This is a genomic window from Methylobacterium sp. J-001, assembly GCF_022829565.1.
GTDB lineage: Bacteria > Pseudomonadota > Alphaproteobacteria > Rhizobiales > Beijerinckiaceae > Methylobacterium.
Genome location: NZ_JAKSYN010000218.1, coordinates 1 through 84222 on the forward strand (window position 1 = coordinate 1; position 84222 = coordinate 84222).

At 70.5% G+C, this 84222-nt stretch carries 63 protein-coding genes, 3 pseudogenes and 2 riboswitches; of the genes and pseudogenes, 29 read left to right on the forward strand and 37 right to left on the reverse strand.

Annotated elements, in window-relative coordinates:
• The first annotated feature begins 445 nt into the window (after window positions 1–445).
• The 3 genes from MKK65_RS28810 to glgB all read left to right on the forward strand — a co-directional run bounded on the left by MKK65_RS28810 (window position 446) and on the right by glgB (window position 9542).
• Window positions 446–3835 (forward strand): maltotransferase domain-containing protein, encoded by a 3390-nt coding sequence (locus MKK65_RS28810; protein WP_243961606.1) that lies wholly within the window; start codon window positions 446–448, stop codon window positions 3833–3835.
• Between the two features lie 146 nt (window positions 3836–3981).
• Window positions 3982–7260, forward strand: a complete 3279-nt coding sequence (gene treS, locus MKK65_RS28815) for a maltose alpha-D-glucosyltransferase (RefSeq protein ID WP_243961608.1) — start codon at window positions 3982–3984, stop codon at window positions 7258–7260.
• A complete protein-coding gene (glgB, locus tag MKK65_RS28820; protein WP_243961610.1) occupies window positions 7257–9542 on the forward strand; it encodes a 1,4-alpha-glucan branching protein GlgB in 2286 nt (761 codons plus the stop codon). Before treS ends, glgB begins: the two co-directional genes overlap by 4 nt.
• A gap of 152 nt (window positions 9543–9694) precedes the next feature.
• Here the strand turns inward: glgB and glgA are convergent, their stop codons facing one another.
• Together glgA and MKK65_RS28830 are read right to left on the reverse strand one after the other, a co-directional pair.
• On the reverse strand, window positions 9695–11236 hold the full coding sequence (glgA, locus tag MKK65_RS28825; RefSeq protein WP_409565513.1) for a glycogen synthase GlgA: 1542 nt from the start codon (window positions 11234–11236) through the stop codon (window positions 9695–9697).
• Window positions 11237–11448: 212 nt separating this feature from the next.
• Complete coding sequence (locus MKK65_RS28830; RefSeq protein WP_243961612.1) at window positions 11449–13032, reverse strand: alpha-amylase family glycosyl hydrolase; 1584 nt, start codon at window positions 13030–13032, stop codon at window positions 11449–11451.
• 322 nt (window positions 13033–13354) lie between these two features.
• Between MKK65_RS28830 and MKK65_RS28835 the strand changes: the two genes are divergently transcribed.
• On the forward strand, window positions 13355–15895 hold the full coding sequence (locus MKK65_RS28835) for a glycogen/starch/alpha-glucan phosphorylase (protein ID WP_409565514.1): 2541 nt from the start codon (window positions 13355–13357) through the stop codon (window positions 15893–15895).
• A 390-nt stretch (window positions 15896–16285) separates the two neighbouring features.
• Here MKK65_RS28835 and MKK65_RS28840 read toward each other — a convergent pair whose 3' ends face one another.
• From MKK65_RS28840 to thrC, 6 genes are all read right to left on the reverse strand, one after another.
• Window positions 16286–17329 carry an SGNH/GDSL hydrolase family protein gene (locus MKK65_RS28840; RefSeq protein WP_243961613.1) on the reverse strand — a complete coding sequence of 348 codons (1044 nt, stop codon included), beginning with the start codon at window positions 17327–17329 and terminating at the stop codon, window positions 16286–16288.
• 115 nt (window positions 17330–17444) lie between these two features.
• Window positions 17445–18368, reverse strand: a complete 924-nt coding sequence (locus MKK65_RS28845) for a ferredoxin--NAD(+) reductase (protein ID WP_243961674.1) — start codon at window positions 18366–18368, stop codon at window positions 17445–17447.
• Window positions 18369–18397: 29 nt separating this feature from the next.
• On the reverse strand, window positions 18398–18802 hold the full coding sequence (locus MKK65_RS28850; protein ID WP_243961614.1) for a hypothetical protein: 405 nt from the start codon (window positions 18800–18802) through the stop codon (window positions 18398–18400).
• 62 nt (window positions 18803–18864) lie between these two features.
• The gene (locus MKK65_RS28855; RefSeq protein ID WP_243961615.1) at window positions 18865–21783 is read right to left on the reverse strand and encodes a sensor domain-containing phosphodiesterase; all 2919 of its coding nucleotides are present in this window, start codon (window positions 21781–21783) and stop codon (window positions 18865–18867) included.
• A gap of 163 nt (window positions 21784–21946) precedes the next feature.
• Window positions 21947–23242 carry a M16 family metallopeptidase gene (locus tag MKK65_RS28860; RefSeq protein WP_243961616.1) on the reverse strand — a complete coding sequence of 432 codons (1296 nt, stop codon included), beginning with the start codon at window positions 23240–23242 and terminating at the stop codon, window positions 21947–21949.
• Window positions 23239–24663, reverse strand: a complete 1425-nt coding sequence (gene thrC / locus MKK65_RS28865; protein WP_243961618.1) for a threonine synthase — start codon at window positions 24661–24663, stop codon at window positions 23239–23241. The genes MKK65_RS28860 and thrC overlap by 4 nt, the downstream gene beginning before the upstream one ends.
• A 233-nt stretch (window positions 24664–24896) precedes the next feature.
• Between thrC and MKK65_RS28870 the strand changes: the two genes are divergently transcribed.
• Both MKK65_RS28870 and MKK65_RS28875 read left to right on the forward strand, forming a co-directional pair.
• Window positions 24897–25301: a hypothetical protein gene (locus MKK65_RS28870; RefSeq protein WP_243961620.1), complete on the forward strand. Its 405-nt coding sequence runs from the start codon at window positions 24897–24899 to the stop codon at window positions 25299–25301.
• A 76-nt stretch (window positions 25302–25377) separates the two neighbouring features.
• Window positions 25378–25839 carry a hypothetical protein gene (locus MKK65_RS28875; protein ID WP_243961622.1) on the forward strand — a complete coding sequence of 154 codons (462 nt, stop codon included), beginning with the start codon at window positions 25378–25380 and terminating at the stop codon, window positions 25837–25839.
• 24 nt (window positions 25840–25863) lie between these two features.
• Here the strand turns inward: MKK65_RS28875 and MKK65_RS28880 are convergent, their stop codons facing one another.
• On the reverse strand, window positions 25864–26277 hold the full coding sequence (locus MKK65_RS28880; protein ID WP_058194888.1) for a DUF4864 domain-containing protein: 414 nt from the start codon (window positions 26275–26277) through the stop codon (window positions 25864–25866).
• A 331-nt stretch (window positions 26278–26608) separates the two neighbouring features.
• Between MKK65_RS28880 and rutA the strand changes: the two genes are divergently transcribed.
• Genes rutA through rutC form a run of 3 tightly spaced genes read left to right on the forward strand, consistent with a single transcriptional unit; the run spans window position 26609 to window position 28888 of the window.
• The gene (gene rutA, locus MKK65_RS28885; RefSeq protein WP_243961676.1) at window positions 26609–27703 is read left to right on the forward strand and encodes a pyrimidine utilization protein A; all 1095 of its coding nucleotides are present in this window, start codon (window positions 26609–26611) and stop codon (window positions 27701–27703) included.
• Between the two features lie 16 nt (window positions 27704–27719).
• Window positions 27720–28457 (forward strand): pyrimidine utilization protein B, encoded by a 738-nt coding sequence (rutB, locus tag MKK65_RS28890; protein ID WP_243961677.1) that lies wholly within the window; start codon window positions 27720–27722, stop codon window positions 28455–28457.
• Between the two features lie 44 nt (window positions 28458–28501).
• Window positions 28502–28888 carry a pyrimidine utilization protein C gene (gene rutC / locus MKK65_RS28895; RefSeq protein WP_243961624.1) on the forward strand — a complete coding sequence of 129 codons (387 nt, stop codon included), beginning with the start codon at window positions 28502–28504 and terminating at the stop codon, window positions 28886–28888.
• On the opposite strand, the gene MKK65_RS28900 is transcribed toward rutC, so the two are convergent.
• Together MKK65_RS28900 and MKK65_RS28905 are read right to left on the reverse strand one after the other, a co-directional pair.
• Window positions 28889–29827 (reverse strand): glycosyltransferase family 2 protein, encoded by a 939-nt coding sequence (locus MKK65_RS28900; RefSeq protein ID WP_243961626.1) that lies wholly within the window; start codon window positions 29825–29827, stop codon window positions 28889–28891. It abuts the gene before it with no gap.
• On the reverse strand, window positions 29824–30738 hold the full coding sequence (locus tag MKK65_RS28905) for a glycosyltransferase family 2 protein (protein WP_243961627.1): 915 nt from the start codon (window positions 30736–30738) through the stop codon (window positions 29824–29826). The genes MKK65_RS28900 and MKK65_RS28905 overlap by 4 nt, the downstream gene beginning before the upstream one ends.
• 409 nt (window positions 30739–31147) lie before the next feature.
• Between MKK65_RS28905 and MKK65_RS28910 the strand changes: the two genes are divergently transcribed.
• The 4 genes and pseudogenes from MKK65_RS28910 (at window position 31148) to MKK65_RS28925 (ending at window position 37511) form a co-directional block, all read left to right on the forward strand.
• Entirely contained in the window at window positions 31148–35044 is a 3897-nt protein-coding gene (locus MKK65_RS28910; RefSeq protein WP_243961629.1) for a glycosyltransferase, read from the forward strand.
• Window positions 35041–35760, forward strand: coding sequence for a CatB-related O-acetyltransferase (locus MKK65_RS31325; protein WP_279597024.1), 720 nt, complete (start codon window positions 35041–35043; stop codon window positions 35758–35760). The genes MKK65_RS28910 and MKK65_RS31325 overlap by 4 nt, the downstream gene beginning before the upstream one ends.
• Before the next feature lie 122 nt (window positions 35761–35882).
• Window positions 35883–36214, forward strand: a pseudogene (locus MKK65_RS28920) (transposase); the annotation flags it as partial.
• A 96-nt stretch (window positions 36215–36310) separates the two neighbouring features.
• Window positions 36311–37511 (forward strand): annotated as a pseudogene (locus tag MKK65_RS28925) (IS256 family transposase).
• Between the two features lie 240 nt (window positions 37512–37751).
• Here the strand turns inward: MKK65_RS28925 and MKK65_RS28930 are convergent.
• The 6 genes and pseudogenes from MKK65_RS28930 to MKK65_RS28955 form a co-directional block, all read right to left on the reverse strand.
• A complete protein-coding gene (locus MKK65_RS28930; protein WP_243961631.1) occupies window positions 37752–38393 on the reverse strand; it encodes a glycosyltransferase family 2 protein in 642 nt (213 codons plus the stop codon).
• Between the two features lie 1608 nt (window positions 38394–40001).
• Window positions 40002–41201 (reverse strand): annotated as a pseudogene (locus tag MKK65_RS28935) (Zn-dependent hydrolase); the annotation flags it as partial.
• A gap of 168 nt (window positions 41202–41369) precedes the next feature.
• Window positions 41370–42797, reverse strand: a complete 1428-nt coding sequence (trmFO, locus tag MKK65_RS28940) for a methylenetetrahydrofolate--tRNA-(uracil(54)-C(5))-methyltransferase (FADH(2)-oxidizing) TrmFO (protein ID WP_243961633.1) — start codon at window positions 42795–42797, stop codon at window positions 41370–41372.
• Between the two features lie 78 nt (window positions 42798–42875).
• A complete protein-coding gene (locus MKK65_RS28945; RefSeq protein WP_007566967.1) occupies window positions 42876–43022 on the reverse strand; it encodes a DUF1127 domain-containing protein in 147 nt (48 codons plus the stop codon).
• 273 nt (window positions 43023–43295) lie between these two features.
• A complete protein-coding gene (locus MKK65_RS28950) occupies window positions 43296–43574 on the reverse strand; it encodes a GCG_CRPN prefix-to-repeats domain-containing protein (protein ID WP_243961634.1) in 279 nt (92 codons plus the stop codon).
• A 157-nt stretch (window positions 43575–43731) separates the two neighbouring features.
• Window positions 43732–44706 carry a S1C family serine protease gene (locus MKK65_RS28955; RefSeq protein ID WP_243961636.1) on the reverse strand — a complete coding sequence of 325 codons (975 nt, stop codon included), beginning with the start codon at window positions 44704–44706 and terminating at the stop codon, window positions 43732–43734.
• Window positions 44707–44961: 255 nt separating this feature from the next.
• Here MKK65_RS28955 and MKK65_RS28960 point away from each other — a divergent pair, with 255 nt between their 5' ends.
• Together MKK65_RS28960 and MKK65_RS28965 are read left to right on the forward strand one after the other, a co-directional pair.
• A complete protein-coding gene (locus tag MKK65_RS28960; protein ID WP_409565517.1) occupies window positions 44962–45567 on the forward strand; it encodes a sigma-70 family RNA polymerase sigma factor in 606 nt (201 codons plus the stop codon).
• Window positions 45564–46271 carry an anti-sigma factor domain-containing protein gene (locus MKK65_RS28965; RefSeq protein ID WP_243961637.1) on the forward strand — a complete coding sequence of 236 codons (708 nt, stop codon included), beginning with the start codon at window positions 45564–45566 and terminating at the stop codon, window positions 46269–46271. Before MKK65_RS28960 ends, MKK65_RS28965 begins: the two co-directional genes overlap by 4 nt.
• Before the next feature lie 61 nt (window positions 46272–46332).
• Here MKK65_RS28965 and MKK65_RS28970 read toward each other — a convergent pair whose 3' ends face one another.
• The 5 genes from MKK65_RS28970 to MKK65_RS28990 form a co-directional block, all read right to left on the reverse strand.
• A complete protein-coding gene (locus MKK65_RS28970) occupies window positions 46333–46902 on the reverse strand; it encodes a fasciclin domain-containing protein (RefSeq protein ID WP_058194917.1) in 570 nt (189 codons plus the stop codon).
• A 236-nt stretch (window positions 46903–47138) separates the two neighbouring features.
• Complete coding sequence (locus tag MKK65_RS28975; protein ID WP_058194916.1) at window positions 47139–48116, reverse strand: transporter; 978 nt, start codon at window positions 48114–48116, stop codon at window positions 47139–47141.
• A gap of 502 nt (window positions 48117–48618) precedes the next feature.
• Entirely contained in the window at window positions 48619–51753 is a 3135-nt protein-coding gene (uvrA, locus tag MKK65_RS28980) for an excinuclease ABC subunit UvrA (RefSeq protein ID WP_243961639.1), read from the reverse strand.
• 321 nt (window positions 51754–52074) lie between these two features.
• Window positions 52075–52497: a cupin domain-containing protein gene (locus MKK65_RS28985; protein ID WP_243961641.1), complete on the reverse strand. Its 423-nt coding sequence runs from the start codon at window positions 52495–52497 to the stop codon at window positions 52075–52077.
• Between the two features lie 7 nt (window positions 52498–52504).
• Window positions 52505–53524, reverse strand: coding sequence for a zinc-binding alcohol dehydrogenase family protein (locus MKK65_RS28990; protein WP_243961643.1), 1020 nt, complete (start codon window positions 53522–53524; stop codon window positions 52505–52507).
• Window positions 53525–53635: 111 nt separating this feature from the next.
• On the opposite strand from MKK65_RS28990, the gene MKK65_RS28995 reads away from it, so the two are divergent.
• Both MKK65_RS28995 and MKK65_RS29000 read left to right on the forward strand, forming a co-directional pair.
• Entirely contained in the window at window positions 53636–54007 is a 372-nt protein-coding gene (locus MKK65_RS28995; RefSeq protein WP_243961645.1) for a winged helix-turn-helix transcriptional regulator, read from the forward strand.
• A 97-nt stretch (window positions 54008–54104) separates the two neighbouring features.
• Entirely contained in the window at window positions 54105–56156 is a 2052-nt protein-coding gene (locus MKK65_RS29000; RefSeq protein ID WP_243961646.1) for a methyl-accepting chemotaxis protein, read from the forward strand.
• A gap of 119 nt (window positions 56157–56275) precedes the next feature.
• Here MKK65_RS29000 and MKK65_RS29005 read toward each other — a convergent pair whose 3' ends face one another.
• On the reverse strand, window positions 56276–57136 hold the full coding sequence (locus MKK65_RS29005) for an amidohydrolase family protein (RefSeq protein ID WP_243961648.1): 861 nt from the start codon (window positions 57134–57136) through the stop codon (window positions 56276–56278).
• 174 nt (window positions 57137–57310) lie between these two features.
• Window positions 57311–58747 (reverse strand): MFS transporter, encoded by a 1437-nt coding sequence (locus MKK65_RS29010; RefSeq protein WP_243961650.1) that lies wholly within the window; start codon window positions 58745–58747, stop codon window positions 57311–57313.
• Window positions 58748–58893: 146 nt separating this feature from the next.
• Here MKK65_RS29010 and MKK65_RS29015 point away from each other — a divergent pair, with 146 nt between their 5' ends.
• Entirely contained in the window at window positions 58894–59772 is an 879-nt protein-coding gene (locus tag MKK65_RS29015; protein WP_243961651.1) for a polysaccharide deacetylase family protein, read from the forward strand.
• A 128-nt stretch (window positions 59773–59900) separates the two neighbouring features.
• Here MKK65_RS29015 and MKK65_RS29020 read toward each other — a convergent pair whose 3' ends face one another.
• On the reverse strand, window positions 59901–60155 hold the full coding sequence (locus MKK65_RS29020) for a hypothetical protein (protein ID WP_058191789.1): 255 nt from the start codon (window positions 60153–60155) through the stop codon (window positions 59901–59903).
• A 127-nt stretch (window positions 60156–60282) separates the two neighbouring features.
• Complete coding sequence (locus MKK65_RS29025; RefSeq protein WP_243961652.1) at window positions 60283–61113, reverse strand: RNA methyltransferase; 831 nt, start codon at window positions 61111–61113, stop codon at window positions 60283–60285.
• A 731-nt stretch (window positions 61114–61844) separates the two neighbouring features.
• Here MKK65_RS29025 and MKK65_RS29030 point away from each other — a divergent pair.
• From MKK65_RS29030 to MKK65_RS29040, 3 genes are all read left to right on the forward strand, one after another.
• Window positions 61845–62945, forward strand: coding sequence for a replication protein RepA (locus MKK65_RS29030; protein ID WP_243961653.1), 1101 nt, complete (start codon window positions 61845–61847; stop codon window positions 62943–62945).
• A 136-nt stretch (window positions 62946–63081) separates the two neighbouring features.
• A complete protein-coding gene (locus MKK65_RS29035; RefSeq protein ID WP_243961654.1) occupies window positions 63082–63729 on the forward strand; it encodes a winged helix-turn-helix domain-containing protein in 648 nt (215 codons plus the stop codon).
• A 146-nt stretch (window positions 63730–63875) separates the two neighbouring features.
• Complete coding sequence (locus tag MKK65_RS29040; RefSeq protein ID WP_243961655.1) at window positions 63876–64148, forward strand: hypothetical protein; 273 nt, start codon at window positions 63876–63878, stop codon at window positions 64146–64148.
• Window positions 64149–64170: 22 nt separating this feature from the next.
• On the opposite strand, the gene MKK65_RS29045 is transcribed toward MKK65_RS29040, so the two are convergent.
• The 6 genes from MKK65_RS29045 to MKK65_RS29070 form a co-directional block, all read right to left on the reverse strand.
• On the reverse strand, window positions 64171–64467 hold the full coding sequence (locus MKK65_RS29045) for a hypothetical protein (RefSeq protein ID WP_058191793.1): 297 nt from the start codon (window positions 64465–64467) through the stop codon (window positions 64171–64173).
• Window positions 64468–64699: 232 nt separating this feature from the next.
• Window positions 64700–65377: a carbonic anhydrase gene (locus MKK65_RS29050; RefSeq protein ID WP_058191794.1), complete on the reverse strand. Its 678-nt coding sequence runs from the start codon at window positions 65375–65377 to the stop codon at window positions 64700–64702.
• Between the two features lie 261 nt (window positions 65378–65638).
• Window positions 65639–65947 (reverse strand): hypothetical protein, encoded by a 309-nt coding sequence (locus tag MKK65_RS29055; RefSeq protein ID WP_243961656.1) that lies wholly within the window; start codon window positions 65945–65947, stop codon window positions 65639–65641.
• Window positions 65948–66461: 514 nt separating this feature from the next.
• Window positions 66462–67328 (reverse strand): alpha/beta hydrolase, encoded by an 867-nt coding sequence (locus MKK65_RS29060; protein ID WP_243961657.1) that lies wholly within the window; start codon window positions 67326–67328, stop codon window positions 66462–66464.
• A 67-nt stretch (window positions 67329–67395) separates the two neighbouring features.
• Window positions 67396–67830, reverse strand: coding sequence for a GlcG/HbpS family heme-binding protein (locus MKK65_RS29065; protein WP_243961658.1), 435 nt, complete (start codon window positions 67828–67830; stop codon window positions 67396–67398).
• A 42-nt stretch (window positions 67831–67872) separates the two neighbouring features.
• A complete protein-coding gene (locus MKK65_RS29070; RefSeq protein ID WP_243961659.1) occupies window positions 67873–68163 on the reverse strand; it encodes a hypothetical protein in 291 nt (96 codons plus the stop codon).
• A 167-nt stretch (window positions 68164–68330) separates the two neighbouring features.
• Between MKK65_RS29070 and argE the strand changes: the two genes are divergently transcribed.
• Together argE and MKK65_RS29080 are read left to right on the forward strand one after the other, a co-directional pair.
• Window positions 68331–69515: an acetylornithine deacetylase gene (gene argE / locus MKK65_RS29075; RefSeq protein ID WP_243961660.1), complete on the forward strand. Its 1185-nt coding sequence runs from the start codon at window positions 68331–68333 to the stop codon at window positions 69513–69515.
• A gap of 159 nt (window positions 69516–69674) precedes the next feature.
• Window positions 69675–70142, forward strand: coding sequence for a DoxX family membrane protein (locus MKK65_RS29080; protein ID WP_243961661.1), 468 nt, complete (start codon window positions 69675–69677; stop codon window positions 70140–70142).
• A gap of 63 nt (window positions 70143–70205) precedes the next feature.
• Here MKK65_RS29080 and MKK65_RS29085 read toward each other — a convergent pair whose 3' ends face one another.
• From MKK65_RS29085 to MKK65_RS29100, 4 genes are all read right to left on the reverse strand, one after another.
• Window positions 70206–70811 (reverse strand): glutathione S-transferase, encoded by a 606-nt coding sequence (locus MKK65_RS29085; protein WP_243961662.1) that lies wholly within the window; start codon window positions 70809–70811, stop codon window positions 70206–70208.
• Window positions 70812–70951: 140 nt separating this feature from the next.
• Window positions 70952–71377 (reverse strand): GFA family protein, encoded by a 426-nt coding sequence (locus MKK65_RS29090; protein ID WP_058191802.1) that lies wholly within the window; start codon window positions 71375–71377, stop codon window positions 70952–70954.
• 112 nt (window positions 71378–71489) lie between these two features.
• On the reverse strand, window positions 71490–73277 hold the full coding sequence (locus MKK65_RS29095; RefSeq protein WP_243961663.1) for an ABC transporter ATP-binding protein: 1788 nt from the start codon (window positions 73275–73277) through the stop codon (window positions 71490–71492).
• Between the two features lie 297 nt (window positions 73278–73574).
• Window positions 73575–73910 (reverse strand): hypothetical protein, encoded by a 336-nt coding sequence (locus MKK65_RS29100; protein WP_243961664.1) that lies wholly within the window; start codon window positions 73908–73910, stop codon window positions 73575–73577.
• Window positions 73911–74056: 146 nt separating this feature from the next.
• Window positions 74057–74160: riboswitch (glycine riboswitch) on the forward strand.
• Between the two features lie 3 nt (window positions 74161–74163).
• A riboswitch (glycine riboswitch) is annotated at window positions 74164–74277 on the forward strand.
• 67 nt (window positions 74278–74344) lie between these two features.
• Here MKK65_RS29100 and MKK65_RS29105 point away from each other — a divergent pair.
• The 6 genes from MKK65_RS29105 (at window position 74345) to MKK65_RS29130 (ending at window position 82108) form a co-directional block, all read left to right on the forward strand.
• Window positions 74345–75607 (forward strand): D-amino acid dehydrogenase, encoded by a 1263-nt coding sequence (locus MKK65_RS29105; RefSeq protein WP_243961665.1) that lies wholly within the window; start codon window positions 74345–74347, stop codon window positions 75605–75607.
• Between the two features lie 200 nt (window positions 75608–75807).
• Entirely contained in the window at window positions 75808–76941 is a 1134-nt protein-coding gene (locus tag MKK65_RS29110; RefSeq protein ID WP_409565518.1) for a pyridoxal-phosphate dependent enzyme, read from the forward strand.
• A gap of 53 nt (window positions 76942–76994) precedes the next feature.
• Window positions 76995–78116, forward strand: a complete 1122-nt coding sequence (locus MKK65_RS29115; RefSeq protein ID WP_243961667.1) for a DSD1 family PLP-dependent enzyme — start codon at window positions 76995–76997, stop codon at window positions 78114–78116.
• A gap of 146 nt (window positions 78117–78262) precedes the next feature.
• Window positions 78263–79210, forward strand: a complete 948-nt coding sequence (locus MKK65_RS29120; RefSeq protein ID WP_243961668.1) for an ornithine cyclodeaminase family protein — start codon at window positions 78263–78265, stop codon at window positions 79208–79210.
• Window positions 79211–79294: 84 nt separating this feature from the next.
• On the forward strand, window positions 79295–80050 hold the full coding sequence (gene cobF, locus MKK65_RS29125; protein ID WP_243961669.1) for a precorrin-6A synthase (deacetylating): 756 nt from the start codon (window positions 79295–79297) through the stop codon (window positions 80048–80050).
• A 366-nt stretch (window positions 80051–80416) separates the two neighbouring features.
• Complete coding sequence (locus MKK65_RS29130) at window positions 80417–82108, forward strand: DEAD/DEAH box helicase (protein WP_243961670.1); 1692 nt, start codon at window positions 80417–80419, stop codon at window positions 82106–82108.
• 518 nt (window positions 82109–82626) lie between these two features.
• Here the strand turns inward: MKK65_RS29130 and MKK65_RS29135 are convergent.
• On the reverse strand, window positions 82627–83754 hold the full coding sequence (locus MKK65_RS29135) for a hypothetical protein (protein WP_243961671.1): 1128 nt from the start codon (window positions 83752–83754) through the stop codon (window positions 82627–82629).
• Window positions 83755–84222: the final 468 nt, after the last annotated feature.

An 84222-nucleotide genomic window follows, 5' to 3' on the forward strand; every position in this document is an offset into this window, starting at 1 on the left:
CCGGCTACGATGCTCACACCTTGGCGGGGGGAGGTGGGCCAGGCCGGCCCGAACGCGCGGCTCCCTCCCCCCTCGGCGGGGGAGGGCGGGCCGGCGGGCAGGCCGGGTCGGGCCGGGACGAGGCCCGGCAGGAGGGGCGCCCGGGTTCAGGACATGGCGCGACCGGCAGGCCGAGCAAAGCCTCATCCTGCGCCGTCGCTCCCCTCTTCCGGGACTTCGTGCCGGCCCGACTCCCTTCGGGGGCCACCCTCCCCCGCAAAGGGGGGAGGGAGAATGCACGGGTCCGCCGCTGCCACCAAGACACGATCGGCAGGCCCCTCTCGCGGACCTGTCGCGCGAATCCACTGAGAGGCGCGTAGCACAGACCTGAACATCCGCCCGCCTCGCAGAAGGCACGCCCGCGCGGTTCGGGCGTTACGACCATGGACAGGAGCCAGAGACCAGCATGAACGCACCGACCACCGCCGCCGCCACCGCCGCTGCGACGACCGGAGCCGTCCTGCCCGCATCCCTGGCGCCCCGCGCCGCGGGGCCGCGGATCTACAACCTGTTCCCGCTCCTGGTCGGGCGCGTCTCCGACTGGGCGGCCGAGCTGCCCCGGATCGCCAGCCTTGGCTTCGACTGGATCTACCTGAACCCGTTCCACCAGACCGGCGGCTCGAAGAGCCTCTACGCGGTGGCCGATCCCGAGCGGCTCGACGAGCGGTTCCGGGACCAGGACGGCACCCCGGACGACGAGCAGATCCGCCGCTTCTGCGCCGCCGCCGAGGCCGCCGGCCTGTCGGTGATGACCGACCTCGTGATCAACCACACCGCCGACAACGCCCGGCTGGTCGTGGAGCGGCCCGACCTGTTCATGAAGGAACCCGACGGCTCGATCATGCATCCGGGCGCGGTCGATCCGGACGATCCCTCGATCCGCACGGTCTGGGGCGATCTGGTCGAGCTCGACTATCACACGCCCGTCGCCCGGGACGAGCTGACCCGGATCTGGGGCGCCTACGTGGCCCGGCTCCAGGCGCTCGGCGTCGCGGGCTTCCGGTGCGATGCCGCCTACAAGGTCCCGCCCGAGACCTGGCGCGTCCTGATCGGGGAGGCCAAGGGCCGCGATTCCGCCTGCCTGTTCGCCGCCGAGACCCTCGGCTGCACCTTCGAGGAAGCGAAGGCCACGGCCGGCGCCGGCTTTGACTACCTGTTCAACTCCTTCGCCTGGTGGGACCTCAAGAAGCCCTGGGCGCTGGAGCAGTACGAGCGTCTGCGGGTGCTGGCGCCCTCGATCGCCTTCCCGGAAAACCACGACATGCAGCGCCTGGCCGCCGAGATCGGCGGCGGTCCCGAGGCGGTGGCGCGGCACCTGCGCACCCGCTACGCGCTCGCCGCCTTCTTCTCGGCCGGCGTGCTGATGCCGATCGGCTACGAATGGGGCTACCGCCGGGCGCTGCACGTGGTCGAGACCACCCCGCGCGACCGCGAGCATGACACCGGCATCGACATCTCCGCCTCGATCCGGGCGATCAACGCCCTGCGGGCCGAGCTGCCCGCGGCCAATGTCGAGGGCGCGCAGCTGCGCATCTCGGCCCCCGACAGCGACCTCGTGGCACTCGCCCGCTTCGACACCGGCCATCCGGCCTCGGCGAAGGCTGCCCTGATCGTGCTCTACAATCCCACGGACAAGCCGGTGCCGGTGGAGGCGGGCACGCTCATCGCCCGGACCGGCGGGATGCTCGGCGCCTTCGTCGACCGGACCCCCGAGGCCGAGCCGATCGCCTTCCATCCCGGCAGCGCCATCGACCTGCTGCCGGGCGAGCTGCGCATCCTGAGTGCCAGCGCCGCCCAAATCGCCCAGCTGCCCGAGCGCGGCACGCCGGACGGGGAGGGCCGTGTGGTGATCGAGGCCGTGAGCCCGGAGATCGACGGCGGCCGCTCGGCGGTGAAGCGCATCGTCGGCGAATCCCTGCGGGTCGAGGCCGACATCTTCTCCGACGGCCACGAGATCCTCGACGCCGCGATCCTGTCGCGGGTCGCCGGCACCGAGGCGTGGCGCGAGGACCCGATGGTCTTCGTCGACAACGACCGCTGGGCCGGGCAATTCCCCCTGGAGCGCAACGCCCGCTACGAATTCACCCTGATCGCCTGGCGCGACCCGTTCTCCTCCTGGGTGCGCGACACCCTGAAGAAGCGCGCCGCCGGCGTCGACATCCGGCTTGAGACGATCGAGGGCGTCACCCTGGTGGAGAGCGCCGCCTCGCTGGCCCGCGGCCGCGGTGCCGGGCGCAACGCGGAGCGTCTGGCCGCCCTGGTGGCGGCACTGGCCGCCGAGGAGACCGGTTCGGCCGCCCAGCTCGACCGGATCCTCCAGCCCGAGGCGGCGAGCCTCGTGCGCCGGAACGTCGAGCGGGTGAATCTGAGCCGTTATCCCGTGACCCTGCCGGTGATCGCCGACCGCCTCGCAGCCCGGTTCTCCGCCTGGTACGAGATCTTTCCACGCTCGCAATCGATGGATACCCATCGTCATGGTACCTTCGACGACGTGATCAAGCGGCTCCCGGAGATCCGCGAGCTCGGCTTCGACGTGCTCTACTTCACGCCGATCCACCCGGTGGGCCGGACCAACCGCAAGGGCAAGAACAACACCCTCAAGGCCCTGCCCGGGGATGTCGGCTCGGTCTACGCGGTCGGCGCTGAGGAGGGCGGTCACGAGGCCGTGCATCCCGACCTCGGGACGCTCGCGGATTTCGAGCGGCTGGTGGCGGAAAGCCACGCCTACGGCATGGAGATCGCCCTCGATTTCGCGATCCAGTGCTCGCCGGACCATCCCTGGATCAAGGACCATCCCGAATGGTTCGAATGGCGCCCCGACGGCACGCTGCGCTTCGCCGAGAATCCGCCCAAGAAGTACGAGGACATCTCGAACGTCCATTTCTACGGGGGCGCCCTGCCCTCGCTCTGGATCGAGCTGCGCGACATCCTGCTCGGCTGGTGCGCGCGCGGCGTGCGGATCTTCCGGGTCGACAACCCGCACACCAAGCCGATCCCGTTCTGGGAATGGGTGATCGCCGAGGTCAACGGCCGCTATCCCGACGCGCTGTTCCTGGCCGAGGCCTTCACCCGGCCGAAGATGATGAAGAAGCTCGCCAAGGCCGGCTACCAGCAGAGCTACACCTACTTCACCTGGCGCAACACCAAGCAGGAGCTGACCGAATACGCCCTGGAGCTCGCCGGCGAGATGGGCGAGTACTACCGCCCCAACTTCTTCGCCAACACGCCCGACATCAATCCCTACTTCCTCCAAACCAGCGGCCGGGCCGGCTTCGTGATCCGGGCGACGCTGGCCGCGACCCTGTCGTCGGTCTACGGCATCTACAACGGCTTCGAGCTGTGCGAGGCGGCGCCCTACCCGGGCAAGGAAGAGTATCTGAACTCCGAAAAATACGAGCTGAAGGCCTGGGACTACGACCGGCCCGGCAATATCCGCGAGCACATCGTCACGCTGAACAAGATCCGCCGCGAGAACCCCGCCCTCTGGGATTTCCGCAACGTGGCCTTCACCGGCGCCTCCAACGACCAGATCATCGCCTACGCCAAGGCGACGCCGGAGCGTGACAATTGCGTGTTCACCATGGTCAACCTCGATCCCAAGAATCGCCAGGAATGCACCTACGAGGTGCCGCTCTGGCTGTTCGGCCTGCCGGATGACGGCGCCGTGGAGGTTGAGGACCTGCTCCAGGGCTACACGTTCGAGCTGCGGGGCAAGACCCACCGGATCGCCCTCGATCCGGCCGAGCGATCCTGCATCATCTGGCGTCTTCGGGCGCCGCGGCGGGTTGCGGGCTGAGCCCGCCCATGGCACCTGACCATGACTCCTGATCCCGACGACGGGCCCGCCCGTCGCCGACACTTGCGCCGCGCGGCCGATCGCCCGCGCCCCGGCCGGTTCCCGCCGCCGGTCCCAGTCCCTTCGACCGACGAGGCAGCGACGCGATGATCGATCGCAGCGACCCGCAATGGTACCGTGACGCCATCATCTACCAGATCCACGTCAAGTCGTTCTTCGACTCGAACGACGACGGGATCGGCGATTTCGAGGGGCTGACCCGGCGGCTCGACTATGTCCGCGACCTCGGGGTCACGGCGATCTGGCTGATGCCGTTCTACCCCTCGCCGCTGCGCGACGACGGCTACGACATCGCCGATTACGAGGGCATCAACCCATCCTACGGGACCATGGAGGACTTCAGGGCCTTCGTGGCGGCGGCGCACGAGCGCGGCCTGCGGGTGATCACCGAGCTCGTGATCAACCACACCAGCGATCAGCATCCCTGGTTCCAGGCGGCCCGCGAGGCGCCCCCCGGCTCGCCCGAGCGCGACTTCTACGTCTGGTCGGACACCGACGAGCCGTACAAGGACACGCGGATCATCTTCCTCGACACCGAGGCCTCGAACTGGACCTGGGACCCGGTCGCCAAGCAGTATTTCTGGCACCGGTTCTACAGCCACCAGCCGGACCTGAACTTCGACAACCCGAAGGTGCTGGAAGCGGTCATCGCGACGATGCGCTACTGGCTCGACATGGGCGTCGACGGCCTGCGGCTCGACGCGATCCCCTACCTGATCGAGCGCGACGGCACGAACTGCGAGAACCTGTCCGAGACCCACGACGTCATCAAGGCGATCCGGGCGGCGCTGGATGCCAGCTATCCGGACCGGATGCTGCTGGCCGAGGCCAACCAGTGGCCCGAGGAGACCGCCCAGTATTTCGGCGACGGCGACGAATGCCACATGGCGTTCCACTTCCCGCTGATGCCGCGGATGTACATGGCGATCGCCCGGGAGGACCGGCACCCGATCACCGACATCATGCGCCAGACCCCGGAGATCCCGGAGGGCTGCCAATGGGCGATCTTCCTGCGCAACCACGACGAGCTGACCCTCGAGATGGTCACGGCGGAAGAGCGTGACTACCTCTGGTCGTTCTACGCCGCCGAGCGCCGCGCCCGGATCAATCTCGGCATCCGCCGCCGCCTCGCGCCGCTCTTGGAGAACGACCGGCGCAAGATCGAGCTGATGAAGTCCCTCGTCCTGTCGATGCCCGGCACGCCTGTGCTCTATTACGGCGACGAGATCGGCATGGGCGACAACATCTATCTCGGTGACCGCGACGGCGTGCGCACGCCGATGCAATGGACCCCGGACCGCAACGGCGGCTTCTCCCGGGCGAACCCGCAGCGGCTGTTCCTGCCGGCGATCCAGGACCCGATCTACGGCTTCGACGCGATCAACGTCGAGGCGCAGACCCAGTCGCAGACCAGCCTACTGAACTGGACCCGGCGGATGATCGCGATCCGCAACAACAGCGTCGCCTTGGGCCGCGGCACGATCCAGTTCCTGTATCCCTCGAACCGCAAGGTGCTGGCCTGGATCCGCGAGCACGAGGACGAGCGGGTCCTGTGCGTCGCCAACCTGTCGCGGGCGCCGCAAGCGGTGCAGCTCGACCTGTCGGAATTGCGCACTGCGGTGCCGATCGAGCTCACCGGCGGCACCGAGTTCCCGCCGATCGGCGACCTGCCCTACCTGCTGACCCTGCCGTCCTACGGCTTCTACTGGTTCTCGCTCAGCGCCGCCCGCTCGGGCGCGATCGGCCCGCAGCAGGAGCCCCCGGAGCTGTTCACCCTGGTGCTCACCGGCGGCATCGAGAGCCTGATGTCGGGCCGCGAGCGCGTCGCCTTCGAGCGCACCGTGGTGCCGCCGTTCCTGTCGAGCCGGCGCTGGTTCGGCGCCAAGGGCTCGCGGATCCGGGGCGTGAAGGTCGTCGATTTCGCCGCCCTGAAGGACGGGGACGGCAGCGCCCGCTTCCTGCTGCCGCGGCTGCAGGTGCAGCTCGCCAACGGCGAGAGCCACGAATACTTCATGCCCGTGGGGGTCGAGGAGGGCCGTGAGGACGAGACGCTGCTGCCCTTCGCGGTCGCCCGGGTCCGCCGCGGGCCGCGCACCGGCCTGCTCTACGGCGCGGCCGGCTCCAACGCCTTCGCCGCCTGCCTGATCGAGGACATGCGCCGGGGCACCGAGATCCCCACGGAGAGCGGGCGGCTGGTGTTTGCCACCACCTCGGCCTTCGATCCGGACGTCACGGTGGACGTGGCCGACATCCGCCGGCTCTCGGCGGAGCAGAGCAACACCTCGATCGCCATCGGCTCGAAGATGATGCTCAAGCTCCTGCGCCGCCTGCAGCCGGGGACGCATCCAGAGATCGAGGTCGGGCGCTTCCTCACCGAGCAGGCGGGTTTCTCCAACACGCCTGCGCTGCTCGGCACCCTCGAGCACGTCGCCGAGGATGGCACCCGGACGGCGCTGGCGGTCCTCCAGAAATTCGTCATGAACCAGGGCGACGCCTGGACGCTGATGCTGGAGGGCCTGCGCCGGGACTTCGAGACCGTGGTGCTCACCCCCGAGAGCGAGGCCGCCAGCCCCGAGGAGGCGTTCCAGGCCCACGGCCCCTGGGCGGACCTGCTCGGCCGGCGCACCGCCGAGATGCACGCCGCCTTCGCCATGGAGACGGACGACCCGGCCTTCGCGGCCGAGCCCTTCGCCGAGGACGACCTGGCGGTGCTCGCCCGGGATGCGCGCCACCAGGCCGAGCGGGCCTTCCGGGCGCTCAAGGGCCTCGTGGATCGCGGCCTCGATGCCGGCAAGCCCGCCTGTGCGGCGCTTATCCAGCGGCGGGCCGAGATCGAGGCGCTGATCGAAGAGCTCACCGCCGAGCCGGCGGTGGGCGCCCACAAGATCCGGATCCACGGCGACTATCACCTGGGTCAGGTGCTGGTCTCCGAGAGCGACCTGATCATCGTCGACTTCGAGGGCGAGCCCTCGCGCCCGGCCGACGAGCGGCGGGCGAAGTCGATGCCCTTGCGGGACGTCGCCGGCCTGATGCGCTCCTTCGCGTACGGGGCCGAGACCGTGATCCGCGAGATCACCGTCCGGTTCGGCGATTCCGAGGAGCGGGCGCGGGACGCCGCGAGCGCCTGGCGCGGCATGATCGAGGCGGCGTTCCTGGCCGGCTACGAGACGGCCGTGGCGGGGACGCGGGCGGCCGTGACCGACCCGGCCACCCGGGCGCGGCTGCTGCGCCTCTGCCTGCTGACCAAGGCGCTCTACGAAGTCGATTACGAGGCCAACAACCGGCCGGACTGGATCGAAATCCCCGCCCGGGGGGTTCTCACCATTCTGGACACGGACGGCCACGAGCCCGGAGAAACTGAATGACGGCGATCGACGAGACCTTCGCACCGCGGATCGACCCGGAAGCGGCGAGCGCGCGGAATGCGGATGTCCCGCATTCCGGGGCCGCCTCGGTGGCGCCGAGCGTCCATCCGGATGCGATCGCCGCGCTCATGTCCGCCAACCATGGCGACCCGTTCTCGGTGCTCGGCCCCCATCGGGTCGGCCCGGACCTCTGGGAGGTGCGCGCCGTGCTGCCCGAGGCGCGGGCCGCCGCCCTGGTGATGAGCGAGCGCACCGTGCCGTTCGAGAAGCGGCACCCGGAGGGCTTCTACGTCGCCCGGGTCGAGGGCGAGGGCCGGCCGCTCTACGAGATCGAGGTCGAGTTCTGGGACGGAACGAAGAAGCGGCGCTTCGATCCCTACGGCTTCGGCTCCTCGATCGAGCAATACGACGTCGCGACCCTACGCGAGGTCGGCACCAACCTGGTCTACCGGATGCTCGGTGCCCAGTCGGGCCAGCTCGACGGCATCGACGGCTTCCGCTTCGCCGTCTGGGCGCCCAATGCCCGCAAGGTCAGCGTCGTCGGCGATTTCAACGACTGGGACGGGCGGCGCCACCCGATGCGCCTGTGGCAGGATGGCGGGATCTGGGAATTGTTCGTGCCCGGCCTCAAGGCCGGCGCCTGCTACAAGTTCGAGATCCGCGGCCCCGACGGCGCCCTGATCCCGTTCAAGGCCGACCCGGTCGCCTTCGCGGCGCAGCACCCGCCGGAGACCGCCTCGATCACCCATGGGACCGGTGAGTTCGCCTGGCGCGATTCCGGCTGGATGAAGACCCGCGGCGCCAAGGACCCGCGCCACGCCGCGATCTCGATCTACGAGGTCCATCTCGGCTCCTGGGCGCGGGTGCCGGAGGAGGGCAACCGCTACCTCACCTACAAGGAGCTGGGCGAGCGGCTGATCCCCTACGTCAAGGATATGGGCTTCACCCATATCGAGATGCTACCGATCACCGAGTTCCCGTTCGACGGGTCCTGGGGCTACCAGCCGGTCTCGCTGTTCGCCCCGACCAGCCGCTTCGGCACGCCCGAGGATTTCGCCGCCTTCGTCGACACCGCCCACGAGGCCGGCATCGGCGTGATGCTCGACTGGGTGCCCGGCCATTTCCCGCTCGACGCACACGGGCTCGGCCTGTTCGACGGCACGCATCTCTACGAGCACGCCGACCCGCGCCAGGGCTTCCACCAGGATTGGGGCACCTACATCTACAATTTCGGCCGGACCGAGGTCGCGACCTTCCTAGCTGCCAATGCCCGGTTCTGGCTGGAGCATTACCACCTCGACGGCCTGCGCGTGGATGCCGTCGCGTCGATGCTCTACCTCGACTATTCGCGCCGGCAGGGCGAGTGGATCCCGAACCGCTACGGCGGCAACGAGAACCTCGACGCCATCGACTTCCTGCGCAAGACCAACGAGGCGACCTACAGCCACGCCCCGGGCACGATCACGGTGGCGGAGGAATCGACCTCCTGGCCGGGGGTCTCGCACCCGACCTACACGGGCGGCCTCGGCTTCGGCTTCAAGTGGAACATGGGCTGGATGCACGACACGCTGAAATACGTGTCGGAGGATCCGATCCATCGCCGCTACCACCACCACAACCTGACCTTCGGGCTGCTCTACGCGTTCTCGGAGAATTTCATCCTGCCGCTCTCCCACGACGAGGTCGTGCACGGGAAGGGCTCGCTGCTCGGCAAGATGCCGGGCGACCGCTGGCAGAAATTCGCGAACCTGCGGGCCTATTTCGGCTTCATGTGGGGGCATCCCGGCAAGAAGCTGCTGTTCATGGGCGGCGAGTTCGGCCAGGAGCGGGAGTGGAACCACGACAACAGCCTGGACTGGCACCTGCTCGACGACCCCCTGCACAAGGGCGTCAAGGACGTGGTCCGGGATCTCAACCGGCTCTACGTCTCGACGCCGGCCCTCCACGCCCGCGACGTCGAGCAGACCGGGTTCCAGTGGCTGGTGGCCGACGACCAGGACAACAGCGTCATCGCCTGGGCCCGCAAGGGCGCCAATCCCGGCGAGGTCGCGATCGTGGTGTCGAACTTCACCCCGCTTCCCCGGGAGGGCTACCGGGTCGGCGTGCCGGAGGCGGGCTTCTACCGCGAGGCGTTCAACTCGGACGCTTCCGTCTACGGCGGCTCGAACCTCGGCAACAACGGCGGCCGCCACACCGACGACGCGGCGGGCCACGGCCAGGCCCAGTCCCTGTCGCTGACCCTGCCGCCCTTGGCGACGATGATCTTCGTGCTGGAGCGCTGAGGGCTCTCGTCCCTGATGGTCACGGATCCGAAAGGTCCGTGACCTTTCGCGGGTCCAGGGTGGCGCCCTGGTGTCGGGCTTCGCCCGATCCGATCTTTCGGGGCTCCGCCCCGACCCCCTGCCAAAGGGCTGAGCCCTTTGGAAACCCGACGCTACGCGGCGCGCCAGCGCAGCGCCGGGCTGTTGCCCATGGCGCGGGCGTAGAGGCCGGCATAGCTGTCGGCGGCTTGGTCCCAGCCGAACCGGGCGGCCATGGCGCGGCGGCGCATGGCGTTGAGGCGCTTCTTCTGGCCGAACGCCTCGAAGGCCCGGCGGACCGCCGAGCCGAAGGCCGAGGCTGACGCCTCCGGGAAGGTGAAGCCCGTCACCCCGTCCTCGACCGTGTCGGCCAGGCCCCCGGTGCGGTGCACGATCGGCAGGGAGCCGAAGCGCTGGGCGTACATCTGGGCGAGCCCACAGGGCTCGAACCGCGAGGGCATCAGCAGGAAGTCGCTGCCGGCGAACATCCGCCTGGCCTGGGCCTCCTCGAAGCCGACATGGACGCCGACCGCGTCGGGATGGCGCTTGGACAGGCCGCGCAGGGCCTGCTCGAACCGGCCCTCGCCCTGGCCGATCACCACGAGCTGGCCGCCCTCGGCCACGATCGCCTCCGCCGCCTGCAGGCTCAGGTCGATGCCCTTCTGGTGCACCAGGCGCGAGACGATGGCGAAGAGCGGGCCGCGGGAGACGGCGAGCCCGAATTGCTGGCGCACCGCCTCGGCATTGGCGCGCTTGCCCTTCCAGTCGTCGACCTCGAACCGGGTGGCGAGATGCTGGTCGGTGCTCGGGTCCCAGCTCTCGTCGATGCCGTTGAGGATGCCGGCGAGCCGGCCCTGGCCGGCGCGGGTGCGCAGCAGCCCGTCGAGCCCGCAGCCCATCTCGGGGGTCTGGATCTCCCTTGCGTAGGTCTCGCTCACCGTGGTGACTTGCGAGGCGTAGAAGATGCCGGCCTTCAGGAACGAGAGCTGGCCGTAGAATTCCGCGCCGTCGACCTGGAAGGCCGCGTCCGGCACGCCGAGGCGGCCCAGGCTGTCGCGCGGGAACAGGCCCTGATAGGCGAGGTTGTGGATCGTCAGCACGCTCGGGATGCGCCGGCCGCGCCAGGCCAGGTAGGCCGGGGCCAGCGCCGCCTGCCAGTCGTTGAGATGCAGCAGGTCCGCCGCCCAATCGGAATCGGCGCCGGCGGCGATCTCCGCGGCGGCCAGGCTCAGCCGCGCGAAGCGCAGGTCGTTGTCACCGAAATCCCCGTGGGCGTCGCCGTAGGGCGTGCCGTCGCGCTCGTAGAGCTCGGGCGCCAGCAGGACGTAGATGCGCAGGCCGTCGGCGGCCTCGACCAGGCCGAGGTCGCAAGGCGGAACGCCCGCGAAGCCTTCGAGCCGGGCGACCACCGGGATCTCGGGGAACGCGGCGCGGACCTGCCGGTAGCCGGGGATCAGGACGCGGATATCGTAATGCGGAACCAGGGCCCGGGGCAGGGCAGCCGAGACCTCGCCGAGGCCGCCGGTCTTCACGAAGTCGGCCATCTCCGGGGTGGCGTAGAGGATGCGGCGGCGCAGCGAGGCCGGCCAGGCCGGATTCGTGGCTTGCGCTGCGGCACCGCCGCTCTCGCCGAAGGCATCATCGGCGAGGGGGCCACCGCGAAGCGCGTCCTGCATCGGCATCGATCCTGGCCGGGCGGGATGCCCCGGTCGGGCAGAGGATCGGGCAGACACGGCTGTCACGGCCTCAACCATGTCCAATGCTCCTCCGTCACGACGGTTCCGTTGCGACGCACAATTTAGGCCAGCGGCAGCCTTAAGCTTCGGTTACAGATTCGGCTACGGCCGAATAACTGCGCTGCACTGCGACAAGAGATGGCAGGCCGGGTTCAGGCGCGGCGGAGAATCACCCCCTCGTCGGGGCCGAGGGCGAGCGTCGTGCGGGCCTGCGCGCCCGCCCGCCCGGCCAGCGTCGAGAGCAGGATCGTCCAGTCGCCCTCGGGCAGCGGCAGGCTCTGCGGATCGCTGCCGAAGTTCAGGACCACCCGCAGGCTCTCCCCGTCGGCGAACCGCTCGTAGGCGAACACCTCTTCGGCCTCGACGGGCACCCCCCGGTAGCCGCCCGCGCAGAGCGCCGCGTGGTCGCGCCGCAGCGCCAGGAGCCGCCGGTGCAGGGTCAGCATCGAGGCGGGGTCCGAGCGCTGGCCCTCGACGTTGCGGACCGGCCAATCTTCCGACAGCGGCAGCCACGGCTCCGCGGTGGAAAAGCCGGCGTTCGGGGCCTCGTCCCACTGCATCGGCGTGCGCTCCGGGTCGCGGCCGTGCCCGGGCTCGTTGCGCTCCCAGGGGTCCTGGGCACGCTCTGGGAGGATCCGGATGGGACCGAGGCCGATCTCGTCGCCGTAATAGAGGGTCGGGGTGCCGCGTAAGGTGAGCAGCAGCATCGCGGCGATGCGCGCCTGCGCTTCGCCCACCCGGGCGGCGATCCGCGGCTGGTCGTGGTTGCCCAGCACCCAGTTCGGCCAGCCGCCCTCGGGCAAAGCCGCCTCGTAATTCGCCACCAGGTCGGCGACCGCGTCGGCCCGCCACGGGGTCTGGATCAGCTGGAAATTGAAGGGCAGGTCGGCGCCGGTGAGGTCGGGGCCGTAATAGGCCACCAGCCGCTCGATCGGCAGGTAGATCTCCCCGATCAGCACCCGCTCGCCGTATTGGCGCAGCACCGCCCGCATCCCGGCGATCACGTCGAACACCTCCGGGCGGTCGGCGGAATAGACCTGGGTGAAGCGGTTGATCTCCGGCGTGCCCGGCGCGTAGGCGGGATTGGCCGGGTTGTCGCGGAATCCCGCATCCTTCATCAGGTGCCAGATCACGTCGACCCGGAACCCGTCGACCCCGCGCTCCAGCCAGAAGCGCAGGGCGTCGTGCATGGCCTCCCGCACGGCGGGGTTGCGCCAGTTCAGGTCCGGCTGCGCGGCCAGGAAGGCGTGGTAGTAATATTGGCCGGTGGCCTCATCGAGGGTCCAGGCCGGGCCGCCGAAATTCGACACCCAGTTGTTCGGCGGACCGCCCCCCGGGGCCGGGTCGCGCCAGATGTACCAGTCCCGCTTCGGGCTCGACCGCGACGACCGGCTCTCCGCGAACCACGGATGCGCGATCGAGGAATGGTTGGGCACGAAGTCGAGGATCACCTTCAGCTTGCGCCGGTGCGCCTCCGCGACCAGCGCATCGAAATCGGCCAGCGTGCCGAACAGCGGATCGATGCCGCAATAATCGGCCACGTCGTAGCCGAAATCCGCCATGGGCGAGGGGTAGACCGGCGAGATCCACACGGCGTCGACCCCGAGCCAGGCGAGATAGTCCAGCCGTGCGGTGATACCCGGCAGGTCACCGACCCCGTCGCCGTTCGTATCCTGGAACGAGCGGGGATAGACCTGGTAGACGGTCCCGCGCTTCCACCAGACGGTCTCGGTCATGCTGCGCCTCGCGAATCCCCGACGCACGGTTAACCGCTGAGCCGCGCGCTGGCGACGGCTCAGATGCGCGCGTCGCGGGCTGGCGGCGCAGATCGTTGTGTCTAGAATGTCACGTAGTCGCGCCATATCTCTGGCCGCATCGTCGCACGCCCCGGTCGGGGCGGCGCTGCCACGACTTCGCCCGGAAGCCGGTCGCACACTCGCGGCTTCGGGGCACGGATCGTCCGGCCGTTCATTCGCTGGCAATCCGTCAAAAGAGATAATCCGCCCCCGATAGCCCTGGCGCTAGAATCCGGGGCGCCGACTTTTGGGGGACCCGCACGTGCTGAACGACGTTCTCACTCCGCCCGCCCAGCGGGACGCCTTGCGCGACGACAACGCGTCCGAGATCCCGGCGGCCGCCGCCTGGACCGCCCCGCTCCTGTCGCAGACCGGCGATGCCGTGGTCGACCTGCGGGAATCGATTCGCGCCAAGCTCACCTTCGCCCTCGGCCGGACCCCCGAGAACGCCCGCCCGCGCGACTGGTTCGCGGCGACCGCGATGGCCCTGCGCGAGCGGATCGTGGCGGCCTGCATGGCCTCCGAGCACGCCGTGCCGAACAAGCGGGTCTACTACCTCTCGCTCGAATTCCTCATCGGCCGGCTGATGTCGGATGCGATGAACAATCTCGGCCTCACCGAGACGACCCGGGCGGCGCTGCGCGAGCTTGGGGTCGATCTCGACGCCGTGCAGGATGCCGAGCCGGACGCGGCGCTCGGCAATGGCGGCCTCGGGCGGCTGGCCGCCTGCTTCATGGACAGCATGGCCAGCATCGGCATCCCGGCGGTCGGCTACGGCATCCGGTACGATCACGGCCTGTTCCGCCAATCCTTCGAGGATGGCTGGCAGCGCGAGGCGCCGGAGACCTGGCTGGCCGAGGGCAATCCCTGGGAGTTCGTCCGGCCCGACGCCGCCTACACGATCGGTTTCGGCGGCACCGTCACGCTGTCCTCGCCCAATGAGGGCGTGATCCGCCGCCACTGGCAGCCGGCCGAGACCGTGCGGGCGGTGGCCCACGACATCCCGGTGGTCGGCTGGCGCGGACGCCACGTCAACCGGTTGCGCCTGTGGAAGGCGGAAGCCGGCGAGCCCGTCGACCTCGCCCGCTTCAACGGCGGCGACCATGTCGGCGCGGTCGCGGCACGCATGCGCGCCGAGGCGATTTCCCGGGTGCTCTATCCGAGCGATTCGTCGGCCGACGGCCAGGAACTGCGCCTGCGCCAGGAATACTTCTTCACCTCGGCCTCGCTCCAGGACCTCATCGCCCGCCACGTCATGGAGCGCGGCGACGTGCGCTCCCTGCCGGACCACGCCGCGATCCAGCTCAACGACACCCACCCGGCCATCGCGGTGCCGGAGCTGATGCGCATCCTCATGGAGGACCACGACCTCTCCTGGGAGGATGCGTGGCACGTCACCACCAACACGCTGAACTACACCAACCACACCCTGCTGCCCGAGGCGCTGGAAACCTGGCCGGTGGAGCTGATGGAGCGGCTGTTGCCGCGCCACATGCAGATCATCTACCTGATCAACTGGATGCACTTGGAAGAGCAGGCCAAGCACGGCCGCCGGGACGCCGCCCACCAGGACGCCGCCTACCTGGCCTCGATCTCGCTGATCGACGAGGCCCATGGCCGCCGGGTGCGCATGGGCCACCTCGCCTTCCACGGCGCCCGCCGGGTCAACGGCGTCTCGGCGCTGCACACCGACCTGATGCGCTCCACGGTGTTCGCGCACCTGCACGCGCTCGATCCCGATAAGATCGTCAACAAGACCAACGGCATCACCTTCCGGCGCTGGCTCCACAACGCCAATCCGGGCCTCACCCGGCTCGCCGTGGAGACGGTGGGCGCGGGCGTGCTCGACGATCCCGCGCTGCTCCGGGGCCTGGAGGCCCATGCGGAGGATCCGGCCTTCGTGGCGCGCTACGCGTCCGTGCGCCGGCAGCGCAAGGAGGCGCTCGCCAAGGTCGTGGCCGAGCGCACCGGCATCGATATCGATCCGGACGCGCTGTTCGACGTCCAGGTCAAGCGCATCCACGAGTACAAGCGCCAGCTCCTCAACGTCGTCGAGACGGTGGCGCTCTACCAGGCCATCAAGGCCGAGCCGCACCGGGACTGGACGCCCCGGGTCAAGATCTTCGCCGGCAAGGCGGCGCCGAGCTACGTCCGGGCCAAGCTGATCATCAAGCTTGCCTGCGATGTGGCCAAGGCGGTGAACGACGATCCCGATGTCGCCGGCCGGCTGAAGGTGGTGTTCCTGCCGAACTACTCAGTGAGCCTCGCCGAGACGATCATCCCGGCTGCCGACCTGTCGGAGCAGATCTCCACCGCCGGCATGGAGGCCTCGGGCACCGGCAACATGAAGTTCGCCCTCAACGGCGCGCTCACGGTCGGCACGCTGGACGGCGCCAATATCGAGATCCGCGACCATGTCGGGGCGGACAACATCTTCATCTTCGGCCTCGACGCGGCCGGGGTGCAGGCCCGCGAGGCCGAGCCGGGCTACGCGGCGAAAGCCATCCAGGCCTCGCCGCGGCTGGCGGCGGCGCTGGACATGATCGCCTCCGGGCGGTTCTCGCCGGAGGAGCCGGGCCGGTTCCGTCCGCTCACCGACGACCTGCGCCAGCGCGACCAATACCTGCTCACCGCCGATTTCGACGATTACTGGCGAGTGCAGCGCGCCATCGACGCCGCCTGGCGCGACCCCCGCGGCTGGTGGGCCAAGGCGATCCGCAACACCGCCCGGATGGCGTGGTTCTCCTCCGACCGGTCGATGCGCGAATACGCGGACGAGATCTGGCGCGTCCGCCTGAGCTGAAGAAGTCCCAGTTTCGAAAGGTCCGAGACCTTTCGCGGGTCCAGGGCGGAGCCCTGGTGTCGGGCTCCGCCGGAAGGCGGGGCCAAGTCCTGGATGCTTTGCCCCGACACCCCGCCGAAGGGCCTCAGGCCCAGCCCTTTCAAGGTGTTTGGCACAGCGATTCAGTGGGACGCAACGCTCTCTCCTCCCCCTTGCGGGGAGGAGTTGGAGGTCGGGGTGGTGCAGAAGGCACCGTCACGCGCGATCCTGCACCACCCCTGGTCCCTCCCCGCAAGGGGGAGGGGAAAGCGCTCGTTTTTCAAAGCGTTGGCGTCTAACGGGGGCGTGTGATTCCGCTGGCTGACACGTCCCGATCGCGAGCCAATCCAAGCACCTCGAAACGGCTGGGCCTCAGGCTCTTCGGAACCCCCTGAGCCGGCGCCAGAGCCGGTGGCGGAGCAGGGCCGCGCGCTCGGCAAGGCCGAGCCTGCGCCGGAAGAAGATGTGCGAGACCCGCCCGAGCCGTGGCCCCCGGTCCGGCTCGCCCTTGCGCAGGGCGACGTCCGGCAGCGCCGCCGTTTGCGTGATCGTCAGGGACCGTGCGGCCGGGAACACGGCGCTGCGGTAGACCGAGCGCGTGTAGTACGAGAATGCGTCGAAGGCGGTGATCGCGCGGGCCCGCCCGGTGGCCGGATCCCGGATCGTCAGCGTGCCGGCCCGGGGGCCGTAGGTCACGAGCAGGCCGATCACGTGGCGCGGCCGCCCCAGCGGGATCTCGACGCTCGCGCCCTCGGGAATCTCCAGGAAGTGCAGCGGGAGGCCGTTGCGGTGTAGCGCGAACCCGCATTCCAGGCTGGGGAGGGTGCGCAGCGGCAGGATTTCGAACCGGACCGGCAACCCCCGGAACCGATCGATATAGGCGCGACCCGGGGGCGGCGCCCGCATCAGCGCGTAGACCAGGGTGCCGTAGAGCTCGGCCCCGGCCGGGGCGACATGGGTCCCGTCCTTCAGCAGGTAGGTGATATCGCCCGCCCCAGCGGCCGCCACCGGGGCGGCGAGGTCGAGATACGGGATGCCGTAGAGGGCGCGGTACTCGCCAAGCAGGCCGGCGACGGGCTCGGCCGCGTAATCGACCCCGCCCTGGTGGAGATTGAGGAAGGCCACCGGCAGGTTCCGGCGCGCGGTCGCCGCCAGGATGTCGTCCAGGTAGTCCCGCATCGTCGCGCCGTCGAAGTAGCGGACGTTGCCGGTGAACAGCTCCAGCAGGACGTGGTCGCAGGGACAAGCGTCGAGGATGGCGTCGATCAGGCCGGCGATCGAGGGCAGGGAGTGGCCGCCCCAGCCGCTGCGCAGGAAGGTGACCGGCCGCCCCTCGGCCGCGGCCAGGGCGTTGGCCCGCTCGACATAGCCCGGCAGCTCCGTGACGCTGTAGCCGAGGCAGAGCACGCGGAGCATGGACGCGGACGAACTCACGGGAAGACACGGGTTCCCAAAGGGCCCCCGGCCCTTTGGCGGGGTATCGGGGCGGAGCCCTGATTGATCGGGCGCGGTCCGCGGATGGCCGTCGTATTCAGTCGAGCATGATCGGGTAGCAGCGCGCGCCCACCGAGGCGGCGAGCACCTGCACGGCGCCGACGGTGGCGATGTCGCCGGCGACATGGACGACGTCGGTGGCGCGCAGGCTCGGCAGATGGGCGGTAAGCAGCCCGGAACGCACGTCCGGCGGGCGCTGGCGGCCTCGGTCGGCGCAGAGCACGATCCGGCCGACGCCGGTGCAGCGCAGCCAGTCGAGGCTCTCGCGCATGTAGAGGTCGAGGGCGTCGCGGGCGCCGACCGCGAGCGCCATCTCGCGGGCGGGCTCGATGTAGCGGGCCGCCCGGGCGATCGACCAGATCGGGCCGAAGCCGGCGCCGGCCGCCACCAGCACGAGGCGCCCGCCGCCGGGCCGGTACTGGCCGCGGCCGACGGGCCCCTTCAGGCGCACGGGCTGGTCGAGCCGGATCGCGTCGACCGGGTCGCCCTCGGGATCCCGGGGGATATGGAACACCGCCTCGTTGATCTCGGCCGAGCCGTCGACCCGCAGGGTCGGGGACAGGGTCAGGGCGGGCAGGCCCGCGAAGGTGACGAACGCCTGATGGCCGGGTTCGAGGTTCGGGCGCCGGGTCAGGGTCGCCACCACCTCGACGATACCGGGGCAGAGCCGGCGGATCTCCGAGACGGTGCCCTTGCGGATGGCGACGGCCGGGGGCGGAGCCTCCTCCTGGCCCTGGATCGGGGCGCCGGGCAGGCTCGGCCGAAGGGCCTCGGCCCGGGCCCGGCGGGCCGGGGGCCGGCGGCTGGAGGGCGCGGCGCTGCCCTGGCCGGCGAGCTGGTTGGCGAGCTGCGCCTGGACGGGCGCGATCATGCCTTCGGCGAGCGCCGCTTCGAGTGGCGTGTCGCCGGTCGAGACGCGCACCGACCGGCCGTTGACGACGAGCGAGCAGCGCGCGCCCATGGCCGTACCCCGCTTGGTCTGGAGAGGGATCACCGGGCGCGGATCAGGAGCGTGTCGACCAGGGACGCCCAGCGCTCGCGGGTCGCCCGGACGTCGTCGCTCGCCACGGACTCGGTCAGGAGCTGGCGCTGCGCCCGCAGGGCCTCGACCTCCTGCCGCTGGGCCCGGAGCACCGCCTTCATCACCTGCAGCTCGGTCTCGAGCCGGGCGATCTCGTCGGCCTCGTCCGAATCCTCGGATCGGTCGTCCTGGGGGGCGCCGGAGACGCGCGCCTCCTGGCCGGGCAGGGGCAGCCGGCTGCGGGCCTGCTGCTCCAGCCGGACCGGCCGGGCGATCAGGCGCCGCACGAGATCCGAGCTGCCCGCCTGCTGGTAACGCCTCGCCGCCTCGGCCATCCGCCCATCCCCATCCCGGGCGCCGGAGCGCCAATCCATCAACAGGAGCTTGCGCGGGCATGGTTAAGGGGGACTTAAACTGGTCGGACGACTTGTTGGCTCTAAGCGGCCTCCGGCGCCGCGCCGACGATCTGGCGGGCCTGGAGCATGGTCATCGGCTCGCCGAAGGCGGGGCCCAGCGCGTATTCGCAGCCGAGCCCGGCCAGCGCCTGGGCGTCGCCCTCCGATTCGCAGCCTTCCGCCACGATGGCGAGGTTCAATTCGCTCGCCATCCGGACGATGGAGCGCAGGATCGCGGTCTGGCCGGTGCCGATCTGGCGCACGAAGGTTGCGTCGACCTTGATCGTGTCGAACGGAAAGCGCTGGAGGTAGGACAGGGCCGAGTAGCCGGTGCCGAAATCCGACAGGCACAGGCCGGCCCCGAGGTCGTGGATCCGGGCCAGCATCTGAGCGGCGTATTCCGGGTTCTCCATCACCAGGCTCTCGCTGAATTCCAGCTTGAGCGAGCCGGGGAGCGCTCCGGAGCGGGCCAGCACGGTCTTCACGTCGTGCAGCAAGTCGTGGCGCAGGAGCTGGCGGGAGGACAGGTTGCAGGCCGCGAAGATCGGCGGCTCGACCTCCAGGGAGCGCTGCCAGGCGGCGAGCTCCAGGGCGGTGCGCTCCAGGGCGAAGATGCCGAGATTGACCACGAAGCCGCTCTCCTCGGCCAGCGGCATGAAGGTCGAGGCCGGGATGCGCCCGAGCTTCGGGTGGTCCCAGCGGAGCACGGTCTCGAACCCCGCCACGGTGCGGTCCTCGAGGCGGACCACCGGCAGGAACAGCACCTTCAGCTCGTTGCGCTCGATCGCCTTGCGCAGGTCGCTCTCCAGCATCAGCCGGTCGGAGCGGTCGGTGCGCATATGGGCGCGGAACACCTCGATGCGGTCGCCGCCGTTGCGCTTGGCCTGGATCATGGCGATCTCGGCGCTCTTGAACACCTCGTCGCGCTTGAGGTTGGCGCCCGCCTCGTAAAGGGCGAGGCCGATCGAGACGGTCAGAAAAATCTCCCGGTCGGCGTAGGTGATCGGCGTCGCGATCGCCCGGCGGATCATCTCGGCGAAGGCCAGGATCCGGTCGGGGTCGCGCTCGGACAGCAGGATCACGGCGAACTCGTCGCTTGAGATCCGGGCCAGGCTGTCCTGCGGCCGCAGCAGGCGGCCGAGCCGGCGGGACAGGGTCAGCAGGATCGAATCGCCCGCCGACAACCCGATGGCGTCGTTGATGCCCTTGAACCGGTCGACATCCAGCACGATCACGGTGGGCTTGAGCCGCTGGTCCTGGCCGGCGAAGGCGAGGGCCGCGTCGAGGCGGTCGCCGAACAGCTCGCGGTTGGGCAGGCCGGTCAGGCTGTCATGCACGGCGTCATGGAGCAGGCGCTCCTCGGCGGTCTTGATCTCGGTGACGTCCGCGATGGTGCCGACCACGCGGATCACCTCGCCGTCGGCGCCGATCACGGGGCGCGCCTTCAGCCGGTACCAGAAATAGGTGCCGGCGGCCGAGCGCAGGCGGAAATCGTGGACGATGCGCCCGCGCCGCTCCTCGATCACCGTGTCGAGGGCGGCCGAGTAGCGCTCCACGTCGAAAGGGTGGAGCGTGCCGAGCCAGTTCGTCGCCGGGCCCTCCAGGGTGCCGCGGGGGAGGCCGAGCTGCGCCTCGATCTCGGGGCCGGCAAAGACCCGGTCGGCGGGCACGTCCCAGTCGAACACCACGTCGCCGGCACCGGTGAGCGCCAGCGCCCGCCGCTCGGTGTCCGATACCAGGGCGTGGCTGAGGCCGCCCCCCGCGAAGGCGTGCTGGAGCACCGTGAAGCCGATCAGCATCACGATCAGCACGAGGCCGCCGATCAGCGCCGGCTGCACCAGGTCGCTGCCGATCTGGCCGGTGACCGCGAAGCCCGCAGCCGTCACCCAGACCACCAGCAGCAGCCAGGTCGGCACCAGCAGGATGGCGCGGTCGTAGCCGTTATGGGCGGCGAGGTAGACGATCAGCAGCAGGCCGATTCCCGCCACGGCGGCGATGGAGATGCGCGCCACCCCCGCTGCAACCGGCGGGTCGAACACCGCGAGCCCCACGAGGCCCGCCAGGAAGGCCAGCCAGAAGAACGCCACATGGCTGTAGCGCACGTGCCAGCGGGCGAGGTTCAGGTAGGCGAACAGGAAGACCAGCAGCGTCGCCCCGAGCACCGCCTCCGCGGAGGCCCGGTAGACCCGCTCGGCGAGCTCAGTGACGGGGAACACCCGCTGCAGGAAGCCGAAATCGATGCAGGCATAGGCCAGCACCGACCAGGCCAAAGCCGCGGCGGCCGGGAAGATGATCGCGCCCTTGACCACGAACACGATGGTCAGGAACAGCGCCAGCAAGCCGCTGATGCCGATGATGATGCCCTTGTACAGGGTCAGCCCGGCGGTCTTGCGGCGATAGGCGTCCTGATCCCACAGGTGCAGCTGCGGGACGTTGGGGCCGCGCAGCTCGGCGACGTAGGTGACGGTCGTGCCGGGATCCAACGTGATGGTGAACTGGTCGGCCTCCGGGTTCTCGTCGCGCTCCGGGCGGATGCCCTGGCTCGCCGTGATGGCGGCGATCCGCGAGCCGCCGAGATCGGGCCAGATCACCCCGGAATCCACCAGCCGGAAATGCGGCGCCACCAGGATGCGGTCGATCTGCTCGTCGGTGTCGTTGGTGAGCGCGAACACGATCCAGTCGGGCCGGGCGCCGGCATCGCGCGCCTTCACGACGATGCGGCGGACGATGCCGTCCTTGCCGGGCGCCGTGGAGATCTGGATCAGGTCGCCGTCCGAGCGGTAGCGCTCGATCGCGGTGGTCAGGTCGATCACCGGCGCGTCGAGGGTGACGCGCACCGCCTCGACGGCCAGGGCCGGGGCGCTCGCCGAGACGGCCAGCGACAGGGCACCGACCAGGGTCAGGAGGAGGGCGAGGATGCGCAAGGGTGTCTTGAGTTCCGGCCGTGCGAGCTTCGGCATCGGCCACCCGGGCGGCCGCGATCGATAGGAAGGTCCCGATCCCGGGGCAGCCGCCCCGGTCCGGATCCGGACTCCGCGGATCGCGCCCCTTTGCGGCCAAATCAAGTTGGGTGCGGCGGGGAGGGGCCCGGCCGGGGTCGCTTGTCCGCGGAGGCGGTGGATTTCAGGCCGTGCCGAGGGCGGCGGCGATCTTGTCGAGGGTGGGCAGCTTGCGGATCGGGCCGATCGCCGCGAGCGTCGGGGCGCCCTTCAGCATCGCGGCCGCGGCCTCCCGCACGTCCGCCACCGTGACGGCGTCGACCTTGTCGATCACCTCGCCGGCCGGGATCACCCGGCCCCAGGCCAGGATCTGGCGGGCGTTGCGCTCGATGCGCCCGCCCGGCGTCTCCAGGGCCGAGAGCAGGGACACCTTCAGCTGCGCCTTGGCCCGGGCGATCTCGGGCTCGGCGAGGTCCCGGGCGGCGCGGGCCGTGGCCGCGAGCGTGACGTCGACGAGCTCGGGCAGGTCCGCCCCCGCGGTCCCGGCGCCGATGCCGAACAGGCCGCAATCGGAGAAGGGCCAGTGGAAGGCCTGGATCTCGTAGGCGAGGCCGCGGGTCTCGCGCACCTCCTGCCAGAGCCGGGAGGTCAGGCCGCCGCCGAGCACCTGGGCGAACATGTGCAGCGCGTAGTAGCGATCGTCCCGGAACGACAGGCCGGGCAGGCCGATCACCACGTTGGCCTGTTCGAGCTTGCGCGGCATCCGCCGCTCGCCGCCGCCGTAGAGGCCCGGCACCGCGGCCGGCGCTACTGTCGCCGGCAGGGCGCCGAAATGGCGCTCGGCGGCTTCGACGATCGCCTCGTGGGTCACCGCGCCGGCCCCGGCCACGACGATGCGGTCGGGCGTGTATTCCCGGGCGAGATAGGTGCGGATCCCGGCCTCGTCGAAACTCCGGATCGTCTCGGGGCGGCCGAGGATCGGCCGGCCGACCGGCTGGTCCGGGAAGGCGGCCTCCGTGAAGGCGTCGTAGACCACATCGTCGGGGGTATCCTCGACGGCGGCGTATTCCTGCAGGATCACGCCCTTCTCCCGGGCGAGCTCGCTGGCATCGAACACCGAATCGGTAAGGATGTCGCCGATCACGTCGAGGGCGAGACCGGCATCCTCGCCGAGCACCCTGGCGGTGTAGCTCGTCCCCTCCGTGGAGGTGGCGGCGTTGATCTCGCCGCCGACATTCTCGATCTCCTCGGCGATTCTCTGGGCCGAGCGCGTGCGCGTGCCCTTGAACGCCATGTGCTCGATGAGGTGGGACAAACCGGCCTCGTCGGCGCGCTCGTTGCGCGAGCCGGCCCCGACCCAGACGCCGAGGCTGGCGGTCGCGACCCCGGGCATCGGCTCGGTCACCACCGTGACGCCGTTCGCAAGCCGCGTGGTGCGCAGGTCCGGGGAGGCGGCGTGCGTGGAGAAATGCTGGTTCATCGCGGGTTTGCCCCACCCCGGGTGATGCGGGCGCGCTCGCGGATCAGCCGCTCCACCGCGGCTTGGTCGTTGGCCACCGGGGTCATGCGCTCGGGCCGGTCCATGAGGTCGGCGAGGTGCGGCGGCAGGGGCGGGCGCAGGCCGCCGGTGGCCTTGGCGACCGCGTCCGGGAACTTTGCCGGGTGCGCCGTGGCCAGGGCGACGACGGGGGTTGCGGGATCCCGTTCCAGGAGCCGGCGACCGGCGCGCACCCCGATGGCGCTGTGGGGATCGAGCACGATCCCGGTGGCGGCCTGGATCAGGGCGATCTCTTCCATCACGTCGGGCTCCGGCACCGCGACGGCGTCGAACTCGGAGCGGACCGCGGCCAGGATCTCCGGGCTCAAGGAAAAGCCGCCGGACTGCTTCAGCCCGGCCATCAGCCGCGACAGGGCCGAGGCGTCGCGGCCGAGCGCCTCGAACAGCAGCCGCTCGAAATTCGAAGAAATCTGGATGTCCATGGAGGGCGAGGTCGTGGGCACGACGCCGCGCAGCGCGTAGGCGCCGTGCTCCAGGGTCCGCACCAGGATGTCGTTGGCGTTGGTGCCAATCATCAGCCGCTCGATCGGCAGCCCCATCCGCTTGGCGACCCAGCCGGCGAGCACGTCGCCGAAATTGCCGGTCGGCACCGCGAAGGAGACCGGCCGGTGGGGCGCGCCGAGCGCCACCGCGCTGGTGAAGTAGTAGACGGCCTGCGCCGCGACCCGGGCCCAGTTGATCGAGTTGACCCCGGACAGGCGCACGGAATCGGCGAAATCCGCGTGCTGGAACAGGGCTTTGACCAGGTTCTGGCAATCGTCGAAGGTGCCGTCCACGGCGAGCGCGTGGACGTTCTGGGCCGGCACCGAGGTCATCTGCCGCCGCTGGACCTCCGACACGCGCCCGTGCGGGTAGAGGATGAAGATGTCGACCCGGTCGAGGCCCCCGAACGCCTCGACGGCGGCCGAGCCGGTATCGCCCGAGGTCGCGCCCACGATGGTGGCGCGGGTGTCGCGCTTGGTGAGCACGTGGTCCATCAGCCGCCCGAGCAGCTGCATCGCCACGTCCTTGAAGGCCAGCGTCGGCCCGTGGAAGAGCTCCAGCAGGAACAGGTTGTCGTCGAGCTGGGTCAGCGGGCAGACCGCCGGGTGCCGGAAGGTGGCATAGGAGTCGTCGATCATCCGGTCGAGATCGGTGTCTTCGATCTCGCCATCGATCAGCGGGCGCAGCACGCGCTTGGCCACCTCCGCGTAGGGCTTGCCGGCGAAGCCGGCGATCTCCGTCCGGCCGATCTGCGGCCAGGTCTGCGGCACGTAGAGTCCGCCGTCGCGGGCGAGGCCTGCGAGGAGGGCATCCGAGAACGAGAGCGGCGCGGCCTCGCCGCGGGTCGAGACGTGGAGCACAGGGGCCTCCGGGAGGAAGGCGCCCCCTCTACACGATGCGGGCGGACCTGTCGAAAGTCCGGGCGGTCGCGGCGGGCCCACGCGGTTTAACCGGGCCTGAACGGGCCGGTTCAGGACCGGTTGCGCCGCCGCGCCTAGAACCGGATCACCCCCGCGGCACCCCGGTTCGACCGGCCGGCGCCGCCGGGGCGGCCCGACCCCGCCCGCGGGGTGCCTTCGGAGAAAGAGCCGCCATGATTCGAACCCGCGCCGTTCGCCCCCTCGCCATTCGACCCCTGGCCTTGGCCGGCGCCGCCGTGCTGCTGCTCGGCACCGCCGCCATCGCGCAGACCCCGCCCCCCGGCGGCCCGAGGCCGGGCCCGGAGGCCGGCGCCCCACCCCCGCCCCCGGGCGGTCCCCGGCGCGGTCCCGGCCCGGACGGAGCGCCCCCGCCCCCCCCCGGCGGTCCCCAGCGCGGCCCGGGCCCCGACGGCCCGCCGCCGCCGCCGCCGCCGAAGGGTGCGCATTTCCGGCTCGAGCGGGGCGACGCCCGGATCGACGTGAAATGCGCCGACGAGGATTCGATGAAGGCCTGCGCCGACATCACCCTGCAGCTCCTCGACAAGCTCGGGACGCTGCGGCCCGCCGACGCCCGATAGCGTCTCGCCACGACGGCGGGGCTCGGAAGCGACCCCGCCGCCCGCAAATGCCGGCCCCCACGACAGGATCAGCGACATGACCGACACGACAACCGATTTGCACGACGCCGCCGGCACCGTCTGGGCGGTGTTCGGGCACCGCTTCGCCCTCGACGGGGCCGGGGGGCGGATCCTGGCGGATCTCGGCCCGAAGGGAGCCGCCGGCATCACCCTGGCGGTTGGCGACCGGGTCTCGGTGCAGGGCACGCGGAAGCCCTCCGAGATCAAGGTCGCCCGCCTCACCCTGGCGGACGGCTCGACTCGCACGATCGACTGGCCGGAGAAGGACGGATCGAAGAAGGATGGCCCCGATCATCCGCCGGCCGATCCCGCCCTGGCGATCCGGGCCGCGGAAGCCGCGGGCTACACGGTCGCCGGCGTGCCCGCGCGCAAGCCCAAGCATTTCGAGCTGCGGGGGGCGAAGGACGACGCGGAGCACGAACTCCACATCGCGCTCGACGGCCAGATCCGGAAGACCAAGCGCCTCGCCGCCGCGTAGGGCGCGGCCGGACCGCGAGCGCCGTCAGGCGCTCGTGCCCGGTGCCTTGATCAGGCGGCAGCCGGTGATGCGCCAGGACCCGTCCGCGTCCCGGGCGAGGCTGTACTCGGCCGTCCAGTCGACGCCGTACTCGTCCTGGATCGCCACCGACTGCATCACGCCCGCCTCCCCGGTATCCCGGCCCTCGCCGAACACGAAGCTGCGGTGGCGGTAGACCGGGCGGTACTGGTTGCGGACCATGCCGATGAACAGGTCGGCGTTCGGGAACAGCTCCTGGATCGCCGGGGCGGCCTGGGCGTAGGCGGTCGACGCGTCGTCACGCCCGAGCGCCTCGACCTGCTTGGTGATTACCGCCCGGGCCGCCGCCCGGGCGCCGTCATCGGCCAGGGCCGGCCCCGCGAGGCCGAGGATCAGCAGGAGGGCGAGCCACACGCGCATCGACGGTCACTCCGATCGGGCGCCTCCCATGAGACACCTGAGCCGACTGATCATCTAGACGGATGACGGCGGTCGGCAAGCACTGCGCGCGCAGGATGTGCAGGCATCGCGCGCCGGTTGTGCAAGTCGCTGGAAAGAGAGGCATTTTCAGCCCCGAACAGGCGTGCGGGTTTGATTCTCCGCCCGGGTTTTGCGAGCGTCCGCAGACCGACTCACGCCCACACGGGGCGGTCGCGCGGAGCAGAGGGCCATGGTGCAGAACCAGCCGGACGCAGAAACCCCTCCCGAGACCGTCCCGGCCGAGGACGTCCCGGCCAAGGACATCCCAGCCATGAGCGTCGGTGTGTTCATCCCGATCGGCAACAACGGCTGGCTGCTGTCGGAGAACGCCCCGCAATACCGGCCGAGTTTCGAACTCAACAAGCAGATCACCCTGAAGGCGGAGGGTTACGGGCTCGATTTCGCCCTGTCGATGATCAAGCTGCGCGGCTTCGGCGGCAAGACCGAGTTCTGGGACCACAACCTCGAATCGTTCACCCTGATGGCCGGGCTGGCCGCGGTCACCACCCGGATCAAGCTGTTCGCCACCGCGGCGACCCTGTGCATGCCGCCCGCGATCGTCGCCCGCATGGCCGCGACCATCGATTCGATCTCGGACGGCCGCTTCGGCCTGAACCTCGTCACCGGCTGGCAGAAGCCGGAATACGACCAGATGGGCCTCTGGCCCGGCAAGGCGTATTTCTCCAAGCGGTACGATTATTTAGCGGAGTATGCTCAGATTCTGCGCGAGCTCTGGGAGACGGGTGCCAGCGACCTCAAGGGCACGTTCTTCCAGATGAACGACTGCCGCCTGAGCCCCCGGCCGCAGGCGGCGATGAAGATCATTTGCGCCGGGCAGAGCGGGGCCGGCCTGGATTTCACGGCCCGCTACGCCGACTACAATTTCTGCTTGGGGAAAGGCCTCAACACGCCGACCGCCTTCGCGCCCGTGGTGGAGCGGCTGGCCGAGGCCAGCGCCAAGACCGGGCGGCAGGTGACCGCCTACGCCCTGTTCATGATCATCGCCGACGAGACCGACGCCGCCGCGCTGGCGACCTGGGCGCATTACAAGGCCGGCGCCGATACCGAGGCGATCGCCTGGCTCGGGATCCAGGGCGCGGCCGACACCAAGTCCGGCAGCGACACCAATGTCCGCCAGCTCGCCGATCCGACCTCGGCGGTGAATCTCAACATGGGTACCCTGGTGGGCAGCTACGCCCAGGTGGCCGCGATGCTCGACGCGATCATGACGATCGACGGCGTCGAGGGCGTGCTGCTGGTGTTCGACGACTTCCTCAAGGGTCTCGACGCCTTCGGGACCCGGATCCAGCCGCTGATGCAATCCCGCCGGCACGTGGTGCCGGCGCCGCTCGCTGAGGTCGCGTGATGAGGGTGATGGCGTGATGGACAGGCAAGCCGGATTCCACGATCCCCATGGCCGCCACGGCGGCGTGATCCTGCCGGCCCGGCCCGAGCCGATCGCCTTCGACCCGGCCGCGACGGCGCTGATCGTCGTCGACATGCAGAACGCCTATGCCAGCCCCGGCGGCTATCTCGATCTGGCGGGCTTCGACGTCTCGGAAACCGGCCCGGTCATCGCCCGGATCATCAAGGCGGTGGCGGCGGCCCGGGCGGCGGGCATCCGGATCCTGTGGTTCCAGAACGGCTGGGACCCGGACTATGTCGAGGCCGGCGGCCCGGGCTCGCCGAACTGGCACAAATCCAACGCCCTCAAGACCATGCGGCGGCGGCCCGACATGAACGAGCGCCTGCTCGCCAAGGGCTCCTGGGACTACGCCCTGGTGGACGCCCTGAAGCCGGAGCCCGGGGACATCGTGCTGGGCAAGCCGCGCTACAGCGGCTTCTACAACACGCCGCTCGACAGCATGCTGCGGGCCCGGGGGGTGAACACGCTGGTCTTCACCGGCATCGCCACCAATGTCTGCGTCGAGTCGACCCTGCGGGACGGCTACCACCGGGAGTACTTTGGGATCGTCCTGGCCGACGCCACCCACCAGGCCGGGCCGCGGAGCCTGCACGAGGGGGCGCTCGCCAATATCGAGACCTTCTTCGGCTGGGTCTCGGACGTGGCTTCGTTCGAAGCGGCGCTGACCGCGCAGACCCGCGCCGCCGCCGAATAAACCACCCGCCGTCTCCGAACCCGCACCGCGAAAGTCCCAAAACAATGCCGAAGCAGGTCGTCATCCCGCCTGGGACCGGCAAGCCGCTCGCCCCCTACGTGCCCGGCACCCTGGCCGACGGGGTGCTGTACGTCTCGGGCACGCTGCCGCTCGATGGCGACGCGAACGTGGTCCATGTCGGCGACGCCGGAGCCCAGGCCCGGCACGTGCTGGAGACGATCAAGGGTGTGGTCGAGGCCGCGGGCGGCACGATGGACGACGTGACCTTCAACCACGTCTTCCTGAAGGACTGGGCCGATTACGCGGCGATCAACGCCGTCTACGCGTCCTACTTCCCGGGCGAGAAGCCGGCGCGCTACTGCATCCAGTGCGGCCTCGTGAAGCCCGAGGCTCTCGTGGAGATCGCCTCCGTGGCCCATATCGGCCGCTGATCAGCGCCCCCGCAACAGCTTCGGCGCGAGGCCGGGTAGGGCGGCGGCCAGGAGCCCGGCCGCGCGCAGCACCTCGGCGGCCTCGGCGGCCGAGCGGCGGGCGAGCGCCAGGGCGAGCCGCAGCGGCACCTGCGCGCAAAAGCTCGCCGCCGTGAGGGCGAGGGCGGCGGCCCGGCCGTGATGCTTGTGCGCATAGAGGATCTGGCTGCGCAGGAAATAGAACAGGCGCCGCGCCCGCACCTGCCGGGTCGTGCCCTGGCCGAGATGGTGGGCGACGGCCCCGGCCACGTGCCGCACCACGAAGCCGGCGGCCCGGGCGCGGGTGCAGAGGTCGGCATCCTCCCAGTAGACGAAGAAGCGCGGGTCGAAGCCGTCGAGCGCCGCGAACAGGTCCCGGCGGATCATCAGGAACGCGCCCATCACCTGGCCGACGGCCTGGTCGTCGGCGTGGTCCCACTCGACCAGAAAATGCGGCCGGACCAGGCCGAGCCGGTCCAGCGCAAGGGCACGGCCGAGCAGGCCGAGACCGGTGGGCGCCCGGGCGCAGGAGCGGGCGGTCCGGCCGTCCGGGTCGACCAGCCGGGCGCCGACGATCCCGGTGCGCGGATCGGCCGTCAGGGCGTCGAGGGCCGCCCGGAGGGCGTCCGGGGCGACCTGCGTGTCCGGGTTGAGGAACAGGATTGCCGGGGCGTCCCCGGCGGCCGCGCCCTGGTCGCAGGCCCGGCCGAAGCCGCGATTCTCGGCGTTGCGAATCAGCCGGAGCGGGCGGGGCAGGGCGGGCAGGCCGTTCGCCGAGCCGTCCTGCGAGGCGTTGTCGACCACAATGACCTGCACGGTGGCGGCCTCCTGCACCGAAGCGAGGCTTGCCAGGCAGGCCCGGAGCAGGGCGCCGCCGTTCCAGTTGACGATCACCACGTCGAGGACGGCACGGTCCGTCATGGGCGATCCCGGGGCGGGCCGAGGCGCCCGAGGGCACCGTCGCGGACGGCCGCGAGCAGCCGCAACAGCACGGCCGGCCGCCAGCCCGAATCCGCCCAGTACAGGCCGGCCTGGAGCGGCAGGTAGGCGGCCTGGGCGAGCTTCCAGCGCAGAGGCACGTGCGGCAGGCGCCAGGCATAGACGGCGTTGCGCAGGTAGGTCGCCATGCGGAACAGGGGCTGGCGCGGCATCGCGATCCCGAAGCCGCGGATCACCCCGCCCCCGACCCGGTGCGGGATCGCGACGTCCCGGGCGAGGTAGCAGCCCAAGCCCAGGCTCCAGGCGCGAAAGCACCATTCCAGTTCGACGCCGTCGATGAAGAAGTCGGCGCGGAACGGACCGATCCGGGCGAGGGCGTCGAGGTCGATCAGCGAGCCCGAGGTCGCCAGGAACTGCACCGGGGCGAGGGGGCTAGAGGCTGGGGGGAGGGCTCCGCAGGCCGGCGCGCCGGGGCGGGGCGGGTAGGACGGTGCCTTGTGGCCGGCGGCCGGGGCGGGGGCCGGCCCCACGACCGCCACCGGGATCGCGGCTGCCCGGAGCCGGGCGAGGGCGGCGTGCAGCGCCGCGGCGAGCCCCGCGGGCGGCTCGGCATCCTGGTCGAGCAGCAGCAGGGTGTCCGCGCCCGCCGCCCGGGCCGCCGCGGCGATCCGGTTGAGCGCCTCGGCGATGCCGACATTGCGCCCGGCCGACAGCAGGGTCACGCCGGCCCGGGCGATCCGCTCCGCCTCCCCGTCGGGCAGGCCGCCATCGTCGAAGGCGATCACCCCGGCGAATCCGGACGCGGCGTGCGCCAGCACCCGGTCCACTTGGTCCCGGCTTGGCCGGAACAGGGTGATGCCGAGCGCGAGGCGGCCCAGTCCGGGATTAGGCACGGGCCGGGCTCCGGCGGCTCACGCCCGCTCCACGCCGACGTTGTGGGTCGGCATCGGTCGAGCGGGGATGCCGGAAGGGAAAGCCGGCGAGGCGGCGCATGGCGTCGATCCGGTCCCGATGGGTTGGCGTTTCGATATCGCGAGGCCCGGTCCCCGACAAGCGGCCAGGCCGGGTCGCGCAGCCGCACGGGCCGAGGGCGGACCGGCCCATGGTTTACGGACTCGGCCGGTTCCGTTAGTTCGACGGGCGAAGAATGCGACGCCCGCCGCCGCGCCTCGCACGCCCCCGACGCTGCCGACCATGAGCCGATCCGAGACCAGCGCCTCGACCGCGTCGACCCCGAAGGCGGCCGACGGATGCCGCGCCTCGTGACGGCACGCGGCGCACGTTCCCCCGCAGAGCCCTGAGATGCGCCTCGGTTTGCCCCCGACAATCGGGCGGTTCAAGCGCCGCATCGGCCGGCCGGTCGCGCGCGGCGCCGTCGAGTCGGCGCGCGCGCTACGCCTCGGCTGGCGCCGGATCAGCGATCCGCTCGGCCGGCCCGCCGCCCTGCAGGCCCGCTGGGCCGGCGCAGGCGCCGGCGAGGATGTCGAGGCGCGCCTGATCGCGGCGCTGGAGCCGTATGTCGATACGGACTTCTACGCGAGCTGGTACGGCATCACGGTCGATCCGGTGCGCGACTACCTCACGGTCGGCTGGCGCGCGGGCCGGGATCCGCGACCGGACTTTTGTACCGCCGACTATCTCGCCGCGCGGCCCTATCTCGCCCGGGCCGGCATCAACCCGTTCCTGCACTGGGTGACGGCCCAGCGCACCCAGAGCGGCGCCCTGCCCCGGCCCGACACCCGCCAGGCCGAGCGCCTGGCCCGCCGCCTCGTGGATGGGGCGTTCTACCTCGCCCACAATCCCGACCTGCAGGCGGCCGGCGTCGACACGGTGGCCCACTACATGGCTTCCGGCTGGCGGGAGGGCCGCGAGCCGTCGCCGCATTTCGACACCCTGGCCTATTGCCTAACCCGGAACATCTCCTACGCTACCCAGAATCCGCTGGCGCACTACGTCCTGCACGGCGGCCCGGCTCGGCCCGAGCCGGAGGATTTTTTCGGACTTCAGGCCGAGACGCTCGCGCCCTATTTCGACGCCGCCTACTACCGGGACGGATTGGACGAGCGGGAAGCCCAGGAACTCGCCGAGGCCTCCGACACCGAATTGCTCCGCACTTATGTAGCCGGCGGCTGGCAGGCGATGCGCAGCCCGCGCCAGGATTTCGACCCGGCCGGCTACGTGCAGGCACGGGCCGGCAGCCGTGCGGTGATCGGCGACCCGTTCTTCCGGTACGTCGCCGAGACCCGGCTCTCCGGGAAAACGCCCTTTGCGGGCCCGGACAGGCTGAACGTCCCGGCGGTGGACGAGGCCTGGTACCGGGCAACCTACGCGGACGTCCAGGAGACCACACCCTACCTGCACTTCGCCACCAGCGGCTGGCGGGAGCTGCGCGATCCGGGCCCGGGTCGCTCGACGCTCGACGCGCTGCTGCGGGTCTGCGGCCTGCGCCCGGCGCATCCGCCCGTGGAGGACACGCTCTGGCTCGGCGCTATCGGCCGCCCGCCCCCGGATCGGATGGCGTCCCTGGACCTGCAGGCCGGGCTGGCGGCGCTGCATTTCGACCACGCCTTCTATCGCCAGCGCTACGGCCTGGCGGAGGATGTCGACGCCGTCCGCGACTATTGCGACGCCGGCTGGCGCCAGGGCCGCAACCCGCGCGCCGACTTCAACGGGCAGGCCTATGGCGACGCGCATCCCTGGGTGCGGGAGACCGGCATCGCGCCCCTGGTCCACCACCTCGCCACGGCGCTGCTGCACGGCACCGACATCGCGGACGGGCGGTTCGACCCGCGCTACGGCCCACCGCCCTCGGAGGCGGACGCCCTGGCGGAGCAGGTGCGGCTGTTCGAGCCGTATTTCGACGCGGCGTACTATGCGAAGCGCAATCCCGACGTCGCCGGCGCGGCAGGCGGCCCGCTCGGCCATTTCGTCGCCTACGGCCAGCACGAGGGCCGCGATCCCAGCAAGCGCTTCTCGATCGCGTTCTACGCGGAGACTTACGGCCATCTTCTTGCGCCGGGCGAGACGCCATTCCTGCATTACGTCCGCACCGGCCGGGCCGCCGGGCTGATGGGCTGTCCCGAGGATCTCGGCAGCTGGCCGGCCATGGAGGCCCCCGAACCGCAGGACTGGGACGGCCTGCCCCGCGCGCTCACCCTCGCCCAGGCCCGGGTCGTCGTGATCATGCCGGTCTACAAGGGCCGCGGCGAGACCCTGCGCGCCATCCACGCCTGCCTGTCCGCCCCGCAAAAGACCCCGTTCACCCTGCTCGCCGTCAACGACCGATCGCCCGACCCGCAGCTAACTGCGGAACTCGCCGAGCTGGCCGGCCGCGGCCTGTTCCACCTCGTCGAGAACCAGGAAAATCTCGGCTTCGTGCGCTCGGTCAATCGCGGCCTGTCCCTGCGCCAGGGCAAGGCCGTGGTCCTGCTCAACTCCGACGCCCAGGTGTTCGGCGACTGGCTCGACCGGCTCGTCGCCCATGCCGAGACGCGACCGCGGGTCGGAAGCATCACGCCGCTGTCCAGCAACGCCACGATCTGCAGCTACCCGAAGTTCAACGCCAACAACGCCATGGCGCTGGAGATCCCCCGGCCCGAACTCGACCAGGCCGCGGCCCGGATCAACCGCGGCCGAGCCGTGGAAGTCCCCACCGGGGTCGGCTTCTGCATGTACATGACCGCAGAGGCGCTCGACGCGGTCGGCACCCTCGACGACATTGCCTTCGGCAAGGGCTACGGCGAGGAGAACGACTGGTGCCTACGCGCCCGCAAGGCGGGGTTCTCCAACCTGCTGGCCGAGGACGTGTACGTCTACCATGCCGGGCAGATTTCGTTCGGGCTCGATCCAGGCGGCGAGTACGACCAGGGCCAGGCGGCGCTGCTGGCCAAGCACCCGGACTACCCGGCTTTGGTCGGCCAGTTCGTCCAGGCCGATCCCGGCCGGCGGGGGCGGGCGCGGCTCGACCTGTATCGGCTCGCCCGGCACTTCCGCGGCCGGGCTTTGCTGTTCGTGACTCATAGCTGGGGCGGGGGCATCCAGCGGCACATCGACGACATGATCGCCCGGCTGAAAGCCGAAGGCACCACCGTGGTGCTGCTCTCGGTCGACCGGGCGCGGAACATCCAGGTCAACGTCTCGTACCGCAGCCGCGAGTTCGTGTACCTGCCGAGCCTGGATAGCCTGTACCTGCCCCGCGATGCCGACGCGGTGGCCGCCTTCGTCGAGCAGTTGGCGCCGCTGCTGATCCACGTGCACTCGCTGGCGGGCCTGCGCTGGAACGCGGCCCGCGCCTTGATGGACCTGGTCGCCAGCTCCGGCCGACCCTATGCCTGGACGCTGCACGACTTCTCGCCGGTGTGCCACCGCAACCACCTGGTGATGCCGGACGGGCGCTATTGCAGGCTGGCGCCGGTGCCCGTGTGCCGGGACTGCCTGGCCGCGGACGCGGACGGCTACGAGGAGCCGGACCCGGGCGAGCGCCGGGCCGTGTTCGGGCGATTCCTGGCCGGGGCGGCGCGGGTGTTCGCGCCGTCCGCCGACACCGCGGGGCGGATCGGGGCGGTGTACCCGGACCTGGCGATCACGGTGCGGCCGCATGTCGAGCACCACCGGAGCGTGCGCTCCACCGCCCTGCGCAGGCCGGGCCGTGTGCGCCGGGTCGCCGTGCTCGGCGCGATCAGCGCGACCAAGGGCGGCCTGTTCCTCCAGGCGCTGGCGACCGACGCGCAGGACCGCAAGCTGCCGCTGCGCTTCGCGATCGTGGGCTACACCGATCCCGCGCTCACGGGCGGGCTGGAGCGGGCCGCGGTGACCCAGACCGGCCGCTATGCCGGCGACGCCGAGGCGCTGGATCTCGTCTGGCGGACCTCCGCCGACCTGATCCTGCTGCCGGCGATCTGGCCCGAGACCTACTCCTACGCCCTGACCCTGGCGCTGCGGACCGGCCTGCCGGTGACGGCCTTCGACCTCGGCGCCCAGGGCGACCGGCTGCGCGCCTACCCGAACGGCCATGTCCTGCCCTACGCCCTCGCCAACGACCCGGCCGCCTTCAACGACCGGCTGCTGGCGATCGACATCACGGCCGGCGGGGAACTCTCGGTGCCGATCCAGGCGGCCGCGTACGACGACCTGATGCGCGACTACTACGTTCTGGACCAATCCGGGGCGAAGAACCCACTCGACGAGGACGCCGCATGATCTCCGTCAACGAGGACATGAAGCAGGAGATGCTGCGGCGCGGCATCTCGGTGCTGCATCCGGCCCCGTTCGGCCTGCCGGAGGATTGCACCTTCGAGCCGCCCTGCAGCATCAAGTGGATGGGGATCGATTACTGCCTCACCATGGGGGCGTTCTCCTACGCGGTGAGCGGCTATTATTTCGGCGCCGACATCGCCCGCTACTGCTCGATCGGCGAGAGCGTGCAGGTCGGGCGCGGCAGCCACCCGGTCCATTGCGGCTCGACCTCGCCGCTGTTCTACACGCACCATTCCGCGGTGTTCGACCGGCTCGATCCGCGCGCCGAGGATTACGAGATCTGTGGCCCCTACCTGTGGCCCAAGCGCGTGCGCATCGGCAACGACGTCTATATCGGCCACGGCGCCTTCCTGATGCCCGACATCACCATCGGCGACGGGGCGATCATCGGCGCCATGGCGGTGGTGACCAAGGACGTGCCGCCCTACGCGATCGTCGCCGGCAGCCCGGCCCGGGTCGTGAAGATGCGCTTTCCCGACAAGCTGATCGAGCGCTACCTCGCGGTGCGCTGGTGGCGCTACGCCTTCTGGGACCTGCGCCAGTGCTCGATCACCGACCCGGAACAATTCCTCGACGCCGTCGAGGAGCGCATCGCCGGCGGGATGCAGGAATACCGCCCGGACCTGATCCCGATCCAGTCGCTGGTGCCGGGCGCCTGAGGCTCACGCGCCCGCCTCGGTAAACCGCGCGAACGCCGAAACCAGCGCGTCGGTCGTGACCTGACCGGCTGGCTTTGGACCGGGCTGATTGAGAGGATCAGCCAGGACCGGAGGAGTCGGACATGCGGCGAGGTCAGAAGACGAACGCGGAGCAGATCGTGCTCAAGCTGCGCCAGATCGAGGTGCAGGCAGCTCAGGGCAAGAGTTTTGCCCTTGCATGCAGGGAGTCGGAAATCTCTGAGCAGAGCTATTATTGCTGGCGCAAGGAATACGGCGGCCCGACGGTCGATCAGGCCTAGAAGATGAAGGATCTGGAGCGCAAAAACGCCTGGCTTCGTCGCCTGGTGGCCGATTTATCTTTGGAGAAGCAGGTACTGGCGGACATCGCCTCTGGAAACTTGTAGCCCCCGAGCGACGCCGACAGGCGGTGGACGGCATCCGGGGATCCGGGGGTCGTGCCCCAGGCGGTGGTGTAGCTGACGGGTGGTCATCGGCGGTTGCCGGGTAGGGTCGGGTTGCGAGCACCAACCCCAAACCCGAGAGACCCCCGATGACCGACGAGATGATGAGCCTTCGCGGCGTGATGGAGAAGAGCGCCGACGCCGATCTGCTGCGCGAGATGATCGGCTTTGCGGCCGAACGACTGATGGAGCTGGAAGTCGGTGGCCAGACTGGCGCGGCTCACGGCTGTAAGAGCGCCGAGCGGCTGGTCCAGCGCAACGGCTACCGTGATCGGGATTGGCAGAGGCGCGCCGGCACGGTGGAGTTACGCATCCCCAAGCTGCGCAAGGGCTCGTACTTCCCCGGCTTCTTGGAGCCGCGACGCTTGGCCGAGAAGGCGCTCACCGCCGTGATCCAGGAGGCCTACATCCAGGGTATCTCGACCCGCTCGGTCGATGATCTCGTCCAAGCCATGGGCGGCACGGGTGTGTCGAAGAGCCAGGTCAGCCGGCTCTGCCAGGAGATCGACGAGCGCGTGGGCGCGTTCCTCGACCGGCCGATCGAGGGTGAGTGGCCGTATCTCTGGATCGATGCGACTGACGTGAAGGTACGCCAGGACGGACGCATCGTCTCGATGGCGGTGATCGTGGCGGTGGGCGTCAACGGTGACGGCCGTCGTGAGGTGCTGGGCATGGACGTGGGCCCGTCCGAGGCCGAGACGTTCTGGACGGACTTCCTCCGCAAGCTCGCCCGCCGGGGGCTGCGCGGGGTCAAGCTGGTTATCTCGGACGCCCATGAGGGCATCAAGGCGTCGGTGGCCAAGGTCATGAACGCGACCTGGCAGCGCTGCCGCGTCCACTTCATGCGCAACCTCCTCGCCCATGCCGGGCGCAGCGGGCGGCGTGTCGTCTCCGCCTTCATCGCCACCGCGTTTGCCCAGGATGACGCCGAAACGGCCCGGCTCCAGTGGCGGCGGGTGGCCGACCAGCTCCGGGCCCAAGGTGCCTAAGCTCGCGACCCTGATGGACACGGCCGAGCCCGACGTGCTGGCCTACATGGGCTTCCCGGCCACCCACCGGGTCAAGCTCCACTCCACGAACCCGCTGGAGCGCCTGAACGGCGAGATCAAGCGCCGGACCGAGGTCGTCGGCATCTTCTCCGACGAGGCCGCCATCACCTGCCTCGTCGGTGCGATCCTGCTGGAGCAGAACGACGAGTGGGCCGTCCAGCGGTCCCGCTACATCACCCTGGACAGCATCGCCCCGACCGGCGATGATCCCCTCGTCAGCCTGCCCACCCTGGCAGCCTGATCGTCTCGGCCCAAGCCGGTGATCGTGGTGGCCCTCCGCGAGCTACACCACGCTCAGGGACACGATCTTGCTTCGTTCGTGCTAATCCCGTTCGACGAACGCGGATACTTGCTACCCTCAACCTCGAAGCGCAATCTCCAACGCGATTTATGGTGGGACTGTAAGCAATCTGCTCAATTCCGTATCGCTGATCTCAGGCAGCGTTCGCAGAAAAACGTGCGCATTATGCCTGGGGATGTCTCACCAGGGAATGCGGCCGTACCGCTCGATGAGTATCTTATACTCTGTCTGACTCTGTTTCTTAAGAACGGGATCGACTGCGATCTGGGCCGTGCCGGATCGGGAATGAACCAACCGCGTGACCAATGGGGTCAACACCGTGTGGCGCTGAACTTCCACGTTGTCTCCTCCCAAACGCACAACGTTGGCAAGCCAAGGGCGCACCTGTTCCGCCAGCGCGAGGCTGTTCGGCGCCATCGCGTCAACGAGATGGCAGCGTTTGATCCTGCTTTCGGCGAGACGGCCGAGCCATTCATTGTCGAGATGCCAGCGTAAGGCCGAGTCGAAGCGTCCCACCCGCCGGAGCGTCTCAAACGGCATTATCCAGCCTGATGGCGTCGGAAAATCGTTGATGCGGACAATTTGACCGTATTCGTCGACCTCAAGCTGCGTCGTTGAGACAAAGCCATAGCTATCCAGAGCGGCCAAGCTCAAAGCGAGGTATTGCGGATCCCAGCGATCATCATCCTCAAGAAGCGCGATGTACTCGAATCGATCTCCCGCAGCGTCGATCGCGGCGTTGAGAGCCCCCCTGCGAGGCGGCATTGCTGGAAGCCCAAACGATTTCACTCCGCTCAGCAAGACGTGGAGGGATGCTTGCACCAGCATCAATCCCGACGATAAAGCTGAGCGAGACTCGACCTTCCGCGACGATCTTCTGAGCCAGGGCGCTGGCAATGGCGCGCTCCAGCAAATAGGCATTGGGACCAATCTGCTGCAGACGAGACGGTATGATTACACCGATCGATCGCATTCTGGATGTCATCTGTGGTACAATCTCGAATCTACAGACCTTAACAGAAATTTAATCTTGCCGATCTACGTTAGTGTTCAAATAAATGACAGGTCCATACCTTCGCAAGATAGAGTCATAAAAACACGCGGAACATTCGCTGTCTTGACGTATAAAATTTCAGGTTGAAAGATTTTATCTGATATATTATCTCAAACTAAAAACAATTCATACCGCTGTCGGGACAGAAATGACTTTTTAGGTCGTTCGTCCCTGATCTTCACGGCTTATCATCTTGATCAGCAAGCGATGTCAACGAGCATCAGGTGCCCACAGTGAAGCGATAAATTGATTTTATTTATCTGAATTGTCTATACATAAATACTTTTGCCAATAGCATGCACTCACCTGATTCAATTTTTTGCTTCCGGAAAAATAATGTTTGATTGAATATGACCCCGTATTTCGGCAGATGAATGCGGCTTGTGGATAACCCAATCTAAATTTGGGCGGCCCGATTTGCACAATCCGATGTGTCGCAAATTTATTGCCTTATTATCCTATAAAATTTAACTACAATGATGTCTATTCAATCGTGCCGACTTGAAAAATATTTTTGTCGAATAAAAAATAATCTTTGTTCTGAAGATGCATATTCCGACTTGAAGCAAAACCACGGGCGCTGGAGCCTGCGGCATCTGAAAGTTGCTCTCGGCCGATCATATCGGTCGTGCCGGTGGAGCTGTCCCGCCTGAACCACGAACTGGTTCGGCGGAACTATGGTGAAACCCCATTCTCGTCGTAAATACGCAAGATGAGGAGCATCCCGCCCGCGGAGTCTGCGGCGCTCGTGAGCCACATGGAGGACGTGCTGGCTGTTCCAGGCCTGGCCTGCCGGCATACGCCGTCCGCTCGCGTGTCCCGATGACACCAGCCTGCGGTTGATCGGCAAGGTCTGCAAGCGCCGGTCCTCTGGCCAGGCTGCGAACGAGCTTCGCGAGGATGCTCCCGATCCTGAACCTAATCAGCCGTTTTTGTTGCACCGGAACCTATCATGTCACCCCCCCCCCCAAACCCCCCCCCCCCCCCCCCCTGTATGCGCGCCCCAACATGCAAACCGCACGTTACAGGCTCACCCCCGCAACCGGGTGGTGTTGCCGCCGGGCGGCGGGACCAAACGGCTCGGCGCGGGGGGGAGCCGGGGGGCGTGGTGGGGGGTGCGGCCGGCGGCCGGGGCCCTCCCCGCACCGAGGCTGCGGGCGCGCCGGGATGCACTGCAGGGCGGGCGTGACGTTCCAGGCCTGGCTCGCGCGCATACCCCGTCCCGTCGCGGGTCCCGAGTGACGCCGGCCGCGGTGAGCCGGCAAGGGCCGCAAGGTCCGGGCCCTCGGCAAGGGTGGCAACGGGTTTGCCGTGGGAGCTCCCGATCCGTAACCCCACTCGCCGCTTTGGTTGCACCGGAACCTATACCGTGCCCCACCCCCCAACACCTCCGCCGCCGCCGCGCCAAGCGCGCGCACCCCGAAGGCCAGGTCCACGTCGCTGGTATCCTCCGCCCAATGGTGGCTGATGCCGCCGATCGACGGGACGAACAGCATCGCGGCCGGGAGGATCCGGGCGATGTTCTGGGCGTCGTGGCCAGCGCCCGAGGGCATCACCTGCCAGCGACCGGGGCAGACCAACTCGGCGGCCTCCGAGAGAGAGCGCCTGAGGTCCGGGTCGCAGGGGGCGGGGATCGCTTTCGATAGAGCCGTGAGCGTGGCGGGGCAGCGCTCGCGCCGGTTCGATTCGCGCACCAGCGCCTCGAGGCACGCTTCCATCCGCTCCAGCACCGGGATCGACACGTCCCGGAACTGGAAGGCCACCTCGGCGCGGCCCGGGATGATGCTGTAGCCGCCGGGATCCAGGGTGATCCGCCCCGTGGTCCAAGTGCTGCGCGGGCCGCAGACCCTGGGAAATTCCCGGTCGATCGCCGCGAGCAGGCGCACCGCCGAGAGCCCCGCATCCCGACGTTCGGCCATGGTGGTGCCGCCGGCATGGTCCTGGTTGCCTGCGAACACGATCTGGAATTGCCAGATCGCCACGATGCCGCTGACCACGCCGAGATGCAGGCCAGCGGATTCGAGCTGCGTGCCCTGCTCGATATGCAGTTCCAGAAAGCCCCGATAGCGGGCCGGATCGAGCCGCATCCGCGGCAATCCAACGAGCCCGGCGGATTCGAGGGCCGCGCGCAGGGGCGTGCCGTCGGTGCGGTTGCGGGCGGCATCGATCTCGGCCTCGGTCAGGTCGCCGATCGCCGATCGGCTGCCCAGGAAGCCCCCGGAGAAGTGCCCTTCCTCGTCCGCGAAGGCGACGACGTCGACCGGCAGCCCGGCCCGGGCCAGAGCCAGCCCGGCGACCACTCCCAGCGCCCCGTCGAGCCAGCCGGCCTCGTTCTGGGTCTCGATGTGGCTGCCGACCAAGAGGTGGGGTCCGGGCTCGCAATGGCGCCCGAGTACGTTGCCGATCCCGTCGATCGACGCCTCAAGGCCGCAGGCCTCGATCTGGGCCATCAGCCAGCGGCGCGATTCCATGTCCTGGGGCGAGAAGGTCGGCCGATGGACGCCGGTGCGGAACCGGCCGATCTCGCGCAGGGCGTAGAGGTCGGCCAGGAAAGCTTCGGTGTCGATCTCGGTCATGCTTCGGGCCTGAATGCTGAAAGCCCGGACCGTGCAAGCGCCATGCGCGCCGACGGGGTTTCCAAAGGGTGAGCCCTTTGGCGGGGTGTCGGGGCGAAGCCCGACAGCAGGGCTTGAGCCCTGCACCCGCGAAAGGTCACGGACCTTTCGAAACCATGACCCGCCGCGCTACTCTGCCGCCGCGGGCCGCCAATCCACCGTGGGGGGGCCCGCCATCCAGGCCCCGAGGTCGGCCCGGGCGCGGTCGGTGAGCGCCCGCCGCTTCAGCACGGCCTTCTCAGGCCCGCGCAGGCGGCGGCCGGTCTCGTTGCGGGGGGCCTGGGCCAAGGGCGGGAACAGGCCGAAATTGACGTTCATCGGCTGGAACGAGCGCGGGGCGTTGGCCTCGCCGTCGGCCCCGACATGGCCGCCGGTGATATGGGCGATGAGGGCGCCGAGCGCCGTGGTCTGGGGCAGGGGGCTGAGCGGCCAGCCCGCCGCCTCGGCCACGGCGAAGCGTCCGGCCATCAGCCCGATTGCGGCACTCTCGACATAGCCCTCGCAGCCGGTGATCTGGCCGGCGAAGCGCAAGGTGGGCCGGGCCTTCAGCCGGAGGGTGGCGTCCAGCAGCCGCGGGCTGTCGAGATAGGTGTTGCGGTGCAGGCCGCCGAGCCGGGCGAACTCGGCCCGCTCCAGGCCGGGAATCGTGCGGAAGATCCGGACCTGCTCGGCATAGGTCAGCTTCGTCTGGAAGCCGACCATGTTGTAGAGGGTACCCAGCGCGTTGTCCTGCCGCAGCTGCACGATCGCGCAGGCCTTGACCTGGGGATCGCGCGGGTTGGTGAGCCCCACGGGCTTCATCGGGCCGTGCCGCAGGGTCTCGGGGCCGCGCTCGGCCATCACCTCGATCGGCAGGCAGCCGTCGAAATACGGCGTGCCCTCCCATTGCTTGAATCCGATTTTTTCCCCCGCCACGAGGGCGGCCACGAAGGCGTCGTACTGCGCCCGATCCATCGGGCAGTTCAGGTAATCGGCGCCCGTGCCGCCGGGGCCGGGCTTGTCGTAGCGGGACTGGAACCACGCCACGTCCATGTCGATCGAGTCGCGATGGACGATCGGCGCGATGGCGTCGAAAAAGGCGAGGGACTCGGCGCCGGTGAGCGCCCGGATGCCCTCGGCGAGCGCCGGGGCTGTCAGCGGGCCGGTGGCGACGATGCAGGGCCCCCAGTCTTCCGGGGGCAGGCCCTCGACCTCGCCGCGCACGAGCGTGACGTTGGGGTGCTGCTCCAGGGCCCGGGTCACCGTGGCGGAGAAGCCCTCGCGGTCGACCGCCAGCGCACCGCCCGCCGGCACCTGGTTGGCGTCGGCCGCCCGCATGATCAGCGAGCTCAAGGAGCGCATCTCCTGGTGCAGCAGGCCGACGGCGTTGCTCTCCGGATCGTCGGAGCGGAACGAGTTCGAGCAGACGAGCTCGGCCAGGCCGTCGGTCTGGTGGGCCTCGGTGCCGCGCACCGGGCGCATCTCGTGGATCACGGCGCGATGGCCGGCCTCGGCCACCTGCCAGGCCGCCTCGGATCCCGCGAGGCCGCCGCCGACGATGTGAAGGGTCTGTGTCATAACCCAGAATAGCGAAGGACCGTCGCCCGGATCAACGGGCGGCGGTCCTTTGGGTCGTATCGCGATGGGGCCGGGAGATCAGACGCGGGCGATGCCGTGAATCTCGCTGCGGTTGATGCCGAGATCGGCAAGATCGCGATCCGAAAGGCGGGAGAGCTGGGAAACGGTGTCGCGATACCGGAGATAGGCGCGGACGCGACTCAGGACGCTACGAGCGGCGGACATAGAATACATTGACCTCTGTTCAGGCAGCGGATGGCGCGCCGTTGCGCATCGCTGCCTCTTGTTGGTGCAACGCACATATAAACCTGCCGCGGCGCAGCAGGAGTCATAAGGTCAAGGATCTGGTCTGCACGGGCCGCATGGTCGGCTTAAGAAACCGGCAACCTTCCCGGCTGGTCATTCTTTGTGCGCATGCCGGGAGGCGGGTAAGAATGCGCGAAGGGCGTCCCGCCGGCCGGCGGGACGCCCTTCGCAGCGCGGACCGGGCCCGGTCGCTCAGTAGAACGGGCGCGGGCCGTAGAAGCCGTAGGGCCGGTCATAGGGTCGGTAGAACGGGCGCGGGCGGCCATAGCCATAGCCGCCGTCATAGACCGGCCGACGCCAGTGGGGGCGGGGCCCCCAGCCCCAGTTCGGGCGGCAGATGCCCCAGGGGTTCGGATGAAAGCCCGGGCCGCAGCCCCCCGCCGCCTGGGCGGGGCCCACGAGCCCGAGGCCGCCGGCGATCGCGGCGGCCATAACGAGTGCCTTCGCGCGCGGTGCGCTCAGAATCGCCATGACAGATCTCCTCGAAGCGTCCGGCGGATCGGTGCCGGTCGAGAGAGAGTCGGCCCCGTCGCCTGAACCGACGCTGAGCCTGTGGTTGTATCCCGTGCAGGCTCGCGTCGGCATCCGAGAAGCGCAGCCGCGGCGGCGACGGTTTCGCGGGCGGCTGTCAGTGCAGCGAGGGCGTGCGCAGGAACCGCTCCCGGTCCGCCGAGACCAGGGCGAGCTTCACGCCGCGGCCGTCGCGGCGCACGGTGAGCGGGACGCGCACACCCGCCTCGCCGAGCGCCCAGATGCTGCGGAACAGGGCGGCGAGGTCCGGGACCGGCTCGCCGGCCACCGCCTCGATCACGTCGCCGCTGCGCAGGCCGCCGGTCTCGGCCGGGCCGCCATCGGCGAGTCCCATCACCACGATGCCCTCCTCGCTCTCGGTGGCATAGAGGCCGAGCCAGGGCCGCGGCGGCCGGTTCGCGCGCCCGCGCGTGACCAGATCGTCGAGGATCGGCGGCAGGAGGTCGATCGGCACCACCATGTTGATCGGGCGCGCGCTGCTGCTGCCGCCCTGCTGCAATTGCAGCGAGCCGATGCCGAGCAGCTCGCCCTGCGCGCCGATCAACGCGGTGCCGCCCCAATGCGGATGCGCCGGAGCGGTGAACAGCGCCTCGTCGAGGACATACTCCCAGTACCCGGCGAATTCCTGCCGGGCGACGACCTCGACGGCGACGCAGCGCTGGCGTCCGCCCGCACCGGCCACCACCGCCCGGTCGCCCGTCTTCAGCTCGGCCGAGCGGCCGAGCGGCAGGGCCGGGACGCCGAGATCGCCCAGGGCCTGGACCATGCCGAAGCCGGTGGCGGCATCAAAGCCGAGCACGTGGCCCTGGACCGAGCGGCCCTCCCGGGTGGTCAGCCAGACGCTCTCGGCCTCCGTCACGAGGTAGCCGACGGTCAGCACCAGCCCGTCCTCCCGGATCACCACGCCGTTGCCGGCGCGCTCGGTCCCGAGAGTTTCGGCCGTGAAGGCGCTCTCCGGCACCCGCGCCGACAGGGCGAGCACCGACGAGAGCGCCCGATCGAGATCGTAGCCGTAATCCGCCGGCCTGGGCTGGGCCTGCGCGGGGATCTTCCACTCACCCTGCGTCGCCATGAGATTCCTTCGACTGTTCGCTCTGCTCCGGCGCCGCCGGACGCGCGAAATCGAACTTAGATAAGCTGTCCGCGCCGCCTGCGACACCCGTGGCGCCGCGCCGCGCGGCGATCGTTGAGCCGGCGCCCCATCGACGATCCTGTGCGGAGCCGGTGATGTGACAGGACGGGCGGGGCCCCTTAGATCTAGTCTTACGGAAGCGCGACCGGCAGGGGAACGGGCGTGCGGACACAGGAACGGATCTTGGCCGGACCGATTTTTGCCGCGGGGGGGACTCCGGACTGGGTGCAGCCAGGCCTTCCCGGCGCCGACGACGCCCGGCTGCGGCGGCTGCTGTTCGAGATCGGGCGCGGCGAGGCGGCGGCGCTGGCCGAACTCTACGATCTGACCAGCCCGAAACTCTTCGGCGTGATCCTGCGTATCCAGCGCGATCGATCCCTGGCCGAAGACATCCTTCAGGACGCGTATCTGCGGATCTGGCGGGCGGCCGGGAGCTACGACCCCGAGGCCGGACGCCCGCTCGCCTGGCTGTGCACGATCGCCCGTAATCGGGCGATCGACGGCCTGCGCCGGAAGGGGGCGGTGGAGGTTCAGGGACCGGTGCGGGACGACGGCGAGGATTGGGTGGCGCGGCTGATGGACCCGCATGACGACGCCGCGGCGTTCCTGGACCGGGACGCCCTCGCGGCCTGCCTGGGCCGGCTCGAGCCGGCGCATCGGGATTGCGTGGTGCTGGCCTATTGCGAAGGCCAATCCCGCGAGGAATTGGCCCAGCGCTACGCGAGGCCGGTCAACACGATCAAGACCTGGCTGCACCGGGCGCTCGCCTCCCTGAAGACCTGCCTGGAGGCGGTCTCGTGAGCGGCGGCCCCGGCGACCTCGCCGCGGATCCCGGTTCGGATCCCGACCTGCGCGCGGCCGAGTACGTGCTCGGCACCCTCGACCCGGGGGAGTGGGCCGCCATGGTTCACGCGCTCGCCACCGATGCGGATGCGGCGGGCCGGGTGCGGGCGTGGGAGCGGCGGTTGTCGCCGCTGCTGGCTGCGATCCCACCGGTGGTGCCGCCGTCGCGGGTGCGCGCAGCGCTGCTGCGGGCGGTGCCGGCCGGGTCCGGCGGGTCGCCCGACCCGCTCGCCCATCTGCGCCGGCAGGTCCGGCGCTGGCGGATCGCCACCGCGGGGGCCGGGCTGCTGGCGGCTGGCCTCGCGGTGTTCGTCGCATTCGGATTGCGGCCGGAGCCGGAGGGTGGCCGCTACCTCGCGGTGGTCCAGGGCGGCGGTGCGCTCCCGGCCCTGATCGTGCGCGTCAACACCCGCACCGGCACCGCCCAGGTCCGGCCGGTGGGAGCCGAGGCGCCCGCCGGCCGGAGCCTTGAGCTGTGGTATGTCGGCGCCGCGGGGCCGAAGCCGCTCGGCCTCGTCGGGGCCGGTGCGAGCCGGGTGAGCCTGCCACAGGACGCCACCCCGGACGGGGTGCTGGCGGTCTCCGTGGAGCCACCGGGCGGCTCGCCGAGCGGCCAGCCTACGGGACCGGTGGTCTATACCGGCAAGCTGATCGCGGAATAGGCGCCCCCGAAGAGCCCGCAGCGCCGGGTCGGCGCCGCGGGCGATCGGATCACCGGATCCGTCAGGGCATCAGCACGGCGTTGATGACGTGGATCACGCCGTTCGACTGCATCACGTTCGGGATCGTCACCGTGGCGGTGCCGCCCTTCACGTCGGTGATCAGGACCTTCTTGCCCTGCACCGCCACGGCGAGCGGCTCGCCCTCGACGGTGGTGAGCTGACCCTGGCCGCCGCCCTTCTTGACGAGCGCCATCAGGTCCTTGGCGGTGTAGACGCCCGGGACCACGTGGTAGGTCAGGATCTTGGTCAGCGTCGGCTTGTTCTGCGGCTGCACGAGGTTCTCGACGGTGCCGGGCGGCAGCTTGGCGAAGGCCGCGTTGGTCGGCGCGAACACCGTGAACGGGCCGGGTCCGCTCAGCGTGTCGACGAGGCCCGCAGCCTTCACGGCGGCGACCAGCGTGGTGTGGTCCTTGGAGTTGACCGCGTTCTCGACGATCGTCTTGTTGGCATACATCGGCGCGCCGCCGACCATCGGGTTCTTGGCCTGGGCCGCGCCGGTCACGCCGAGGCCGAGGGTCAGAGCGAGGGCGACCGTACGGGCCGCACGCCGGCCTCTGAAAGCGTTGAGCATCCTGGAGTTTCCTTCCGTCAGGCATCCCGGGATCGCATGAGCGCCGGGCTTGCATCGCCGCTTACGGGGTCTCGCGCGGAAAGGTTTCGCAGGATCTGAATATCGGCCCCGGTCCAGGCCGGACATGAAAAAACCGCCCGGGCGGAGGCCGGGCGGTTCGCCGTCCTGGCGGACGGTGTGGCGGGGATCCGGGGTCCCCCGCCACGTGCGCGGCGGGGGACCGGCATCTCGGTCGATCAGTACTTGCGGACCAGGGCGGCCGGGACCGGCGAGACGGGGGCCGGCGAGTACAGCGGCACGATCAGGCGGAGCCAGCCGTCTGTGGAGTAGTCGCTGCGGGTGCGGCCGAACGCATTGGTGAACTGCGCGCCGGTGACGACGTCGCGGGCCACGTAGGCCTGCACGGTGAAGACCTTGAAGTCGTAGCCGATCAGGCCGCCGACGGCGAACCGGCCGCGGTTGTTGGCGGCCGCGCTGAACTGGCCGATGTCGAAGTTGTAGGTGCCGTAGGCGACCGGACCGATCTCGAAGTTGCCGAACTTCTTCGTCGCGGTGATGTCGAAGTTCAGGGCGTTGGACAGGTAGAACGGGCCGAGGGCCGCGCCGACCGGACCACCGAAACGGCCGGGCGAGTCGTAGATGTTGGCGGTCAGGTTGCCGGTGATGTTCCAGCCGTCACCGGTGTAGCTGCCGGCCACGCCGAAGCGGTAGGTGTTCGAGGAGAGCTGCGGCAGCACCGGGGTCGCGGTCGTGCCGTTCGCGGTGATGATCGAGCCGCGGTCGCCGTTGAGGTCGTTCAGGTACACGCCGCCGAGCAAGCTGACGCCGAAGTTGCTGCCGAGGTCGAACGCCCAGATACCGCCGACGAAGGTGCCGACGTTGATCGAGATGTCCTTGTTGCGCACGCCGGCCGGGTTGCGGGTGAAGGCGAACACGGTCGGGGGGGCGACGAGCAGCTCGACGCGGCCGCCGAACGGCACGAACGGCGTCGACCAGACCAGGACCGGGACGTTGACGGCCGTATCGGGATCGTTCCGGCCATCGGTGCGGCGGAACGTGAAGGTGTTGATCGCGTAGATGCCCTCGGGCAGCGGCGCGCCGATGGCGAGGCCGACCTGCTCACCCGGAACCGTCGTGGTCTGCGCCTGCGCGATCGTCGACGTCATGCCGACCGTGAGCGCGACCGCGCCGGCCGCGAGCCAGTTCTTCATCATTGTTTCATTCCTTCCCAAGGTCTCAAGGCATCCGTCCCGCATTCGGCACTACCCTGCCGGTCTGCTCGCCAATGGCGGCTGCCGGCTTCCGGTCTGCCGAGCGCCCCCACGGTGCCCGCCCGTCTCAACGCTGCTGACTATTCTACAGAGACCTGCGGAAAGACAGTGGAATGCTGGTCGAAGCGGCAAAACCGGCCGAACCGTTGCGCAAAAGCCGCATTTTTGCGGCGACGCAACACAGTCCCCAGAATTGAATATCGCCCCCCGATCGGCAAAATATCGTTGAATGGTCAAGCTGTTGATCGCGGCATCCGCGGGAGAATCCGGCAAGCCCCGGCGGGCGGACGGGCAGAGGCCCGTCCGGCGCAGGCGGCCGGAAATCCCGGTTTCGGACGGCCCGAGACGGGTCCGAATGGGGGCCGGCGGCCCGAATCACCGATCGCCGCAAACGGTCCCAACCGAAATCCCGGTCGTTACCCGGCAGAATCTGCCGCCCCGGGGCCTATTCGGCGGCGGTGCGTCGGCCGGATTGCGGGGCCGGGCGACGGGCCAGCACCTCGCGCAGGAACCGGCCGGTATGGCTCGCCTTCGCGCGGGCGATCTCCTCCGGGGTGCCGAGCGCCACCACCCGGCCGCCGCCATCGCCCCCCTCGGGACCCATGTCGATCACCCAGTCGGCGGTCTTGATCACTTCGAGGTTGTGCTCGATCACCACCACGGTGTTGCCCTGGTCGACGAGCTCGTGGAGCACCTCCATGAGCTTGGCCACGTCGTGGAAATGCAGCCCGGTGGTCGGCTCGTCGAGGATGTAGAGGGTACGGCCCGTCGCGCGCTTCGACAGCTCCTTCGACAGCTTCACTCGCTGCGCCTCGCCCCCGGACAGGGTGGTGGCCTGCTGGCCGACATGGACGTAGTGCAGGCCAACGCGCTTGAGGGTCTCGAGCTTCTCGCGGATCGCCGGCACCGCCTTGAACAGCTCGGCCGCCTCCTCGACGGTGGAATCGAGCACGTCGGCGATGGACTTGCCGCGGTACTTCACCTCCAAGGTCTCGCGGTCGTAGCGCTTCCCCTTGCACACGTCGCAGGTGACGTAGACGTCCGGGAGGAAGTGCATCTCGATCTTGATGACGCCGTCGCCCGAGCAGGCCTCGCAGCGCCCGCCCTTCACGTTGAAGGAGAAGCGCCCCGGCTGGTAGCCCCGGGCCTTCGCCTCGGGGAGACCCGCGAACCAGTCGCGGATCGGCGTGAAGGCGCCGATATAGGTGGCCGGGTTCGAGCGCGGGGTGCGCCCGATCGGCGACTGGTCGATGTCGATGACCTTGTCGAGATGCTCCAGCCCTTCGAGGCGGTCGTACGGGGCCGGGTGCTCCAGCGCCCCGTTCAGTTTCTTCGCGACGGCCTTGTACAGGGTGTCGATCACCAGGGTGGATTTCCCGCCGCCCGAGACGCCGGTGATGCAGGTGAAGGTGCCGAGCGGCACCTCGATATCCACGTCCTTGAGATTGTTGCCGCGGGCGCCGAACACGCCGAGCTTGCCCTTGCGCCCCTTGCGCCGCGCAGCCGGGGTGCGCACCGACAGCGCGCCGGTGAGGTACTTGGCGGTGAGCGAGGCGGGGTTGGCCAGAACCTCGGCGGGGGTGCCCTGGGCGATGATCTCGCCGCCATGGATGCCCGCGCCCGGGCCGACATCCACCACGTAATCGGCCTGCAGGATCGCGTCCTCGTCGTGCTCTACCACGATCACCGAATTGCCGAGATCGCGCAGGCGCTTGAGGGTGCCGAGCAACCGCTCGTTGTCGCGCTGGTGCAGGCCGATCGAGGGCTCGTCCAGCACATAGAGCACGCCGGTCAGCCCGGAGCCGATCTGCGAGGCCAGCCGGATGCGCTGGCTCTCGCCCCCCGACAGGGAGCCGGAGCCGCGGGCCAGCGTCAGGTATTCGAGGCCGACATCCACCAGGAAGCTCAGCCGGTCGCGGATTTCCTTCAGAATTCTGACCGCGATCTCGTTTTGCTTGGCCGTCAGCTTCTCCGGCAATGCGGAGAACCAGCGATGGGCTTCCGAAACGGATAGAGCCGTCACGTCGCCAATATCGGCCATGGCGATCTTCACGGCCAAAGCCTCGGGCTTCAGCCGCTTGCCGCCGCAGGACGCGCAGGGCGTCTCGCTCATGAAGCGGCCGATTTCTTCCCGGACGGCGTCCGAGTCGCTTTCCTTGTAGCGGCGCTCCAGGTTCGGGATCACGCCCTCGAACGGCTTGTTGACCGCGTATTTGCGCAGGCCGTCGTCGTAAGCGAAGCGGATCGCCTGCTTGCCGGAGCCGTACAGGACCACGGCGCGGGCCGCCTCCGGCAGGCTCTGCCAGGGCACGCTGGTCTTGAAACCGTAATGCTCCGCCAGCGCGTCGAGCGTCTGGCCGTAATAGGGCGAGGTCGATTTCGCCCAGGGGCCGACCGCGCCGCGCTTCAGGCTGAGCGCGGGATCCGAAATCACCAGCTCGGGGTCGATCCGCATCTCGTGGCCGATGCCGCCGCAGGTCGGGCAGGCGCCGAACGGATTGTTGAACGAGAACAGCCGGGGCTCGATCTCCGCGATGGTGAAGCCCGAGACCGGGCAGGCGAAGCGGGACGAGAACGTGATCGTCCGGGGCTCCGCGCCCTCGGGGGCGTCCGCGAACACGATCTCGCTGATGCCGTCGGCCAGTTCCAGCGCGGTCTCGAAGGAATCGGCCAGCCGCGCGGCGATGTCGGCCCGCACCACGATCCGGTCGACCACCACATCGATGTCGTGCTTGAACTTCTTGTCGAGCTTGGGCGCGTCATCGATCGCGTAATACTCGCCGTCGATCCGCAGCCGCTGAAACCCTTTTTTTTGGTACTCCGCGATCTCTTTCCGGTATTCGCCTTTTCGCCCACGGACCACCGGGGCCAGCAGGTAGAGCCGGCTCTTCTCCGGCAGCTCCAGCACCCGGTCGACCATCTGCTGGACGGTCTGGCTCTCGATCGGCAGGCCGGTGGCCGGGGAGTACGGGATGCCGACCCGCGCCCAGAGCAGGCGCATGTAGTCGTAGATCTCGGTCACCGTCCCGACGGTGGAGCGGGGATTCTTAGAGGTGGTCTTCTGCTCGATGGAGATCGCCGGCGAGAGCCCGTCGATCTGATCGACATCGGGCTTGGACATCATCTCCAGGAACTGGCGGGCATAGGCCGAGAGCGATTCGACGTAGCGGCGCTGCCCCTCGGCGTAGATCGTATCGAAGGCGAGCGACGACTTGCCCGAGCCCGACAGCCCGGTGAAGACCACGAGCTTGTCCCGGGGGATCGTCAGGTCGACGTTCTTGAGATTGTGCTCCCGGGCGCCCCGGACGGTGATCACCCGCCGGTCGGCGGCGCTCGGCGGCGCGGCGTCGAACAGGGCCTCCAGCTTGGCGTCGGTGGCGGCCTCGTTCCGCATGTCGGTGCGGGGGGCGGCGGGCAACGCGGACTTTTTCAGACGCGCGGGTTTGGCCGGGGCCGATCCGGCCGGCGCCGCCTTGGTGGGCGCTTTGGGCGAAGACGCCTTCACGGGAGCCGGTTTGGGAGCAGCTTTGGTGGCGCCGATTTGGGGTCCCACTCGGGTTCCGGCTTGGGCTTTGGCCATGAGGGCGGCGGTCTTTCGAGGCGTCGACACGGTCGGGCTGGCTTGCGCACGGGTCAGCCGCCGCACCCGCTCATGTCGAGCCCGGAACGGCCGACGGCAAGGTGGGACCGGCGGGACGCAGGCCCGTCATGCGACGCCCTTGCTAGAACGAAACGCGTACGCCGGCAACCGCCGCTCGGAGACCTGTCGTTTCATGACCGGGAAGACCGGGTTTCCAAAGCGCCTGCGGCCCTTTGGCGGGGTTCAGGGGCGGAGCCCTTGAGACCTGCAGGGCGCTGCCCTGCAGCCACAAAAGGTCACGGACCTTTTGGATCCGGGACTTCACGCGTCGGCGTTGCGAGCCATGAAGGTGGCGGGGGTGCCGTCCTCGGGGTTCACGAAGATGATGTCGGTGGGCGCCCGCCGCGGGGTGTCGATCGACAGGAACGTCACCGGCTCGCCCGGGGCGATCTCCGGCATCGCGTGCACCGTGCCCTTCTCGAAGAACAACAGCTGGCCGGGGCCGAACGTCGTCAGGTTCGCGGGGTCGCCCAGCCAGACGGTGCCGCGTCCCGACAGGCAGTAGAGGTACTCGTCGCAGGTGGCGTGGTAGTGCGGCGGGGTCGGCCGGTAGACCCGGAACACCCGGGCGCTCGCGGCCGCCCGGTCGGTCAGGTAGGTGTCGACCAGGAGCGTCTGCGCGCTGTCGGGCAAGGCCGACGCGAGCGCCAATACGTCGAAGAGGCCGGTGCCGGTCTCGGTCATGGCGCCCTCACGACGAATAGCCTTCGAGTACGATCTTGCCCTTGGCGCGCCCGCTCTCGATCAGCGCGTGGGCCCGCCGAAGGTTCTGGGCGTCGATCCGCCCGTAATGCTCACCCAGGGTCGTGCGCAGGCGCCCCGCATCCACCAGCCGGGCGACCTCGTCGAGGAGCGCGCCCTGGGCGCCGATGTCGGACGTGCCGAACATCGAGCGGGTGAACATGAACTCCCAATGCAGCGACAGGCTCTTGCGCTTGAGCAGGGCCACGTCGAGCTGCGCGGGGTCGTCGATCAGGGCGAACCGGCCCTGCGGGGCGATCAGCGCGGCGATCTCGGCGAGATGCGCGTCGGTGTTGGTGGTCGAGAACACGAGGCCCGGCGCGCCCAGGCCCAGGGAAGCCACCTCGGCGGAGAGCGGCTTGGCATGGTCGACCACGTGGTGGGCGCCGAGGTCCCGGCACCAGGCCGCCGTCTCGGGCCGGGACGCGGTGGCGATCACGGTCAGGTCCGTGAGCGCCCGGGCGAGCTGGATCGCCACCGAGCCGACGCCGCCCGCGCCGCCGACGATCAGGATCGCCGGGGCGGCGCCCGGCACCGGCTTGCCGGTGTCGAGCCGGTCGAACAGGGTCTCCCAGGCGGTGATCGCCGTGAGCGGCAGGGCAGCGGCCTGCGCCCAGTCGAGGCTGGCGGGCTTGTGCCCGACGATGCGGGCGTCGACGCAATGGTATTCGGCGTTGGTTCCCGGCCGGGTGAGGTCGCCCGCATAGAACACCGCGTCGCCGACGGAAAACCCCTCGGCTTCCGCACCCTTGGCGACCACGGTGCCGGCGGCGTCCCAGCCCAGCACCTTGACCCCGCCGGCCTCGGGCTCGGCCCGCAGGCGGACCTTGGTGTCGACCGGGTTCACCGAGACCGCCTCGACCTTCACCAGCAGGTCCCGGGGTCCGGGTTCGGGCCGGGGCAGGTCGTGATCGACCAGGGCCTCCGCCTCGGTGATCGGCAGGGACTTTTTGTACCCGACGGCGCGCATCGCAATCTCCTCCGGCTTCACGTGTCAGGAGATGCCGTCCGCCTTCCCGGGGCGCAAGTACGCACATAAAACGCCGCTAGTGCCAGACATGATACCGTCGAGGATCCCGCCATGCCCCGCATCCGGCACCATCGCGGCGCCTGCAGCCCCGGCTGCGCCGTCGAGGCGACCCTCCGGCTCATCGACGGCAAGTGGAAGGGTGTGATCCTCTACCACCTGCTGGAGGGGACCCTGCGCTTCAACGAAATCCGCCGGCGGCTGGCGAGCGTGACGCAGCGCATGCTCACGAACCAGCTGCGCGAGATGGAGGCGGACGGCCTGATCGCGCGAAAGGTCTACGCCGAGGTGCCCCCGAAGGTGGAGTACAGCCTGACCGCGCGCGGGCGCTCCCTGGAGCCGATCATCCAGGCCCTGAAAGTCTGGGGCGATCGACACATCGAACTGCCTATTGATGCGGCGGATCCCGTCGAGACGGCCGCCTGATTGTGCATGGCTCGCGGCGTCAAACCCCTCCACCGTAACGGTGTTTTCATATCCGCACCGGATGGTTCTGGTTAACCCTGAACCCTTCGGGAATCCGATGGCCGTCTTCTCATCGCTTCGCGCCCGCATCCTCGCGGTGGCGCTCGCGCCCTGCCTCGCCTTCGCGGGGGCGGCCGGATGGGCGGTCTCCGACCAATGGGCGCGGCGCGCCGAGATGAACCGGGTCGAGAGCCTCGTCGGCCTCGCCTCACGGGTCAGCGCCTTCGTCCACGAGGGCCAGCGCGAGCGCGGCGCCTCCAGCCTGTTCCTGGGCGCCAAGGGCGCGCAGTTCGGGCCGGAACTCGCGGCGCAGCGCAGCCGCACCGACGCGGCGCTCGCCGGGCTTCCCGACGCAATGGCAGCCGCGGCCGGCTTCGGCCCCGCCTTCGCGGCGCGGGCGGACGCCTTTGCCAAGGCGCTCGCCGGGCTTGCGGCCCAGCGCCGGGCGGTCGACGCCCTCGACGTGAGCGCGCCGCAGGCGGTGGCGTTCTACACCGGCCTGATCGGTGAGGGGCTGGGCGTGGTCCGGGCGATGGGCGGGGTGATCGGCGAGGCCGGCATCGCGGCCCGGGCGAACGCCTACGCGGCGTTCCTGGCGCTGAAGGAGGCTGCCGGCCAGGAGCGGGCCGCCGCCTCGGCGGTGTTCGCCTCCGGCACCCTGGATCTTCCCGCCGCGCGCCGGCTCACCACCCTTTCGGCCGATCAGGCGACCTACGGCGCCACGTTCCGGGCCGGGGCCTCGGACGGGCAAGCCGCGCTCTTGGACGCCGCGGAGGCGACCGAGCCGGCCCGGGCGGTGGCGCGCCTGCGCACGGCCACGCAGGAGACGATGCCAGGCACGCCCCTCGCCTTCCGCGACGCGCCGGCCTGGTTCCGGCTCGCCACCCAGCGCATCGACGCCCTGAAGGGTGTCGAGGACCGGCTGACCGCCGACCTCGTAGCCGCCGCCGACGCGGTGCGGGCCCAGGCCGACCGGATGCTCACCGTCTGGATCGCGGGCGGCCTCGCCCTGTTCGCGCTCTCGGTCGGCTTCGCCTTCTGGCTGGGCACGGCCATCGCCCGCCCCCTGGTCCGGATGGCCGGGGTGCTGACGGCGATCGGCCGGGACGAGCCGGGCGCCGCCGAGTTGACGATTCCCGCGGGGGGCCCGCGCGAGGTGCAGGCGATCGCCGCCGCCGCGGTCACGTTCCGCGACAGCGTCGCCGAGCGCCGGCTCGCCCGGGCCGCGCAGCAGCGGCGCGCCGCGGAGACCGCTGCCGCGCAGCGTACCGCCGCCCTGGGCCTGGCCCACCGCTTCGAGCGGCAGATCGGCGGCATCGTCGAGGCGGTCTCGGCCGCCGCCGAGCAGCTGGAGGCCTCCGCCCACGGCATGGCCCGGGCCGCGCAGGACACCACCGACCTCAGCCGGGCGGTGGCCGGGGCCGCGGATTCGGCCGCCCGCTCGGCCGATACGGTGGCGGCGGCGACCGAAGAACTCACCGCCTCGGTCCGGGAGATCGGCGTGCAGGTCGGGGCCTCGGCCGACCTCGCGGCGTCTGCCACCCGGGATGCGGACGGCATGGCCGGGGAGGTCCGCCGCCTCGCCCAGGCCGCCGGCAGCATCGGGGAGATCGTCGCGATGATCTCGGACATCGCCGGCCAGACCAACCTGCTGGCGCTCAACGCCACGATCGAGGCGGCCCGGGCCGGGGAGGCGGGCCGCGGCTTCGCCGTTGTGGCCGCCGAGGTCAAGAATCTCGCCGGCCAGACCGCGAACGCCACCGAAGAGATCGCCGCCAAGGTCGCCGAGATCACCGGCTCCACCGAGGCCTCGGTCCGGTCGATCGGCGGCATCACCGAGGTGATCCGCAACCTCGCCCGGATCGGGGCCGAGATCGCCGCCATGGTCGAGCAGCAGGGCGCGGCCACCGCCGAGATCGCACGCACCACCGGCCAGACCTCGCAGGATACCCGCGCGGTTTCGGGTAACATCGCCGGCGTGGGCGAGGCGGCCGACACGGCCAGCCACGGCTCGTCCCAGGTGCTCGACGCCGCCAGCGACCTGACCCGCCAGGCCAGCGCCCTGCGCGGCGCGGTCGGCGACTTTCTGGCCAACGTCCGGGCCGCCTGACGGCAAAGTCTCGGATTCACAAGGTCCGGGACCTTGTGCGGGTCCAGGGCGGAGCCCTGGTGTCTCGGGGGCTCCGCCCCCGAACCCCGCCAAAGGGCTCGCCCTTTGGAAACCCGGGACTAGGCCTCGGCGAGGCCGAGTCCGAGCAGGCGGTTGGCGTTGCGCCAGAGGGCGGCATCCAGGGCGTCCTCCGCCAGGCCGAGGGCGCGAAAATCCTCGACGCCCTGGCGCATCGGCCGGAACGGGAACGAGGACCCGAACAGGAACTGGTCCTTCATGAAGCCGTTCGCCGCCTCGACATAGAGGCCGCCGCCGGGGGCGAAGGTGTACATATCCGGGGAGACGAACACGTTCTCGTTGCGGAAGGCGACCGTCACCATCTCGGCGACGTGCGGGTAGAACCCGTGGCAGCACACGATCGGCAGCTTCGGGAAGGTTTTGGCGACCCGGTCCACCGCCAGGGGATCGTTGAGGCGCAGATCCGGTGTGGTCGGGCCGGACATCACGAAGGCGGGCACCGCGAGTTTCTCGCACAGCTCGTAGAGCGGCATCAGCCGCTCGTCGTCGGCCCGCAGGCCCTCGCGGTAGAAGCCGGCATCGAGGTTGATCCCCTTGAAGCCGAGCTCGGTCACGGCACGCTTGGCCTCGGCGACCGCGGCCTTGCGGCCGAGCTTCACCGGATCCACCGAGGCGATGCCGATCAGCCGCTTCGGATCGTGCCCGGCGGCCTGCGCGAGGGCGTCGTTCGAGATCCGGACCCTCGGCACCGAGCGGGCGACCATCACGGCGACGTCGATCCCGGCCCCGTCCATCTCGGCACGGAACCCGTCGATCGTCGCACCGCGGGTGAAGTGCTCGACCTCGCGGCTGCCGACCCGGGCGTTCAGCCAGCGGGCGACGCCGAATTCCGGCGTGTCGGGCTCGGCGCCGAAGAACTTGTGCAGGAAGGTCGGCCGGCTGCGCATGTCGACGACGGGCATTTTTTGGGGACTCCATGGTTGTGACTGGATCCACAAGGTCGAGACCTTGTGCGGGTGCAGGGCGGAGCCCTGCTATCGGGCCTCGGGCCGAGCGCTCAAGGGCTCCGCCCCTGAACCCCGCCAAAGGGCTGAGCCCTTTGAAAACCCGATCTCGTCCCTGGCAGGCGGGTCTCGTCAATGCGAGACGGCTTCCAGCACCTTGCCGCGCGTCTCGACCCCGAGGGTGAGCACCAGCAGGGCGGCGATCAGGAAGCCGCCCGCACCGACCTGGAAGGCGGTGGCCGGGCCGTAATCCCGCACCAGCACCGGCACGATCATCGGCCCCAGGATGGCGCCGATCCGCCCGAAGGCCGAGGCGAACCCGGCCCCCGTGGCCCGGGCCCGGGTCGGGTACAGCTCCGGCGTGTAGGCGTAGAGGCAGCTCCACATGCCGAACATGAAGAACTGCATCACGAAGCCGGCGACGAACAGCCCGGTCACCGCGAGGCCGGCGACGGTCAGTACGGGCTCGCCGCCGGCATTGCCGTACAGCCAGGCCGCGGCCGCCGCGCAGACGAGGAACAGGGCCGTGGTCGGCTTGCGGCCGATCCGCTCGAGCAGCCATGCCGCCGTGGCGAAGCCCGGGATGCCGCCGAGCGTGATCAGGGTCACGAAGCCCACCGAGCCGACGATCGAGAAGCCGCGCTCCTTGAGCAGCACCGCGATCCAGGAATTGAGCCCGAAGAAGCCGATCAGCGCGAAGAACCACAGCCCGAAGGCCATCACGGTGCGCATCCGGTAGGCCGGCGCGAACAGGGTCGCCACCGCGCTCAGCCGGGGAGCCGGGACCGTCTCCGCCACCGCGGCGGCGATCTGCGGGGTGACCGGGGGCAGGGGGCGGCCGGTGGCGCGCTCGACCGCGCGCTCCATCGTGGCCATCACCGCCTCGGCCTCCGCGTGGCGGCCGGCTTCGGCGAGCCAGCGGGGCGATTCGGGCATGGTCCGGCGCACCGCGAGCACCACCAGGGACAGCAGGCCGACCACCACGAAGGCCCAGCGCCAGCCGAGATAGGGCAGCACGAAGAAGCTGATCGCCCCCGACAGCACGTAGCCCACCGCCCAGAACCCCTCCAGTATCGCGATGTATTTGCCGCGCACGGGGGCCGGGACGATCTCGGAGACCATCGCCTGCGCCACCGGCGCCTCGCCGCCGACGCCCACCCCGATCAGGAACCGGCAGGCCATCAGCACGGGCAGGCTCCAGGCGGTCGCCGCCGCGAGGCTCGCCAGGCCCCAGACCACCATGGTCACCTGGAACACCGCCTTGCGGCCGAACCGGTCGGAGGCGGTGCCGGCGAGGATGTTGCCGACGAGCTGGCCCGCGAAGGTCATGGCGGCGAGCTGGCCGGCCTCCGTGGGGGTCAGCCCGAAGGCCACCACGATCGAGCCGAGCAGGAAGGTCAGCAGTGCCACGTCGATCTGGTCGACCAGCCACGCGGAGGCGATGATCGCGAAGATTTTTCGCTGGTAGCGCGACATCGGCAGCCGTTCGAGGCGCGCGGCGATATCCGAGACGACCGGGCGCCCGTCCCCGCGCGGTGGGTTGGCCGTCGGATCGGCGACAGGCTGCAAAGCGGATTCTCCCTCGACATCCGGACCGCCGCAGGCGGTCGCGCATGCGCTCCGGTACAGCAGGGCCGCCCGTCGGAACAGGCGCGCGGTGTCGGCGGCCCGGATCCGGCCTATCTGGTCGGCTGCCTCCGGACACTGGACCCGCGATGAATGATGCTCCCTCGGCCGCGCAGCACGGCCGCTACCGCTACAGCGCCCTGCCGGACCGGCCGGCCTACGACTGGCCCGGGGCTAAGCGGCTCGCGGTCTATGTCGGGCTCAACCTCGAAACCTTCGATTTCGGGTCGGGGCTCGGGGCGGAACTCGCCCCGGGCGGGCCGCAGCCCGACGTGCTCAACTACGCCTGGCGCGACTGGGGCAACCGGGTCGGGGCCTGGCGGCTGCGGGAGACCCTCGACGCCCTGGGCCTGCCCGCGAGCGTGCTGGTCAACAGCCGGCTCTACCGGGACTGCCCGGGCCTGATCGAGGCGTTCCGGGCCCGGGGCGACGAGATCGTCGGCCACGGCCGCACCAATGCCGAGCGGCAGGGCACCCTGTCCGAGGCGGAGGAGCGCGCCCTGATCGCGGAGGCCACCGCGATCCTGACCCGGGAGGAGGGCCGGGCGCCCGCCGGCTGGCTCGGGCCCTGGATCTCGCAGTCGCGGGTCACGCCCGACCTGCTGGCCGAGGCCGGCTACCGCTACCTGCTCGACTGGTGCCATGACGACCAGCCGACCTGGATGGCGACCCGGGGCGGCGGCCGGATCCTGGCCGTGCCCTATCCGCAGGAGCTCAACGACATCCCGGCGATCGTCGCCCGCAAGGAGACCGGCCGCCAGTTCGCCGACGCGATCGTGGACGCCTTCGACGAGATGCTGGAGCAATCCGCCGCCGCACCGCTGGTGATGGGCATCGCGCTCCACCCGTACATCGTCGGCCAGCCCCACCGGCTGCGGCCCCTGCGGGCGGCGCTCGGCCATATCGCGGCCCACCGGGACCGGATCTGGATCACCACGGCCGGCGCGATCGCCGCGGCCATTGCCTGACCGCCAAAGACAGGGTTTCCAAAGGGCTCAGCCCTTTGGCGGGGTTTGGGGGCGGAGCCCCTGAGTACGGCGGGCTCCGCCCGCACCCGCAAAAGGTCTCGACCTTTTGAATCCGGGATTCGCGTCGTTCAGTCGGGGATCGCGAGGCCGATCGACAGGCACAGGGCGGCCACGGCGGTGAGCGCCACGGCCGCCTGGCGGACCTGATACCAGCGGGCGTTGCGGGCGTGCTCCTCCGGGCTGGCGCCAAGACGCAGCTCGTCGTCAAAACCCTTCACGAAGGATTCGAAGCTCGGGAAGGCCCGCCGGGCAAGCCACAGCCACACGCCGACCGCGATCAGGCTGGCGACCCCGCCCCCATACGTAAAAGCATCGTCCAGCATCCGGCGTACGCCTACCAGCCCACGCCCCCCTCAAGGCGTTCGTGTACTGCAAACTGCTGGAATTGCCTAGGTCGTAGCCCCGATTCGGGGGGCGCCTTTTGGTTTCCGGTCGGTATCCGAACGCCATTCAGGCCGGCGGGCGGCCCAGCGCATAAAGGGTGATGGCGGCGGCGTTCGAGACGTTGAGGCTTCGGATCGCCCCCGAGAACGGGATCCGGGCCAGGACGTCGCAGCAGGTCCGGGTCCGCTCCCGCAGGCCCTTGCCCTCCGCGCCGAGGACGATCACCAGCGGCCGCGCGATGGTGAGCGTGTCGAGGCTCGCCGGCGCATCGGAATCGAGGCCGATCCGGGTGTAGCCGCGCTCGCCCAGCTCGATCAGCGCCTCCGCCAGATTGCGGACGGTGACGAAGGGCACGTGCTCCAGGCCGCCCGAGGCGGATTTCGCCAGGACCCCGGTGGCGCCCGGCGCGTGCCGCACGGTGGTGACGATGCCGGCGACCCCGAAGGCCGCGGCCGTGCGGACGATCGCCCCGACATTGTGCGGGTCGGTGATCTGATCCAGCGCCAGCAGCAGGGCATCGGCCGGCAGGTCGTCGAGGCCGGGGGCGGGCAGGGGCTCGGCCTCGAGATACAGCCCCTGGTGGACCGCGTCCGGCCCGAGCAGACGGCCGATCTCGCTCGGCCGCACAAGCTCGGGGGTGATGCGCAGGGCGTCGCCGAATTCCTCGGCCAGCCGGGCGGCGGCGTTCTCGGTGGCGAGCAGCCGGTGCAATCCGCGCTCGGCGTTGCCCAGGGCCTGAACCACCGGGTGCCAGCCGTAGAGCACGGCGGAGCCGTTGGCTGCACCGGATTCGGGACGTGGTCCGGATCCGCCGGCACGGCCGCCGGGCCGAAAGCCGGGTCGCGATCCGAAACGGGGGGGGCCGCCGGGGCGGCCGTCGGTACGACGGCCGGTCATCGGAGCGCGATCGGAGAGGGGAGCATCGGCACGGCCTTTCCTGAATGGGTCGCTCCGAGAAACCGGGCGGCACCGTCCACGTCAAGCCGAGGCCACTTGAAAGACCGCATCGGCGTGAGGGGCCGGGTTCGATCTTCCGAGGCCCCCATCCCAAGCAACCCCGGTCTGTGGATGGATCCGGGATATTCTCTTCAAACCATGTGACTATCGACGGAACCAGGTGTGTTCTTCAGAGCGAACGAACGCGCGATTACGTAGGAAAAATATCAAGATGGAATCTTTCAGAGAGTCAGTTCGGAAGACTATATGCAGTGCCGATTTCATCATTCTGGACAAAGGTTTGAGTGGGTTTTTCGTATCCAACTCTGCGCAGGTGTGCATGCGACTCTGCGCTGTGCCGTATCGGAGTCTGCGGGCATCCGGCTGGTGCGCGTATCGGATTCTGCGCGGTCCCGTATCGGATTCGGCGCGGATTCGGGCTTGGAGCGGTGGAATGTGGGGATAGAACGCTCAAGCCCGGGCGTATCGAACTCTGCGTAGGTCCAAGGCCCCGACCCGCGCGTATGCAACTCTGCGCCGCTGCCGATCGCGTGCTCCCCGGGGAAGCGTGGATTGCCGGGACAAGCCCGATCGAACCGGAGCCCTGGCCGGTGAATCGTGGCATGGCAGGATCGGGCCGCCCCTCCGCCTTCCGGAGCGGTGGGCCCGCATGCGGCTCGGACTGAGGGGCGATGGGCATCGAGGAGAAGATCGCCGCGATCCAGGATGCGGATCTGCGAGCCGAGATCGAGGCGGCACGCGGCGGCTTCCTGTTCGCGCAGATCGTCGAGCACGTGCTGCACCGCCAGCGCGCGCGCGATGCCGAGGCCGCCGTTCTCGGGGAGCAGGAACTCCGCCGCGCCCAGCTGTCGCGCGACCAGCGCCGCCGCGACGCGGTGCGCCTCGTCATCGAGAGCGAGCCGGCAGTGCCGTCGAGCCTGCAGCACATCCATTCCGTGCTGGCGCTCTGCGGCCTGCCCTATCGCGACCCCGGACCGGTGCGCGAATTCACCCGCACCTACGGGCGCAACTCGCTGAGCCTGATGGCCGGGCGGATCAAGGATCCGGAGACCGGCGCCTTCGAGCCCCAGGGGCTGCCTTATGGGCCGAAGGCCCGGCTGGTGCTGCTGCACCTCTGCACCGAGGCGGTGCGCCAGCGCAGCCCGACCGTGAAGGTCGCCGAGACGCTCTCGGGCTTCATGCGCGAGATGGGCTTCGCGGTGACCGGCGGCGAGCGCGGCACCATCCGGCAGTTCAAGGAGCAGCTCAACCGGCTGGCCGCCTGCACCATGCAGATCGGCCTGTGGGACGGGCGCGACAGCGCCACCACCCTCAACGTCCCGCCGTTCCGAAGCCTGGAATTGTGGAAGCCCCGGGCCGGGGAGGGCGAGGACGAGGCGGGCCGGACGGTGCGGTTCGACCCGGAATTCTACGAGACGCTGATCAAGCACGCGCTGCCGGTGGACGTGCGGGCGGCGCGGGCGTTTTCCGGCTCGGCGCGCAAGCTCGACCTGCTGTTCTGGACCGGCTACCGGCTGCGCGCCCTGCAGCGCCCGCTGCGGCTGACCTGGAACAACCTGCACGCGCAGTTCGGGGCCGAGAACGCCTCGATCCGCAGCTTCCGGCAGGCCTTCAAGGCCGATCTGGCGCATCTGCGCGAGGTGTTTCCGCGGCTGCCGATGGTGCTCGACGATGGCGGCCTGACCCTGCACCCGGCCGATCCGAGCGCGCTGCTGGTACCGCCGCGCCCCGCTTCCACGAAGGGAATGAAGGCGCGTCGGCAGGGAATTTAGTGCGCCCAGATGGAACGCCGTCCATACCCTGTCTATTCCATCATGTTCCCTTCAATTTTGAGAATGGGACGGCTCAAGGCATTCCCAGGCTAATCGGAATGCGGTAGATGTTCCCTCGCGCTGAAGGGAATGATGCATGAGCCTGTCAGAGGACGAGATCGAAGCGCGGCTCGCCGCGTTGCGCCGGCAGCGGGAGGCGCTCGACCGGGAGATCGCCGATCTCGTGCTTTACCTGGAACTCGGCCGGCGCTTGAGCGGGGCGGGGAGCGGACCGGCCCCGGCCGATCGGGGGCGGGGCGACGGTCCGGGCCATCCTGCCCGCCCCGCCCCGGAGCCGCCGGCGGTCGTGGGCCACGACACGCCCGTCGATGCCGGCCTGCCGCGCAGGGCTCGGCCGGTCTCGGACCCGACTGGGTTCGAGGCCTGGGACACCCCACCGCGCGAGCCACAACACGGCCCAGCGCATCCTGAGGACGCGGACGGGATCCCGCCGGCAATCGCCTTCACGGAGGATGCGGCGGCCGCCCGCCGCTACGGACGCGCGCTGGTGGAGGCGGCCTGCGCGGGGATCCTGGAGGCAGGCCGGCCGTTGCACGCGGGCGAGATCCTGGAGATTCTCGTAGCCCGCGGCTTCACCCTGCCGGGGCGTGATCCGGTGGCGGCTCTCAACACCCGCCTGTGGAAGCGGGCCGGCCCGGGAGGCCCCCTGCGCCGCGTCGCCGAGGCCACCTACGCCCTGGCCGGGGATTCCAGACCCGGGCAGAGCTACGATCCGGAGGCTTGAGGGACGGCAAGGCCGGCAGTCACGATGCCGTGACGCTCGTGTGACCCGGTGCCGATCCCGGCCAGGCCTGACCCATATGGGGGACGCGCCGCCGCGGGACCGTCTATACGGTCCCGGATCGTCTCCCTCGGGGCGGATTGAGGATCGTGAGCCATGCACAGCGACGCGCGATCCCGCTCCGCGGGGCCGGCGTCAGGCCCATGACGGCGGCTCTCGCCGTACCGGCCGCGCAGGTCTGCGCCTTCGCGCTGGGCTGTGCCGTGATCCATGCCGCGCGCGGACATGCCGAGATTCTGACCCGGGTGCTCGCCGCCGCGGCGATCCTGGCCGCCGTCCTGGTGCTGCTCGTCGCCTCCCTCGACTGCGCTCCCGAGGCTGACGCGGTCATGGGCCCGAGCGCGGTCTCCGCGGCGTCCTGAGCGCCCCGCAGGTGCTGGACCGTCAGTTGATCAGGCAGAAGCCGGCGCCGGTGCCGACGCGCCTGTCCTGCGCGCACCAGGGCCTGGGGGCTGCCCGGAGCGCCTCCTTGGGCAGGTCCGCCGGAATCTTCAGGGCCGAGGTTGTCTGGGCGGCTTCGGGCTCCGGGTGACGCAGCGCGAGGCTGTCGAGCAGAAGGCGGGGCTCGGCTTCCGGACCCGGGCTTGCCGCCACCGGCCGGAGGCCGTCGGTCCGCTCCTGTGCGGCCGCAGCCCCGGTCAGGACCAGGCAGGCGATCGGGGCCGCGAGGAACCTGAACATCGACGAAGCTCCCTGCCGAAGACGCACGTCCGGCCGATCCCGGGCTTACGGGACGGCCGGACAGCGCGAGTGTGGCGACGGCATCTTAAAAGGGTGCGAAGATTCAGGCTTAACCGGATGCCAAGATCGTGGATCGAAGGATCTATACGGGTGGACAAAGTCGTCGGCCTACCGACGATTGATCGCCAGTGGGCCGACGACTTTGTCCGGTTTGAGCGGACAGGGCCGGCGCCTACGCCGCCCGCATCCGGTCGCCCGGCAGGGGCGACTGGGCCACGGGCATGTCCGCGTCCGCGATCGGACGGAACCGTCCGGTGGCGCCGTCATAGGCCAGGAGCGCGCCGGACTCGATCTCGAAGAACCAGCCGTGCAGGCGTAAGGAACCCTTGGCCAGGCCGGCGGCGACGCTTGGATGGGTGCGCAGGTTGGCGAGCTGCACCACCACGTTCTCCAGGGCGAGGGCCCGGTGGCGCTCCTGCGGATCCATACCCTCGGGATAGGCCTCGCAGACGATGCGCTCGGCGGCCTCGGCGTGGCGCAGCCAGGCCGCGACGCTGGGCATCTTCTTCAGGAGGTCCGGCTTCATCAGGCCGCTCATGGCGCCGCAATCGGAATGGCCGCAGATCACGATGTCGCGCACCCCCAGGGCCACCACGGCGTACTCGATCGCCGAGGAGACGCCGCCGACCACGTCGGAGGCCGGGGGCACGATGTTGCCGGCGTTGCGGCAGACGAACAGGTCGCCCGGCCCGGCCTGGGTGATGTGCTCGGGGGAGACCCGGGAATCCGCGCAGGCGATGATCAGGGCGCTCGGGTGCTGACCGTCGCGCACGAGCTGCTGGTACATCTGGCGCTGGCCGGGGAAGACGCTCCCCTGGAAGCTGGCGATGCCCTGGATGATGCTGTTCACGGATGCTGTCTCTGCGGCAGGGGATTGGACTGGAGAGGCCGGACAGGGGCACGTGGGAGCGCGCGCACCGCGCCGGCTCGACGCTGCGTGCCGGATTCGGGCGGGGGTATGTGGGGGGATCGCGAGCCGGTCGCCGGACGGGCTTCTCGCGCATCGTCCCGAAAGCGGGTTTCCGGCTCTGGGGACGATGCGGAATTCAAGGCCTCGCGTAGCGCCCGGATATCGGGTTCGGGAGGATGCGCGAGGCGGTCTCGAGGTGCGTCAGCGCCGGACGCGGCGCTCCACATGCCCGGACGCCCAATGGGGATCGATCACGCTGCGGCGCGCGACCGTGGCGTGGCCCCTGTCATGCACCATCGGGGCACCCAGGAGCTGACCGCTGCCCACGCGCTGCGAATGCAGGGAGCGCGGATCGTGGGAGGGATCGCTGACATAGGAACTCATGTGGCCGCCGCCGGCAGCCTGCCGGCTGCCGCCCCCGCCCTCGCCGGCCTGAGCCGCCATGGGCAGGGCGAGGGCACCGGCCAGGAGGCCGAGGGTCAGGAAGCGCTGAGTTGTGATGCGCGTCATTCGAGGCTCCGCCCGTGTTCGTCGTGGTGGCCCGGGACACCGCGTCCTGTGCCGATGAACCCAACATAGCCGGTTCCGATCAAAGTAGATGTGCGGATAAGCACAGTAGATTGATGTAAAATTTAATCCTTTTCTTTGATTTACTTGGTGTGAGACCGCACGCGTCGGTCAGGCGCTCGCCGAACGGAGGGATTAAGAGCCTCGCACAAAACGCCCGGTTCCCGGGAGCTCTCCCTCCCATGGGACGGTGCCACGGCGTTGCGTGCGAGGCTCTGAGCCGCATAAACCGAATGCGCGCCGCAGCGTCATGGCGGGATCGAGGCCGGCCGGTCCCAAGGGGCGGTCGGGGCGGGGTGGGGGCGAGCCGGACGAGACCGGCTTCGGACCGGACCCGTCGAGGCCGAGCAGGTGCGGGATATCACCCAGAAGGCCAGCCTTCTTCAGGGGGACGGGTTTCGGCCGAACAGCAACGCTTAGCGGTGCCACGGCGCCGGCGTCGCGCGGCGCTGGAGGTTCAGCCTCCGAGCAGCGCATGCGCCGCCCGCACCAGGATCCCGCCCGGCCGTCGCAGCTCGCCAAGCACCGAAAAATGCTCGGCGCCGGGCACCGGCAGCAGGGGCCCCGGCGCATGGGCCGCCGCCCGGAGGGCGTGCAGGTTGCGGGCATCGTGGATCAGGGCCGGCAGCTCGCGGCTGCCATAGGCGAGGCAGAGCGGCTTGCCGACCACGGGCAGGCGCAGGGGCGACAGGGTCTCGACCTCGGCTTCCGTAAGGCGCAGCTTGTCGTCGAGGGCGGTCTGGCGGATCGGGGCGAGATCGTAGACGCCCGAGATCGCGAGGCCCGCGGCGATGGCCGGGTGGCCGAGATGCAGGGCGGTCAGCAGCCCGCCCGCCGACCAGCCGGCCAGGACCAGGGGGCCGCCGATCCCATGGGCGGGTCCGTGGCTGCCGATCCAGTCGAGCGCCGCGCCGATCTCGGCCGCGATCCGGGTCAGGCTCGCCTCCGGGGCGAGGGTGTAGCCGACCATCGCCACGGACCAGCCGGCGGCGTTCGGCCCCTCGGCGAAGCAGGCGAACAGCTCCCGGGCGCCGCGCTGCCAGTAGCCGCCGTGGAGGAAGACCAGGGCGGGGGCCGAGGCGTCGCGGGCCGGGTAGAGGTCGAGGGCGTTACGGGCGCCCGGGCCGTACGGGATGTCGAGACCGGCCGGATGCGCGGCGCGGTAGGCGGCCGAGGCGGCGTCGCGGGCGGCCACCTGGACGGCGCTGTCGGCGACCGCGCGGGTGTTGTCGTAGCAGGCGCTGCGGGCGTCCCGGTCGAGTGCGGCCCAGCGGCGGCGCGGATCGGCCGGGGTCGGATCGTCCAGGCGGAAATCCAGAACCATCGTGGGGTGTCTCCCGGCCTCCCGCCACACCATGACAGGCCGCCGGACCTGGGTCGAGGCGCCGGGGTCAGAGCGCGGTGCCGGGATCCTGGGCGCCGATCGCCCGCAGGGCGGCGCGGGCCACCGCGACATCCTGGTCGCTGGTGCCGGAACCGACCCCAATTCCGCCGAGGCACGCCCCGTCGATCACGATCGGCAGGCCGCCGGGCAGGTTGGTCAGCCGCCCGCCGGAAGCGAGGGCGACCGTCACGGCGAGATTGGCGGGGAGGCGGCCGGTGGGCGCGCCGTTCGAGGCGGCGGTCACCGCCTTGGCGAGCGCGCTCTCGCGGGACAGCAGCTTGGCGCCGTCCATGCGCAGGAAGGCGAGCAGGTTGCCGTCGGCATCGACCAATACGACGTTCTCCGGCACCCCGATCGCCTCGGCGTGGGCGATTGCCGCCTGGAGGGCGGTCAGCGCTGCCGCATGGGTGAGCCGGGCTGCGGGACGGGTGGTGGGGCGCATCGCGGGCCTCGGGATCGGTCTCGGCGGGGAAGGGGCAGCGGGTCAGAAGCCGGGCCAGGCCCCCGGGATCGGGCCGCCGTAGCCCCAGCCGGTAAATGGCGGGGCGGCGACCCGCTCCCGCGTGGCCGGGGGGAGGGGGCGTGCGAAGGGCCGGGGCACCTGCCAGGCCCGCCAGTTCCGGAGCCGGTCGCCTTCGGCCATGTGGGCCAGCGTCGCCTCCATGTCGGATGCGTGCCGGTGGTGCGGCTTGCGCTGGGGCGGCCGGGCCTCGGCCGGGGCGATCGCCAGCAGCAGCGCCGCCGGCGTCAGGGTCGCGAGGATCAGGGGGCGCATGGTTCGGGCTCGCAGGGCGCGCGGCGGGGCCTTCACCGGCGGCTACGCCGTGCCCTGCCATCGGTTCCGGGGACGAGCCCGGGGCAGGGCGGTTTTCGCCGGTCCGAAACCTGCAAAAACCCCGTAGGATGCGGGACGCCCTCCCCCGAGACCCTGCGAGCCGCCCGATGACGATCGCCGCCAAAAACCCCGCCGCGCAGGATCCGGTGGCGCTGCTCGAGACCCTGGTAGCCTTCGACACGGTGAGCGCCCGCTCGAACCTGCCGCTGATCGACTGGGCGGAGGCGTATTGCCGCGCTCACGGCGCCGCGGTCGCCCGGGTGCCCGACGCCACCGGGACCAAGGCCGCCCTGCTCGTCAGCGTCGGCCCGTTCGAGACGCGGGCCGGCTACGTGCTCTCCGGGCACAGCGACGTGGTGCCGGTGGAGGGCCAGCCCTGGTCGTCGGACCCGTTCGTCCTGCGGGAGGAGGCGGGCCGGCTCTACGGGCGCGGCACCTCCGACATGAAGGGCTTTCTCGCCGTCTGCCTGGCACTGCTGCCGGAGATGGCAGCGGCCGAGCTCGCGACCCCGCTCCACATCGCGATCTCGTACGACGAGGAGGTCGGCTGCCTCGGGGTGCGCCCGCTGATCGCCCGGATGCTGGAGCGGGGGCCGCGCCCGCTCGGCTGCTTCGTCGGCGAGCCCACCGGGATGGGCGTGGTGGTCGGGCACAAGGGCAAATCCGCGTCCCGCCTCACCTTCCGGGGCAAGGCCAGCCATTCGGCCCTGGCGCCCGCGGGCGTCAACGCGGTGGAATACGCCGCCCGCTTCATCGAGCATGTCCGCCTGTCCGCGGAGGCGATCGCCCGGGACGGCGCCCGCGACCCGCTCTACGACGTGCCCCACACAACCGGCCTGTCGAGCGTGGTCCGGGGCGGCTCGGCGCTCAACATTGTGCCGGATGCCTGCAGCGTGGAATTCGAGTACCGGGCGATCGGCGCCGACGATGCCGGGGCGCTGGCGGCCGCCGCGATCGCCTACGCCACCGAGACCCTGGCGCCGCTGATGCGGGAGACGGATCCGGCCTGCGGCGTCGAGGTCGAGCCGCTGATCGACTATCCCGGCCTCGACACCGACCCGGAGGCGGCGATCGTGACGCTCGCCAAGCGGCTGGCCGGGCGCAACGCCCATGGCAAGGTTTCGTACGGGACGGAGGGCGGGCTGTTCGAGCGGCTGGGGGGGATTCCGGCGGTGGTGATCGGCCCGGGCTCGATCGCCCGGGCCCACAAGGCGGATGAATACGTGACCCGGGACGAGCTCGCGGCCTGCGCGGATTTCGTCCGGCGGCTGATCCGGGACTGCCGGGGCTGAAGGGACGGCGAAGGGAAGCGCGGCCGTCCCGGCGAAGGGACTGCGAAGGCTGCCCCCGTCCCGCCGGCCGTCGGGAGTCCCTTCGAAGAAACCTTTGCACCGCTCGCGGTTTGAGGAGCGGCGGCCCGCGGGGCCGGGTCGGGAATCGGCGACAAGCGCATGGCCAGCCTCAGCGTCGCGATCGCGTTCGGCGTCCGCCTGCTCCTGGTGCTGCTGTTCCTGCCGTTCAGCGCGCTCGACAAGATCCTCAACTTCAAGGGCGCGGTCGGCCAGGCCCGGCAGGCGGTGCATGCCACCGGACCGGCGACCCTGCTGATCCTGATCGGGCTCGGGGTCGAGATCGGGATGTCGCTGTGCATCCTGACCGGCTTCGCCGACCGGGCGGCAGCCTTCGTGCTCGCCGGCTATTGCGGCGTCACCGCGCTCCTGTGGAAGCCGTTCTGGGCGCCCGGCGACTTCTGGGCCGGCGGCAAGGGCCGCGAGCTGTTCTGGGACTTCTTGAAGAATTTCGCGCTGGCCGGAGGTTTTTTGCTGATCACCTTCGGGACGGGCGCCGGGACGGTCCAGGGCTTCTTCGCCGACCCGCTGGCCTCATCCCACCCCTACGCGGTCCAGGGCCGGCCGTAGAATCCGGGATCCCAAAGGGCCCACGGCCCTTTGGCGGGGTTCGGGGCGCGCAGCCCCGAGGCCTCACCCCTTCGGGATCGTCGCGACCATCGAGGGCCGGCCCTCGAACACCGCGGACCAGGCGGCGGTGGCGGGGCGTCCCTCGCGCCAGGCGAGATCGGGGAAGCGCAGGTCGAGATAGCCCAGCGCGCAGGCCATCGCGACCGTGCCGATATCCAGGACCGGCATGTCGGCGACCAGGGTCTCTAACCGGTCGAGCGCCGCCGTGATCTTGGCCACCTGGCCGGCCTCCCAGGCCGCCCAGCGCTGCGCCTCCGGGCGCAGGACCCGCTCGTAGCGGGTGAGCAGGGCGGCATCGAGCAGGCCGTCGGCGAGCGCCTGCCGGGTGAGCGCGTCCCAGCGCGCCGAACCCTCGGGGAACAGGCGCGGGCCGTCCGAGAGGCTGTCGAGATACTCGCAGATCACCCGGCTGTCGTAGAGGGCGGTGCCGTCCTCCAGCACCAGGGCCGGGACCTTGCCGAGGGGATTGTGGGCGGCGACCTCGGGGGAGGGGCCGGTCGGGGAGGGGCCGGCGGCGGTGACGGCGATCCGGTCGATCAGCCCGGTCTCGTGGGCCAGCACCAGCACCTTGCGGGCATACGGGGAGGCGGGGGAGTAGAGGAGCTTCATCGGACCGTCCCGGTTCATCGTGACGCCCGGACCTTGCACTCCTCTGCTTGCCGGAATCCAGCCCCGGCGCGGCAACCGGGTTTCCAAAGGGCTCCGCCCTGGACCCGCACAAGATCGCGGACCTCGTGAAACCGGGCCTGTCAGGCGCGATCCGTGCCGGCCGGATCGAAGCGCAGCGTGCCGGCCCGGCGGGTCGGCTGGCCGGTGTCGTTGGTGTGGTTGACCCCGTCCATCACGGGCACCGCGGGGAAATCGAACGGGCTGACCCCAGCGAGGCACGCCACGTTCACGGCGTAGAGGGCCTGGTTCGAGCGCCGCTGGTGATGGGTGTAGATCCCGCAGCGGGAACAGAAGAAGTGCTCCGCCGTCCCGGTGTGGAAGCGGTAGCGGGTCAGCGTCTCTGCGCCCTGCAGGATCTCGACCCCGCCCGCCTCCGCCATGGCGACCACGGCGCCGCGCATCCGGCAATAGGAGCAGGTGCAGCGGCGGATCGACGTGAAGCCGTCGCCGAGCCGCGCCCGGAAGCGCACCGCGCCGCAATGGCACTGGCCGGTGTGGAGGGTCATGGTGCGCGGTCCCGCCCGGAAACCCGTCGGGGGTAGACCCGGGATCCCGGCCGGACAATCCCTGAAACCCTCACGCGGCGCGTGAGGAAAACGCACGCGCCGCGCGCGGCCCTCACGCGCTCTCCGCCAGGACGGATTGGCGTTCGAACAGGGCCCGGTAGGCCCCGCCCGGGCGGCGCACCAGGGCGGCGTGGGGGCCGTCCTCGACGATCCGGCCGTGGTCGAACACGAGGATGCGGTCGAGCGCCTGCACGGTCGAGAGCCGGTGGGCGATCACGATCGCGGTGCGCCCGTGCATCAGCCGGGCCATCGCCTCCTGGACCAGGGCCTCGGATTCCGAGTCGAGGCTCGAGGTCGCCTCGTCCAGGATCAGGATCGGCGCGTCCGCCAGGAAGGCGCGGGCGAGCGCCACCCGCTGGCGCTCGCCGCCCGAGAGCTTGACGCCGCGCTCGCCCACCAGCGTGGCGTAGCCCTTGGGCAGCCGCGCGATGAAAGCGTGCGCGTTGGCGAGCCGGGCCGCCCGCTCGATGTCCTGCGCCGAGGCGCCGGGCCGGGCATAGGCGATGTTCTCGGCCAGCGACCGGTGGAACAGCACCGGCTCCTGGGGCACGATCGCGACCTGCGCCCGCAGGCTCGCCTGGCTGGCTGCCGCCACGTCCTGCCCGTCGATGGTCACCCGCCCGCCCGAGACGTCGTAGAGCCGCTGGATCAGCTTGACGAAGGTGGTCTTGCCCGAGCCCGAGCGGCCGACCAACCCGACCCGCTGGCCCGCCGGGATCGTCACCGACAGCCCGTCGTAGAGCGGGTTTCCGTGGGCGCCGTAATGGAAGCGCACATCCTCGAAGCGGATCGTCCCGCCCGCGACCGCGAGCGGGACCGCGCCGGGCCGGTCGGCGACGCCGACGGGCTCGGCCGCCAGGGCGACCAGCTCCTCCATCTCGTTGACCGCCCGCTGCAGATGGTTGATGTGGCCGCCGATCTCGCGCAGGTAGCCGTGCACCACGAAGGTGGTGGTGAGCACGTAGGCGACGTCGCCCGGGCTCGCCTCCCCGCGCCACCACAGCCCCAGGGCGGTGGCGACGATGGCGGTGCGCAGCGCCAGCAGCAGCCCGAGCTGGCCGGTACCGCTCCAGGTGATGATCATCCAGGTGCGGTGCGTGCGCCGCTGCCACTTGGCCAGGAGCCGGCCGAGGCGCGCCTCCTCCCGGCCCTCGGCGCCGAAGGCCTTGACCACGGCGTTGTTGCCGATCGCATCGCTCAGGGCGCCGCCGAGCCGCGTGTCGAGGGCGTTCGAGAGGGCGGATGCGGGCGCGATGACCCGGGTCGCCAGGAGGGCGGTGGCGCCGACATAGGCGGCGGCCCCGAGCGCCACCACCGCGCCGAGGACCGGCCAATGCAGGCCGAGCACGAGGGCGGTGCCCAGGAGCACGACCAGGGCGGGCAGCAGCGCCAGCAGCAGCGTGTCGTTGAGCCCGTCGAGGGCCCACATGCCGCGGGAGATCATCCGGACGGTGGAGCCCGAGAAGGTGTTGGCGTGCCACTCGGTGGAGAAGCGCTGGACCCGGGCGAAGCCGTCCCGGGCCATGTCGCTCATGGTGTGGAGGGTGAGCGGCACCACGAGGCTCCACGCCACGTGCCGCAGCAGCGCGGTGGCGAGGCCGAGCGCCGTCATCGCCAGGAAGGCGGGCAGGGCGGCCGCCAGGGCCGCCTGGCGCTCGGGCCCGGTGAGCGCGTCGACCAGCCGGCCCGTGTAGAGCGGCAGCATCACCTCCGCGAAGGTGGCCAGCGTGATCGCGCCGGACAGGCCGGCGACCAGGGGCCAGCGCTTGCGCCAGCCGCGGACGACGAAGGCGAGGACGCGGCGGACCGCGCCCGCCCGCCGGGGGGAGGACAGAGACATGCCTATGCCCGACGCGTCGGCGTCGGCTCCGGGAGACGCGGGCCCGGCATCGGATGCGATGCGGGCCGGCGAGGTCAGACGGGAGGGGGGCTCAGGGGCGCCGGGGCCGTGCGGCCGGGCGCGGCGGGAAGGCGGCTAGCCGATCCAGGCGGCGACGCCGGCGATTCCTGCGGGGAGGACGGCAACGACAGTTATCATGCAGCCCCTCCCTCGATCGAGCGCGACGGGGACGAGGCTAGGGGAACCGGAACCGATTCGCAACGCCGGATCCCGCCCCGGCGGTCGGGCCGTCCGGCCCTAGCCCGCGACGTCCAGGCTGCGCGCCGTGCTGACGAGGTGGTAGAACCGGCCGTCGAACAGCTGCATCACCGCCTCGGTGGCGGCGTGGGAGTCCGGGCGGATCGAGGAGGTCAGGCAGGCGTCGAGCGCCGCCTGATCGGGAAAGTCCATCTCCAGGATCATGGCGATCGGCCGGGCGTCGGCATCCTTGGAGACCAGGCGCTGCACCCGCACCGCGGTGACCCCCGGGAAGCGCCGCCAGAACGGCTCCAGCTCGTCCCGGACCCGGCGGAAGAACTCCTCGTCCCGGCCGTCGCGCACCGTGCCCTCGTAGATCGCGGTCCTGGTCAGCATCGGGGCGTCTCCTCAGCCTCCACCGGTCAACCGGCGAGCGCCGGGATCGCTCCCGGCGGGTGACAGGGCGGCCGCGCTGTCGGCAGGCACCGGGCTCCCGGCCTTCACCCGGCCGGCCGAATCGGGGTATCGATACCCCAGCCCATCGCGACGATGCGGGAGAGACCGGGATCCACCCACCAGAGGGGGACCCGGCGCCGACGGAGCAACCGCCCCGGAAACTCTCAGGCACCGGAACCGTGTCGTCAGGGCGATCTGGAGAGCGGTGCAGCGGATCCTTCTGGGTCCGTGGGCACCCGCCGAAGGGGACGTCCGTGCCAGCCTCGCCAGGGCCGGCCGGATCAAGCTCTCAGGCACCGGGACAGATGGGGCGCGCAACCGGCCAACCGCACAGGGCGGCCTTCTCGCGTCCGCACGTCCCGGAGTCCCACACCATGACCCACATCGCCGTCATCGGCGCCGGCATCACCGGCGTGACCACCGCCTACGCGCTCGCCCAGCGCGGCTACCGCGTCACCGTCCTCGACCGGCAGCGCTACGCCGCCATGGAGACCTCCTTCGCCAATGGCGGCCAGCTCTCGGCCTGCAACGCCGAGGTCTGGAACAAGCTCTCCACCGTGCTCCACGGCGTCCAGTGGATGATGCGCCGCGACGCGCCGCTGCTGATGAATCCCACCCCCTCCTGGCACAAGCTGTCTTGGATGGCGGAGTTCATGCGCGAGATCGCGCATTACCGGCAGAACACCGTGGAGATCGTGCGGCTGGCCCTCAAGGCGCGCGCGGCCCTGTTCGCCATGGCGGAGGCCGAGGGCATCGATTTCGATCTGAAAACCCGCGGCATCCTGCATTTCTACCGGGACCGGGCGAGCTTCGAGAAGGCGCATGCCGTCAACGCCCTGCTGCGGGAGGGCGGGCTCGAGCGCTACGCCGTGACCCCGGAGGAGATCCGGGCGATCGAGCCGACGCTGGCCGGCACCTACGCCGGCGGCTACTTCACCCCGTCGGACGCCACCGGCGACATCCACACATTCACCCGCGGCCTCGCCGCCGCCTGCGCCCGCAAGGGCGTCCGCTTCGTCCACGATGCCAGCGTCGAGACGATCGGGGCCGGGGCGGGGGGCTACGCCATCGGCTGGCGCCAGGCTGACCGGCCGTCCGCCGTCCCGCAGACGCTGCAGGCCGACGCGGTGGTGATCTGCGCGGGCTGCGCCAGCCGGCGCTTCGCCGCGATGCTCGGCGACCGGGTCAACGTCTACCCGGTGAAGGGCTATTCGATCACCGTGAACCTGCTGACCCCGCAGGCGCAGGCTGCGGCCCCGGAGGTCAGCATCCTCGACGAGGCGGCCAAGATCGTCACCAGCCGGCTCGGCGACGCGCGCCTGCGGGTCGCCGGCACCGCCGAGTTCAACGGCTTCAACCGCGACATCCGCCACGACCGGGTGCAGCCGCTGATCGACTGGACCCGGGAGCAGTTCCCGCTTGTCGACACCGACCGGGTGGTGGCCTGGAGCGGCCTGCGCCCGATGCTGCCGAACATGCTGCCCAAGGTCGGCCGCGGCCGCCGGAAGGGCGTGTTCTACAACACCGGCCACGGCCATCTCGGCTGGACCCTCTCGGGGGCCACCGCCGAGCTTCTGGCCGAGGCGGTGGCCGCGGAGCATGCGCCGGAGGCCGTGAGTTTGAACTTGGCGGCCTGATGTGGCCTGGAAGTCCGGGGTTCCCAAAGGGCCAGCCCTTTGGCGGGTGATCAGGGCGGAGCCCTGATGAGGCGGGCGAGCTCCGCACCCGCCAAGGATCCCGGATGTCCCACGGCCGACGTGCCAGGCCAGATTATTATGTATACACTGACCGAGCCGCCCCGGATCCCCGAGCCGTGATGCGCATGCCTGCGTCCAATATGCCCCCTGCCTATATCGACCCCGCCACCGGCGCCTCCTACCCGATCGAGATCCCGCGCTGGCGCGGCGAGTCGGGCGGGCCGCTGATGATCTCGCCGCTGCCCGGGATCGACCGGGGGCAGATCGACACCGGGCAGCGCTCGCTCTGGCGCTACGCGGCGGCGCTGCCGGTGGCGGTCACGGATCCGGTCTCGCTGGGGGAGGGCTGCACGCCGCTGGTGCGCCGGCCCTGGCGGGGGCGCCAGGCCCATTTCAAGCTCGAATGGTTCGCCCCCTCGGGCAGCTTCAAGGATCGCGGCGCCTCCGTGATGCTGTCGATCCTGCGCCAGCAGGGCATCGATGCGGTGCTGGAGGATTCGTCCGGCAATGGCGGCGCCGCGGTGGCGACCTACGCGGCCGCCGCCGGGATGCGGGCCAAGATCCTGGTCCCGGCCTCGACCTCGCCGGCCAAGACCGTGCAGATGCGCGCCGCCGGCGCCGAGGTCGAGCTGATCCCCGGCACCCGCCAGGACACCGCGGACGCGGCCGTCCGGCAGGCCGAGGACATCTTCTACGCCAGCCACAACTGGCAGGCGCATTTCCTCCAGGGCACCAAGACGCTGGCCTACGAGCTGTGGGAGGATCTGGGTTTTTCCGCCCCGGACGCCGTGATCATCCCGTGCGGGGCGGGCAGCAACGTGCTCGGCTGCGACATCGGCTTCTCGGAGCTGCTGCGCCGGGGGGCGATCGCCCGGCTGCCGCGCCTCTACGCGGTGCAGCCGGCTCATTGCGCGCCCCTGCATGCCGGCTTCCAGGCGGGGGCCGAGGACTATCGGCCGGTGACCCCGCGCCCGACCTTGGCCGAGGGCGCGTCCATCGCCCAGCCGGTGCGCGGCCGGGCGGTGCTGGCGGCGCTCCGCCGGTCCGGCGGCGGCACCGTGGCGGTCTCGGAGGCGGCGATCGAGGCGGCGCTGATGGAGCTCGCCCGCTCCGGCCTCTACGTCGAGCCGACCTGCGCGATGGCCGCGGCGGCGCTGACCGACCTGACCGCCAGCGGCGCGATCCGTCCCGACGAGACCGTCGCGGTGGTGCTCACCGGCACCGGCATCAAGGCGACGCCGCGCATCGCCGAGCTTTTGGGTCTCGCCCCGTGACCCGCTGAGGCGACTGCGAAACGAAAAAACGCCCGACCAGGAGGAGACACCCCATGCGCAACAACATTCCCGCCCGCGTCGGCATGCCGGTCGAGGAGGTCGACACCCCCTGCCTGATGGTCGATCTCGACGCCTTCGAGCGCAACGTCGACAAGCTCGGCCGCTTCATGAAGGAGAACGGCCTGCGCCACCGGGCCCATGCCAAGACGCACAAATCCTCCGACATCGCGACCGTGCAGATCGAGCGGGGCGGGGCCTGCGGCGTCTGCTGCCAGAAGGTCAGCGAGGCCGAGGCTTTGGTCAGCGCCGGCATCCGCGACGTGCTCGTCTCGAACCAGGTCGTGGCGCCGCAGAAGATCGAGCGCCTGGCCGCGCTGGCCAAACGGGCGCGGGTGCTGGTCTGCGTCGACGACCCCGGCAATGTCGATGACCTGTCGGCGGCGGCGGTCAAGTACGGCGTCACCCTCGAGGCCCTGGTGGAGATCGATGTCGGCGCCGGCCGCTGCGGCGTCGCCCCGGGCGAGCCGGCGGTGGCGATCGCGAAAAAGATCGCGGCGGCGCCGGGGCTCACATTCGCCGGGCTGCAGGCCTATCAGGGCCGGGCGCAGCACGTGCGCGACTACGCCGAGCGCAAGGCCCTGATCCAGGCGGCGATCGACGACACGAAGCGCACCGTCGACCTGCTGAAGGCCGAAGGGCTCGGCTGCGATATCGTGGCGGGCGCCGGCACCGGCAGCTTTGCCCTGGAGGGCGGCAGCGGCGTCTACAACGAGCTGCAATGCGGCTCCTACGTGTTCATGGATGCCGACTACCAGCGGGTGAAGGATGCGAGCGGCCAGCCGATCGGCGACTTCGAGAACAGCCTGTTCATCGTCACGTCGATCATGAGCAAGGCCAAGGCCGATGTCGCGATCTGCGACGCCGGCCTGAAGGCCCAGAGCATCGACAGCGGCCTGCCCCTGGTGTTCGGCCGGAGCGACGTGGAATACGTCAAGTGCTCGGACGAGCACGGGGTGATCAGCGATCCCGGCAACGTGCTCAAGCTCAACGACCGCCTGAAGCTGATCCCGGGCCATTGCGACCCGACCGTCAACGTCTACGACTGGTATGTCGGCGTGCGGGACGGCCGGGTCGAGGCGGTCTGGCCGGTCACCGCCCGCGGCATGACGTTGTGATGGGGGCTGTGCCGTAACGGGTTCCCAAAGGGCGAGCCCTTTGGCGGGTGCAGGGCGGAGCCCTGATTCATCACGGCAGGGCGCTGCCCTGCACCCGCAAAAGGTCGCAGACCTTTTGAAACCATGACCTTGGAGATCGTCACGTCATGCGCTTCATCTCGGAGGAGGAATCCGCCGCCCTGGTCGATCACGCCCTGGCGTTCGCGGCGGCCCGGGAGGCGCTGATCGCCGCGGTCGCCCCCGGAACCACCCTGTTCCCGGCGGTGCTGGGGCATGGCTCGGAGCCGGCCAACCGGTTCTCGATCAAGTCGGGATCGACCGCCGACTATGCCGGCCTGAAGGTCGGCTCGTTCTGGCCGGGCAATCCCGACCGGGGCCTGCCGCGGCACAATTCGGTGATCCTGCTGTTCGACCAGGCGGTCGGCCGGGTCGACACGGTGATCGAGGCGGGCCGCGTCAACGCCTACCGCACCGCCGCCGCCGACGCGGCGGCAGCGAGCGTCCTGGCCCGGCCGGATTCTGAGGTGCTCGCCGTGTTCGGGGCCGGCAACCAGGCGGAGTTCGAATGCGCGGCGCTCGCCCGGATCCTGCCGATCCGGACCGTGCTGGTGGTGGCGCGGGATCACGACAAGGTCGCGGGGTTTGCCGAGCGCCTGCGGGGGCAGGGGGCCGCGGTCGAGGTGCGGGCGGCCTCCGCGCAGGAGGCCTGCCGGGCCGCCGACGTGATCGTGACGGCCACGCCCGCCCGGGCGCCCCTGTTCGAGGCCGATTGGGTCCGCCCCGGCACCCATGTTGCCGCCATGGGGGCGGATGCCAAGGGCAAGCAGGAGCTGCCCCCGGCCCTGCTCGAGCGGGCTGCGCTGTTCTGCGACCTGCCCGAGCAATCGCGCACCATCGGTGAGTTCCAGCACGCCCCCGCGGCGGCGGAGCTGCGGGCGATCGGCGCCGTGCTCGAAAGCGGGGAGGGCGCGCGGACCGACCCGGCGGCGATCACGGTGTTCGATTCCTCCGGCATCGCCCTCCAGGACCTGACCATCGCCCGGGCGATCCTGGCAAAATGGGTTTCCAAAGGGCATGAGCCCTTTGGCGGGTAATCAGGGCGGAGCCCTGATGAAGACGAGCAGGGCGCCGCCCTGCACCCGCAAAAGGTCGGGGACCTTTTGAAACCAGGATTGCGCATGCAGGACAGGCAGATCCGGGTCATCGGCATCGGCACGGGCGATCCCGAGCACCTGACCCTCCAGGCGGTGCGGGCGCTCTCCGATGTCGACGCGGTGTTCGTGCTCGACAAGCGCGCCGAGACCGCCGACCTCGTGGAGATCCGCAAGCGGATCTGCGCCGCCCATATCCGGAAGCCCCACCAGGTCGTCACCGTCGAGGATCCGCCCCGGGAGCGCCGCCCGGCCGATTACGGCGCCACCGTCGACGCCTGGCACGCGGCCCGGGCCGAGCGGCTGGAGGCGGCCTTCGCGGCGGCGCTCGAATCCGGGCAGGTCGGGGCGATCCTGGTCTGGGGCGATCCGGCCCTCTACGACAGCACCCTGCGGATCCTCGACCGCATTGCGTCGCGCGGGCGTCTCGCCCTGACCTGCGCCGTGATACCCGGCCTCTCCAGCGTGCAAGTCCTGGCCGCCCGCCACGGCGTGCCGCTGAACGCCATCGGCGGCCCGGTGCTGATCACCACCGGGCGCCGCCTTGCGGCAGGCTGGCCGGAGGATGCCGAGAGCGTCGTGGTGATGCTCGACGGCGATCCGAGCTTCGCCCATCTCGACCCGGATCTGACGATCTACTGGGGCGCCTATCTCGGCAGCCCGGACGAGATCCTGGTGTCCGGCCGCCTCGGCACGGTCGGCGACGAGATCCGGAAGGTCCGGGCCGAGGCCCGGGCGCGGCATGGCTGGATCATGGATATTTATCTGCTCCGGCGGCTCTGAGCGTGAGAGGCCGCCCTCCCGCGCGGCCCTGAATCGCTGCGCTGCGCGCGCGGGTATCCCACGCTCTCCCCTCATCCTGTGCGCGCCGCGCGCTCCTCCCCCTTGTGGGGAGGAGTGGGCGGTGGGGGTGGCTCACGAGGCACCCTCACGCGCGATCCTGCACCACCCCCACCCCTGGCCCCTCCCCGCAAGGGGGCGAGGAAAAGCGCGGTGCTTCAAAGGCTTGCTGCCGGAACGCTGTGTGGATCGGCAGGGACGCGGGGAGAGCGTGGGAGGACCCGGGCCAACGCGCCCCGTGAGAACGCCGCCCCCCGCCGTGACCCCGCCGCCACGGACAGGACGGCCCGACCCGGCTAGACCGCCGCCATGCTGCGCTTGCGGGACTACCAGCGCGCCAGCCTCGACGCGCTCGCGGCCGCCTGGGGGCGGGGAGGGGGCGACGCGGCGGCGCCCGGCCATCTGGTCGTGCTGCCCACCGGGGCCGGCAAGGCCCTGGTCATCGCCGCCCTCGCCCGGGAGGCGGTGACACAAGACCCCCTCGCCCGGGTGGCGATCGTCACCCACAGCCGCGAGCTCGTCGCCCAGAATTTCTCGGAGCTGACCCGCTACTGGCCGGAGGCGCCGGCCGGCATCTTCTCCGCCGGGCTCGGGCGGCGGGAGGCCGGGGCGCAGGTCCTGGTCTGCGGCATCCAGTCCGTGGCCGACCGGCTCGACGCGGTCGGCCCGCGCGACCTCGTGATCGTCGACGAGGCGCACCTGATCCCCCGCGCCGCCCAGACCCGCTACGGCCGGTTCCTGGCGGGCCTGCAGGCGCTGACGCCCGGGATGCGGGTGGCGGGCTTCACCGCGACCCCCTACCGGCTCGATTCCGGCCGGCTCGACGCCGGCGCGGGCCGCCTGTTTTCCGGGATCGCCTACGAGGCCGATACCGGCGACCTGATCCGGCGCGGTTTCCTGGCGCCCCTCGTGTCCAAGGCGACGCTCACCCAGCTCGACGTCTCCGGGGTCGGCCGGCGCGGGGGCGACTACATCCCGGGGGAGCTGGAGGCGGCGGTCAACCGCGACTGGATCACCAAGGCTGCCGTGGCCGAGCTGACGGAATACGGCAGCGGCCGCCGGGCCTGGCTCGCCTTCTGCGCCGGCCTCGCCCATGCCGAGGCCGTGCGCGACGCGGTGCGGGCCGAGGGGTATTCCTGCGAGACGGTCTCGGGCGAGACGCCCCGCCGGGAGCGCGACCGGATCGTGGCGGCGTTCCGGGCGGGCAAGATCCGGTGCCTGACCTCGGTGGGCGTGCTCGGCACCGGCTTCAATGCCCCGGAGGTCGACCTCGTGGCCCTGCTGCGCCCGACCCGCAGCACCGGGCTCTACGTCCAGCAGGTCGGCCGGGCGCTGCGCTGCGCCCCCGGCAAGGAAGACGCGCTGATCCTCGACTATGCCGGGCTGGTGCGGATGCACGGGCCGGTGGACGCCGTGACGGCGCAGAGTGCCGCCCAGGTGCTGGCCGGGGCAGGGGGCCTGCGCGCCAAGCCCTGCCCCGGCTGCGGCGCCCTGATCGCCCTGAACGCCTCCACCTGCGAGGCCTGCTGGACCGAGCCGGAGACGGAGGAGGAGGGCGCGCCCCTGCACGACGCCGCGGCCGAGGACGAGCTGCCGATCCTTTCGGCCGACATCACGCCCATGGTCGAACCTTCCGGCCCTGCCCCGGAGGCGGAGGCGCCCTGGCATCCGGTGACGGACCTGACCCTGGAGGCGGCCCCGGACGGGCTCGACCTCGTGCTCGGCTGGCGGGACGGCGCCGCCGCGGCCGATTGGCGGGTGCGCCTGCGGCCCGAGCGCAGCGGCTACGAGCGGGAGAAGGCGGTGCTGTGGTGGCGCGGGCTCGGCGGCGGGCGCGACGCGCCCATGGATGCCGCCGGCTTCCTGGACCAGGCCGAGTCCCTGGCCCGGCCGGCGGCGATCCGGATCCGGCCCGGCCGGCTGTCGGACCAGATCGAGTGCCGCGCCCAGGACGGCCGGATCTTCGCCGACCAGAGCCGGCTCGCCGGACGCGGCGCGTGACGCCGCCGCGGGGAGGGCGCTTTGAGCAGAGCGCTTTTCAGAAGCGCGCTTGGCCCTGGGGGCCTCGGACCGCCCTCACCCGGTCCCGCGCAGCCGGGTCCGACAAGCTGCTCCGCCGCGCCGGGCCCGGTGCCCCGGGCCTGGCCGGAGACCCGGTTCCGGATCGACCGGCGAAATCGACCGGCGCATCCGGCCATCTGGCATGCCAGACCCCCCTCACCCCGCCGTATCGACGGCTATAGTTCCATAATATATCTTATGCGAACTTTGGATATGGGTCGGGAGGGGTGTGGTGGGGTCCGATGGCAGGGTCCGGGATGTCTCCTGACGGCCCTGGCGCAGGATCCGGGCAGCAGCCTCCAGAACCACACCGTCATCCCGGGGGCGCGTAGCGGAGCCCGGGATCCAGATCCGCCGACAGGTCGAGGTCTTGCGGGCCGTCGGCGGCTCGCGATCGGCGCTTCCGACGGCCTCGTCAGGGCCGGGCTCGCTTGCCGAGCTCTGGAATGGCGCGCGCGTTACGGCAGCCGGGACCGCAGCCAGCCGAACAGGCGGCGCCCGGATAAGCGGGCAGGCGGCATCCGGATTGTGGGCGCGGCCCCCTCCTCCGGGATCGGGCCTTCGTGGAAGCGCGCGCCGAACGACCAGAACTGGTCCTGCCGGGTCCCGATCATGCCGAGCCCCACGGGCTCGCGGTCGACCCCCGGGCGCATCCGCCCGCCGGCCCAGACCCGCTGCCAGCAACCGCGCCGGGACAGGTCGGCGTCGCGCCAGCCCAGGCGCCCGTGCCCGGCGACGGCGAAGATCCGGTCGCCACCGAACGTCTCGGGGATCCACACCCAGGTCGAGAACACGTAGGCCCGGTCGGTGCCGAGGCCGGCCGGGTCGACCGCCCGCGTATAGGCGCTGAGCGCCAGATTCGGGTGCCGCCCGGCATGCCGGCGCAGGCCGCTCGGCAGCGTCAGGGTGTCCCCGAAGGCCCCCGCCCCCAGGTCGGTCGGCGCCTGGCCGTGCTCCAGCGCGTAGGCGCTGTCGATGAGCTGGATCCAGGGTTCGAGATCGACCTCCCAGGCCTGCTCGGTGGGGGCGAAGCGGCGCACCTGCCCGGCGATCACCCGGTCGGCGACCCGCCTTGCGGGCTCCGGGCGCCAATCCGGCCCGGCCTCGGTGACGCGCAGCAGCGTCGAGGGGCCATGCGCCCAGACCGCCTCGGCCAGGCGCTCGAACGCGGAATCCGGGGTGTCGCGGCCGAGCTTGCGCACCAGGATCTTCGACCCGTCGGCGAGGTCGTCGAGCATCTTGCGCTTGAGATGGGCGAGGCGGCCGTATTCGCGCTCGACCAGCACCGCCGGGTCGATCGAGCCGGCGGCATGGCCGGTGTTCGCCCAGATGTTGTAGGCCACGCTGTGGCAATAATAGGTGCCGCCTTCGCTGACCGCGATGCGCAGGTCGCCCGGCACGCCGAAATCCGCGAAGCCGCAGCGCAGGCCGCGGATCAGGTCCGCCATCGGCGTGTAGGAGAACCGCAGCAGCCCGGACGGCTCGACGCCGCCGTAGCGCTGCACGAAGCCGAACTCGCAATTGTCGCCCAGGCTCCGAAACCCGTGGAGCCGCTCCGAAAGCCTCGCGGCCGCCGCGTTCCTCATCCCGGTCACTGTCGTTCGCTCTGATCCGCCGAGCCCTTTCGCGACAGATCGCGGTGTCCGCCCGGGTTTGTCCAGCCCCGTCCGCGCATGGGCGCCGCCGCGGGGCCGGCGCGACCGGCCCGGGAGGAGGGGTCTTTCTGGGGGGCGGTGCGGTGGAGCCCCCTCCCCGGCCCGTGGCGGGATCACGGAACGCGCTCTCCTCCCCCTTGCGGGGAGGAGTTGGAGGAGGGGGTGGTGCAGAAGGCACCGTACCGTTCGAGCCTGAACCACCCTCACACATGCCCCCCCCCACAAGGGGGCGGGGAAAACGCACAGTGCTTAGATTGGAAGAGCACACGCCTGAACTACAGACACTCCGGAGACACTCGTAAACTGGCCTCTGCTTGAAAACAAAGACAACTCAACTCATATCATACTGTTCTCACAGCTTATTGAGCTCACATTACACTGATATAACTGGAGACATCT

Coding starts and splice junctions, on each gene's coding strand:
- MKK65_RS28810 (WP_243961606.1), top strand. CDS start 446: ATGAACGCACCGACCACCGCCGCCGCCACCGCCGCTGCGACGACCGGA.
- treS (WP_243961608.1), top strand. CDS start 3,982: ATGATCGATCGCAGCGACCCGCAATGGTACCGTGACGCCATCATCTAC.
- glgB (WP_243961610.1), top strand. CDS start 7,257: ATGACGGCGATCGACGAGACCTTCGCACCGCGGATCGACCCGGAAGCG.
- glgA (WP_409565513.1), bottom strand. CDS start 11,236: ATGCAGGACGCGCTTCGCGGTGGCCCCCTCGCCGATGATGCCTTCGGC.
- MKK65_RS28830 (WP_243961612.1), bottom strand. CDS start 13,032: ATGACCGAGACCGTCTGGTGGAAGCGCGGGACCGTCTACCAGGTCTAT.
- MKK65_RS28840 (WP_243961613.1), bottom strand. CDS start 17,329: ATGCTCCGCGTGCTCTGCCTCGGCTACAGCGTCACGGAGCTGCCGGGC.
- MKK65_RS28845 (WP_243961674.1), bottom strand. CDS start 18,368: ATGGGCGCGCGCTGCTCGCTCGTCGTCAACGGCCGGTCGGTGCGCGTC.
- MKK65_RS28850 (WP_243961614.1), bottom strand. CDS start 18,802: ATGGATTGGCGCTCCGGCGCCCGGGATGGGGATGGGCGGATGGCCGAG.
- MKK65_RS28855 (WP_243961615.1), bottom strand. CDS start 21,783: ATGCCGAAGCTCGCACGGCCGGAACTCAAGACACCCTTGCGCATCCTC.
- MKK65_RS28860 (WP_243961616.1), bottom strand. CDS start 23,242: ATGAACCAGCATTTCTCCACGCACGCCGCCTCCCCGGACCTGCGCACC.
- MKK65_RS28870 (WP_243961620.1), top strand. CDS start 24,897: ATGATTCGAACCCGCGCCGTTCGCCCCCTCGCCATTCGACCCCTGGCC.
- MKK65_RS28875 (WP_243961622.1), top strand. CDS start 25,378: ATGACCGACACGACAACCGATTTGCACGACGCCGCCGGCACCGTCTGG.
- MKK65_RS28880 (WP_058194888.1), bottom strand. CDS start 26,277: ATGCGCGTGTGGCTCGCCCTCCTGCTGATCCTCGGCCTCGCGGGGCCG.
- rutA (WP_243961676.1), top strand. CDS start 26,609: ATGAGCGTCGGTGTGTTCATCCCGATCGGCAACAACGGCTGGCTGCTG.
- rutB (WP_243961677.1), top strand. CDS start 27,720: ATGGACAGGCAAGCCGGATTCCACGATCCCCATGGCCGCCACGGCGGC.
- rutC (WP_243961624.1), top strand. CDS start 28,502: ATGCCGAAGCAGGTCGTCATCCCGCCTGGGACCGGCAAGCCGCTCGCC.
- MKK65_RS28900 (WP_243961626.1), bottom strand. CDS start 29,827: ATGACGGACCGTGCCGTCCTCGACGTGGTGATCGTCAACTGGAACGGC.
- MKK65_RS28910 (WP_243961629.1), top strand. CDS start 31,148: ATGCGCCTCGGTTTGCCCCCGACAATCGGGCGGTTCAAGCGCCGCATC.
- MKK65_RS31325 (WP_279597024.1), top strand. CDS start 35,041: ATGATCTCCGTCAACGAGGACATGAAGCAGGAGATGCTGCGGCGCGGC.
- trmFO (WP_243961633.1), bottom strand. CDS start 42,797: ATGACACAGACCCTTCACATCGTCGGCGGCGGCCTCGCGGGATCCGAG.
- MKK65_RS28945 (WP_007566967.1), bottom strand. CDS start 43,022: ATGTCCGCCGCTCGTAGCGTCCTGAGTCGCGTCCGCGCCTATCTCCGG.
- MKK65_RS28950 (WP_243961634.1), bottom strand. CDS start 43,574: ATGGCGATTCTGAGCGCACCGCGCGCGAAGGCACTCGTTATGGCCGCC.
- MKK65_RS28955 (WP_243961636.1), bottom strand. CDS start 44,706: ATGGCGACGCAGGGTGAGTGGAAGATCCCCGCGCAGGCCCAGCCCAGG.
- MKK65_RS28970 (WP_058194917.1), bottom strand. CDS start 46,902: ATGCTCAACGCTTTCAGAGGCCGGCGTGCGGCCCGTACGGTCGCCCTC.
- MKK65_RS28975 (WP_058194916.1), bottom strand. CDS start 48,116: ATGATGAAGAACTGGCTCGCGGCCGGCGCGGTCGCGCTCACGGTCGGC.
- uvrA (WP_243961639.1), bottom strand. CDS start 51,753: ATGGCCAAAGCCCAAGCCGGAACCCGAGTGGGACCCCAAATCGGCGCC.
- MKK65_RS28985 (WP_243961641.1), bottom strand. CDS start 52,497: ATGACCGAGACCGGCACCGGCCTCTTCGACGTATTGGCGCTCGCGTCG.
- MKK65_RS28990 (WP_243961643.1), bottom strand. CDS start 53,524: ATGCGCGCCGTCGGGTACAAAAAGTCCCTGCCGATCACCGAGGCGGAG.
- MKK65_RS28995 (WP_243961645.1), top strand. CDS start 53,636: ATGCCCCGCATCCGGCACCATCGCGGCGCCTGCAGCCCCGGCTGCGCC.
- MKK65_RS29000 (WP_243961646.1), top strand. CDS start 54,105: ATGGCCGTCTTCTCATCGCTTCGCGCCCGCATCCTCGCGGTGGCGCTC.
- MKK65_RS29005 (WP_243961648.1), bottom strand. CDS start 57,136: ATGCCCGTCGTCGACATGCGCAGCCGGCCGACCTTCCTGCACAAGTTC.
- MKK65_RS29015 (WP_243961651.1), top strand. CDS start 58,894: ATGAATGATGCTCCCTCGGCCGCGCAGCACGGCCGCTACCGCTACAGC.
- MKK65_RS29020 (WP_058191789.1), bottom strand. CDS start 60,155: ATGCTGGACGATGCTTTTACGTATGGGGGCGGGGTCGCCAGCCTGATC.
- MKK65_RS29025 (WP_243961652.1), bottom strand. CDS start 61,113: ATGACCGGCCGTCGTACCGACGGCCGCCCCGGCGGCCCCCCCCGTTTC.
- MKK65_RS29030 (WP_243961653.1), top strand. CDS start 61,845: ATGGGCATCGAGGAGAAGATCGCCGCGATCCAGGATGCGGATCTGCGA.
- MKK65_RS29035 (WP_243961654.1), top strand. CDS start 63,082: ATGAGCCTGTCAGAGGACGAGATCGAAGCGCGGCTCGCCGCGTTGCGC.
- MKK65_RS29045 (WP_058191793.1), bottom strand. CDS start 64,467: ATGTTCAGGTTCCTCGCGGCCCCGATCGCCTGCCTGGTCCTGACCGGG.
- MKK65_RS29055 (WP_243961656.1), bottom strand. CDS start 65,947: ATGACGCGCATCACAACTCAGCGCTTCCTGACCCTCGGCCTCCTGGCC.
- MKK65_RS29060 (WP_243961657.1), bottom strand. CDS start 67,328: ATGGTTCTGGATTTCCGCCTGGACGATCCGACCCCGGCCGATCCGCGC.
- MKK65_RS29065 (WP_243961658.1), bottom strand. CDS start 67,830: ATGCGCCCCACCACCCGTCCCGCAGCCCGGCTCACCCATGCGGCAGCG.
- MKK65_RS29070 (WP_243961659.1), bottom strand. CDS start 68,163: ATGCGCCCCCTGATCCTCGCGACCCTGACGCCGGCGGCGCTGCTGCTG.
- argE (WP_243961660.1), top strand. CDS start 68,331: ATGACGATCGCCGCCAAAAACCCCGCCGCGCAGGATCCGGTGGCGCTG.
- MKK65_RS29080 (WP_243961661.1), top strand. CDS start 69,675: ATGGCCAGCCTCAGCGTCGCGATCGCGTTCGGCGTCCGCCTGCTCCTG.
- MKK65_RS29085 (WP_243961662.1), bottom strand. CDS start 70,811: ATGAAGCTCCTCTACTCCCCCGCCTCCCCGTATGCCCGCAAGGTGCTG.
- MKK65_RS29090 (WP_058191802.1), bottom strand. CDS start 71,377: ATGACCCTCCACACCGGCCAGTGCCATTGCGGCGCGGTGCGCTTCCGG.
- MKK65_RS29095 (WP_243961663.1), bottom strand. CDS start 73,277: ATGTCTCTGTCCTCCCCCCGGCGGGCGGGCGCGGTCCGCCGCGTCCTC.
- MKK65_RS29100 (WP_243961664.1), bottom strand. CDS start 73,910: ATGCTGACCAGGACCGCGATCTACGAGGGCACGGTGCGCGACGGCCGG.
- MKK65_RS29105 (WP_243961665.1), top strand. CDS start 74,345: ATGACCCACATCGCCGTCATCGGCGCCGGCATCACCGGCGTGACCACC.
- MKK65_RS29110 (WP_409565518.1), top strand. CDS start 75,808: ATGCCCCCTGCCTATATCGACCCCGCCACCGGCGCCTCCTACCCGATC.
- MKK65_RS29115 (WP_243961667.1), top strand. CDS start 76,995: ATGCGCAACAACATTCCCGCCCGCGTCGGCATGCCGGTCGAGGAGGTC.
- MKK65_RS29120 (WP_243961668.1), top strand. CDS start 78,263: ATGCGCTTCATCTCGGAGGAGGAATCCGCCGCCCTGGTCGATCACGCC.
- cobF (WP_243961669.1), top strand. CDS start 79,295: ATGCAGGACAGGCAGATCCGGGTCATCGGCATCGGCACGGGCGATCCC.
- MKK65_RS29130 (WP_243961670.1), top strand. CDS start 80,417: ATGCTGCGCTTGCGGGACTACCAGCGCGCCAGCCTCGACGCGCTCGCG.
- MKK65_RS29135 (WP_243961671.1), bottom strand. CDS start 83,754: ATGAGGAACGCGGCGGCCGCGAGGCTTTCGGAGCGGCTCCACGGGTTT.